This window comes from Occultella glacieicola (assembly GCF_004353825.1).
Taxonomy (GTDB): domain Bacteria; phylum Actinomycetota; class Actinomycetes; order Actinomycetales; family Beutenbergiaceae; genus Occultella; species Occultella glacieicola.
This window is the reverse complement of sequence record NZ_SMNA01000007.1, coordinates 171,055-281,937: the sequence shown is the minus strand read 5'-3', so window position 1 is coordinate 281,937 and position 110,883 is coordinate 171,055. Positions and strand designations below refer to the sequence as shown.

The 110,883-nt window shown below is 71.6% G+C and carries 112 protein-coding genes, 2 tRNA genes and 1 riboswitch (2 of these 115 cut by a window edge); of the genes, 51 read left to right on the top strand and 63 right to left on the bottom strand.

From position 1 onward, the window contains the following. The 3 genes from EXU48_RS16265 to EXU48_RS16255 all read left to right on the top strand — a co-directional run. Positions 1-685, top strand: partial view of a LysR family transcriptional regulator substrate-binding protein gene (locus tag EXU48_RS16265; RefSeq protein WP_133108719.1) — the 3' portion only. 113 nt of this gene lie to the left of the window's left edge; the window shows 685 of its 798 coding nt (coding positions 114-798); its start codon lies beyond the left edge, outside the window; its stop codon occupies positions 683-685. A 155-nt stretch (positions 686-840) separates the two neighbouring features. Next, positions 841-1,815 (top strand): HhH-GPD family protein, encoded by a 975-nt coding sequence (locus EXU48_RS16260; RefSeq protein WP_133108718.1) that lies wholly within the window; start codon positions 841-843, stop codon positions 1,813-1,815. Between the two features lie 86 nt (positions 1,816-1,901). Next, positions 1,902-2,450, top strand: coding sequence for a hypothetical protein (locus EXU48_RS16255; protein ID WP_133108717.1), 549 nt, complete (start codon positions 1,902-1,904; stop codon positions 2,448-2,450). A gap of 24 nt (positions 2,451-2,474) precedes the next feature. Here EXU48_RS16255 and EXU48_RS16250 read toward each other — a convergent pair whose 3' ends face one another. Both EXU48_RS16250 and EXU48_RS16245 read right to left on the bottom strand, forming a co-directional pair. Further along, complete coding sequence (locus tag EXU48_RS16250; protein ID WP_133108788.1) at positions 2,475-3,047, bottom strand: amino-acid N-acetyltransferase; 573 nt, start codon at positions 3,045-3,047, stop codon at positions 2,475-2,477. 20 nt (positions 3,048-3,067) lie between these two features. Then, positions 3,068-4,054, bottom strand: a complete 987-nt coding sequence (locus tag EXU48_RS16245) for a sugar-binding transcriptional regulator (RefSeq protein ID WP_133108716.1) — start codon at positions 4,052-4,054, stop codon at positions 3,068-3,070. Between the two features lie 172 nt (positions 4,055-4,226). Between EXU48_RS16245 and EXU48_RS16240 the strand changes: the two genes are divergently transcribed. From EXU48_RS16240 to EXU48_RS16215, 6 genes are all read left to right on the top strand, one after another. Next, complete coding sequence (locus EXU48_RS16240; protein WP_235857070.1) at positions 4,227-5,963, top strand: glycerol-3-phosphate dehydrogenase/oxidase; 1,737 nt, start codon at positions 4,227-4,229, stop codon at positions 5,961-5,963. A 90-nt stretch (positions 5,964-6,053) separates the two neighbouring features. Beyond that, a complete protein-coding gene (locus tag EXU48_RS16235) occupies positions 6,054-6,803 on the top strand; it encodes an MIP/aquaporin family protein (protein WP_133108715.1) in 750 nt (249 codons plus the stop codon). A gap of 109 nt (positions 6,804-6,912) precedes the next feature. Further along, the gene (glpK, locus tag EXU48_RS16230) at positions 6,913-8,430 is read left to right on the top strand and encodes a glycerol kinase GlpK (RefSeq protein WP_133108714.1); all 1,518 of its coding nucleotides are present in this window, start codon (positions 6,913-6,915) and stop codon (positions 8,428-8,430) included. A gap of 407 nt (positions 8,431-8,837) precedes the next feature. Then, complete coding sequence (locus EXU48_RS16225; protein ID WP_133108713.1) at positions 8,838-10,760, top strand: DUF6807 family protein; 1,923 nt, start codon at positions 8,838-8,840, stop codon at positions 10,758-10,760. A 47-nt stretch (positions 10,761-10,807) separates the two neighbouring features. Next, positions 10,808-11,719, top strand: coding sequence for an NAD(P)-dependent oxidoreductase (locus EXU48_RS16220; RefSeq protein WP_133108712.1), 912 nt, complete (start codon positions 10,808-10,810; stop codon positions 11,717-11,719). Continuing rightward, complete coding sequence (locus EXU48_RS16215; RefSeq protein ID WP_133108711.1) at positions 11,716-12,657, top strand: AEC family transporter; 942 nt, start codon at positions 11,716-11,718, stop codon at positions 12,655-12,657. Before EXU48_RS16220 ends, EXU48_RS16215 begins: the two co-directional genes overlap by 4 nt. On the opposite strand, the gene EXU48_RS16210 is transcribed toward EXU48_RS16215, so the two are convergent. Next, positions 12,626-13,861, bottom strand: coding sequence for a glycosyltransferase (locus EXU48_RS16210; RefSeq protein ID WP_133108710.1), 1,236 nt, complete (start codon positions 13,859-13,861; stop codon positions 12,626-12,628). The genes EXU48_RS16215 and EXU48_RS16210 overlap by 32 nt on opposite strands. Before the next feature lie 273 nt (positions 13,862-14,134). On the opposite strand from EXU48_RS16210, the gene tyrS reads away from it, so the two are divergent. Continuing rightward, complete coding sequence (gene tyrS, locus EXU48_RS16205; RefSeq protein ID WP_133108709.1) at positions 14,135-15,340, top strand: tyrosine--tRNA ligase; 1,206 nt, start codon at positions 14,135-14,137, stop codon at positions 15,338-15,340. 12 nt (positions 15,341-15,352) lie between these two features. On the opposite strand, the gene uppS is transcribed toward tyrS, so the two are convergent. The 4 genes from uppS to xylA all read right to left on the bottom strand — a co-directional run bounded on the left by uppS (position 15,353) and on the right by xylA (position 19,147). Beyond that, a complete protein-coding gene (gene uppS, locus EXU48_RS16200; protein ID WP_133108708.1) occupies positions 15,353-16,054 on the bottom strand; it encodes a polyprenyl diphosphate synthase in 702 nt (233 codons plus the stop codon). A gap of 98 nt (positions 16,055-16,152) precedes the next feature. Then, entirely contained in the window at positions 16,153-16,509 is a 357-nt protein-coding gene (locus EXU48_RS16195; RefSeq protein ID WP_133108707.1) for a cupin domain-containing protein, read from the bottom strand. A gap of 1 nt (position 16,510) precedes the next feature. Further along, the gene (locus EXU48_RS16190) at positions 16,511-17,956 is read right to left on the bottom strand and encodes a xylulokinase (RefSeq protein WP_133108706.1); all 1,446 of its coding nucleotides are present in this window, start codon (positions 17,954-17,956) and stop codon (positions 16,511-16,513) included. Positions 17,957-17,965: 9 nt separating this feature from the next. Beyond that, entirely contained in the window at positions 17,966-19,147 is a 1,182-nt protein-coding gene (gene xylA, locus EXU48_RS16185) for a xylose isomerase (RefSeq protein WP_133108705.1), read from the bottom strand. A gap of 79 nt (positions 19,148-19,226) precedes the next feature. Between xylA and EXU48_RS16180 the strand changes: the two genes are divergently transcribed. Next, on the top strand, positions 19,227-20,426 hold the full coding sequence (locus EXU48_RS16180) for an ROK family transcriptional regulator (protein ID WP_133108704.1): 1,200 nt from the start codon (positions 19,227-19,229) through the stop codon (positions 20,424-20,426). 18 nt (positions 20,427-20,444) lie between these two features. On the opposite strand, the gene EXU48_RS16175 is transcribed toward EXU48_RS16180, so the two are convergent. Continuing rightward, entirely contained in the window at positions 20,445-21,020 is a 576-nt protein-coding gene (locus EXU48_RS16175) for a helix-turn-helix domain-containing protein (protein WP_165962856.1), read from the bottom strand. A gap of 102 nt (positions 21,021-21,122) precedes the next feature. On the opposite strand from EXU48_RS16175, the gene EXU48_RS16170 reads away from it, so the two are divergent. The 3 genes from EXU48_RS16170 to EXU48_RS16160 all read left to right on the top strand — a co-directional run bounded on the left by EXU48_RS16170 (position 21,123) and on the right by EXU48_RS16160 (position 24,334). Further along, positions 21,123-22,469 (top strand): MFS transporter, encoded by a 1,347-nt coding sequence (locus EXU48_RS16170; protein WP_133108702.1) that lies wholly within the window; start codon positions 21,123-21,125, stop codon positions 22,467-22,469. A 65-nt stretch (positions 22,470-22,534) separates the two neighbouring features. Further along, a complete protein-coding gene (locus EXU48_RS16165) occupies positions 22,535-23,176 on the top strand; it encodes a hypothetical protein (protein ID WP_133108701.1) in 642 nt (213 codons plus the stop codon). 135 nt (positions 23,177-23,311) lie between these two features. After that, on the top strand, positions 23,312-24,334 hold the full coding sequence (locus tag EXU48_RS16160; RefSeq protein WP_133108700.1) for a LacI family DNA-binding transcriptional regulator: 1,023 nt from the start codon (positions 23,312-23,314) through the stop codon (positions 24,332-24,334). Between the two features lie 61 nt (positions 24,335-24,395). Here the strand turns inward: EXU48_RS16160 and EXU48_RS16155 are convergent, their stop codons facing one another. Further along, entirely contained in the window at positions 24,396-24,659 is a 264-nt protein-coding gene (locus tag EXU48_RS16155) for a hypothetical protein (protein ID WP_133108699.1), read from the bottom strand. 239 nt (positions 24,660-24,898) lie between these two features. Between EXU48_RS16155 and EXU48_RS16150 the strand changes: the two genes are divergently transcribed. From EXU48_RS16150 to EXU48_RS16140, 3 genes are read left to right on the top strand one after another with little or no spacing between them, the layout of a single operon-like run. After that, positions 24,899-26,062, top strand: coding sequence for a Gfo/Idh/MocA family protein (locus EXU48_RS16150; protein WP_133108698.1), 1,164 nt, complete (start codon positions 24,899-24,901; stop codon positions 26,060-26,062). After that, positions 26,062-26,934 (top strand): sugar phosphate isomerase/epimerase family protein, encoded by an 873-nt coding sequence (locus EXU48_RS16145; RefSeq protein ID WP_133108697.1) that lies wholly within the window; start codon positions 26,062-26,064, stop codon positions 26,932-26,934. Before EXU48_RS16150 ends, EXU48_RS16145 begins: the two co-directional genes overlap by 1 nt. A 55-nt stretch (positions 26,935-26,989) precedes the next feature. Next, positions 26,990-28,279: an alpha-L-fucosidase gene (locus EXU48_RS16140; RefSeq protein WP_133108696.1), complete on the top strand. Its 1,290-nt coding sequence runs from the start codon at positions 26,990-26,992 to the stop codon at positions 28,277-28,279. Between the two features lie 79 nt (positions 28,280-28,358). On the opposite strand, the gene EXU48_RS16135 is transcribed toward EXU48_RS16140, so the two are convergent. Further along, a complete protein-coding gene (locus tag EXU48_RS16135; protein ID WP_133108695.1) occupies positions 28,359-29,441 on the bottom strand; it encodes a fatty acid desaturase family protein in 1,083 nt (360 codons plus the stop codon). 201 nt (positions 29,442-29,642) lie between these two features. Between EXU48_RS16135 and EXU48_RS16130 the strand changes: the two genes are divergently transcribed. From EXU48_RS16130 to EXU48_RS16120, 3 genes are read left to right on the top strand one after another with little or no spacing between them, the layout of a single operon-like run. Beyond that, positions 29,643-30,992: an outer membrane protein assembly factor BamB family protein gene (locus tag EXU48_RS16130; protein ID WP_133108694.1), complete on the top strand. Its 1,350-nt coding sequence runs from the start codon at positions 29,643-29,645 to the stop codon at positions 30,990-30,992. A 22-nt stretch (positions 30,993-31,014) separates the two neighbouring features. Then, on the top strand, positions 31,015-31,452 hold the full coding sequence (locus EXU48_RS16125; protein WP_133108693.1) for a hypothetical protein: 438 nt from the start codon (positions 31,015-31,017) through the stop codon (positions 31,450-31,452). A gap of 6 nt (positions 31,453-31,458) precedes the next feature. Beyond that, on the top strand, positions 31,459-32,904 hold the full coding sequence (locus EXU48_RS16120) for an outer membrane protein assembly factor BamB family protein (RefSeq protein ID WP_133108692.1): 1,446 nt from the start codon (positions 31,459-31,461) through the stop codon (positions 32,902-32,904). 22 nt (positions 32,905-32,926) lie between these two features. On the opposite strand, the gene EXU48_RS16115 is transcribed toward EXU48_RS16120, so the two are convergent. Together EXU48_RS16115 and EXU48_RS16110 are read right to left on the bottom strand one after the other, a co-directional pair. After that, complete coding sequence (locus EXU48_RS16115) at positions 32,927-35,041, bottom strand: FAD-dependent oxidoreductase (protein ID WP_133108691.1); 2,115 nt, start codon at positions 35,039-35,041, stop codon at positions 32,927-32,929. Positions 35,042-35,066: 25 nt separating this feature from the next. Then, a complete protein-coding gene (locus EXU48_RS16110; RefSeq protein ID WP_133108690.1) occupies positions 35,067-35,840 on the bottom strand; it encodes a 3-ketoacyl-ACP reductase in 774 nt (257 codons plus the stop codon). 105 nt (positions 35,841-35,945) lie between these two features. On the opposite strand from EXU48_RS16110, the gene EXU48_RS24560 reads away from it, so the two are divergent. Genes EXU48_RS24560 through EXU48_RS16100 form a run of 3 tightly spaced genes read left to right on the top strand, consistent with a single transcriptional unit; the run spans position 35,946 to position 37,361 of the window. Beyond that, entirely contained in the window at positions 35,946-36,101 is a 156-nt protein-coding gene (locus EXU48_RS24560) for a hypothetical protein (protein WP_165962855.1), read from the top strand. Next, positions 36,098-36,451, top strand: a complete 354-nt coding sequence (locus EXU48_RS16105) for an ArsR/SmtB family transcription factor (protein ID WP_133108689.1) — start codon at positions 36,098-36,100, stop codon at positions 36,449-36,451. The genes EXU48_RS24560 and EXU48_RS16105 overlap by 4 nt, the downstream gene beginning before the upstream one ends. Further along, positions 36,444-37,361: an SRPBCC family protein gene (locus tag EXU48_RS16100; protein WP_133108688.1), complete on the top strand. Its 918-nt coding sequence runs from the start codon at positions 36,444-36,446 to the stop codon at positions 37,359-37,361. The genes EXU48_RS16105 and EXU48_RS16100 overlap by 8 nt, the downstream gene beginning before the upstream one ends. A gap of 21 nt (positions 37,362-37,382) precedes the next feature. On the opposite strand, the gene EXU48_RS16095 is transcribed toward EXU48_RS16100, so the two are convergent. Continuing rightward, positions 37,383-38,369: an NAD(P)-dependent alcohol dehydrogenase gene (locus EXU48_RS16095; RefSeq protein ID WP_207947775.1), complete on the bottom strand. Its 987-nt coding sequence runs from the start codon at positions 38,367-38,369 to the stop codon at positions 37,383-37,385. Positions 38,370-38,508: 139 nt separating this feature from the next. Between EXU48_RS16095 and EXU48_RS16090 the strand changes: the two genes are divergently transcribed. After that, positions 38,509-41,070: a rhamnogalacturonan lyase gene (locus EXU48_RS16090; protein ID WP_133108687.1), complete on the top strand. Its 2,562-nt coding sequence runs from the start codon at positions 38,509-38,511 to the stop codon at positions 41,068-41,070. A 121-nt stretch (positions 41,071-41,191) separates the two neighbouring features. On the opposite strand, the gene EXU48_RS16085 is transcribed toward EXU48_RS16090, so the two are convergent. From EXU48_RS16085 to EXU48_RS16055, 7 genes are all read right to left on the bottom strand, one after another. Then, the gene (locus EXU48_RS16085; protein ID WP_133108686.1) at positions 41,192-42,220 is read right to left on the bottom strand and encodes a hypothetical protein; all 1,029 of its coding nucleotides are present in this window, start codon (positions 42,218-42,220) and stop codon (positions 41,192-41,194) included. A 495-nt stretch (positions 42,221-42,715) separates the two neighbouring features. Then, a complete protein-coding gene (locus EXU48_RS16080) occupies positions 42,716-43,066 on the bottom strand; it encodes an L-rhamnose mutarotase (protein ID WP_133108685.1) in 351 nt (116 codons plus the stop codon). Next, positions 43,066-44,472, bottom strand: coding sequence for a Gfo/Idh/MocA family protein (locus tag EXU48_RS16075; RefSeq protein ID WP_133108684.1), 1,407 nt, complete (start codon positions 44,470-44,472; stop codon positions 43,066-43,068). Before EXU48_RS16075 ends, EXU48_RS16080 begins: the two co-directional genes overlap by 1 nt. Further along, on the bottom strand, positions 44,469-45,095 hold the full coding sequence (locus tag EXU48_RS16070; RefSeq protein WP_133108683.1) for a YesL family protein: 627 nt from the start codon (positions 45,093-45,095) through the stop codon (positions 44,469-44,471). Before EXU48_RS16070 ends, EXU48_RS16075 begins: the two co-directional genes overlap by 4 nt. A gap of 1 nt (position 45,096) precedes the next feature. Then, a complete protein-coding gene (locus tag EXU48_RS16065) occupies positions 45,097-46,005 on the bottom strand; it encodes a carbohydrate ABC transporter permease (protein ID WP_407938742.1) in 909 nt (302 codons plus the stop codon). Beyond that, positions 46,002-46,850, bottom strand: coding sequence for a carbohydrate ABC transporter permease (locus tag EXU48_RS16060; protein ID WP_407938744.1), 849 nt, complete (start codon positions 46,848-46,850; stop codon positions 46,002-46,004). Before EXU48_RS16060 ends, EXU48_RS16065 begins: the two co-directional genes overlap by 4 nt. A gap of 129 nt (positions 46,851-46,979) precedes the next feature. Then, on the bottom strand, positions 46,980-48,293 hold the full coding sequence (locus EXU48_RS16055; protein WP_133108682.1) for an ABC transporter substrate-binding protein: 1,314 nt from the start codon (positions 48,291-48,293) through the stop codon (positions 46,980-46,982). A gap of 297 nt (positions 48,294-48,590) precedes the next feature. Between EXU48_RS16055 and EXU48_RS16050 the strand changes: the two genes are divergently transcribed. Beyond that, entirely contained in the window at positions 48,591-49,598 is a 1,008-nt protein-coding gene (locus EXU48_RS16050) for a LacI family DNA-binding transcriptional regulator (protein WP_235857069.1), read from the top strand. A 120-nt stretch (positions 49,599-49,718) separates the two neighbouring features. Here EXU48_RS16050 and EXU48_RS16045 read toward each other — a convergent pair whose 3' ends face one another. The 3 genes from EXU48_RS16045 to EXU48_RS16035 all read right to left on the bottom strand — a co-directional run bounded on the left by EXU48_RS16045 (position 49,719) and on the right by EXU48_RS16035 (position 52,852). Further along, positions 49,719-50,531 carry a carbohydrate ABC transporter permease gene (locus tag EXU48_RS16045; protein WP_235857068.1) on the bottom strand — a complete coding sequence of 271 codons (813 nt, stop codon included), beginning with the start codon at positions 50,529-50,531 and terminating at the stop codon, positions 49,719-49,721. After that, on the bottom strand, positions 50,524-51,477 hold the full coding sequence (locus tag EXU48_RS16040) for a carbohydrate ABC transporter permease (protein WP_133108681.1): 954 nt from the start codon (positions 51,475-51,477) through the stop codon (positions 50,524-50,526). The genes EXU48_RS16045 and EXU48_RS16040 overlap by 8 nt, the downstream gene beginning before the upstream one ends. A 64-nt stretch (positions 51,478-51,541) precedes the next feature. Beyond that, positions 51,542-52,852, bottom strand: coding sequence for an ABC transporter substrate-binding protein (locus tag EXU48_RS16035; protein ID WP_133108680.1), 1,311 nt, complete (start codon positions 52,850-52,852; stop codon positions 51,542-51,544). Between the two features lie 332 nt (positions 52,853-53,184). On the opposite strand from EXU48_RS16035, the gene EXU48_RS16030 reads away from it, so the two are divergent. Further along, entirely contained in the window at positions 53,185-54,225 is a 1,041-nt protein-coding gene (locus EXU48_RS16030; protein WP_133108679.1) for a LacI family DNA-binding transcriptional regulator, read from the top strand. Positions 54,226-54,294: 69 nt separating this feature from the next. On the opposite strand, the gene EXU48_RS16025 is transcribed toward EXU48_RS16030, so the two are convergent. Beyond that, positions 54,295-54,385, bottom strand: a tRNA-Ser gene (locus EXU48_RS16025). A 90-nt stretch (positions 54,386-54,475) separates the two neighbouring features. Here EXU48_RS16025 and EXU48_RS16020 point away from each other — a divergent pair. Then, on the top strand, positions 54,476-55,300 hold the full coding sequence (locus EXU48_RS16020) for an NAD-dependent protein deacetylase (RefSeq protein WP_235857067.1): 825 nt from the start codon (positions 54,476-54,478) through the stop codon (positions 55,298-55,300). 42 nt (positions 55,301-55,342) lie between these two features. Here the strand turns inward: EXU48_RS16020 and EXU48_RS16015 are convergent, their stop codons facing one another. Both EXU48_RS16015 and EXU48_RS16010 read right to left on the bottom strand, forming a co-directional pair. Next, positions 55,343-55,945 carry a class I SAM-dependent methyltransferase gene (locus tag EXU48_RS16015; RefSeq protein ID WP_207947773.1) on the bottom strand — a complete coding sequence of 201 codons (603 nt, stop codon included), beginning with the start codon at positions 55,943-55,945 and terminating at the stop codon, positions 55,343-55,345. Positions 55,946-55,962: 17 nt separating this feature from the next. Continuing rightward, positions 55,963-57,045, bottom strand: a complete 1,083-nt coding sequence (locus EXU48_RS16010; protein ID WP_133108677.1) for a mechanosensitive ion channel family protein — start codon at positions 57,043-57,045, stop codon at positions 55,963-55,965. Between the two features lie 219 nt (positions 57,046-57,264). Between EXU48_RS16010 and EXU48_RS25435 the strand changes: the two genes are divergently transcribed. Continuing rightward, positions 57,265-58,029: a VOC family protein gene (locus tag EXU48_RS25435; RefSeq protein WP_133108676.1), complete on the top strand. Its 765-nt coding sequence runs from the start codon at positions 57,265-57,267 to the stop codon at positions 58,027-58,029. Positions 58,030-58,047: 18 nt separating this feature from the next. On the opposite strand, the gene tadA is transcribed toward EXU48_RS25435, so the two are convergent. After that, positions 58,048-58,566 (bottom strand): tRNA adenosine(34) deaminase TadA, encoded by a 519-nt coding sequence (gene tadA, locus EXU48_RS16000; RefSeq protein WP_235857066.1) that lies wholly within the window; start codon positions 58,564-58,566, stop codon positions 58,048-58,050. A 53-nt stretch (positions 58,567-58,619) separates the two neighbouring features. On the opposite strand from tadA, the gene upp reads away from it, so the two are divergent. Continuing rightward, complete coding sequence (gene upp / locus EXU48_RS15995) at positions 58,620-59,258, top strand: uracil phosphoribosyltransferase (RefSeq protein WP_133108675.1); 639 nt, start codon at positions 58,620-58,622, stop codon at positions 59,256-59,258. Positions 59,259-59,265: 7 nt separating this feature from the next. Here the strand turns inward: upp and EXU48_RS15990 are convergent, their stop codons facing one another. Genes EXU48_RS15990 through EXU48_RS15980 form a run of 3 tightly spaced genes read right to left on the bottom strand, consistent with a single transcriptional unit; the run spans position 59,266 to position 61,162 of the window. Next, complete coding sequence (locus tag EXU48_RS15990) at positions 59,266-60,489, bottom strand: O-succinylhomoserine sulfhydrylase (RefSeq protein WP_133108674.1); 1,224 nt, start codon at positions 60,487-60,489, stop codon at positions 59,266-59,268. Next, the gene (locus EXU48_RS15985; RefSeq protein ID WP_133108673.1) at positions 60,486-60,905 is read right to left on the bottom strand and encodes a rhodanese-like domain-containing protein; all 420 of its coding nucleotides are present in this window, start codon (positions 60,903-60,905) and stop codon (positions 60,486-60,488) included. The genes EXU48_RS15990 and EXU48_RS15985 overlap by 4 nt, the downstream gene beginning before the upstream one ends. After that, complete coding sequence (locus EXU48_RS15980) at positions 60,902-61,162, bottom strand: DUF1737 domain-containing protein (protein ID WP_133108672.1); 261 nt, start codon at positions 61,160-61,162, stop codon at positions 60,902-60,904. Before EXU48_RS15980 ends, EXU48_RS15985 begins: the two co-directional genes overlap by 4 nt. Positions 61,163-61,427: 265 nt before the next feature. Between EXU48_RS15980 and EXU48_RS15975 the strand changes: the two genes are divergently transcribed. Then, the gene (locus tag EXU48_RS15975; protein ID WP_133108671.1) at positions 61,428-62,159 is read left to right on the top strand and encodes a DUF6882 domain-containing protein; all 732 of its coding nucleotides are present in this window, start codon (positions 61,428-61,430) and stop codon (positions 62,157-62,159) included. Between the two features lie 3 nt (positions 62,160-62,162). On the opposite strand, the gene EXU48_RS15970 is transcribed toward EXU48_RS15975, so the two are convergent. Both EXU48_RS15970 and EXU48_RS15965 read right to left on the bottom strand, forming a co-directional pair. Next, complete coding sequence (locus tag EXU48_RS15970; RefSeq protein ID WP_133108670.1) at positions 62,163-65,252, bottom strand: helix-turn-helix transcriptional regulator; 3,090 nt, start codon at positions 65,250-65,252, stop codon at positions 62,163-62,165. A 12-nt stretch (positions 65,253-65,264) separates the two neighbouring features. Beyond that, positions 65,265-65,477, bottom strand: coding sequence for a hypothetical protein (locus EXU48_RS15965; RefSeq protein WP_133108669.1), 213 nt, complete (start codon positions 65,475-65,477; stop codon positions 65,265-65,267). A gap of 277 nt (positions 65,478-65,754) precedes the next feature. Beyond that, positions 65,755-65,869, top strand: a riboswitch (SAM riboswitch). A gap of 34 nt (positions 65,870-65,903) precedes the next feature. On the opposite strand from EXU48_RS15965, the gene EXU48_RS15960 reads away from it, so the two are divergent. After that, the gene (locus EXU48_RS15960; RefSeq protein ID WP_133108668.1) at positions 65,904-67,301 is read left to right on the top strand and encodes an aminotransferase class V-fold PLP-dependent enzyme; all 1,398 of its coding nucleotides are present in this window, start codon (positions 65,904-65,906) and stop codon (positions 67,299-67,301) included. Positions 67,302-67,326: 25 nt separating this feature from the next. Here the strand turns inward: EXU48_RS15960 and EXU48_RS15955 are convergent, their stop codons facing one another. Then, positions 67,327-67,953 (bottom strand): ArsR/SmtB family transcription factor, encoded by a 627-nt coding sequence (locus EXU48_RS15955; protein WP_235857065.1) that lies wholly within the window; start codon positions 67,951-67,953, stop codon positions 67,327-67,329. A gap of 76 nt (positions 67,954-68,029) precedes the next feature. On the opposite strand from EXU48_RS15955, the gene EXU48_RS15950 reads away from it, so the two are divergent. Genes EXU48_RS15950 through EXU48_RS15940 form a run of 3 tightly spaced genes read left to right on the top strand, consistent with a single transcriptional unit; the run spans position 68,030 to position 71,948 of the window. Beyond that, entirely contained in the window at positions 68,030-69,394 is a 1,365-nt protein-coding gene (locus tag EXU48_RS15950; RefSeq protein ID WP_133108667.1) for an MFS transporter, read from the top strand. A gap of 55 nt (positions 69,395-69,449) precedes the next feature. Next, a complete protein-coding gene (locus EXU48_RS15945) occupies positions 69,450-70,466 on the top strand; it encodes an alpha/beta hydrolase (protein ID WP_235857064.1) in 1,017 nt (338 codons plus the stop codon). 9 nt (positions 70,467-70,475) lie between these two features. Continuing rightward, complete coding sequence (locus EXU48_RS15940; protein WP_133108666.1) at positions 70,476-71,948, top strand: hypothetical protein; 1,473 nt, start codon at positions 70,476-70,478, stop codon at positions 71,946-71,948. Here the strand turns inward: EXU48_RS15940 and EXU48_RS15935 are convergent. The 3 genes from EXU48_RS15935 to EXU48_RS15925 are packed head-to-tail and all read right to left on the bottom strand — an operon-like array spanning position 71,921 to position 73,781. Then, entirely contained in the window at positions 71,921-72,574 is a 654-nt protein-coding gene (locus EXU48_RS15935; protein ID WP_133108665.1) for a hypothetical protein, read from the bottom strand. The genes EXU48_RS15940 and EXU48_RS15935 overlap by 28 nt on opposite strands. Continuing rightward, on the bottom strand, positions 72,571-73,152 hold the full coding sequence (locus tag EXU48_RS15930; protein WP_133108664.1) for a DUF4352 domain-containing protein: 582 nt from the start codon (positions 73,150-73,152) through the stop codon (positions 72,571-72,573). Before EXU48_RS15930 ends, EXU48_RS15935 begins: the two co-directional genes overlap by 4 nt. After that, complete coding sequence (locus tag EXU48_RS15925) at positions 73,149-73,781, bottom strand: hypothetical protein (RefSeq protein WP_133108663.1); 633 nt, start codon at positions 73,779-73,781, stop codon at positions 73,149-73,151. The genes EXU48_RS15930 and EXU48_RS15925 overlap by 4 nt, the downstream gene beginning before the upstream one ends. A gap of 84 nt (positions 73,782-73,865) precedes the next feature. Between EXU48_RS15925 and EXU48_RS15920 the strand changes: the two genes are divergently transcribed. Together EXU48_RS15920 and EXU48_RS15915 are read left to right on the top strand one after the other, a co-directional pair. Then, positions 73,866-74,192, top strand: coding sequence for a histone-like nucleoid-structuring protein Lsr2 (locus tag EXU48_RS15920; protein ID WP_133108662.1), 327 nt, complete (start codon positions 73,866-73,868; stop codon positions 74,190-74,192). Between the two features lie 56 nt (positions 74,193-74,248). Then, positions 74,249-75,055 carry an LLM class flavin-dependent oxidoreductase gene (locus EXU48_RS15915; RefSeq protein WP_133108661.1) on the top strand — a complete coding sequence of 269 codons (807 nt, stop codon included), beginning with the start codon at positions 74,249-74,251 and terminating at the stop codon, positions 75,053-75,055. A gap of 66 nt (positions 75,056-75,121) precedes the next feature. Here EXU48_RS15915 and EXU48_RS15910 read toward each other — a convergent pair whose 3' ends face one another. From EXU48_RS15910 to EXU48_RS15900, 3 genes are read right to left on the bottom strand one after another with little or no spacing between them, the layout of a single operon-like run. Then, positions 75,122-75,976 carry a MetQ/NlpA family ABC transporter substrate-binding protein gene (locus EXU48_RS15910; protein ID WP_133108660.1) on the bottom strand — a complete coding sequence of 285 codons (855 nt, stop codon included), beginning with the start codon at positions 75,974-75,976 and terminating at the stop codon, positions 75,122-75,124. A gap of 56 nt (positions 75,977-76,032) precedes the next feature. Then, positions 76,033-76,710 (bottom strand): methionine ABC transporter permease, encoded by a 678-nt coding sequence (locus EXU48_RS15905; protein WP_133108659.1) that lies wholly within the window; start codon positions 76,708-76,710, stop codon positions 76,033-76,035. Beyond that, on the bottom strand, positions 76,707-77,684 hold the full coding sequence (locus tag EXU48_RS15900) for a methionine ABC transporter ATP-binding protein (protein WP_133108658.1): 978 nt from the start codon (positions 77,682-77,684) through the stop codon (positions 76,707-76,709). Before EXU48_RS15900 ends, EXU48_RS15905 begins: the two co-directional genes overlap by 4 nt. 212 nt (positions 77,685-77,896) lie before the next feature. On the opposite strand from EXU48_RS15900, the gene EXU48_RS15895 reads away from it, so the two are divergent. The 4 genes from EXU48_RS15895 (at position 77,897) to EXU48_RS15880 (ending at position 80,567) form a co-directional block, all read left to right on the top strand. Continuing rightward, positions 77,897-78,301 carry a helix-turn-helix domain-containing protein gene (locus EXU48_RS15895; RefSeq protein WP_235857062.1) on the top strand — a complete coding sequence of 135 codons (405 nt, stop codon included), beginning with the start codon at positions 77,897-77,899 and terminating at the stop codon, positions 78,299-78,301. Between the two features lie 35 nt (positions 78,302-78,336). Then, a complete protein-coding gene (locus EXU48_RS15890) occupies positions 78,337-78,771 on the top strand; it encodes a VOC family protein (RefSeq protein ID WP_133108656.1) in 435 nt (144 codons plus the stop codon). A gap of 234 nt (positions 78,772-79,005) precedes the next feature. Further along, positions 79,006-79,878, top strand: a complete 873-nt coding sequence (locus tag EXU48_RS15885; RefSeq protein WP_133108655.1) for a hypothetical protein — start codon at positions 79,006-79,008, stop codon at positions 79,876-79,878. Further along, positions 79,878-80,567 (top strand): 4'-phosphopantetheinyl transferase family protein, encoded by a 690-nt coding sequence (locus EXU48_RS15880; protein WP_133108654.1) that lies wholly within the window; start codon positions 79,878-79,880, stop codon positions 80,565-80,567. Before EXU48_RS15885 ends, EXU48_RS15880 begins: the two co-directional genes overlap by 1 nt. A gap of 80 nt (positions 80,568-80,647) precedes the next feature. On the opposite strand, the gene EXU48_RS15875 is transcribed toward EXU48_RS15880, so the two are convergent. Further along, complete coding sequence (locus tag EXU48_RS15875; protein WP_207947772.1) at positions 80,648-81,760, bottom strand: MFS transporter; 1,113 nt, start codon at positions 81,758-81,760, stop codon at positions 80,648-80,650. 273 nt (positions 81,761-82,033) lie between these two features. On the opposite strand from EXU48_RS15875, the gene EXU48_RS25515 reads away from it, so the two are divergent. Next, on the top strand, positions 82,034-82,195 hold the full coding sequence (locus EXU48_RS25515) for an addiction module protein (RefSeq protein WP_165962853.1): 162 nt from the start codon (positions 82,034-82,036) through the stop codon (positions 82,193-82,195). A 154-nt stretch (positions 82,196-82,349) separates the two neighbouring features. Here EXU48_RS25515 and EXU48_RS15865 read toward each other — a convergent pair whose 3' ends face one another. The 4 genes from EXU48_RS15865 to EXU48_RS15850 all read right to left on the bottom strand — a co-directional run bounded on the left by EXU48_RS15865 (position 82,350) and on the right by EXU48_RS15850 (position 87,158). Continuing rightward, positions 82,350-83,000 (bottom strand): vitamin K epoxide reductase family protein, encoded by a 651-nt coding sequence (locus EXU48_RS15865; RefSeq protein ID WP_235857061.1) that lies wholly within the window; start codon positions 82,998-83,000, stop codon positions 82,350-82,352. Positions 83,001-83,104: 104 nt separating this feature from the next. Next, the gene (locus EXU48_RS15860) at positions 83,105-85,795 is read right to left on the bottom strand and encodes an ABC transporter permease (protein ID WP_133108651.1); all 2,691 of its coding nucleotides are present in this window, start codon (positions 85,793-85,795) and stop codon (positions 83,105-83,107) included. Further along, complete coding sequence (locus EXU48_RS15855; RefSeq protein ID WP_133108650.1) at positions 85,795-86,547, bottom strand: ABC transporter ATP-binding protein; 753 nt, start codon at positions 86,545-86,547, stop codon at positions 85,795-85,797. Before EXU48_RS15855 ends, EXU48_RS15860 begins: the two co-directional genes overlap by 1 nt. After that, complete coding sequence (locus EXU48_RS15850; RefSeq protein ID WP_133108649.1) at positions 86,544-87,158, bottom strand: PadR family transcriptional regulator; 615 nt, start codon at positions 87,156-87,158, stop codon at positions 86,544-86,546. The genes EXU48_RS15855 and EXU48_RS15850 overlap by 4 nt, the downstream gene beginning before the upstream one ends. A 101-nt stretch (positions 87,159-87,259) precedes the next feature. Here EXU48_RS15850 and EXU48_RS15845 point away from each other — a divergent pair, with 101 nt between their 5' ends. Next, positions 87,260-88,015 (top strand): hypothetical protein, encoded by a 756-nt coding sequence (locus tag EXU48_RS15845; RefSeq protein WP_133108648.1) that lies wholly within the window; start codon positions 87,260-87,262, stop codon positions 88,013-88,015. Positions 88,016-88,047: 32 nt separating this feature from the next. Here the strand turns inward: EXU48_RS15845 and EXU48_RS15840 are convergent, their stop codons facing one another. Together EXU48_RS15840 and EXU48_RS15835 are read right to left on the bottom strand one after the other, a co-directional pair. Next, positions 88,048-88,848: an MBL fold metallo-hydrolase gene (locus tag EXU48_RS15840; RefSeq protein WP_133108647.1), complete on the bottom strand. Its 801-nt coding sequence runs from the start codon at positions 88,846-88,848 to the stop codon at positions 88,048-88,050. Then, a complete protein-coding gene (locus tag EXU48_RS15835) occupies positions 88,845-89,771 on the bottom strand; it encodes a phosphotransferase (RefSeq protein WP_133108646.1) in 927 nt (308 codons plus the stop codon). Before EXU48_RS15835 ends, EXU48_RS15840 begins: the two co-directional genes overlap by 4 nt. Positions 89,772-89,890: 119 nt before the next feature. Here EXU48_RS15835 and EXU48_RS15830 point away from each other — a divergent pair, with 119 nt between their 5' ends. Next, the gene (locus EXU48_RS15830; RefSeq protein WP_456238533.1) at positions 89,891-90,346 is read left to right on the top strand and encodes a YciI family protein; all 456 of its coding nucleotides are present in this window, start codon (positions 89,891-89,893) and stop codon (positions 90,344-90,346) included. Continuing rightward, positions 90,343-91,527, top strand: coding sequence for an RNA polymerase sigma factor (locus EXU48_RS15825; protein ID WP_133108645.1), 1,185 nt, complete (start codon positions 90,343-90,345; stop codon positions 91,525-91,527). The genes EXU48_RS15830 and EXU48_RS15825 overlap by 4 nt, the downstream gene beginning before the upstream one ends. A gap of 54 nt (positions 91,528-91,581) precedes the next feature. On the opposite strand, the gene EXU48_RS15820 is transcribed toward EXU48_RS15825, so the two are convergent. The 5 genes from EXU48_RS15820 to EXU48_RS15800 all read right to left on the bottom strand — a co-directional run bounded on the left by EXU48_RS15820 (position 91,582) and on the right by EXU48_RS15800 (position 97,026). Beyond that, entirely contained in the window at positions 91,582-92,040 is a 459-nt protein-coding gene (locus EXU48_RS15820) for an LppA family lipoprotein (RefSeq protein ID WP_165962851.1), read from the bottom strand. A gap of 11 nt (positions 92,041-92,051) precedes the next feature. Then, positions 92,052-93,707 carry an alpha/beta hydrolase gene (locus EXU48_RS15815; protein WP_133108643.1) on the bottom strand — a complete coding sequence of 552 codons (1,656 nt, stop codon included), beginning with the start codon at positions 93,705-93,707 and terminating at the stop codon, positions 92,052-92,054. A 2-nt stretch (positions 93,708-93,709) separates the two neighbouring features. Beyond that, on the bottom strand, positions 93,710-94,021 hold the full coding sequence (locus tag EXU48_RS15810) for a hypothetical protein (protein ID WP_133108642.1): 312 nt from the start codon (positions 94,019-94,021) through the stop codon (positions 93,710-93,712). A 149-nt stretch (positions 94,022-94,170) separates the two neighbouring features. Then, entirely contained in the window at positions 94,171-95,631 is a 1,461-nt protein-coding gene (locus EXU48_RS24550; RefSeq protein ID WP_165962850.1) for a hypothetical protein, read from the bottom strand. 123 nt (positions 95,632-95,754) lie between these two features. Beyond that, a complete protein-coding gene (locus tag EXU48_RS15800) occupies positions 95,755-97,026 on the bottom strand; it encodes a hypothetical protein (RefSeq protein WP_133108641.1) in 1,272 nt (423 codons plus the stop codon). A 72-nt stretch (positions 97,027-97,098) separates the two neighbouring features. On the opposite strand from EXU48_RS15800, the gene EXU48_RS15795 reads away from it, so the two are divergent. Continuing rightward, positions 97,099-97,842: a glycerophosphodiester phosphodiesterase gene (locus EXU48_RS15795; protein ID WP_133108640.1), complete on the top strand. Its 744-nt coding sequence runs from the start codon at positions 97,099-97,101 to the stop codon at positions 97,840-97,842. A gap of 22 nt (positions 97,843-97,864) precedes the next feature. Here the strand turns inward: EXU48_RS15795 and EXU48_RS15790 are convergent, their stop codons facing one another. After that, a complete protein-coding gene (locus tag EXU48_RS15790) occupies positions 97,865-98,371 on the bottom strand; it encodes a hypothetical protein (protein ID WP_165962849.1) in 507 nt (168 codons plus the stop codon). A 211-nt stretch (positions 98,372-98,582) separates the two neighbouring features. Here EXU48_RS15790 and EXU48_RS15785 point away from each other — a divergent pair, with 211 nt between their 5' ends. After that, positions 98,583-99,791, top strand: coding sequence for an MFS transporter (locus EXU48_RS15785; protein WP_165962848.1), 1,209 nt, complete (start codon positions 98,583-98,585; stop codon positions 99,789-99,791). Between the two features lie 46 nt (positions 99,792-99,837). Here the strand turns inward: EXU48_RS15785 and EXU48_RS15780 are convergent, their stop codons facing one another. The 5 genes from EXU48_RS15780 to EXU48_RS15760 all read right to left on the bottom strand — a co-directional run bounded on the left by EXU48_RS15780 (position 99,838) and on the right by EXU48_RS15760 (position 105,915). Further along, positions 99,838-100,962, bottom strand: coding sequence for a Gfo/Idh/MocA family protein (locus EXU48_RS15780; protein ID WP_133108637.1), 1,125 nt, complete (start codon positions 100,960-100,962; stop codon positions 99,838-99,840). Next, a complete protein-coding gene (locus tag EXU48_RS15775) occupies positions 100,959-101,693 on the bottom strand; it encodes a sugar phosphate isomerase/epimerase family protein (protein WP_133108636.1) in 735 nt (244 codons plus the stop codon). Before EXU48_RS15775 ends, EXU48_RS15780 begins: the two co-directional genes overlap by 4 nt. A 180-nt stretch (positions 101,694-101,873) precedes the next feature. Beyond that, positions 101,874-103,868 (bottom strand): DUF7507 domain-containing protein, encoded by a 1,995-nt coding sequence (locus EXU48_RS15770; protein WP_133108635.1) that lies wholly within the window; start codon positions 103,866-103,868, stop codon positions 101,874-101,876. 59 nt (positions 103,869-103,927) lie between these two features. Then, positions 103,928-104,923 (bottom strand): hypothetical protein, encoded by a 996-nt coding sequence (locus EXU48_RS15765; RefSeq protein WP_133108634.1) that lies wholly within the window; start codon positions 104,921-104,923, stop codon positions 103,928-103,930. Beyond that, on the bottom strand, positions 104,920-105,915 hold the full coding sequence (locus EXU48_RS15760) for an MBL fold metallo-hydrolase (RefSeq protein WP_133108633.1): 996 nt from the start codon (positions 105,913-105,915) through the stop codon (positions 104,920-104,922). Before EXU48_RS15760 ends, EXU48_RS15765 begins: the two co-directional genes overlap by 4 nt. Here EXU48_RS15760 and EXU48_RS15755 point away from each other — a divergent pair. Both EXU48_RS15755 and EXU48_RS15750 read left to right on the top strand, forming a co-directional pair. After that, positions 105,833-106,825, top strand: a complete 993-nt coding sequence (locus tag EXU48_RS15755) for a LysR family transcriptional regulator (protein ID WP_235857060.1) — start codon at positions 105,833-105,835, stop codon at positions 106,823-106,825. The two genes, EXU48_RS15760 and EXU48_RS15755, sit on opposite strands and share 83 nt — an antisense overlap. Further along, a complete protein-coding gene (locus EXU48_RS15750; RefSeq protein WP_133108632.1) occupies positions 106,822-107,742 on the top strand; it encodes a serine hydrolase in 921 nt (306 codons plus the stop codon). Before EXU48_RS15755 ends, EXU48_RS15750 begins: the two co-directional genes overlap by 4 nt. Positions 107,743-107,844: 102 nt before the next feature. Here the strand turns inward: EXU48_RS15750 and EXU48_RS24545 are convergent. Then, a tRNA-Arg gene (locus tag EXU48_RS24545) sits at positions 107,845-107,924 on the bottom strand. 15 nt (positions 107,925-107,939) lie between these two features. Here EXU48_RS24545 and EXU48_RS15745 point away from each other — a divergent pair. From EXU48_RS15745 to EXU48_RS15735, 3 genes are all read left to right on the top strand, one after another. Next, positions 107,940-108,128, top strand: a complete 189-nt coding sequence (locus EXU48_RS15745; RefSeq protein WP_133108631.1) for a hypothetical protein — start codon at positions 107,940-107,942, stop codon at positions 108,126-108,128. Further along, a complete protein-coding gene (locus EXU48_RS15740) occupies positions 108,128-108,412 on the top strand; it encodes a hypothetical protein (RefSeq protein ID WP_133108630.1) in 285 nt (94 codons plus the stop codon). Before EXU48_RS15745 ends, EXU48_RS15740 begins: the two co-directional genes overlap by 1 nt. 146 nt (positions 108,413-108,558) lie before the next feature. Then, positions 108,559-109,236 (top strand): tyrosine-type recombinase/integrase, encoded by a 678-nt coding sequence (locus tag EXU48_RS15735; protein WP_207947771.1) that lies wholly within the window; start codon positions 108,559-108,561, stop codon positions 109,234-109,236. Here EXU48_RS15735 and EXU48_RS15730 read toward each other — a convergent pair. The 5 genes in view from EXU48_RS15730 to EXU48_RS15710 are tightly spaced (at most 3 nt apart) and all read right to left on the bottom strand, a layout consistent with a single transcriptional unit that may run on beyond the window. Then, positions 109,226-109,468: a hypothetical protein gene (locus EXU48_RS15730; RefSeq protein WP_133108628.1), complete on the bottom strand. Its 243-nt coding sequence runs from the start codon at positions 109,466-109,468 to the stop codon at positions 109,226-109,228. The two genes, EXU48_RS15735 and EXU48_RS15730, sit on opposite strands and share 11 nt — an antisense overlap. Next, positions 109,468-109,665, bottom strand: coding sequence for a hypothetical protein (locus EXU48_RS15725; RefSeq protein ID WP_133108627.1), 198 nt, complete (start codon positions 109,663-109,665; stop codon positions 109,468-109,470). Before EXU48_RS15725 ends, EXU48_RS15730 begins: the two co-directional genes overlap by 1 nt. 2 nt (positions 109,666-109,667) lie before the next feature. Further along, positions 109,668-110,396 carry a hypothetical protein gene (locus tag EXU48_RS15720; protein WP_133108626.1) on the bottom strand — a complete coding sequence of 243 codons (729 nt, stop codon included), beginning with the start codon at positions 110,394-110,396 and terminating at the stop codon, positions 109,668-109,670. Beyond that, a complete protein-coding gene (locus EXU48_RS15715; RefSeq protein WP_133108625.1) occupies positions 110,396-110,827 on the bottom strand; it encodes a hypothetical protein in 432 nt (143 codons plus the stop codon). The genes EXU48_RS15720 and EXU48_RS15715 overlap by 1 nt, the downstream gene beginning before the upstream one ends. Before the next feature lie 3 nt (positions 110,828-110,830). Beyond that, on the bottom strand, positions 110,831-110,883 hold the final stretch of the coding sequence (locus EXU48_RS15710) for a hypothetical protein (protein WP_133108624.1). 1,078 nt of this gene lie beyond the right edge of the window; only the last 53 of its 1,131 coding nucleotides appear in the window; the start codon falls outside the window, past its right edge — the gene reads right to left on this strand; the stop codon is at positions 110,831-110,833.

Sequence of the window (110,883 nt, the reverse complement as noted above, 5' to 3'; positions counted from 1 at the left end):
ACTGACCCTCGTGCCGCTGGACGCGGCGAGGGCCGCCGACGACCTGGTCGCCGGACGCGCGGACGCCGCCCTGGCCCGCCCGCCGCTCGACGGCGCGAGGTTCAGCGCCATCACGGTGTACGAGGAGGTCCCGGTGGTCGTGGTCGCCCGCGACCACCTGTTCGCCGCCCTCGACACCGACGAGCCCGTGACCGCCTCGGACCTCGCCGAACAGGTCGTCCTCCATCCGCTCGACGACGTCCTGTTCGCGGACCCGGCCGGCCTGCCCGGGATCGGTGCCCGCGACCGGCCCGCCACGACCGCGGCCGCCGTGGAGCTCGTGGCCGCGGGCATCGGGGTGCTCATCGTGCCGAAATCACTGGCCCGGCTGCACCACCGCAAGGACGTGACCCACCGGACGTTCGACGGCGGCCCCCTGGCGCCGGTGCAGCTCACCTGGGTCAGCGAGCGCACCACCGACCAGGTGGAGGACCTCGTCGGCATCGTCCGTGGGCGGACCGTGAACTCCTCGCGCGGTCGCCGGACCGAGCCCGACGGCGGTGCCTCCCCCGCAGCCGGCGCCGCAGAGCGGGGTGCGACGTCCGGCAGGAAACAGCGCACTCCCCCCGGTGGGCGACGCGGCAAGGGTGGCGCGCGCGGGTCCACCGGTCGGCGGCGCGGCGGTTCCGGGCGGCGCCGCGGCTGATGCAGCACTCGGGCGCCCCGCCGACCGAGCACGGCCCGACCGACCGAGCGCCGCGCGAAGGGCTCGCTGGCCGGAAACGGGCTCGGTCGACGCCGCGGTTCGGGTTCGCCGGGCGGAGCGAACCCGCTGAGGCCGATCAACCTAGGCTTGGTGCCATGACGACACCGGTGGACCTCGGCGACGTCGCTGCTCATGGTGCCGCTCCCATCCGGACGCGCCGGCACGTGCCTGGTTCGTCGGCGTCCGATCTGCACACGGCGTTGCTCGACTGGTTCGCCGCCGAGGCCAGGGACCTGCCCTGGCGTGACCCGGCGACCGGCGCCTGGGGCGTGCTGGTCAGCGAGATCATGCTGCAGCAGACCCCGGTCGCCCGGGTGGAGCCGAGGTGGCGGGACTGGATGGCACGGTGGCCGTCCCCGGCCGACCTGGCCGCCGCCAGCCCAGCGGACGTGCTGCGGGCCTGGGACCGGCTCGGCTACCCCCGCCGGGCCCTGCGGCTGCGGGAGGCGGCGGCCGCGATCAGCCGCGACCACGGCGGCCTGGTCCCCACTGGGATGGCGGACCTGCTCGCCCTGCCCGGCGTCGGCACCTACACCGCGGCCGCGGTGACGGCCTTCGCGTACCGCCGCCGTGCCGTCGTGCTGGACACGAACGTGCGCCGCGTTCTGGCCCGGCTGGTCGGCGGGCGCGCGCTACCGCCGCCGACCCAGGTGGTGGCCGAGTCCGAACGCGCCCGCGCCCTGCTGCCGGACGGCGACGAGGAGTCGGCGCGGTGGAACGCGGCGCTGATGGAACTCGGTGCGCTGGTCTGCACGGCCCGCGCCCCGTCCTGTTCCGCCTGCCCGGTGCGGACCGAGTGTGCCTGGCTGCTCGCCGGACGCCCGGCCGACGCCCATGCCTCGAACCGGCGGACCCAGGCCTGGCACGGCACGGATCGCCAGGCCCGGGGTCGGATCCTGGCGATGGTGCGGCAGGCGACCGGCCCGGTGACGCCGACGGACCTGGCCCGGGCCTGGGAGCCGGGCCCGCAGTACGAGCGGGCCCTGGCGGGGCTGCTCACGGACGGGCTGGTCGCGGCGACGACGGCGCCCGACGGCGTCGTGCTGGGCTACGCGCTGCCGCTCACCTGAGGACTCCCGCGCCCGCGAGCCTCCGGTGGAGGCCCTCCGATCGCGGGACGGGGCAGCCGGACACGCGGCCGGTAGGCTCGGATGTCGTGACCTCCCCATCTCCGGCGCCGGAATCGGGATCGGCGCCCGTCGGGACCCCGGCGGACGTGGTGATCTCACGTGCCGTACAGGCCCACACCCGGACCCTGCTCGCGATGTGTGCGGTGGCCCTGGTGCTGGGCCTCATCGGCGCCGGTGCTCTCAGCATGGCGGGTCAGCAGGGCCGGGACCTGCCGATGATCGCCGGGCTCACGCTCCTCGGGGCCGGCCAACTGCTCGCGATCACCGGCGCGGTGGTGGCGGGGCTGGGCCTGGCCACGATCCTGCGCGGGGTCGGTGAGCCCGGCAGCCCCGACTCGCGCGGAGCAGCGCGCAGCCACCTGCCGACCCGAACCGTCGAGCACACCGCGCGCCGGCTCGCGATCCTGCTCCGGGTCGTGGTGGCCGCCGCGGTCGTCGGCGTCGCGGCCTGGGCGATCGCCGCCCCGGCCGGCCTGCTCGGCGCCGCGGTCGGAGCCGTCCTGACCCTCCAGGTCGCGGTCGTCCTGGCGATCGTGCGGGTCAGGGTGCTGCTCGCGCCGATGTCGCGCGCCTGAGCAGCCCGCGCCCCGGTGCGGCACCTACGACGCCGCGGCGGCGCCGTCGGGCCGGTCCAGGACCTTCAGCATGCGGGTGTTGCCGAGCGTGTTCGGCTTCACCCTGGCCAGGTCGAGGAACTCGGCGATGCCGTCGTCGCGGGAGAGCAGCAGTTCGTGGAACACACGCTCGTCGACCACGTCACCGACGATCGGCGCGAACCCGTGCCGGGTGAAGAAGTCCACCTCGAACGTCAGGCAGAAGACGCGCGTGAGGCCGAGGTCGCGGGCCCGGGCCAGGAGCGCCTCGAGCATGAGGTGTCCGATGCCGGTGCCACGGCTGCCCTCGTGCACCGCGAGCGTGCGCACCTCGGCGAGGTCCTCCCACATCACGTGCAGGGCGCCGCAACCGACCACGTCCGTGCCGACCTGCGCCACCAGGAACTCCTGGACGCCCTCGTAGTAGCCGACCAGGTCCTTCGCGAGCAGGATCCGGCGCTCGGCGTATGGCTCGACCAGGCTCCGGATCGTCGGCACGTCCCGCGGGAGCGCCGGCCGGATCCGTACCTCGGACTCGCCGACCGGCCCGGGGTGGGCGGTCGCGCCGGTGTTGTCGATGCTGTCGGTGCCATCGGGAATCACGGCCCCAGCCTGCCACCCGCGGGCGAGCCGGGCGCGCCGCGCAACAGGCCCAGGACATATCGGGCCGTGGTCTCATCGGTGATCAGGTCCGTCACGACCCTGGCCCGGAGCGCCCCGAGCAGCGCGTGACCCTTCGCCTCGCCGACCACGACGCACACGCGGCGTTTGATCGTGCGCAGCTCCCGCGGGGTCGGCCCGGTGGCCCGGGCGTTGATCTCGATGTCCCGGAAGCTGCCGTCCCCGCGCAGGAAGACTGTGCACACGTCGCCGACCACGCGGTCGTCGACGAGGGAGGCGATCTCGGCGTCGTCAAGATATCCGGAGGAGTACACGTGGGAGGGCACCTCGGCCGACAGGGCCCCGACGCCGAAGAGCGCGACGTCGACCCGACGCTGCATCTCGAGCACCCGTTGCACGCTTCGCTCGCGCCACATCAGGCGCTTCGTCTCCGGGTAGTCGAAGAACGCGGGCACCGGGAAGTGGTACATCGTGGAGTCGAACGCGGCGGCGATCGCGGCGATCAGGTCGCTGGCGTAGGTGACCCCGCTCGCGTAGGTGTTCGCGGCGCCGTTCAGTTGCACCACCACGCTGCCGCGGCTCGGCGAGGACTTCAGGTGGCGGGAGATCGCCGCGACCGTGGTGCCCCAGGCCACGCCGAGCACCATGTCCGAGGAGAACCACTCGGAGATCAGGCCGGCTGCGACCATCGCCACCTGCTCGAGCCGGTGCACCTCCGAGGCGCTCTCCCGGACGGAGACCACATGCGCCTTGATCCCGAACGTCGCAGCCAGCCGGTGCCCGAGCTGGGACCCGGTGCTGCTCGGCGGACGCAGTGAGATCCGCACCATGCCGTCGTCCCGGGCGGACTTGATCAGCCGGGACACGGTGGAGCGGGACACCCCGAGCGTCCGGGCGATCACGTCCATGGTCTGGTCCTGCAGGTAGTACATCGTGGCCGCCCGGAAGGCGTCGTCCTCACGCATCGCATACCTCGCCTTCACGTATCGCTCACGTCGCCCGAGCGGCGTTGCACATTCGTGCACGATGATTGCGCACTCGTGCGGAGCGGGCAAACATGTCCCCCAGGGCCAGCTGGGTCGGCGTCCGACGTGGATCGCGCGGCCCGAAGGCAGGCTCGAGGAGGAGAGGAACAACGTGGCCACCATTGCGCTGACCGCCCAGACCCGAACCGATGCTCTCGCCGCGATGTCCGACGGCACACCGCTCGACGTCCTTGTGATCGGGGGCGGCGTGACCGGCGCAGGGATCGCCCTCGACGCCGCGACCCGTGGCCTGCGGGTGGGCATCGTGGAGGCCCAGGACTGGGCCTCCGGGACCTCGAGCCGGTCCAGCAAGCTCGTGCACGGCGGCCTCCGCTACCTGCAGATGCTCGACTTCACGCTGGTGCACGAGGCGCTCACCGAGCGGGACCTGCTGCTCACCGAGATCGCACCGCACCTGGTCCGCCCGGTGCCGTTCCTGTACCCGCTCGAGCACCGGTTCTGGCAGCGGTTCTACGTCGGCTCCGGCGTCGGGCTCTACGACGCGCTCGCCTCGCTGTCCTCGCGGCGCCGGGCCATGCCGTTCCACAAGCACATCTCCCGCAAGGAACTCGAGCGGGTGTTCCCGGACCTGCGCCACGACGCCGCGATCGGCGCGATCCAGTACTGGGACGCAAGCGTCGACGACGCCCGCCTCGTGGTGACCCTGGTCCGCACCGCCGCCGAGTACGGCGCGCTGGCAGCCTCCCGGACGCAGGTGGTCGAGCTGACCAAGACCGCCGACCGGGTGGACGGCGCGGTGTTGGTCGACGCCGAGACCGGTGCCCGCCACACGGTCAGGGCCGACCAGGTGATCAACGCCACCGGGGTGTGGACGGAGGAGACCGAGGGCCTCGCCGCCGAGGAGGGTGGGCTGCACGTGCTCGCCTCCAAGGGCATCCACATCGTGGTGCCGCGTGAGCGGATCCGCGGCGAGAAGGGCCTGATCCTGCAGACCGAGAAGAGCGTGCTGTTCGTGATCCCGTGGTCCCGGTACTGGGTGATCGGCACCACGGACACGCCCTGGACGCAGGAACTGCGTCACCCCGTGGCCACGAACACCGACATCGAGTACGTGCTCGAACACGCCAACGCCGTCCTCGCCGAGCCGCTCACCAAGGACGACATCGTCGGTACCTGGGCCGGGCTGCGCCCGCTGCTGCAGCCGGGCACGAAGGAGGGCACTTCCTCGGCGAAGGTCTCCCGCGAGCACACCGTGGCCTCCGTGGCCCCCGGGCTGACGGCGATCGCCGGCGGGAAGCTCACCACCTACCGGGTCATGGCCAAGGACGCCGTCGACTTCGCCCTCGGCGACCGGGCCCAGTCGCTGCCGTCGATCACCGACCACATCCCGCTCGCCGGGGCCGTGGGGCTGCAGGCCGTTCGTCGCAAGTCCCGGGCGTTCGCCGAGAAGTACGGCTGGACGAAGGCGATGGTCGACCACCTGCTGCACCGGTACGGCTCCCAACTGACCCAGATCGTCGCCTCGGTCGAGGCCCAACCGGACCTGGCCCGGCCGCTGGAGCACGCTCCGGCGTACCTGCGCGCGGAGATCGCGTTCGCCGCCACCCACGAACTCGTCCTGCATCTCGAGGACGTGCTGGTGCACCGGACCCGCCTCGAGTACGAGGTCCCGGACGCCGGCGTGGGAGCCCTGGACGAGATCCTCGACATCATCGCACCGATCCTCGGGTGGGACTCCTCCCGCCGCGAGACCGAGCGGCGTTCCTACCTCGACCGCCGTGCGGCGACCGAGGCAGCCGCCCAGACCGCGACGGACGAGGAGGGGGAGCACGCACGACTCCAGGCCGGCGACATCGCCCCGATGATTTCGCTCGCCGAGCCTTCCTGACCACAAGGCCGCGCAGCGGCAGTATGTGCGTTGTGGCGCGATGGGGCGTTCACGAAATAGTTCCTCCCGAATCAGAAAGAGAGGCACAACATGGACTTCGGTGCGATCTTCTTGCCTGAAGTGCTGGGAACCGCAATGTTGACGTTGCTCGGGTGTGGCGTGGTGGCCAATGTGGTGCTGCCCCGGACCAAGGGCAACAACGGGGGATGGCTCCTGATCAACTTCGGATGGGGTCTGGCGGTGTTCGCGGGCGTGTACGTCGCGTTCTCGACCGGCGCCCACATCAACCCCGCCGTCACCCTCGGACTCCTCGCCAACGGGGCGGAGTTCTTCCCGGGGAACCCCGACGCAGGGCTCGAGGCCATCGCGGGCACCGTCCCGAACGCGTTCGTCTACATCCTCGCTCAGATGATCGGCGCGTTCATCGGTGCCGTGGTGTGCTGGCTGGCCTACAAGCAGCACTTCGACGAGCCCGCGGACGACGGCACCAAGCTCGCCGTCTTCTCGACCGGGCCTGCGATCCGGTCCTACGGGTGGAACTTCATCACCGAGGTCATCGGGACGTTCGTGCTGGTCTTCGTGATCATCGCGTTCGGCCACACACCCTCGGGCCTCGGGCCGCTCGCCGTCGCACTCCTGGTGGTCGGCATCGGCGCCAGCCTCGGTGGCCCGACCGGGTACGCCATCAACCCGGCGCGTGACCTCGGTCCCCGGATCGCGCACGCACTGCTGCCGATCAAGGGCAAGGGCTCCAGCGACTGGGGCTACTCCTGGGTGCCGGTCGCCGGTCCGATCGTCGGCGGTGTCATCGCCGGTCTGCTCGCCACCGCGACCCTCTGATCCACCGGCCGGGCGCGTCCCGCACGGGCTCGCGCCCGGCCGACCATGACCCCATCGCACGAAACGCCCGCCCCGCCGGGCGCACCACAAGGAAGTGAGAGGAAACACCATGGCCGACTACGTACTCGCCATCGATCAGGGCACCACCAGTTCCCGGGCGATCATCTTCAACCACTCCGGTCAGATCGTGGAGTCCGGGCAGCTCGAGCACGAGCAGATCTTTCCCAAGGCGGGGTGGGTGGAGCACGACGCCCTGGAGATCTGGAAGAACGTCCGCGAGGTCGTGGCTCTGGCCCTGACCCGGGCCAACCTGACCCACCGCGACATCGCCGCCGTCGGCATCACGAACCAGCGCGAGACCGCGGTGGTCTGGGACAAGAACACCGGTGAGCCCGTCTACAACGCGATCGTCTGGCAGGACACTCGCACGCAGAAGATCGTCGAGGAACTCGGTGGCGACGAGGGCGCCGAGAAGTACAAGGCGAAGGTCGGCCTGCCGCTGGCCACCTACTTCTCCGGCCCCAAGGTCAAGTGGATCCTGGACAACGTCGAGGGTGCCCGGGCGAAGGCCGAGGCCGGGGACCTGCTGTTCGGCAACACCGACACCTGGGTGCTGTGGAACATGACCGGCGGCAAGGACGGTGGCGTCCACATCACCGACGTGACGAACGCCTCCCGAACGATGCTGATGGACCTGTCGACGCTCGACTGGGACGCCGAGATCGCGGCGGACATGGGCATCCCGACGTCGATGCTGCCCGAGATCCGCTCCTCCTCCGAGGTCTACGGCAAGGGCCGCGAGGGCGGCATGGTCCCCGGCGTGCCGATCTCAGGGATCCTCGGCGACCAGCAGGCCGCCACGTTCGGCCAGGCCTGCTTCGAGGTCGGCATGGCCAAGAACACCTACGGCACCGGCAACTTCATGCTCATCAACACGGGCACGGAGCAGATCCCGTCCGAGAACGGCCTGCTCACCACCGTCTGCTACAAGATCGGTGACCAGCCTGCCGTGTACGCCCTCGAGGGCTCCATCGCGGTCACGGGATCCCTCGTGCAGTGGCTGCGGGACAACCTCGGCATCATCTCCTCCGCCCCGGAGGTCGAGGACCTGGCCAAGTCGGTCGACGACAACGGCGGCGCGTACTTCGTGCCCGCGTTCTCGGGCCTGTTCGCGCCGTACTGGCGGGCGGACGCGCGCGGCGCCCTGGTAGGCCTGACCCGGTACGTGAACAAGGGCCACATCGCTCGCGCCGTCCTGGAGGCCACCGCGTTCCAGACCCGCGAGGTGCTCGATGCCATGAACGCGGACTCGGGCGTCGACCTGACCGAACTGAAGGTCGACGGCGGCATGATCGCCAACGAGACGCTCATGCAGTTCCAGGCGGACATCCTGGGCGTGCCGGTGGTCCGTCCGCAGGTCGCCGAGACGACCGCGCTCGGTGCCGCCTACGCCGCCGGGATCGCGGTCGGCTTCTGGAGCGGTGAGCAGGACGTCATCGACAACTGGGCCGAGGACAAGCGGTGGGAGCCCTCGATGGACTCCGGCGACCGCGAGCGCCTCTACCGGAACTGGAAGAAGGCCGTCACGAAGACCTTCGACTGGGTCGACGGGGACACCGAGGCCTGAGCCGACGCACCCCAACCCGAACGGCCCTCTCCCCCGGGAGGGGGCCGTTCGCCATCCCGACACACCAACCCGGGGCAACCGGTTTCAGGCTCTGCGCGCCAGTGCGCCATATCGCGCGGTGCGCTCCGGACACCAACCGCACCTCGCCGTGGCGCGTGCCGACGCGCGGATTGTCGAGTACCCCCGGATCGCCGTGGACGAGCCCGCTAGACTCGGCCTGAGCGCGCTTTCGGGGGCAGGTTCGCCCGTGTTGCCGCAGAGGTCGTGAAATCGGTTTCTGATCGGGTAGTCTGCACGCAGACCTCACGATCCGGAGGACACGCGATGTCGCTGACCACCACGCCGACCGGGCGCCACCTCGACGGTGTCACCTGCCCCGCCACCGCCCCGCCGGCCGGAGCGGACGCATGAACGCCACGCGGGTCGCCACCATCGCCGAGGTCGCTGACGCCGCCGGCGTCTCCCGAGCCACCGTCTCCCGGGTCATGAACGGTCGGTCCACCGTCCGCGCGGACCTCGCCGAGCGGGTGCGTGCCGTGGCCGCCGAACTCAACTACAGCCCCAGCACCGTCGCGCGCAGCCTCTCCCTCGGCCGGACCCAGACCGTCGCGCTGTTGGTGCCCGACCTGGCGAACCCGATGTTCCAGCAGATCCTGCGCGGCGCCAACCAGGCAGCGGCCCGGGACTCCTACCGGGTCCTGGTGGCGGACAGCGTGGAGGATCCCGGCCGCGAACTCGAACTGGCCCTCGAGGCGCGGCGACGCTGCGACGCCCTGATCCTGTGCTCGCCCCGGATGCCGGACGCCGAGCTGGCCCAGGTCCTCGCGGTCGCCGGGCCGGTCGTGGTGGTGAACCGGGACCCGGAGGACGGCTCCGTGCCCGTGCTCTCGGTCGACTACGCCGACGGCATCCGGACCCTCACCGAGCGGCTCATCAAGCTCGGGCACAGCCGGTTCATCTACCTCGCCGGTCCGGAGAGCAGCGCGTCCAACACCGTCCGGCTGCGGGCGCTGCGGGCGCTCGAGGGCGAGTACCCGCACCTGAGCATCCGGTACGAGCCGTGCGGGGCCATGATCGAGGACGGTTACGCGGCGCTCGATGCCGTGCTGGCGTCCCGGGCGACGGCGGTGCTCGCCTACAACGACCTGGTCGCCTTCGGACTGCTCGGGAAGCTCAACGAGTCCGGGGTGGACGTGCCCGGGGACATCTCGGTGGTCGGATTCGACGACATCGCGTTCGCCCGGTACGCGACGCCGTCGCTGACCACGATGGCGGTACCGCAATCCGAGTTGGGCCGGCAGGCCTGGGAGCAGTTGCACCAGCTGATCCTCGGCGGCGCCGAGCGACCCTCGCTGTACTTCCGTCCCCGTCTGGTGGAGCGAGCCAGCTCCGGCCCGGTCCCCCGCGAGCGCAGCGGACCGGCTGCCGAGGTCACCGGCGCCGAGACCAGCGCGGTGCCCGCTCCCCCGGGCGTCCTGCTCTGGAGCCGCGACGACGAGGCCGGCGTCCTCGGCGTCGACGGGCTCGAACTGGCCCGGTACCAGCGTCACGCGGCCCTGCCGGACGTGCACGCGCCACGTCCGTTCCTACACCCGATCTACACCCTCGGCGGCACCATGGTCACCGAGCAGAGCCCGGTGGACCACCGCCACCAGTACGGGCTGTCGCTCGCGGTGCCGGCGGTCAACGGCACGTCGTTCTGGGGTGGCCGCACCTTCGTCCGTGGCGCCGGGCCGACCCTGCTCGAGAACCACGGCACCCAGGTCCCGCATGAGATGACCCTGACCGGAGCCGCACTGACCGAGCACCTCGTCTGGCACTCCCACGAGGGCGAGGTGCTCATCGAGGAGGACCGCGAGCTGACCGCCGTGACCCGGCCCGAGGCGGACGGCTGGCAGTTGAGCTGGCGCAGCGACCTGCGTTCCGTCCGAGCCCTGACGATCGAGAGCCCGGCCACGTCCGGCCGGCCGGGCGCCGGCTACGGCGGGATCTTCTGGCGGTTCGGACCGGGCGGCCCGACGACTCTCCTCGTCGCCGACGGCGAGGGCGAGGAGACGGCGCACGGCTCGACCTCGCCGTGGCTCGCCGTATCCCGGGCCACCGAGGACGGCTCCTGGACCGCCCTCCTGGTCCAGGGCGCCACGGCGCGGCCATGGTTCGCCCGCGCCGCGGACTACCTCGGAGTGGGCCCGGCGCTCGCCTGGGACACCCCCCTCACCGTCGCCGAGGGTGAGGACCTACCGCTCGAGCTGCACGCGCTCCTGGTCGACCGTGTCCTGGACCGTGACGAGATCGAAGCGCTGCTGCCGGGCCTGCCGGGCGTCCACTGAGCGACCACCCCCCGGGCGCCGCCCGTATCGGCGGTACCGTGCCGGGCATGACATCCGGCGAGCCCCGCACCGGCGGCCTCGGTGTGATCGGCCTCGGCACCATGGGTGCGCCGATGGCCGCACACCTCCTGGCCGCCGCGGACGATCCCGGGCGCCTGCACGTGACCGCGCGCCGCCCCGCGGCGGCGGCGGACCTGGTCGCGGCGGGCGCGGTCTGGGCGCCGTCACCCGCGGCCCTCGCAGCCGAGTGCACCGTCATCGTGACCGTGCTGCCGGACCTGCCCGAGCTGTGGGAGGTTCTCGAAGGGCCCGCCGGAGTGCTCTCCGGGCGCACCGGCGACCTCCTCCTCGTGGTCTGCTCGACGTCGGCGCCCGACGGCGTCCGCGCGCTCGGCGTCGAGCTGACCGAGCGTACAGGTGGCGCCGTGCGCGTGGTCGACGCCCCGGTCAGCGGCGGCCGGGAGGGCGCCATCGCCGGGACCCTGTCGATCCTCATCGGCGGCGCGGACACCGACGCCGCGACGGCGGCGGACGTGCTCGCCCCGTGCGGCCGGTCCACCCACCTGGGCCCGCTCGGATCCGGCCAGGTCGCCAAGGCGTGCAACCAGCTGGTCGTCGCGGCCACCACGGTGGCCCTCGCGGAGGCCGCGGTGATCGCCGACCGGTCGGGCCTGGACCTCTCGGCACTGTTCGAGGCCGTCGGCGGTGGCTACGCGGGCAGCCGGCTCCTGGAGGTCAAGGGCCCGAGGTTCGTCGCCCACGACCACGAACCAGCGAGCGCCGCCCGCCTGATGATCAAGGACCTCGACTTCGCCCTCGCGCAGGCGCGCTCGGTCGGCACCCCGACCGAGCACGTGCAGTTCCTGCGGGGCCTGTTCGCGGAGGTGGTCACGGCGGGCCTCGGTGACCTGGACTCCTCGGTGGTGCAGCGCTTCCTCGAGGAGCGGTCGGCCCCGTGAGCGGGATCCTCGTCGCCCTCGGGACGATGACGGTGATCGCCGTCATCGGCTGGATCCTGGGCACCGCCAAGGTCCTCGGAGCGAACGCCCAACTCGTGCTCGCGAAGCTCGTGTTCACGGTCGCGACCCCGTCGCTGCTGCTGACCACGATCGCGGAGACGGACCTCGGCCTGCTGTTCACCACCAGCGCTCTGACCACCGTCGTCTCCACGCTGGCGGTCGCGGTCATCGGCGGCGTGGTCTTCCGGCTCGTGCTGCACCGCGGCACCGGGGAGTCGACGGTCGGCGCACTGTCGAGCTCCTACCTCAACGCCGGAAACCTCGGCCTGCCGTTGGCCGTCTATGTGCTGGGCACCGCCGTGCCGGTCGTGCCGGTGCTGCTCGTGCAGCTGCTCGTGCTGGCTCCGGTGGCGTTCGCGATCCTGGACACCCGGCCGGCGGGCTCCGCCTCCCGCCGCCAGCTCATCCTGCGGCCGCTGACGAACCCGGTGACGATCGCCGCGGCCATCGGGATCGTGCTCGCCGTGCTGCCCTGGTCGCCGCCGGACTTCGTCCTCGAGCCGTTCCGGCTCGTCGGGGCCGCCGCCGCCCCCCTTGCGCTGATCACGCTCGGCCTGTCCCTGGTCGGGTCGAAGAAGGGGTCCGGCGCGGCCGAGCGGCCGGTCGCCGGCCGTGCCCCGATGCCCGATCTGGTCGTCGTGACCACACTGCGCGCCGTCGTCCACCCCCTGCTCGCCTTCGGGCTCGCCGCCGCGTTCTCGCTCGATCACGAGGCGGCGCTCGGCGTGGTGCTGATGGCGGCACTCCCGACGGCGCAGAACGTGCTGGTCTATGCCCTCCAGTACGGGCAGGGGCAGGCGATCGCACGCGACGCGCAGCTGGTCACCACGGTGTTGTCGCTGCCGGTCATGATCGCGGTCGTCGCGCTGTTGCACTGACGTAGGCCTCGAGCAGGTCCCGCGCCGAGTTCTCCCAGTCCAGGCCGAGGGCCCGGTCCCGACCGGCACCCCCGAGGGCACCTGCGAGGCCCGGCTCGGTGAGGACCCGCTCGATCGCCGCGGCCCAGTCGCCGGGGACGCGGGTCGGCACGAGCAGCCCCGTGACGCCGTCGAGCACGGCCTCGGCGAGCCCGCCGGCGCCCGCTGCGGCCACCACCGGGACGCCCGAGGCCGACGCCTCCAGCGCCACCAGTCCGTAGGTCTCGGAGTGGGAGGTCACCAGGACCGCTCGCGCCGTGCGCATCAGCGCCGCCAGGTCCGCCCGGTGCTGGGCTCCGGCGAACTGCACCAGGTCCGCGACGCCACGCGCCCTCGCGAGCTCGTGCAACCACTGCGCGTACTCGGCGGTGTCGCTGGCCGGGTCGCCGGCGACCACCAGGAGCGGCCGTGGCTCCGGGAGCAGCGCGAGCGCCTCGATGCCCAGGTCGATCCCCTTGAGCGGGTGCAGCCGCCCGGCCACGAGCAGGTGCCCGGGATCCGGCGCAGGTCCGGCGCCGCCGGCCCCTGGTCGCCGCAGATCCGGGTGGAACAGGTTGTTGTCCACGCCCGGCCCGACGATCACCACCCGATCGGGGTCAGCGCCGAGCCGGCCGGTGACGGTCCGCGCCTCGGCGGCGCTGATCGCCACGACCAGGTCCGACTCGCGCGCCAGCATCGCCTCCCCGGCGAGCCGTCCCGGCGACTCCGGCCGCTCCCCCGCGGACAGCGGCGTGGCCTCCGGTGCGGCGATCGAGTGGAAGCTCTGCACGTGCGGGGTGCCGAGGGACCGCGCGACCGGCAGTGCCGCGACCCCGGAGAACCAGTGGTGGGAGTGGATCAGGTCGTAGCGCCCGAATCGCCCGAGCTCCGCGACCCGCGCCAACTCAGCACCGAAGTCCGCCACGACATCCTCATGGGCACCCTTCGGCAGCGGCTGCGCTGGGCCCGCGTCGAGGAACCGCAGGGTCAGGTGTGGGCTGGGGGTCGTGTGCTCCGGCTGGGCCGGGTCGGATCGCCGCGTGATCACGTCCACCCGGTGACCGAGCGCGGCGAGCGCCTGCGCCTGCTGCCAGACGACGACGTTCATCCCGCCCGCGTCACCGGCACCCGGTTCGGTTGCCGGTGAGGTGTGCAGGCAGACGAGCGCCAACCGCAGAGGTGACATCTGCACACGGTAGTGCGCCGGACGGGAGCGGCACCTCCGCGACCGCCTCCGTTCCACGCTGCACCACTCTCCCGATCGGATACGCTGCCGAGCGTGCTGACGCGTCGCGTGTATCCGAACGGCTCCGGTGTGAGCCGTTCGCCCGCGCGCCCCTGACGTCGCCGGCCGCCACCCCGGAGCCACAGGTGAGGACCACATGGTCCTCACCTTTCGTCGTCTCTGAGCGAGTGGCTGCACGGGTCCCCGCTCGAGCCCACCATCGAGGAGGACCACATGAACGACAGCCAGGACGTGCTCACCCACCTGGGACGGACCACCGACCAGATCTTCGGCCGCACCGACCTCATCGATCGACTCGCCTCGGGGAGGCCGATGCGGATCAAGTTCGGCGTCGACTGCACCGCGCCCGACCTGCATCTGGGCCACGCCGTCAACCTCTGGATGATGCGCTACCTGCAGGATCTCGGTCATGTCGTCGTGTTCCTGCTCGGCGACACCACGACGCGGATCGGAGACCCGACCGGCCGGGACCGGACCAGGCCCGTGCTCACCCCGGAGGAGATCGAGACGAACGCCCGGGCGTTCCTGCGACAGGTCTCCGTGGTGCTCCGCGACGACCCGGCGGTGCTCGAGGTCCGACGCAACTCCGAATGGTTCGACGCCATGGCGGTCACCGACCTGATGGGTGAGCTCAGTCTCGTCACGCACGCCCAACTCATCGCCCGCGACATGTTCCAGGCACGCGTCCGCGACGGTCAGGAGATCGGTGTCCACGAGCTGATCTACCCGGTGCTGCAGGGCTACGACAGCGTCGCCCTCGCTTCGGACCTGACGATCGTGGGCTCGGACCAGCTGTTCAACGAGACCGTGGGTCGCCAGTTGCAGGCCAAGCACGGCCAGCGTCCGCAGACCGTGATCACCAGCACCATCACCCCCGGGCTCGACGGCGGCGCCAAGCAGTCCAAGTCCCTGAACAACTACGTCGCCCTGGCGCACTCCCCGACCCAGAAGTTCGGGCGGCTGATGACGCTCCGGGACGACCTGATCGACACCTGGGCGCGTGTCTACACCGACCTGCCGGACGCCGTCGTCGCCGGTCTCGAGCGCCGCGCCCGGCAGGGCGGCGCGAACAGCCGCGACGCGAAGCTCGACCTCGCCGAGGCGATCGTCGCCCGCTACCACGGTGCGGCTGCTGCGGACCGGGCACGGGCGGAGTTCACGCGGGTGTTCTCGGGCAACGGGCTGCCCGACGACGTCCCGCACCTCATCGCCTCGCCGACCAGCGTGCTGCTCGAGATCGTTCTCACAGCCCGACCCGAACTGTCCCGCAACGCCGCGCGACGGCTGATCGCCGACGGCGCCGTGTCGTTGGACGGCCGGCCGCTGCGTGAGGCCGACGCGCGCCCCGAGCTCTCGACCGGCTCGATCCTGCGCGTCGGACGGCGGAACTGGTTCGAGGTGGTGGTCGGCAGCCTCTAGCCGCCGTTGCGGTCAGATGCGGACCGCGACACGTCGGCGGGCATACTCCGCGAGTGCCGCATCAAGGTCGGCCTCGGTGAACGCGGGCCACATCTTGGGCGAGAAGACGATCTCGGCGCGGGCGGCCTGCCACGGGAAGAAGCCCGAGATCCGGCGCTCCCCGCTGGTCCGGATGACCAGATCGATGTCCCGAACCGGCCCGCCGGGCAGGCGCTCGCCGATCGCCCGGACCAGGTCCTCGCCGTCCAGCTCCGCGGCACCGTCCGCGAGCGCGGCCCGGACGCCGGCGACGATGTCGGCGTGCGGGTCGTAGCCGATGCCGAGCGTGAGCTGCCCGGCTCGGCCCCGACTGAGTTCGACCGCGCGTCGCAGGGCTCGGCGCGCCCCTGGAGGGGCCAGTGCCAGATCGCCGGAGATGTGGACCTGCCAGTGCTGCGACCGCTCAATGGTGGCCGGGAGCACGGACTCGATGAGCCCGAAGAGGTGGCCGACCTCCTGGGCCGAACGTTTCCGGATGTTGTCGACCGACAGGACGAACACGCTGACGTGGTCGACGCCACGCGTCCGCAGCCACTCGAGGGCGTCGCCGAGATGGTCGGCGCCCGCCCTGTGGCCGAAGCCCGCGGTCTGGCCGATCGCTTGGGCCCAGCGCCGGTTCCCGTCCATGACGATGCCGACATGGCGCGGGAGGGGTTGCTCGACGGCGCCGCCCACGCGGCCACCACGCGTCGCCCTCCGGCGCCGTCCCCCGGCCCTCACCGTCCCAGTATCCGCCGCCAGCGCGCCGACAGCGTCCAGTGACGCGCGGTCGACTACAGCTCCCGGTGGTGCTCGGTCGTCTCGATACGCCCGTCCGTCTCCACGATCACGACCGTCATCGCGGTCGTCGCCCAGGACTGGTGCAGCTCCCCGGCCTCCCAGACGACCACGTGCCCCGCCTGCAGGGGATGGCGGACCTCATCGGCGGCCGCGACCTCACCCTCCCCCGCGACCACCGCGAACGCCTGGCTCCGGGTGGCCCGGTGCCTGCCGATGGTGCCGCCCGGCTCGATGAGCGCGACCCGCACCTCTGCCCGGCTCGCGCCGGCGACGTACGGCAGGAGGTCCATCTGTACGCCGGCGCTCGCGAAGGCGTCGATGACGCGCCGCGGCAGTTCGAACCGACGCACGTCAGCGCTCCGTCGAGAGCGTCATCTCGCGGGCGAGGGCGTAGCGTTCCCGCAGGCGGGGCGTGGCTCCGCCCTCGCAGCGGTAGGTCTTCTCCCCGGCGAGCGGCCACGCCGGAGGCTCGTCCTCGCCGAGCAGCACCCACGCGGCCTGGCGGGCGGCGCCGTCGGCCACGTACTCACCGGGCTGGGGCACGGTCACGTCCAGCCCGAGCACGGTCGGGGCGATCCGCCGGACCGCCTCGGACTGCGCGGCGCCACCGATGAGAACGATCCGCTCCACCGCAACGCCCGCCTCACGCACCGCGTCCAGCCCGTCCGCTAGTCCGCAGAGCAGACCTTCGACGGCGGCGCGAGCCAGGTGCGCGGGCGTCGTGTTCCCGAGGCGCACGCCATGCAGCGCGCCCGTGGCGTCCGGCTTGTTCGGGGTGCGTTCGCCCTCGAAGTAGGGCACCAGGACCAGTCCGTCCGACCCGGCCGGGGCGGACAGGGCGAGTTCGGCCAGTTCTCGGTGCTCCCGCCCGAGCAGCGCGCGCATCGCATCCAGGACCCTGCTGCCATTGAGGGTCGCCGCCAACGGCAGGAACAGGCCCGTCGCATCGGCGAAGCCGGAGACCAGACCGGACGCGTCGGCCGTCGGGCGTTGCGATACGGCGCTGACCACCCCGGAGGTGCCGATCGAGAGCGCCACGTCACCACTGCCCATACCCAGGCCGAGCGCGGCGCCGGCGTTGTCCCCGGCCCCCGGTCCGAGTACCAGGCCGTCACGGTCCCGGGCCTGCTCGGCCGGCCCGATCACCGCGGGCACACCGATCCGGCGCCCGAACGCGCGCTCGAGCAGGTCGAACCGGTAGGAGTTACGTGCGGCATCGAAGTACCCGGTGCCCGAGGCGTCGGACCGGTCCGTGGTGAGCCGGGACAGCCCGTCGGTGCCCGGGCCGTCCCCGGCCAGGCGCCAAGTGAGCCAGTCGTGCGGCAGCGCCACCGCCTCGACCCGGTCCGCGTTCTCCGGCTCGTGCTCAGCGAGCCAGCGCAGCTTCGTGATCGTGTAGGAGGCGACCGGAACGCTGCCGGTCGCCTCCGCCCACGCCCGTTCGCCGGAACCTGGCGTGCCGTCGCTCAGTTCGTCGATCAGGTCGAGCGCCGCCTGCGCGCTGCGGGTGTCGTTCCACAGCAGGGCCGGGCGGACCGCCGCGCCGTCGGCGTCGAGGGCGACCATGCCGTGCTGCTGGCCACCGACCGCGACCGCCTCGACGTCGTCGAGACCGCCGGCGGCGCCGATCGCCACCTGGAGGGCGTCCCACCAGGCCTCCGGATCCACCTCCGTGCCGTCCGGGTGCGGCGCGGAGCCGAAGCGCACCAGCGCCCCGGTCCGCGCATCCCGGACGACGACCTTGCAGGACTGGGTGGATGAGTCCACCCCGGCCACGAGTTGCCGCGACGATGCCATGGACTAGACCTAGCCGATCAGGTGCTGGAGCGCCAACTGGTTCAGGCGCACGAACGCGTACTCGCGCATCCCGGCGGCGTCCGGGTCGAAGCCCTCGAACGCGGTGGAGTCCGCGAGCAGGTCGGCGACGGATTCGCCCACACCCAGGGTGGACTCGGACAGCTCGAGAACCCCGGAGGTCACGAACGCCTCCTGCACGGCCGGGTCCGCTCGGTAGGCCTTCGCCTTCTCCGCGAGCAGCAGGTAGGTCTCCATGTTCGCCCTGGCCGAGTCCCAGACGCCCTCGAGACCCTCGGTGCGGGACGGCTTGTAATCGAAGTGACGCGGCCCGTCATAGGTGGGCCCGCCACCGGGGAAGCCGTTCTCGAGAAGGTCCACGGTGAAGAACGCGGAGAGCAGGTCACCGTGACCGAACACCAGGTCCTGGTCGTACTTGATCGAGCGCTGGCCGTTCAGGTCGATGTGGAAGAGCTTGCCGGACCACAGCGCCTGGCCGAGGCCGTGGGTGTAGTTCAGGCCCGCCATCTGCTCGTGCCCGGTCTCGGGGTTCAGGCCCACGATGTCGCCGTGCTCGAGCTCGGCGATGAAACCGAGGGCGTGGCCGACGGTGGGCAGCAGGATGTCCCCGCGGGGCTCGTTCGGCTTCGGCTCGAGCGCGATCCGGAGGCCGTAGCCCTTCTCCTTGATGTAGGCGGCCACGATGTCCACGCCCTCGCGGTAGCGGTCGAGAGCGGCGTTGACGTCCTTGACGCCGTCGTACTCGCTCCCCTCGCGTCCGCCCCACATCACGAACGTGGAGGCGCCGAGGGAGGCGGCCAGGTCCACGTTCCGCAGGACCTTGCGCAGCGCGTACCGGCGCACGGAGCGGTCGTTGGAGGTGAACCCGCCGTCCTTGAACACCGGGTGGCTGAACAGGTTGGTGGTGACCATCTCGATGACCAGCCCGGCGTCGTCGGTTGCCTTCTTGAAGCCGGTGAGGATCTCCTCGCGGGTGGCGTCGTCACTGCCGAACGGCACCACGTCGTCGTCGTGGAAGGTGACGCCCCAGGCGCCGAGCTCGGCCAGCTTGGTCGCGTATTCGCGCGGGTCCAGGGCCGGCCGGGTGGCCTCGCCGAACTGGTCCCGGGCCGTCCAGCCGACGGTCCAGAGGCCGAACGAGAACTTGTCATCAGCAGTGGGCGTGCGCACCATCGCGGGCTCCTTGGTCAAGGTTTGGGAAGGGTTTGTTGTGCTGCTGAACTTATCCCTGGATTCGGCTAGGGTCAAGGTCATGCGAAGCAGCGGCGGACGAGGCGGCGGGGCCGTGCGGCAGGAGACGCTGCGCGAGCACAACCTGTCGCTGATCGCCCGGACCGTGATGACCGCGCCGACCCCGCCCTCACGCGCCGACGTGGCCACGGCGACCGGGTTGACCCGGGCGACGGTCTCGCGCCTGGTCACCGAACTGATCGACGGCGGGCTCGTCGCCGAGGATGCGCCGCTGACCGCCGGGGCGGCCGGGCGCCCCGCCATCCCGCTCCGACCGGCCACCGGGACGGTTGGCGCTCTGGGCCTCGAGGTGAACATCGACTACCTGGCGGCGCGGGTGCTCGACCTGTCCGGGCGGGTGCTCGCGGAGGCGACCCGGGAGCGGGACCTGCGCGGGTCCGATCCCGGGCCGGTCCTGTCCGAGTTGGGCACGCTCGGCATCGAGATCGCGGACACTGCCACGGCCGGCGGCATCCGGCTGGCGGGCACCGGGCTGGCCCTGCCCGGCCTGCTTCGCGACGACGTGCTGCTGCTGGCGCCGAACCTCGCCTGGACGGCCGTCACTCCGGCGGCCCTCCTCGGCGGACCGATCCCGGGCGGACGACTGCACCTGGGCAACGAGGCCAGGTTCGCGGCCGGCGCGGAACTGGCCGCGGGCTCGGCCACCGACTCGTTCCTGTACCTGTCCGGCAGCGTCGGCATCGGTGCGGCGATCGTGCACGGCGGTGAGATCTTCGCCGGCGAGCACGGCTGGAGCGGAGAGCTCGGGCACGTGTGCGTGGACCCGGCCGGCGACACCTGCCGGTGCGGCGCAACCGGCTGCCTGGAGACCTACGCCGGAAGCGCTGCGCTGCTGCGTCGGGCCGGCCTGCCCGAGGGTGCCCGTCCGCCGGACCTGGTCGACGCGCTCGCCGCCGCGGACCCCGGCGCCCTCGCCGCCGTGCACAGCGCGGCCCGGGCCCTGGGCACGGCCGTCGGCGCCTTCATCAACCTGGTCGACGTCTCCGAGGTGGTCCTTGGCAACAGTTTCGCACCGTTGACCGAGTACCTGCGTCCCGAGCTCGAGCGCGAACTCACGGTCCGGGTGCTCGCCTCGCGGTGGGCACCACCGCAGGTGCGCGCCTCGGTGGCCGGCGACCGGCCTGCGCTGACCGGCGCGGCGCGGGCCGCCCTGGCCGGGGTGACCGAGGACCCGAGCGCCTGGCTGTCCCGGGCCCGCTGACCAAGACCACCGGCGCCCTCACTCCTGGGGTAGCGGGAAGCCGTCGTAGTAGACCCGGATCCGCCGCAAGCCGTCGGACTGCGCCCGAAGTGCGGCCTCCCGGCCAGTCCCCTCCGAGGTGTGGCGCTCGATCACGTCCTGGACCTCACGATTCATGGCCGCCAGCTCCGCCGCCGTCAGGATCGCCGTGGTGGACTGTTCCAGGGACGCCGTCACCCACTCTTCCTGCGCCGTGTCGTCGGAGAGCCAGGCCTGCAACGTGGCCGCCTGATCCTCGACCATCGCCGAGCGGAGCATCGCCTCGACCGGCGCCGTCGCGGCATCGGCGCTCTTGCGCATGCTGAAGGAACCGGCGCGCCACCAACGTTCACGCCCCTTGCCCAAGTTCGCATCCTCCACCACCAGCCCGTGCCGCTCGAGCTGGCGGAGGTGGTAGCTCGTCTGCGCGGTGTTCTCGCCGAGCCGCTGCGCGAGCAGGGTCGCCGTGGCTGGACCCGAGTTCGAGAGCACCGAGAACATCCGCAGTCGCAACGGGTGCGCGAACGCCTTCATCGCCGCCGCGTCCAGTCGCGGTTCGTGAGCGAGTTCGTCCATAGCCCTTGCCCTCTCCATCCTCCAGACGCTACAGTTCCAGAGATTTCTCTGCATTGGTTTCTCTGCAGCCGTTTCTCTGCACATTCTACGAGGAGCACCACCATGACCGCATCGTTGGACACCACGCCGAAGGCCAAGGAGCCGCTCGGCCACCGGTTCGTCGCCCTCTTCGCGTCCACCGCCGCGTCGAACCTGGCTGATGGGATCCTGCTCGTGGCGGTGCCGTTGATCGGCCTCACGCTGACCACGTCCCCGCTGCGGATCTCACTGCTGTCCGCCGCGACCTGGCTGCCCTGGCTGCTGCTCGGGCTGTACGCCGGCGCGCTGATCGACCGTGGCGACCGGCGGCGGATCATGGTCGCCGCCATGGGGCTCCGGATGGTCGTTCTGACGTTGGCGACTGCGGCCGCCCTCACCGACTCCCTGACCATGCCGGTCCTGCTCGGTCTCCTGCTCGTGTTCGGCGCCGCCGAAGTGTTCGCCGACACCGCCGCGGGCACCCTCATCCCAGCGGTGACCCCACGCGCACGCCTCGCGTCCGCCAACGGTCGCCTGCTCGGCGTGCAGCAGGTCGCGAACCAGTTCGTGGGTGCGCCGTTGGGAGGATTCCTGCTCACGGTGGGCCCGGCCTGGGCATTCGGCGTGCCGGGCCTGCTGTGCGGTGTGGCGATCGGCTGCATCGGCCTCGGCCTGCGCGGGAGCTATCGTGCCGGTGACCACGTGGGTGGCGTTCGGGTGCCGGGGACTGGGACCTCGGCCCAGGCCAGGGACGAGACCTCCGCGGAGTCCATCGGCACGCGGATCCTGGCCGGGTTGCGGTACCTCCTCGGTCACGCGGTGCTACGTCCGCTGGTCATCACCTCCGCTGCCATGAACCTGGCCAACAGCGCCTACTTCGCCGTGTTCGTGCTGTGGCTGGTCGGCCCCGGGTCGGCCGTGGGACTTTCGGAGCAGATGTACGCGATCCTGATCACCACCGTCGCCATCGGGGCTCTGCTGGGCTCGGTGCTGGCCGAGCACCTGCTCGCGCGAGTCAGCGAGACCCGGCTGCTCGGAGTCGTCTGGGTCGTCAACTCGGCCCTGTTGGCGGTCCCGGTGCTGGTGCCGGATGCGTGGGTCATCGGTGCCGCCTTCGTCGTGGTCGGCTTCACGAACATCGTCGGCAATGTGATCACCCGGGCGATGCGGCAACGACTCATCCCGGACGCCCTGCTCGGACGCGTCGGCGGGGCGTCCGCCACGGTCACCTACGGCACGATGCCGATCGGAGCGCTGCTCGGCGGCGTGGTCGGAGAGGCATTCGGGTTACCTGCGGTGTTCCTCGGCGCCGTCGGGCTGTGCCTGATCTTCGTCGCGTACACGATCTCGCGGGTCACGCCGGTGGTGGTGGCGCAGGCGGACGCGGACCGTGCGGTCCTGGAGGACGCTGCCGCCGGCTCTGGGCACTGACGCGCACGCCGGCCGCGTGGGCGTGGTGGACTGGCCGCCATGCGTTGGCCGAGCGCCACAGTGGGGTGGCGATCCAGGCGATACCGCCGTGGCGCTACCTGGTCGGCCCCGAGCTGCGTGACTGGCCGGCCTCGCGGCCACGGCCGGCCGGCTCGGTCGGACCGATCCGGGACGCCGAGCGCGACGCGGCACTTGAGGTCTTCCTCGAGCACGACACGGCCCAGCACGCGGCGTGGTCGCCGGCCGCGCCGATGAGGTGGCTCCGGGCGGAGTTCGCCGCGGACTTCACGGCCGGCTCGGACACCGCCTTCGATCCCGGCGCCAGCGTGGCACTGCGGCGGGACGGCCGGCTCGTGGCGCAGGCCCTGCTGTACCCGCCCGACCCGGAGGATCCGGCCGGTGGACGCGAGCTCGGGCTCCAGTCCCGCCCGTACGCCGGTCCCGACGCCCGAGCCGACCTGGGCGCGTGCCTGGCCGCGGTGATCGGCCTGGCGGGTGACGGTGAGGCACTCCTGATCGACTGCCACCTCACCGAACGCGCCGAGTACCGGATGATGGAGCAGGTGCCCGGTCCCGCACCGGGTGGCGGCTGGACCGCCATCGTCGCGATCGGCGTGCCCGGTGGCCGAGTCCCCGTTCCGCTGCCGCGCGACCTCCTCCCCGAGGACGCCGCCTGGATCCGCCGCATGGCCCAGGCGGGCAGTTGACCGCTGCGATCGGATCCGAGACCGGGCGCGCGGCTGTGCGGCACATCCGGTCAATAGGCCGCACAACCGCACGCTCGCAGGTCCGGCGCCGGGGCACCTCCCCCACGAGGTGGTGAAAGCGCTTACCATCAAGACATGGCCTCGGTGACCCTCAGTGACGTGGCCCGCGAGGCGGGCGTCTCCCTCGCGACCGCCTCCCGCGCCATCAACGGCAGCGCCAACCGGACGGTCCGCCCCGAACTGCGGGACCGGGTGCTCGCGGCCGCCGCGGCGCTGCACTACTCGCCGGACGCGAACGCCCAGGCGATGGCTCGTGGCCGCACCACCACGCTCGGTCTGATCGTCCATGACATCGCCGATCCCTACTTCTCCTCGATCGCCGCCGGGGTGACCACGGCCGCCGAACGGGCCGGGCTCATGGTCACGCTGGCCAGCACCGGTCACGACCCGGAACGCGAGATCGCCTTCATCGAGGTGCTCCAGAGCCAGCGGGCCCGTGCCATCGTGATGGCCGGGAGCCGGATCGAGGACGAGACCGTCAACGACCGTCTTCGCGCGGCCCTCTCGGCCTACCGGGCCGGTGGCGGTGCGGTCGCGATGATCGGGCAGCCCCTGTTCGACGTGGACACGGTCGCGATCGAGAACACCGCCGGCGCCGCCGACCTGGCCGTCGCGCTGCACGCGGCCGGCTACCGCCGGTTCGCCGCACTGGCCGGCCCGGCCGGGCACCTCACCGCCCGGGACCGCATGGAGGGATTCGCCGCCGGGCTGGCGAGCCGCGGAGCCGCGCTGGCCCCCGAGCACATCATGCGCTCGGCCTTCACCCGGGACGGCGGCTACGAAGGCATGCGCGAACTCCTCGACTCGGGCGCCGCCGTCGACGTGGTCCTCGCCGTCAACGACGTGATGGCGGTCGGCGCGATGGCCGCGGCCCGGGACGCGGGCGTGACCGTCGGCACCGGGATCGGGATCGCCGGGTTCGACGACATCGTCACCCTGCGGGACGTGACCCCGTCGCTGACGACGGTCCGGGTGCCACTCCTGCAGGTCGGCGCCACAGCGACCGAGCTGACGCTCGGCGAGCCTGCCGCCGAGCCCCGGCTGGAGCGGGTCGCGAGCACCGTCGTGCTGCGCGACTCCACGCCACCACGGGCCTGACCCGCGGTCCCGTCCGGGTCCGCGGTTCAGGCGGGCGGCGCCGGCCGGTCGGTGTCGGGAGTCACGTCCGGGGCAGGCCCGGAGTCCCGGGCGGCTCCGGCGAGTCGGTGTCGCCGTCCCCGTCGAAGCGGTCCTTGACGTCCTCGATCACGTCCTCGGCCTTGCCCTTCACGTCCTCGAGGACATCGCCGGCCTTCTCCTTGACGTCGCCGAACACGTCGGCCGCCTTGTCGGTGAGTCCCTCGACGGCGGGGCCGACCTTGCTCTTCGCACTCTCCAGTGCGTCGCTCGCCTTGTCCTTGAAGTCGTTGAACATGTCCGACATCGAATCGTCCTCCGGGTTCACCGCTGGTCCTGCAGAGCGAGCCAAGCATGACGTGATCCCGCCATGCCCACAACGGGAAGCGTCGTCGGGACCGCCGGTCGAGACTCGAGCCGTGGGCACCTCGCGGGTGGTCGCATGCGGATCTTGACGTTGCCGAACCCCGGACGTACGCTACGGAAAGCGCATTCCAAGGACGGGAGTGCCCGCTCCCCCACCGAATCCCAGGAGACGACGACCCGATGACGACCCGCACCCTCCGCATCGCCATGAACGGCATCACCGGCCGCATGGGCTACCGCCAGCACCTGCTCCGCTCGATCCTGCCGATCCGGGAGGCCGGCGGCGTGGTCCTCGAGGACGGCACGAAGGTCCAGGTCGAGCCGATCCTCGTCGGACGCCGTGCGGACGCGGTCCGGGAGATCGCCGAGAAGCACGACATCGCCGAGTGGACCACCGACCAGGATGCGGTCATCGACGCCGACGACATCGACGTCTACTTCGACTCCCAGGTCACCTCCCGGCGCTACGCCGCGCTGACCCAGGCGATGCGCAACGGCAAGCACATCTTCACCGAGAAGCCGACCGCCGAGACCCTCGAGGAGGCCATCCAGCTGGCCCGGCTCCGCAACGAGACCGGCGTCACCGCCGGCGTCGTCCACGACAAGCTGTACCTCCCGGGCCTGGTGAAGCTGCGCCGGCTCGTGGACGAGGGCTTCTTCGGCCGCATCCTGTCCCTGCGCGGGGAGTTCGGCTACTGGGTCTTCGAGGGTGACCACCAGGCCGCCCAGCGCCCCTCCTGGAACTACCGCAGCCAGGACGGCGGCGGCATGACCACGGACATGTTCTGCCACTGGAACTACGTCCTCGAGGGCATCCTCGGCTCCGTGAAGTCGGTGGTCGCCAAGACCGCGACCCACATCCCGACCCGCTGGGACGAGCGCGGCGAGGCGTACGACGCCACCGCCGACGACGCCGCGTACGGCATCTTCGAGATCGCCGGCCCGAACGGTGAGGAGATCATCGCCCAGATCAACTCCTCCTGGGCCGTGCGCGTCTACCGCGACGAGCTCGTCGAGTTCCAGGTGGACGGCACCCACGGATCCGCTGTCGCGGGGCTGCGCAAGTGCGTCGCCCAGCAGCGTGCGCACACCCCGAAGCCGGTCTGGAACCCGGACCTGCCCGTCACCGAGCCGTTCCGCGACCAGTGGCTCGAGGTCCCCGCGAACGACGACCTGGACAACGGTTTCAAGCTGCAGTGGGAGGAGTTCCTGCGCGACGCCGTCGCCGGTCGTGAGCACCGATACGACCTCCTCTCGGCCGCCCGAGGCGTGCAGCTGGCCGAGGCCGGCCTGGCGTCCTCCGCGCAGGGGCGCCGCATCGAGCTCTCCCCGATCGAGCTCTGATGGCGGACCTGAGCCGGCTCTCCCTGAACACGGCCACCACGAAGGCCTGGACCCTCGCCGAGGCCGTCGACGGCGCCGTGCGGGCCGGGCTGCCGGCCGTCGGGCTCTGGCGGGACCGGGTGGCCGAGGCCGGCCTGGCCAGCGCCGCGAGGATCGTCGCCGACGCCGGGCTGCGGGTCTCCTCGCTGTGCCGTGGCGGGTTCCTGACCGCCGCGGACGAGGCGGGTAAGGCGGCCGCCCTGGACGACAACAAGGCCGCGATCGTCGAGGCCGCGACGTTGGGCACCCGCGAGCTGGTCATGGTGGTCGGCGGTCTTGGGGCGGCGAGCGCGCCCGGGGGCCCGGCACTGCCCGACGGCGACCGCGACCTGGTCGCGGCGCGGCAGCGGGTGGCCGACCGGGTCGCCGACCTGGCCCCGTTCGCGGCCGAGCACGACGTCCGGATCGTCCTGGAGCCGCTGAACCCGATCTTCGCGGCGGACCGGGCCGTGCTGTCCACGTTGAAGCAGTGCCTGGACCTGGCCGAGCAGTTCCCCGCCGAGACGGTCGGGGTGGTCATCGACACCTACCACGTGTGGTGGGACCCCGAGCTGCGCGAGCAGATCGTCAGGGCCGGCACCTCCGGCCGGATCGCGTCCTACCAGGTGTGCGACTGGCAGCTCCCGCTGGCCCAGGACATCCTGCTCTCCCGCGGATTCATGGGCGACGGGTACATCGACTTCCCGACCATCACGTCCTGGGTCGCCGAGACCGGCTACGCCGGCGACGTGGAGGTCGAGATCTTCAACCAGGAGATCTGGGACGCCCCCGGCGACGAGACGATCGCCACGATGGCGGCCCGGTACGACACGCTGGTGCGGCCGTACCTGTAGCCCGGCCACCCCAGCAGCGGTCCGCACGAGCCCGCGGATCCGCAAGGATGGCGCCATGACCCGCTCCGACACCCCGACGCCCGTTCCCACTCCGGCGCAACTGCGCTGGCAGGAGGCCGGGCTCGGGGTGTTCTGGCACTTCGGGATCAACACCTTCAACGACCGCGAGTGGAGCGACGGCACCCTCGAGGCGGCCACGTTCGACCCGGCCGACCTGGACGTCGACCAGTGGGTGCGCACGGCGGTCGAGGCCGGCGCGCGCTACGCGGTCCTGACGGCCAAGCACCACGACGGTTTCTGCCTGTGGCCGACCGCCACCACCACCTACTCGGTGGCCTCCTCACCCTGGCGGGACGGGAACGGTGACCTGGTGGCCGAGGTTGCCGCCGCCTGCCGCCGTCGCGGGCTCGCCCTCGGGCTGTACCTGTCCCCCTGGGACCGCAACGCTGCCTGCTACGACGACCCCGCGGCGTACGACGACTTCTACCTCGCCCAGCTCCGTGAGCTCTGCTCGAACTACGGCGACCTGTTCGAGCTCTGGTTCGACGGGGCCGGCTCCGCGGGGCGCTCCTACGACTGGCCACGGATCGGCGACCTGATCGACGAACTGCAGCCGGGCGCCATGGTGTTCAACATGGGCCGGCCGACGATCCGCTGGGTGGGCAATGAGGACGGGCTGGCCACCGATCCGGTGACCTATGTGGTCGAGAGCACCCACGCGGACAACTACACCGAGGGCACCGACACCCTCACCGAACCGGCGTACCTGCCACCGGAGTGCGACGTCTCGATCCGGCCCGGCTGGTTCCACCATGACACCGAGTCGCCCAAGTCGGTGGACCACCTGCTCGCCATCGCCTACCGCTCGATCGGCCTCGGCGCCGGCCTGCTGCTGAACCTGCCGCCGGATGCGCGTGGCCGCATCCCCGACGAGGACGTGGCTCGGGTGTGCGCCTGGCGGGCCGAGTGGGACCGCCGGTTCGACGATCCGGTCCCCGCCACGCTGACCGGGTCCGGGGACACGGTGCGAGCCCGCTTCGAGCGCCCGGTGCGCCTCGACCACCTGCTGCTGCGCGAGGACCTCAGCGGCGGTCAGCACGTGCGTGGGCACGAGGTACGCACGCCCGACGGCGTGGTGCTGGCCGCCGCGGGCACGGTCGGGATCCGTAGGGTGCACGTCTTCGAGCCGGTCCGCGTGCACGAACTGCTGATCCGCGTGGACGCCGACGGCGCAGCGTCCGCGACGGGTCACCTCACCGCGGTCGTGGGGTACGACACCGCCGGCGCCGTGGTGCCGGACCTGCCGGCCGACTACCGCGCGCCGACCACGCCACCGCCGAACTGACGCCGGCCGGACCGGGCCGGCCCCCGCCGTCGGGCATCGGTGGTGCCGAGGCCGGGGCAGGCACCGGCTCCGATGCCTGCTACACCCGGTACTGGGCCGCCAGCGGGCACGCCCACACGTCCAGGCCACCGCGACCGACCCTGTTCAGGTAGGCGATCACGACCCGGTAGGACTGCATCAGCGTGGTCTCGGTGTACTTCACTCCGAGGGCTTCGCAGTGTGCCCTCACGATCGGCGCGACCTTGCGCAGGTTCGGGCGGGACATCGAGGGGAACAGGTGGTGCTCGACCTGGAAGTTCAGACCGCCCATGAAGGTGTCGACCGCACGGCCACCGGTGATGTTGCGGCTCATCAGGACCTGGCGGCGCAGGAAGTCGATCTTGGCCGTGGGCGGCACGAGCGGCATCCCGATGTGGTTCGGCGCGAACGAGGAGCCCATGTACAGGCCGAACACGGCGAGCTGGATGCCGATGAACGCGGCGGCCTTGCCGGGCGGCAGGATGATGAAGACGAGTGCGAAGTAACTGCCGAGGCGGAACGCGATGAAGCTCAACTCGACCCAGCGACGCTTGACCTTGCCCCTGGAGAGGACGCCCTTGATGCCCTGCACGTGAAGGTTCACACCCTCGAGCAGCAGCAGCGGGAAGAAGAACCGGCCCTGCTGGGTGGCGAGCCACCGGGTCAGCGGGTTCTTGCGGGACGCGTAACCCTCCGGGGTGAATGCGAGCACCCGGCCCCCGATGTCCGGGTCGGCGCCCACCTTGTTCGGGACCTGATGGTGCTTGGTGTGCTTGCGCTGCCACCAGCCGTGCCCCATGCCGACGAAGAGGTTGATCAGGATCAGGGAGATCCACTCGTTCCACTTGCCGGAGACGAAGATCTGCCGGTGCGCGGCGTCGTGCCCGAGGAACGCGACCTGGGTCATCAACAGGGCGAGGCCGACGGCGAGCGCCATCTGCCACCAACTGTTGCCGATCAGCACGAACGCCGTCGCGAGGGCGAGCCCACCGAACGTGAGGCCGATGATCTTCGACCAGTAGTAGGTGTAACTGCGCTTGAGGAGACCGGCCTCCTGCACCCGCTTGGTGAGTTCCTTGAAGTCGCTCACATGCCGGTCCCGGACCGTGCCGGTCACCGGACGCTCGATCGCGATACTGCTCATACTGCCGCCTCGGGCTCATCGTGCATGATGACGCCTCCAGGCGTCCTGGCGTGACCGCTTGATCGCGCCGGACACCCCTCCAGTGTCGCATGCCGAGGCCGACACGGCAGGCGGTGCCCGGACCTCCGCCGCCAGCACCTCCGGACCACCCCGTGGCGTCAACCACCGAGCGGGCGGCGCCACGCGGGACGACAATCGAGTATGGGCGCCACAGGCGACTACGACGAGTTCACCCTCGAGGCCGTGAACGCTCCGATCGAGGGTGATTCGCCCGCGGACTCCGACGGGGACACCTCGGTCCCCCCGACCGGCTCCGCCCAGGTCACGATCGCCTCGGCCCCTGCCTGGATCGCGGCGGCCCTCACCCTCATCGTGACCGGGGTGCTCAGCGTCCCGCCACCACAGCCCGCGTGGGGCGTGGTCGCCGAGGCGGACCTGACCCGGACCCCCGAGGAGGTCTGGAGCGTGCCGATGCCGAACCTCACCTCCTGGCTCGACACGCCACAGGTGGCGGTCTTCGACGACCGGGTGGTGCTGGGCACCTGGTCGACGGTCACCGGGTACGACGCGATCGAGGGCGAGGAGCTCTGGAAGGTCACCGAGCCCGGGATGACCTGCTCGTGGCAGTTCGAACCACTGCTGTGCCGGGCCGGCCGGGGACCCGACGCGGCGATCCTGCGGATCGACGCGACCGACGGCGCGGTCTCCCGGACCCCGATGCCGGGTGCCCTCCTGGTCACCCAGACCGGCGGGGACATCATCGCGCTGCGGCAGGACGCCGACGGTCAACGGCTGGTCCGGCTGCAGGGCTCGGACCCCCTCGCCCCGCCCCGGTGGAGCACCCTGATCGGCCCCGGGCTTCGGGGCGAGCCCTACGCGCCGGTGCTCCGGGTGATCGACGGGGAGGTCTTCGTCTCGGTGTTCGCCGGGTTCGTGCTCGATGCCGAGACCGGCGAGGTGCGGCTCGACCGTGGCTTCGTTTACGAGTTGCCCGGGGTGATCGTCGCCCTGGCGGCCGGTGACGCCGGCGGCCGGCAGGTCTCGACGACCGGAGACCGGGACGTCGACGACGTCCACCTCCCCTCGAACGGCGTGACCCTGCCCGTGGACGACGACCCGGGCTCCGACGTGGTGTTCGAGGTGAGCGACGGTGAGCTCGACGCCATGACCCGGGCCACCGGTGAGCCCCTCTGGTCGGTGTCGGAACCGCCGTATCCGTACCCGTTCGCGCGGCTCGACGGGCGGGTGCTCGTCTACTCCGAGACCGGACTGTTCGGGCTCGTCGAGCAGACCGGCGCACGGCTCTGGAGCGCACCGGCCGGCGACGGCACGGAACTGGCCTGGTGTGCCTGCGTCGGTGCCGACGACACGGTGCTGATCGGCACCGTCGATGCCCGCGGGGACACCTCGCTCGCGGGCCTCGACACCGCCACCGGGTCGCTGCGCTGGCAGGTGCCCACCGTCGGCGACTACCCGCTCGACGTCGAACCGGTCGGCGACCGGTTGGCTCTGCTGACCAACACCTCGCTCACCCTGTGGCGCTTCGAGTGAGCCGATGCGGCACAATGACGCCATGCCGAGGACGCCCGTCGCCGACGAGTTCACCGTCGGTGGGGCCGACGACGGCACGCCGGCCGGCCCGTCCGGCCGCGGTCCCGGCCGGGCCGGGCACCCGGGCGGCTGGGTCGCCGCGGGGCTGGCCTTGATCGTGGTGGGCATGCTCACCGCCCCGACGCTCTTGCCCCGGGCCGCCGCCATGGCGTTCGCCGAGCCCGTGCCGTCGCTGCAGATCTCGGTGCTGGCGGACGATCCGCTACAGACCGTGCGGTACGGCCCGCTTGTGGGTGCCCTCGACGACCTCGGCTGGTCGGGCGCCGTGGCCTGCACGGATCCGGGCGACGGGGTGGTCACCTGTGTGAGATCGCAGGACGGGAGCACGGTGTCCATCGACACCCGCAGCGGTGCCTGGTCGTTCCTGCGGAGCGGCGCGCGCCTGCAGCCCGCGGGCTGATCACCGATGAGGCGAGGGTCGGCGAGCGAGGAGTTCACGCTGACGTTCGAGGACGAGGAGCCCGACGGCGCGTCGGGGCCGGCCGAGCGTGAGCCCGGCAGGTCTGGTGCGAGTCGGCGCCGTGGCAGTCTGCCCCTGATCACGCCCTGGCTGGCCGGCGCCCTCGCGCTCGTGATCGTCGGCGTGCTGATCGCACCGCCGGTACCGGTCCCCCCGGGTTGGGGACTCGTCGCCAATCTCTCCGAGGCGCCACGGCTGGCCTGGGTCCGGGACGTGCCGATGAGCGCCGCAGGCTCCGAGTTCCGGCTCCTGCCCGAACGGGTGGCGGTGGTGGCCGACCAGCAGATCCTCGGTATCGATCGGGAGACCGGGGCGGACCGCTGGACGGTCAGCGCGAACGGTCCCCGGTGCACCGACGACGGCGCCCGCCTGCTGTGCGTCTCCGGTGTCGGGCAGAGCACCGAGATCCTGCTGATCGACCCACGGACCGGCGCGGTCGGCGTCGCCGGCCTGCCCGGGGTCGCGTCGGCGATCACGGACGGCGACGCGATCGTGACGATCTCCCTGACGCCCGATGAGTACCTGGTGTCCCGGTACGCCGGCGCGGCCACCGCGCTGGCCGGGAGGCAGGGTTCGGGCGTCGCTCCGGCCGGCAGGGCCGACCCACCGGCGGACGTCCCGGGCTGGGCCACACAGCCCACCTGGACCGTCGGCCTGGAACCGGGCATCGGCGAGTGGCAACCGGCGATCGCCGTCTTCGGGTCCGAGGTGTTCGTGTCGGTGGCCCGCGAGACCGACGGTCCGTCCGGCTCGGCGATGGTGCAGGGGCAGGGTCATGTCCTCGACTCGACGACGGGGGCGCTCGTCGAGGACCTCTCGCGGGCGGAGCCGGGCTGGCTCGGCGCACGCTGGCTGGTGGCGCGGGACCCTGATGGGGTGCTCGTGTACTCCCCCGACCGGGACCCGATCCCGCTCGCCCCGGGTCAGGAGTACCTCCAGATCGATGACGACCCGCGCTCCGCAGTGGCGATCCGCTCGCTCGAGACGACCCGACCAACGGGGGCGTTCGGGCCGACGGAGTTGGTCGCTACCGACGCCGCGTCCGGTGCACAACTCTGGAGCCGACCCGACGAGTGGGTCATGGCCCGCGTCGACGGCATCGTCGTCGCCACCAATGGCCCCGGCATTGTGGGGGTGGAAGAGCACACCGGTGCCGAGCTGTGGTCGCTGAGCCCGGAGGCCGGGTTCGTCCCCACCTTCGCCGACGGACAGGTCCTGGCCGGGTTCGCCGGGACCGGCGAGTCGCTCGTCGGTATCGACGTCCGCACCGGGGACCTGGCCTGGGAACTCCGGACCAACGGCAACACGATCCCGCTCGCCTTGGACGGCGATCGCTACTACACCCTGAGCCAGTCGGGCGGTCCGACGCTCTCCGCGTGGGACGTCGGCTGACCGCACCCCTCGGTCTAGTGCGTCAGTGGATGTTGCCGTCCTCGCGGAACTGGCGCCAGACGTTCTCGAAGAAGTCGTCACCGGACGGGATCGGTCGCACCGGCCGCCACCGGAACAGCGGCCGGCCGGCCGGGTCGGCGGCCTCCCGCGGGACCGGACCGACCCACCCGGCCAGCCCTGCACCGTCGTCGCCCTCGCCCGGGCGAGCCCACGCCGACTCCTGGATCTCGGGGTCCAGGGCTCCGCCGTCGAGGGTGAACCTGAAGATCTCCGGAAGGTCCAGTTCCTGATCGGCCGACTCGCCGTGACCGACCAGCGGTAGACCGCCGTCGGGGTCGGTGTACAGGACCGAGCCGCGCGAACGGCCGCCGTGCGCGACGTAGTCGGCCATCGCGGACAGGTACACGTACGCCGTCGTGAGGATGTCCCGGACCAGGAACGTGCGGTTCACGGACCGTCGGGAGGTGGCGTCCGCGCTGATCAGCTCGTCGTAGGAGCTCAGCCAGGCGTGCACCTGGACCAGCGCCTCGTCGATGGAGGCGGCCGAGCGGACCGGGCCGGCCTTGGCACTCATGAGCTCGGCGACCTCGCGTAGCAGGTCGCCGGTGTTGTCCGGGGTGCCGGACGCGGCACGCTCGCTGGCTCCCGCGATCAGCGCGAGGGCGTCGGCGAGCACCGGCTCGGCGGCGGCGGTGAACTCCGCGACCCCGACCGGCGCAGCGGTACGCCGGGCCGCGATGAACTGGGCGGCGCGGGTGGCACCCACCTGCCCGCTGTTCAGGGCGGCCCCGCCCGGGCGGTAGACGCCGTGTGCGCCGCCGGCCTCACCGACGGGGAAGAAGCCGGCCACGTTGGACTGCCACCAGGCGTCCACGACCAGGCCGCCGTTGTTGTGCTGGGCGCACACGTCGACCTCGAGCATCTCCGTCTCGAGGTCCACGTACGGGTTGCGGTCCAGGTAGAACTGGTACGCCGGCTCGTTCATCCGGCGCAGCCGTTCGATCGGGGTGCCGAACAGCACGCCGGCCTTCTCGAGGTACTCGTGGGCCTCCGGCTCGAGCGCGCTCGGGTCGAAGTCGGGACGGACCGGGTTCGACCGGAAGTCCAGGAACACCCGGCGCCCGCGCAGCACGGTCTCGCGGTAGACGAGCAGGTCGATCAGTGACGACCCGTCGCGGGCCTTGCGGATGTCGAACGGCCACTGGTAGCCCTTGAGGAACACCAGGGTCATCAGGCGGCCGTAGTCGGGAATGGCCTCGGTGAGGAACTCGCGCTCGTCGTTGCCCTCGGCGTCGGTGGAGACGAACCGCGGGATCACCTGCATGTAGGTGCCGGAGACGTTCCAGCGTGGTTTCGTCGAGGCCAGCCCGAACTGCCACTCGGTCAGGTTCTTGCCGTGCACGCCTCCGCGGTAGGCGGCGCCGGACGCGCCCCACTGCCCGTTCGGGAACACCCGGGTGGCATAGATGCCGGCCGGGCCCCCGGTGGCGTAGACGATGTTCGTGGTGCGCAGCAGCAGGTACTGCGACTCCGGCGAGTCTGCGGGCACGTCCTGGCGCAGCACGAGCAGGCCGGCGATCGCACCATCGATCACGATCAGGTCGATGACCCGGCACTCGTCGTAGATGCGGGTCCCGTTGCGGGCCACCTTCTTCTCGAGCTGCTCGACCATCGAACGCGAGGTGTACGGCCCCACGGAGGTGGCCCGGCGGCGCGGATCGTGGTCGGTCTTGTAGCCGATGAACTCCCCGTACCTGTTCTGCGGGAACGGCACCCCGAGGTCGCACAGGCGCAGGAAACCGCGGGCCGACAGCGCGGCCTCGGCGAGGGCGTTGTCGCCGTCCATCGCACCACCGGAGAACAGCGTCTTCGCCATCTCGTGGACGGAGTCGCCGTCGTCGCCGGAGAGGGTGAGCTTGTAGTAGGTCTGCTTGTCCGAGCCGGCGTTACGGCTCGCCCCGGCGCCGACCTTGTCGGTCACCATGACCACGTCGTCGGTGCCGAACTCCCAGAGCCGGTCCGCGGCGCAGAAGCCGGCCGAACCGGTGCCGACCACCACGGTGTTCGCGGTGACCACGGGCACCTCGACGCCGGCGATGGTCAGGGTCTCGGCCCCGGGGACTGCGGTGTTCGTCATTCTGCTTCCTTCTCGTTCGCGTGCTCTACAGGCGGGGGATCTGCATGCCGCCGCCGACGTTGATCACGTCACCGGTCGAGTACGGCATCCGTCCCGCAGAGAGCTGGACGACGGCGCCCGCCACGTCCCGCGGGGTGCCCCACCGTGGCATGGGCGCAAGTCCACCCGCGAACTGGGCGTCGTACTTCTCCTTGACGCCGGCCGTCATGTCGGTCGCGATCACGCCCGGCCTGACCTCGTAGACCACGATGCCCTCCGGGGCCAGGCGCGCGGCCCAGAGCTGAGTGGCCATGCCGACGCCGGCCTTGGAGATGCAGTACTCGCCGCGGTTCACCGAGACCGCCTGCGCCGAGATCGAGGAGACGTTGATGATCGTGCCGACGACGTCGTCGGGGTTCGCCGAGTGCACCGCCCTGCGCTCGATCATCTCGTTGGCCACGAGCTGGGTGAGGAAGTACGGGCCGCGCAGGTTGATCTCGAGGACCCTGTCGAAGCTCTCCGGGGTGGCCACGAGGAGGTCGTTGCGCTCGGCGGGAGCCACGCCGGCGTTGTTCACGAGCAGGTCGATCCGGCCCCAACGTTCCAGTGCGGCGTCCGCGAAGCGGCGGTGGTCGGCGAGCTCCGCGACGCTGCCGCGCACGTAGATCGCCTCACCGATCCCGTTCAGCTCGGCCATGAGTTCGGCCGGCTCCTCGCGGGTGGCCAGGATCGCGACGGCGTATCCCTCGCCGAGAAGTTCCTTCGTGATGCCGAGGCCGATGCCCCGGTTCCCGCCGGTGACGAGTGCGACCTTGGGCACGCTTGGCTCCTTCGTGGTGTGGGACGTGTGCGAGGCGGGCTTGCTGACGCCGAGCGAGCGGCCACGCTCGGGCATCGCTGCCCGCCTGCGCGGGCGGGACACCTCATGATCACCGATCAGGGCCAGTTTGGCAAGCGCTTTCCGACGGTGCTCGGCAAAGGCCCGGATGTGATCGCCGCAGGCGACACAGGTGACGGCGGCAACATCGGCCCGGCTCGACCCTGGCTTATTTCACGTACCCGTGATATCACTACTACATGAACTCCTTTGCACTCCTCGCCGATCCCGTGCGTCGGCGGATCGTCGAGGTGCTGGCCGACGGCGAGCGCCCCGCCGGCGCCGTCGGCGAGGTCATCCGGGCCGAGTTCGGCGTGGGCCAGCCGGCCGTCTCCAACCAGCTCCGGGCACTCCGGGACGCCGCGGTGATCGAGGCGTCCCCGCAGGGATCCCGGCGCATCTACCGGCTCGTTCCCGGCGCGCTCGACGAGGTCACCGACTGGATCGACCGCTACGCGAGGCTCTGGCCACAACGCCTGGACGCGCTCGAGACCGAACTCGCCCGCGGCGCCCGCACCGAGCGCCCCGACCCCCGAGAGGACCACGATGGATGACACGATCCGGCGCGCGCTCACCGGCGCCGCCGACCGGCCCGCCCTGACGTTCCGGCGAACCTACCGCGCGAGCCCGGGGCAGGTCCGGGACGCCTGCACGAACCCGGAGCGCCTGGCCCGCTGGTTGGGGCAGGTCGAGGGCGGACCGGGCGCACCGGGCGAGGCGTTCACCGCGACCCTCAGCGAGGACCCGGACGACACCGCCTCCGGCCGGGTCCGCTCCTGCTCGTCCGAAGGCTTCTCCGTCACCTGGGCGTGGCAGGGCGAGGCCGAAAGCACCATCTCGGTGCGGATCGCCGCGCTCGACGAGCAGACGACGGAGCTCACGCTCGACCACCGCCTCGCGGAACCGGACCACGCCGCCGGCTATGGCGGCGGCTGGGAGCAGTGTCTGCACGCGCTCGCCCGCGCCCTCGGCGGACCCGCCACGACCGCCGGCGACGACGAGGCAGTGGAGGCGGCTGCCGTCGGGCAGTGGCGCACGATCGCGCGCGCCCCGCTCGAGCTCACCCAGCGCCTCGACGCGCCGCCGGAACGCGTCTGGGCGGCATTCGCCACGGCCGACGGCCTGCGGTCCTGGTGGTGGCGGCACTGGGACGACGTGAGCGTCGAGGTGGATGCCCGGATCGGCGGCGGCTACCGGATCGAGGCGCCGGGCGCGGGCATCACCCTGCACGGGACATACCTCGCGCTGGAGGCACCCGGCCATCTCGCGTTCACGTGGGAGTGGGAGGACGGCGAAAACTCGGTCCCCGACGAGGCGGTCGACGTCCGGATCATGCCCGACGGCGCCGGCTCGCTCGTGCGGGTCCGGCACAGTGGGCCGTGGGCCGACGACGCACCCGCCGACTCCTACCGCCAGGGGTGGGAGTTCACACTCGGTCAGCTGCGGGAATCGCTCGGCGCGTGAGAACGCCCGCGGCGCTCCCGCTCACGCGCCGGAACCTGCGGTCCGGACGTCGATGAGCACGTTGCCGATCTTCTGGCCGGTCTCGACATAGCGGTAGGCCGCCACGATGTCCGCCAGCGGGTAGGAGCGGTCGATCACCGGGCGGAAGGTCCCGGCGGCCAGCCGGTCGCGGATCCCTTCGACCACCGCCTGCCCCTCGTCGGGGAACGGGAACACCACCCGTTGGCGGCCCCGGCGGAGCGACCCGATCAGGGCGAGCGGGAGGTTCTGCGCAAACGGCCCGAGCTCGGACGAGATGTAGATGCCGTCCGGCGTGAGGATCCTGCGGCAGCGGCCGAACGTGCTCTTGCCCACGGCATCGATGATCACGTCGTACGTCGTCGCGGAGCGGGTGAAGTCCTCGGTCTCGAAGTCGATGACGTGCTCGGCACCGAGACCCCGTACCAGGTCCAGGTGCGCTCCGCGGCACACCGCCGTGACGGACGCCCCCAGCTCCGCGAGCGCCTGCACCGCCGCCGAGCCGATCCCACCGGTACCCCCGTTGACGAGCACCCGATGACCGGGGCGGACGCCGGCGCGCCGGATCGCCGACAGCGCGTAGTGGCAACCCTCGGTCGCGGCCGCGGCCTCGCGCAGCCCGATGCCGTCCGGGACCTTCGCGACCATGCCGTCCTGCGCGACCACGAGGTACTCGGCGTGCGCCCCGAAGCGACCCTCGACGTAGCCGAACACCATCTCCCCTACGGCGAACCGGTCCACCTGGGCGCCGGTCCCGACGACCTCCCCGGCGAACTCGGTGCCGAGGACCGTGCGCCGCGGTCGTCGCAGGCCGGTGAAGGACCGGACGAAGAACGGCGTAGCCCTGCGGTAGGCGCAGTCGGTGCGGTTCACCGTGGTGACCTCGACCCGCACGAGTAGTTCTCCGGGGCCGGGCACCGGGGTCGGGACGTCGTCCCGCACGGCGACCACGTCCGGCGGCCCGTAGCGCGTGCTCACCGCGGCCCTCACCCGACGCAATCTACCCGGCTCCCCCGCGCCCGTCCGGAGGTTCGGGCGGCCAGGCCCCTTGACGACTTCGTGAACGCTCACATACGGTGTCCGTGAAACGTTCCAACGAGCTTTTCCATCGAGCACTGGGGATTCGACGATGAATCTGCACGCACCCACCCGTCGCGTTCGCTGGGTGGCCGCCGCCACCGGCGCCGCCCTCGCGCTCACCGGTACGGCCGCCGTCGCCGGCCCGGCACCCGGCCACCCCGCCAACGATGCGGTCGGACCGGCCGCACCCCAGCTGGAACTCCTCGACCGCGGCCTCGTGGCGGCGAGCACCGCAGAGGGTGTGTTCCTGAGTTGGCGCCTGCTCGGCAACGAGGTGACCGGGGCCTCCGCGACGTCGATGACCGGCGCCGACTTCAACGTCTACCGGGACGGTCGGCTCCTGGCGAGCGTCACGGACAGCACGAACTACCTCGACGCTGGTGCGGACGGTACCGCGACCTACACGGTCTCCGCCGTCGTCGAGGGCGTCGAGGTGGATGCCTCGGCGCCTGCCTCACCGTGGTCGCAGAACTACCTCGACCTCCCGTTGCAACGCCCCGCCGACGGCGTCACCCCGGCCGGTGAGGCCTACACGTACTCGGCGAACGACCTGAGCGTCGGGGACGTCGACGGCGACGGGCAGTACGAGTACATCGTCAAGTGGGACCCGTCGAACTCCAAGGACGTCTCCCAGGTCGGGTACACCGGCACCGTGTACCTGGATGCCTACGAGCTGGACGGCACGCTCCTCTACCGCCTCGACCTCGGTCCGAACATCCGGGCCGGGGCGCACTACACGCAGTTCCTGGTCTACGACTTCGACGGCGACGGGCGCGCCGAGATCATGCTGAAGACCGCCCCGGGCACCACGACGGTGCCGTACACGGACGGGGTCGCCGGGACGCCGTCCGCCATCACCATGCCGGCCGAGGACCTCGCCGCCGGCTATGCCAACACCGACGACTACCGGCTCTCCGCCGAGGACTACTACGAGCACGTGATCGAGATGTTCCTCGGCTGGAGCGAGCACCCGGAGGTGGTCGCCGGCCACTGGCCGGCCACGCTGGAGGAGGCCTTCGGCCTCGAGCCCAGCTACGACTACCCGCTGTCACGGGCGGACGCCGAGGCCCTCACCGACCACTTCATGGACGTGTACGCGCCGAGCCGGAGCGCTCGCAACGTGCTCCGCGACTTCGAGGGGTTCATCCTCGACGGGCCCGAGTACCTGTCCGTCTTCGACGGTGCCACCGGCGCCGAGCTCGAGACCGTCCCGTACGAGCCCGGCCGCCACGACGACGGGCTGATGTGGGGCGACTACGCCATGTCCCGGATCGAGCCCGGCAACCGGGTGGACCGCTTCCTCGCCGGCGTGGCCTACCTCGACGGGACACACCCCTCGGCGGTGTTCGCGCGTGGCTACTACACGCGGTCGACAATCGTCAGTTACGACTGGGACGGCGAGCATCTGAGCCGGCACTGGGTCGTGGACAGCGGTTGGACCCCCATGTCCAACCCGTTCAACGACGGACCGCACGGGGTGGACGGCACCGACCCCGAGTTCGGCACCATCACGACCCAGGGCTTCCACTCGCTGTCCGCCGCGGACGTCGACGGCGACGGGCGCCACGAGATCGTCTACGGCTCGGCCACGATCGACGACGACGGCAGCCTCCTGTACAGCTCGTTCGCCGAGATGCCGCCGCAGAGCGCCGACCCGGGTGCGTACGCGCGGCTCGGCCACGGCGATGCCATGCACGTCGCGGACATCGACCCGCAGCGCCCGGGCCTGGAGATCTACACGGTCCACGAGGGCGGGGTCTGGGCCCCGTACGGCTACGCGCTGCGCGACGCACGGACCGGCGAGGTGCTCTACGGCGCCTACTCCGGACGCGACACCGGCCGCGGCATGGTCGGGGACGTCGATCCGGGCAGCCCCGGCCTGGAGACATGGTCCGTCGACCTGCGCACGGCCGACGGCGACCTGCTGGCGCCCTCCGGCTACGGCACGAACATGTCGATCCGGTGGTCGCCGGACCTGACCACCCAGCTCGTGAACGGCTCGCTCGACGTCACCCCGACGATCGACGACGCCCAGCGAGGCACCGTGCTGACCGCCACCGGGACCCGGACGAACAACTACACGAAGGGCAACCCCTCGCTCGTGGCGGACGTGTTCGGCGACTGGCGTGAGGAACTGCTCGTGCGGACGGCGGACTCGAGCGCGATCCGGATCTACCTCAGCACCGAGGTCACCGACCGCAAGTTGTACACGCTCATGCACGACGTGCAGTACCGGGCGGAGGTCGCGCGGCAGCAGACCACGTACAACCAGCCCGCCTACCCGAGCTTCTACCTCGGCTCGGACACCGACTTCACCCAGGTGCCGCTCCCGCACTACTGGGCCCCCGGGTCGGTGGCGGCCCTCGCCGCGAGCGTGGACGCGTTCGTGGCCTCCGGCGACCTGGGCGGCCCGCTCGCGCGGCAGCTCGAGGTCGCGGTGGAGCAGGCCGCGCTGCACCTGGGGTCCGGCCGGGTGGACTCGGCGAACCGCGCGCTCGAGCGGTTCCTCGACCGGCTCGCCCAGCACAAACGCCCGGACACCCTGAGCCCGGCGGCCGCGGCCGCGCTGGGCCACCAGGCCCGCACGGTGCTGGCGTCCCTGACCTCCTGACCGGCGGATGCGACCCGCATCCCCGTCGAGTCAGTCGCCACGCCCTCGAGTCAGCCGGTTGGCAACGACTGACTCGAGGGCGTCGCGACTGACAAGGTCCCGCTCGGTCGCGTCGCGGCGATCAGCCGCGCAGGTCGGGCCGTGAGCGCAGCGTCAGGACGTACCTGCGGGAGAAGGCGGCGGTGATACGGGCGAACACGTCGTCCGGGTTCCCGAGGTCTGGCCGCATGAACCGCACCATCGGGCCGCTCACCTCACGGATGGCGTCCTCGCGCACCTTCTCCTCGCGCACCACCCGGGCCGCCCGGACGTCGTCCCCGTACTTGCCCTCCCCGTCGAACTCGGCATGCAGCACCAGCGACGGCGCGGCCGAGCCGTCCTGGTAGACGCGACGCGTCACCCAGGTCATGTCGCAGAAGAACCGGCCCTTGCGGGTCTCGACCAGGTACTGCGTGGTCGGGTACGGAAGGCCCCGGGAGATGGCGATCCATCGCAGCACCGATTCGGCTGCGGACTCCGCGTACGGATCCGCGGCACGTAGGACCGCACGGGCCCGGCGGCGTCCCCTGGCCAGGTCGGGGCCCTCCAGTCGGGTCAGGAGTCGCTCGCGCAGTTCCTCGATCCGGGGCAGGTAGCGCTCGCGGTATCGGCGGTCGGGCCGGATCAGCATGCGCATCCCGGCATCGGCGATCACCAGCCCATCGCGGGGATGCACCGTCCGTACGCAGTCCAGGATGGTGCGTTCGAGCGTGGTCACGTTCAGGCCCCGGACCGAGGTCACCTCGCCATCGGGGATCCGCGACCGGTGCCTGACCATGTCCGCCGGCCGCCCGGAACTGGGCTTCACGGCCTGCGTCACGTGGGTCAGCGAGCCCGGCGTCCAGATCGGGCAGCCGTGGATCAGCGCGGCACTGACGTGGCTGAACGCGGACCGCATCCTGGCCGTGCGTGCGATCGCCACGCACCGGGCGAGCATCACGGTCTCGCGCCGCCGCCACGCCGGGTCGGACGGGGTGAGCTCGACGTCCGCGCCGCGTCGCACCCGCCGCAGGTCCTGGTGCGCCCTCGCGTGAGCGAGACTCCCGGCGGTGAGCTCACTGGTCAGGAGCACGACCGGTAGTTCCGGTGGGCTCGGGATCTCCGCTGGCATGCCCGCCAGCGTGACCCACCGTCCCGCACGGTGCGAACACCCTGTGGATATGGCCGGTGTCGGCCCGGACACCCTGCGGATAGGCACGCGTGGTCCATTCCTGGCCACCGCTCGACCCGTGCGGGTTCGAGCCGCGTTTCTGACCCGTGCCGTGCGACCCGTCCCGGACGCCCCGTGCCCTTTCGACCCGCCCCGGACGACCCGCACCGTCTCGACCCGCACCGTCTCGACCCGTCCCGGGCGGGCCGTACCGTTTCGACCCGTCCCGGGCGCCCGTGGGCGAGGCCCGGACCGCACCACGTCAGTCGTGGCGACCTCGAATCCGTCGCCGCGCGGGGACTCCCTCGACCCGCAACAGACTGACTCGGCGCGCCGCCGGGTGGGGGTCTCGGGACTCGGGTCAGGGTGTGTGGGCGGGTGGTCTGGGGCGTGGGTGCCGGGGTGTGGGGCGCGGGGCCTGGATTCCGGGACTCTGGGGTGGTTGGTACGGGGCGGTCAGGGCCGGGTGGGCAGCCCGTGCGCGGCGAGCTGGTCCTCCAGGTGGAACACCTCGTCGAGGACCTGGAAGCCCTCGTCCGGGTTGCCCGGGTCCACGAAGAACTCGCTCATCGCGGCCTGCCACCGGGGATTGACGGCCGTGCGGGTCATGGCCTCCTGGGCGGCGGCGTAATCGTCGGTCTCCAGGTGGCCGACCAGCAGCCCGTCGTCGGAGAGGTAGAGCGAGTAGTCCCGCCACCCGGTGTCCCGCAGCGCCTCGAGCATCTCCGGCCAGACCTGGGCGTGCGCCTCGCGGTAGGCGTCGAGGCGGTCGGGTCGGACCCGGGAGATGAAGCAGACCCGGGGCATCAGGCCACTCCCCCTCCGACCCGCTCCCGGTCGCCCGTGCCCGCACTGCCCGCACCGGCGTCCAGCCCGGCGCCGACGTCCACGCCGAGGTCGAGGTCGTCCACGAGCACGGCGCTGCCCGAGGTGAGCGAGATGTTGCCGGCGATGCCGACGCAGACCGCCCGGACGCCGTCGAGGTAGCCGGCGCGGCGGCCCAGAGGGTCCTCACCTGAGCCGTCGAACACGTCGCGGAGCAGGATGGCGTCCCCGCCGCCGTGCCCACCGACACCCTCCGGGATCCGGTACTCGTGGGCCTCCTGCCAGTGCTTCTGCACGATCAGATGGTCACCGCGGGGGCGCAGGTCGTCGCCGCCACCGACATCCGGCTTGGCGCTCGGGTCCACGACCGCCCGGCCGTTCGCGTCGGTCAGCACGGCACCGCGCTCGACCACCTGCAGCTCGGCCCGGCCCTTGGTTCCGTTCACGCTCACGCGGTAGCCCTCCCACGGCGAGTGGGCGTTCAGGGAGTACGTGAGGGTGGCGCCACGCCGATAGTCGACCACCACGGCGAGGTTGTCCTCGATGGTGATGCCGGGCGCGAACACGTCCTGGTCGCGGATGTAGGAGTCGTGATGCTCGGAATCGAGGTAGAGAGCCTTCAGTCGCGGATCCGCGGCCAGGTCGATCGACCAGTTGTCGCCGGGCTCGGCGTCGCGCCCGCGGGCCGGGCGCTGCCCCGCCTGAGCGGCGCCGGCGCCGTCGGGCCCGTAGAACTTCAGCCCGCCGGAGGCGTACACGCGGCGGGGTGCGTCCTGCAGCCACCAGTTGACGAGGTCGAAGTGGTGCGACGACTTGTGGATCAGCAGGCCGCCCGAGTTCGCCTTGTCCCGGTGCCAGCGACGGAAGTAGTCCGCGCCGTGCACGGTGTCCAGCACCCACTCGAAGTGGATCGAGGTGACCTCACCGATCTCGCCGGAGGCGATCACCTCGCGCAGGCTCGAGTTCCGCGGGGCGTACCGGTAGTTGAACGTCATGATCAGCGACCGGCCGGTCTCGGCGACGGCGCCGGTGATCGCGCGGCAGCCCTCGGCGCTGGTGGTGAGCGGCTTCTCCACCACGACGTCCGCGCCGGCGCGCATCGCACGGGTGACGAGGTCGGCATGGGCGTGGTCGGGCGAGGTCACCACGACCACGTCGACCGATCGCTCCGCGATCATCCTCTCCAGATCCGCCGGGTCGTAGCGCGGGATGTCCACGTCGCGGCCCAGGTCCCGCGCCACCGACTGGGCGTGGAACTGCGCGCGGCCGGGATTGGGCTCGCACCAGGCGACGATCTCCCCGGCGTCGGCGTGCGCTCCGGTGAGTGCGTTGATGTACATCCCGGCGCGGTGCCCGGTGCCGGCGACGGCGTAGCGGCGGTTGGTCATTCGGCGCTCCTGCGGTAGTGGCGGTGTTCTACGGAGACAAGGGCCAGGACGAGCAGTCCCGGCACGATGAGGGCAAAGATGGCAAGCATCCAGACGAGGACGGCGCTGAGGCCGATCGCGACGAGCAGCAGGACGGAACCGACCGGGTCCGCAACTGATCGACGGCCGGCGTCCCCGACGGCGTCGCGCCAGCCTACTTCGGGCCACAGTGCCCGCCCACCGGCGGTCCGCAATGCGATCACTGCTCCGAGCGCGAGCACCGCGATGCTCAGGAACCGGAACACTTGGCCGCCGGGCAGGTCCGTGAACGTCGCGATGTCGATGTCGATGATGAGCAGGACGACGAGCGCCAACGCCCCGACCCCGAGCGGCCAGGAACCACGAAGGTAGGCGGCGAAGTCGGAGAACACGGCCCGGAGTGGATCCGCGCGGCCCTCGATGTGCCGCCGCAGGTGAGCCGCCCCGGCCGCCATGGCCGGCAGGATCGTGATCAGCGGCAGGCACAGCAGCGTGACCACCAGCCCCGTGAAGAGCACCTCGGCGAACAGCGTGAACGCACCCGGGCGCACCCCGGTGGGGCCGCCGACCGACGGCCCCTTCGGGGCACCGCTCCCCCTGCCCAACTCAGCCCTTGAGGCCGGACGTCGAGACGCCGTCGACCAGGTAGCGCTGGAAGATGAAGAAGAAGAGCATCACCGGCAGCAGTGCGAGCACCGCCATGGCCATCTGCGCACCGTAGTCGGAGACCGTGGTCTGGTCCACGAACAGCCGCAGCGCGATGGGCAGCGTGTACAGGTCGGGCTGCTTCAGGTAGAGCAGTGGGCCGAGGAAGTCGTTCCAGGTCCAGATGAACGTGAAGATCGACGCGGTGATGAGTGACGGCTTCATCAACGGGAGCACGATGGAGGAGAAGATCCGGACGTGCCCGGCTCCGTCGATCCGGGCGGCCTCGTCCAGCTCGATCGGCAGTCCGCGCATGAACTGGACCATCAGGAACACGAAGAAGGCGTCGGTGGCCAGGAACTTCGGCAGGAGCAGCGGCCAGTACGTGTTCACCATGTCCAGATTGTTGAACACGATGTACTGGGGAATGATCACGACGTGGAACGGCAGCAGCAACGTCGCCACCATCATCGAGAAGAACAGGTTACGGCCCGGGAACTTCACCCGCGAGAATGCGTAGGCCGACACCGACGCGGACAGCACCACCCCGATCACGCTGAGCACGGCGACGATCAGCGAGTTCTGGAAGAACGTCAACGTCGAGACCCCGCCGATCCCGTCGAGGGCGGTGATGTAGTTCTGCAGCGAACCGTTCTCGGGGATCAGGGAGACGTTGCCGACGATGTCGCTCGAAGGCTTGAGCGAGGACATCAGCATCCACAGGGCCGGGTAGAGCACGACGCACGCGAGCGCGATCATGAGGACGTGGTAGGCGACGGAGCCGACCCGGCTGCGACGCTTGTTGGTCTGACGCAGGCGGGCGCTGTCCTCGGCGCTCATCCGCGTGGGGGCGACGGTGTCGGTACTCACTTCGAGTCTCCCGCGTAGTGGACCCAGGACCGCGAGGTCCGGAAGAAGATGACCGTGATGATGCCGACGACGATCACCAGCAACCAGGCCATCGCCGAGGCGTAGCCCATCTTGAAGTCGGTGAACCCGCGGATGTACAGGTAGAGCGTGTAGAACAGCGTCGATCCGGCCGGACCGCCGGTGCCGCCGGAGATGATGAACGCGGACCCGAAGATCTGGAACGCACCGATCGTCTCCATGAGCAGGTTGAAGAAGATCACCGGGGAGAGCATCGGAAGTGTGATGTTGATGAACTTGCGCGTCTTGCCGGCGCCGTCCATCTCGGCCGCCTCGTACAACTCCTGCGGGACCTGCTTCAGGCCGGCCAGGAAGATCACCATCGGCGCACCGAACGCCCAGACCGCCAGGAGCACGAACATCGGCATCGTCATGTCCGGGTTGCCGACCCAACCGCCGAGCCGGATGCCGAACAGTGAGAGCACCTGGTCGACGATCCCGTCGTCGATGAACATCGCCTTCCAGACGATGGCGACCGAGACGCTCGCCGCGATCAGCGACGGTGCGTAGAACGCCGAGCGGTAGAACCCGAGGCCCTTGCGCTTCGCGTTGAGGAGCATGGCGACGGCGAGCGACGCGGCCAGTTTGATCGGCGTGCCGATCACCACGTACGTCACGGTGACGACGACGGACTGCCGGAACCTCGGGTCGTCGAACAGGTTCTGGTAGTTCTCCAGCCCGATGAACTCCGGGGCGCCGAACAGGTCGTAGTCCGTGAACGACAGGTACAGGGACGCTGCCATCGGACCGACCGTCAGCAGGAAGAACCCGATCAGCCAGGGCGTCAGGAATCCGTAGCCGGCGCGGGTCTCCGCGGCCCGCGCCCGTCGCTTCTGATGCGACGGGCGGGGCGCGGCGACCTTGGCCGGAGCGAGAGTCTCCGGGGTCACAGAATGCTCCTCAGTGGTGGCGGTGCGTCAGGCGAGGGCGGACTCGGCCTCGGCGAACCACTGCTCGACGAACTCGTCGACCGTGATCTGGCCGTAGCCGAGCTCCTCGGCGAGGCGCAGCCAGGTGGCCTCGATGGAGCCGAAGCCTTCGGGCAGCGTCGGGACCGATTCGGTGATGTCGTCGGCCACGGACTCCTCGTAGGCGATCACCTGGGCATCGGTCCCCTCGGCCGAGAGTTCCGAGCGTGCGGACTCGGTCGCCGGGACACCCCGCGAGGTACCGAAGATGGCGCCGACCGCCGGGTCGTTCGTGATGAAGTCGATGAACGCCGCCGCCGCCTCCGGGTGCTCGGTGTTCGAGCCGGCCGAGAGGAGCATGGACGGCTTCTGGAACATGCCACGCTCACCGGAGGACCCGAGCGGCATGGGCAGCATCTCGATGGACTCGGCGCCGGAGTCGGCGAGGTAGCCGGCCAGGAAGTTGTCCCAGCTGAACTCGGAGGCCACCTCGTTGACGGTGAAGCCACCGAGCGGAGCGAGCTGCACGGTGCGCTCGGTCGGGAACAGCGAACCATCCGCACGCAGGTCCGTGGTCCGGTTCAGCCACTCCTTCATGTCGTCCTCGGTGAAGGCGATCTCGCCGTCGGCGGTGAACACCTCGTTGCCCTCCTGCACCAGGTGCTGGATGAACAACCAGAACACGCCCGTGTAGTCACCGGATCCGTACAGGACGGGGTCGAGACCGGCACCTGCCTCGGCCGCCTGGGTGATCCACGCGTCGTAGTCGTCCCAGGTGAGGTCGTTCGCGGGCGGCTCGATGCCGAGCTGCGTGACCACCGCCGGGTTGTAGAACAGGGCGAGCGTGTTGGTGCTCTGCGGGATGCCGACGGTCCCGGCCTCGAGCTGACCGGCCGCGAGCAGCGACTCCGGCATCCCGGACACGTCGAGCTCACCGCCGATGTAGGGGTCGAGATCGAGCAGCTGCCCACGGGATCCGAACTGACTGATGTACGCGAGGTCCATCTGCATCACGTCCGGCAGCGCCGAACCGGCCGCCTCGGTCGCCCGGGCGGTCCAGTAGTCCGGCCACGCCGAGAAGTTCGGGTTGATCGTGATGTTCGGGTACTCCTCGTTGAACAGCTCGATCGCCTGGTTGTACCGGTCGGCACGGTCATCGTTGCCCCACCAGGTCACGGTGAGGGTGATCTCCTCGTCGGGATCGACGGTGCCGCCGCCGCCGGTGGCGCCGTCGTCGCCCTCGTCCCCACCGCCGCCACAGGCGGTCAGTCCGAGTGCGAGGGCCGCGCCGACGGCAGCGAACCTGATTGTCCTGCGGGTCATGGGGGAGCCTCTCTGCTCTGAAGCGGAATGTGGGGCCGAGGCTATGCGCACGGTCACATGACGGTCAACCTCGATCGTGAATCGTTACAAGACTGACATGGCCGGGGCCGACTGCGCAAGCCTGAAGTCACTGCCCTGTCTCGGATCCTGCGTCCTGAGTCGACTGTTGTGAGCGCTATCAAGGGATCTCTCCGCTGTTCGCTGGGTTGACGCCCATGTGACCGATCACTACCGTCCACGTTGACTCGGATCTGCGCGCGGCAGCGACCGGGCCCACAACCACCGAGGAGGGCGAGCGTGAGCCAGAGTGCATCCGGGACGCGCCGGCCCACCATTCGCGAGGTGGCTCGTCTCGCGGGAGTCTCCCACCAGACCGTCTCGCGGTTCCTCCACGACGACCCCCGGATCAGTGCGCAGACCCGGGAGCGGATCCGCACCGCGATCGACCAGCTCGACTACCGCCCGAACCTCGTGGCCCGGGCGATGCGCGGGCGCAAGACAGGCCGGCTGGCGTTCATCCTGCCGACCGGCACCACGGTCAGCTCTCTCGAGATCCTTGCCGGCGCGACGGCCGCGGCCCACGATGCCGGGTACATCCTCGACGTCGTCACCCTCGGCGGCCCGGTCGCCGAGCGCTCCGGACGTGTGCACGAGCTCGCCGAGTCCGGGCTCTTCGAGGGCATCGCCTCACTGATGCCGTTGCCGGAGTCGGCGCAGCGCCAGCACGAGCGGACCGCGATCGTGATCTCCCCCGAGTACGACGACCAGATGCGCAGCATCGGCGAACTCGCTGACGCCGCACCGGTCGCGGAGCTCATCGAGGGCCTCGCCGAACTCGGCCATCGCCGGTTCGTCCACCTGGCCGGCGACTACGCACACACCTCGGCCCGGCGTCGTCGCGACATGTACCTCGCCACAATCCCCCGACTCGGCCTGGAGTCCCACGGCGTGATCGACTGCGACTGGAGCGCCGAACTGGCGGAACAGGCCATGCTCGAGTTGCCGGTCGGCGCAGCGACCGCCGTGATCGCGGGAAACGACGTGGTCGCGGCCGGGGCGCTGCGGGGTGCGTTCACCCGCGGCTGGCGAGTGCCCGAGGACGTGAGCATCACGGGCTGGGACAACAACAAGCTCGGCGCCGTCCTGTCGCCGACCATCACCACCGTGATCATGGCCCACGAACGGCTCGGCAGGCGCGCGATCACCCGGCTGCTGGCCGCCCTCAACGACGCACCGGACCCGGTCGACGACGAACCGGTCGGCACGGTGGTCTGGCGGGAGTCGACCGGGCCTGCGCCCTCCTGACCGGCCTCACTGACGGCGGATCATCAGACCCGTCGCCGCCGGCGTGCGCCGACGGCCCTGACGCGCTCGGTAGATCGGTCGGTTCAGCCCGGTCGGCAGCGAGGGCGCCGGCGCGGCATGTCACTTGATGGCGCCGGTGATCCCCTGCGCGAAGGCCCGCTGCAGCACGAGGAACAGCACCATCGTCGGCAGTGACGTCAACAGCACCGCGAGCATGAGCACGCCGTAGTCCGTGACGTACCCGGAGGTCAGGTTCGAGATCAGCATCGGCATCGTCTGGAACGCCTCGTTGATCAGGATGACCTTGGGCCAGAGGAAGTTGTTCCACGCGGTCATGAAGATCACGACCGCCGCCGCCGCGTAGGTGGAGCGCATCGTCGGGATGAAGATCCGCAGGAAGATGCCCAGTTCCCGCAGCCCGTCGATCCGCGCGGCCTCGACGATCTCGTGCGGGAACGACCGGGCGGCCTGCCGGAACAGCAGGATGACGAACGGCACCGAGATCGCCGGGAGGATGACCGCGATCGTGGTGCTGGTCAGCCCGAAGTCCGCGAACATCCGGAACAACGGGATCATGGTCGCAGCGAACGGGATCATCATCGCGAGCAGCAGGACACCCATCAGGCGGTCCTTGTTCCGCGAGTGGAAGACCTCGAACCCGTACCCGGCGATCGAACACACCAGCAGCGCGAGCACGGTGGTCCCGACTGCGTTCAACGTGGAGTTCCACATCGCGGCGCCGAGGTCCTGGGCGGCCAGGAGCTTGTTGAGGTTGTCGACCAGCTGTCCGCCCGGCAACAGCCGTGACCCCAGAACGTCCTGGCTCGTGTTGGTCGCGGACACGACCATGAAGTAGAGCGGGAAGACCGACGCGAGCGCCGCCAGGGTCAGGAACACGAGGCTGGGCAGACTGCGCAGCGAGCGCCTAGTCACGCTTGTCACCCACTTTCAGCTGGATCGCCGCGAGCAGCGCGACGATCACGAGGATCACGTAGGAGATGGCGGCCGCGTACCCGAAGTTCGGGTTCTGCACGAACGAGACCTCGTACAGGTAGTGCGACACGGACATCGAGGTGTACGCCGGTCCGCCGGCGGTGAGGTTGTACGACTCGTCGAAGAGTTGGATGGTCCCGTTCGTCGACATGATCGCGGTCAGCAGGATCATCGGCTTCAGTTGCGGGAGGGTGACGTACCAGAAGGTCTTGGCGGCATTGGCTCCGTCGACCTTCGCCGCCTCCACGGTCGAGTGGTCGATGTTCTGCAGGCCGGCCAGGTAGAAGACCATGTTGTAGCCGGTCCACCGCCACAGCAGCCCGATGATGATCACGAACTGGGCCGTGTGGGTCTGCCCGAGCCAGTTGATCGGTGCGTCGATCAGATTGATCCCGGTCAGCACGTCGTTGACCAGGCCGTCGGTGGCGAACATCGTCCGGAACACGAGCGCGTAGGACACGAGCGAGACCGCGCACGGGAGGAAGATCGCCGTGCGCCACATCCCCTTGAACCGCAACCTCGGGTTGTTCAGGATGTTGGCCAGGACCAGCGCGACCGCCAGCATGATCGGCACCTGGATGACCAGGTAGAGCAGCGTGGTGCGCAGGGTCATCCAGAACGTCTGGTCGGCGAGCAGCCGCTCGTAGTTGAACCAGAGTGGTTCGGCGAAGGAGAGCTGGGCACCGCGCCCGGTCTGCAGGGACAGGATGAACGCCTGGAACATCGGCCAGAAGTTCATCACCAGGATGAGCAGCGCGGCGGGCAGGAGGAATATCCAGCCGGTCAGCGAGCGGCGTCCGCCCAGGCTCCCGAACCCGCGACCGGACGGCGGTCGTTCGTCCCGATGCCGGTCCGGGGACACCACGGGGGTGACTTGCGTTGACATGGTGATCCTCTCGTTCACGGGGAGAGGGCCGACCCGTGGCCGGCCCTCTCCATGCAGGGTGGGTTTACTGCATCGCGAACTCGACGGTCGCCTGGGCCTCGGCCAGGGCGTCCGCCGGATCCGCACCGTTGAGGATGTTCGTGATCGCGGCGCTGACGGCGTCGCGACCCTCGTAGTAGTACGCACCGGTGTTGACGCTCGGCACCTGCGCGCCGAACTCGACGGCGAGCTGGAACACGGGCTGGTCGGCGAAGAAGGGGTGCGGCTCGGCGTAGACCTCGGACTCGCTCGCCGGGATCCAGTTCGCGATCGCGCCGGACGACGGCAGGATCGTGTCGTAGAACTCGGTGGACCCGGCGAAGGTCGCGCCGAGGAAGTCCTCCGCCAGCTCCGCGTCGGCGTTCGAGCTGACCACCCAGGACGAACCACCGTTGGCGGAGTAGTTCGTCGCCTCACCGACACCCTCGAGGCTCGGCAGGTTGGTGATGTTCCACAGGCCGGTCTGGTCCTCGGCGGTCTGGATCGAGCCCAGGATCCAGATGCCGTTGATCGTCCCCGCGACGTTCGAGTTCACGAAGGTGCCGATGTACTCGTCCCAGGAGTTGACCTCGACGAACAGCCCGGACTCCACCAGGCGGGTGTAGACGTCGATCGCCTGCAGCAGGGCGTCGTTGTCGCTGATGGTCGGGTTGCCGTCGGCGTCGAACAGGCTGCCGCCCGTGCTCTGCAGGATCATCGTGATCAGGTCGGACTCACCGGCCACACCGGAGAGCAGCGGCTTGCCGGTCTGGGCGAGGATGTCCTCGCCGTTCGCGATGAACTCGTCCCAGGTGATGTCGGTGAAGTCCTCGATCGTGTAGCCCGCCTCGGCGAGGACGTCGGTGCGCAGCGCGGTCACGGCGGCGCCGTTGTCGAACGGCACGCCGTAGTTGGCGCCCTCGGTGGTGGAGAACGCGACGACCGACTCCGGGAACTCCGCGAAGTCGATGCCGGAGTCGGTGATGTCGGTGAAGAGCTCGGGATAGTTGATCAGGTTCTTCTGGAAGGCGTTGTTCTGCATCAGGAAGATGTCCGGCAGCTCCTCCAGCTCGCCCGTCTGGGCGAGCGTGGTGAGCTTGGTCTGGATGTCCTCCCAGGGGGTCTCGATCACCTCCACCGTGACGTCCGGATTGTCCTGCTGGTAGATGGTCGCGGCTTCGTTCATCGCGTAGACGTTGAACGCCGGGTCCCAGGCCCAGACGGTGAGGCTCCCATCGCCCTCACCCCCGCCGCCACCGTCGCCGCCGGTGGAACCGTCGCCGCCGCCGCACGCGGCGAGGGCCAGCGTGATCGTGGCCACGCCGGCCACGGACGCGAGTGTCATCTTCTTGCGCATCGGATACAAGTCCTTCGTTGGCCGTATCGCACCGAGGTACGGGTCGGTGCCTCCCTGGAAGGCGACGCCGCCTTCCTGATCTGTAGCGCGGCACGGTAGTGCCGGCGGTTGTTCCTGCGGTCGGCATCGTCACCCATCCGGCCCGCCCCGGTGGCCGGAGCGATGATTGGAGGACGACGGTGTCGGTGACGCAGAATGTTAACGTCAACGTAGCACCAGGCCAACCCCGATCGGCACCCGATCTTGCATCACGCTCCCGTAACGATCGAGCCCTTGGCCGGCTCCGCGAAGGCTGGATGTTGACGTCACCATCTCCGCTAGACTCGCTCGACATGGTGAGCAACCGGGGCTCCCGACGCCGAAGTCGGGGCCCCTCGATCGAGGACGTGGCCGGGCTCGCGGGGGTCTCGGCGCAGACCGTCTCCCGGGTCGCGAACGAGGCAGGCAACGTACGCCCGGCGACCCGGGAACGGGTCCTCAGGGCCATGGACCGGCTCGGCTACACCCCGAACCGTGCCGCCCGGGCCCTGCGCAACGGGGCCTTCGGTTCGATCGGTCTGATCGCCCGCACGTTCGCGCGCACCGGCGAGGCCCTCACGACCCAGTCGGTCGTCGAGGCGGCCGAGGCCGAGGGGTACTCGGTCACGCTGCTCGCGGTCCGCGAACCCGAGGCCGGCGGCTGGCGGCATGCCGTCCAGCGGCTCTCCCACCAGGCCGTCGACGGCCTGATCATCATCCGCGCCGAGGAGACCACCCCCGAGTCGTTCCTGCTGCCGTCCGGCATGCCGGTCTCCGTGTCCGACTCCCGGTTCATCGGGTACTACCCGGACGTCGGTGCGGACCAGGTCCAGGGCACCAGGGACGCCGTCGAGTACCTTCTCGGGCTGGGCCACGCGACGGTGCACCACCTGGCCGGCCCACCCGACTCCGAGCCGGCCACCACGCGCGCCGCGAGCTGGCACCGCACCCTGGAAGGTGCCGGCATCAGTCCCCCGCCGGCCTGGCGGGGCGACTGGTCGGCCCGGTCCGGGCACGAGGTGGGCCGGGAGATCGTCGCCGACGACTCGGTCACGGCCGTGTACGTGGCCAACGACGACATGGCGTTCGGCCTCCTGCGCGCCGCCCACGAGGTCGGTCGCCGCGTGCCCGAGGAGCTCTCCGTCGTCGGGTTCGACGACATCGAACTGAGCGAGTTCTCCGAGCCGCCGCTGACGACCGTCCGGCAGGACTTCCGCCGCGCCGGCCACGAACTCGTCCGACTGCTCCTGCAACAGGTCACCGAGCCCGGCAGCGTCGGGTACGACGAACGCGTGCTGTTGCCGACCACCCTCGTCGTGCGCGGCAGCACGGCGCCGCCACCACCACCGCGCTGACTCATGTGGCCGGCTGGCGGACACGCTCCGGCGGAAACCCGGAAGGGCCCCGGCCGGGGCCCCTCCAGATGGCGGTAGCGGTGGGATTTGAACCCACGGTGGGCTGTTGACCCACACAGCATTTCGAGTGCTGCACCTTCGGCCGCTCGGACACGCTACCTGGCCGGGACAGGTTACCCGGAGCCGGGCTCCACGCCCAAACCGGCCTCCTCGTGGCCGCCCGTGATCCCGCGCCGTTAGGCTGGCGAACGTGACCAAGACCACGGAGTCCGCGCTCGCCGACCTGGTGGCGTTGCTCTCCGGGAAGCGGTTCGCGGTCCTGACCGGCGCGGGGATCTCGACCGACTCCGGGATCCCGGACTACCGCGGTCCGGGCTCCCCGCCGCGGACCCCGATGACCTACCAGCAGTTCGTCGGCGACTCCGCGTTCCGGCGCCACTACTGGGCCCGCAACCACGTGGGCTGGCGACACCTGCGCCGCACCGAGCCGAACGCCGGACACCGCGCCCTGGTCGGGCTCGAGGATCGTGGGATCGTGCTCGGCGTGATCACCCAGAACGTGGACCTGCTGCACGAGCGGGCCGGGTCGAGGCGGGTCATCGACCTGCACGGGCACTACAACGAGGTGATCTGCCTGCAGTGCGGCACGGTGTTCACCCGCGCCGAGGTGCACGAGCGGCTGGACGCGCTGAACCCGGAGTTCACGACCGAGGTCGGCGACGTCGAGATCGCACCGGACGCGGATGCCGTGATCGCCGCGACCGAGTCGTTCCGGGTCCTCGACTGCCCCGTGTGCGGCGGCATGCTCAAGCCCAACATCGTCTACTTCGGCGAGAACGTCCCGAAGGAGCGGGTGCACACCGCGTTCGAGCTGGTCGACTCCGGCCAGGCGCTGCTCGTGGCGGGTTCGTCGCTGACCGTCATGTCCGGCCTCCGGTTCGTGCGCCACGCCCACCGCGAGGGCATGCCGGTGGCCATCGTCAACCGCGGGGGCACGCGTGGCGACCCGCTCGCCACCGTGAAGGTCGACGGCGGAACATCGGAAACGCTGCAGGAGCTCGCCCGGTCGCTCTGACCGTCGGGCGCAGCCGGACCGGCCCGCCGGGCCGGACCTGCGCTACCGCAGTTCGAACCGGTACCACCTCGGCGAGGTGCGGTTCATCGGCCAGCCGAGTCCCGCCGTCGGGGCCGGCTCGGTGGCGACCAGTTCCCAGCCCACGAACGCCTCCTCGACCTGCGCCTGGGACACCCCACCGATCTGCGAGCGGAGCCAGGTCGGTCCGAACGCGAGCATCAGCAGCGTCGCCCCGGGCCGCGCGAGCGCGGTGACGCCGCGGCCCTGGGCGGCGCGCCCGGCGGCGTCGAAACCCTGGAAGCAGCCGATGTCGAGGAACAGGTCGAACGGGTCCAGACCGGCGCCGGCCAGGTCGGTGACGTCCCCGACGGCGTAGGTCACCTCGGGTGGGCCCGCTCGCCTGGCGGCCTCGATCGCCTCGGGAACGTAGTCGATGCCGGTGGCGTCCCAGCCCCGCCGCGCGAGTTCGGGAGTGAACAGGCCCCGCCCACAGCCCAGGTCCACGGCACGCCCGATTGAGCCACCACGCCGGCCGCGGTCGCTCTCGACCCGGTCCAACAGGCTGGCCAGCGTCCTGGTCGCGGCCGGTGCGTAGCGCTCCCAGGGCGTGACGCCCCAGCGGTACATGCGCGGGTAGTTCGGCATCCTGGTCCTCCCGATCGCTAGCCGGCGCGTGCCGGGTGCTCCACCTCGTCGTCCGTCGCACCGTGCGGCCCGGACGAGACCATCATGACCCGCTGCACCGGCAGCGCCTCGGGGTTGTGCTCCCGCAGCCAGGTCGCGAGGTGCTCCCGGACCAGGCATTGGAGGGTCCAGTCGTCGTCGGTGTTCGCGGTGGTGACGAGCACCCGGATGCTCAGCCGCTCGCCCTCCGCGTCGGTGACCAGGATCGACCGGGCCCGGCCGTCCCACAGGTCGCTGGCGTCGACCGCCCGCTCGAACTCGGCACGGAGCGCGTCCAGGTCGACCCGCCAGTCCAGGGACATCAGGAACGTCCCGGTCACACTGTCCCCGGTCCGGCTCCAGTTGATGAACGGGATCGTGGTGAAGTACGTGGAGGGCAGCACCTTGTGCCGTTCGTCCCAGATGCTCACCACCACGTAGGAGAGCGTGATGTCCTCGATGGTGCTCCAGGTGCCGTCGACCTCGACCACGTCCCCGATCCGGATCGCGTCCGTGAAGGCGAGTTGCAGGCCGGCGAACACGTTCCCCAGACTGGACTGGGCGGCGATCCCGATGACCACGGAGAGCACACCCGCCGAGGCGAGGATCGTCGCCCCCACCCGCTCCACGCCGGGGAACGTGAGCAGGACGAGCGCGACCCCGATGATCACGAAGACCACGGCGACCACGCGCCTGATCAGCTGCATCTGGGTCTGGGCGCGACGCCGTCCACGATCGTCGGCCTTCCGGGCGACCACCCGCCGCTGGGTGTACGCGAGCCACTCCAGCACCAGGGTGGCGGCCAGCCACACCGCCGAGACGACCACGGCGATCAGCAGGACGTGCAGGCTGACGTCCCGGAACGTCCCTGGTTCGGCGTTCGCGGCGACGCCGGTCCGGAGCGCGATCGCCAGCAGCAGGGCGCCGAAGGGTCTGCGGACCTGGAGCCAGCCGATCCGCACCCAGGGCAGCCGGCGACCGACGCGCGTGAGTACCAGGTTCGCGACGAACAGGACGAGGGCGACCACCGCGGCCGAGAGTGCGACGGCGATGATCCAACTGAGGACGGGCCAGTAATCCATCCCTCCTCTGTATCAGAGGAGTCTGAACGTCGGCACCGTGGCGAGGATGCTGCTCCGATCGCCACTCACGGAGGGGGACACCGCCGAGCCGGCCGGGGGCGGCGCCGGCCCCTCGCTCGGCGGTGGTCCGGAGCCGATGACTTCCCGCCGCGGCCCGGGTCTGACCAGATGACGGGCACCGGAGCGGCCGCTGCTCGCGAACGACGCACGGAGGCAGAAATGGCCACCATCGACTCGATCATGCTGGGCACCACCGACCTCGACCGTCTGCACGCCTGGTACACGACGGTGCTGCCGCCGGAGCGGGCCGACCGGGCCGGGTCGTACTGGGTACTCGACTATGGCGGCTTCTACCTGTTCCTCGACCCCCGCGACGATGTGCAGCCGGCCCACCCGGATCCGGCCCGCCTGATCCTGAACTTCGACGTGACGGACGCCCGGGCCGTCTCGGAGCGCATCGACGCCGCCGGCGCGCGCTGGGTCGCGCCGCTCGAGGACCGGGACGGCAGCCTGTTCGCGACCGCCGAGGACCCGGACGGCAACTACGTCCAGGTCATCCAGGTCAGTCCGGCCGAGCGGGCCACCATGGAGGCCGGTGGGGACACGAGCCTGCCCGCCGGGCTGCTCCCCTCCGCGTCCTTCTCCGGCTTCGCCGCCCCGGACACCGCGGCCGCCGCCGCCTTCTACCGTGACGTGCTCGGGCTGCAGGTCGTCGAGGACGACGGCATGGTGACCGTGCGTCTTGGCCACCGCAACGTGCTCATCTATCCGAAGCCCGACCACGTGCCGGCGACGTACACGGTCCTCAACCTGCCGAGCGTCGACATCGAGTCGACGGTGCGCGACCTCACGGCCCGCGGCGTCGTGTTCGAGCGGTATCAGCAGATGGATCAGGACGAGCTCGGCATCCACCGGGGTGGCGGGCCGCTGATCGCGTGGTTCACCGACCCGGCCGGCAACATCCTCTCGGTGATCGAGGACTGAGGGGTCGACGGCGCAGGCTCAGTGGGAGGGCAGGGGCGCCTCGTCGCCGCCGGCGGCCGGGCCGCGGCGGGCCGCGAAGAACTCGGCGAGCAGGGCGGCGCACTCGTCGGCGCGCACTCCCCCGGTCACCTCGGCGCGATGGTTCAGGCGGGAGTCGCGGACCACGTCCCGGGTGGATCCGCAGGCGCCGGCCTTCTCGTCCCAGGCGCCCAGGACCACGCGCGCGACCCGGGCGAGGACGATCGCGCCGGCACACATGGTGCATGGCTCCAGGGTGACCACGAGGGTGCAGTCGTCGAGCCGCCAGCGGCCTTGCCCGACGCCCGCCGCGCGCAGGGCGAGGATCTCCGCATGAGCCGTGGGATCGCCGTCGGCCTCCCGCCGGTTGTGCGCCGCGGCGAGCACCTGCCCGTCCGGGGCGACCAGTACGGCCCCCACCGGCACGTCGCCGCCGGCGGCGGCCCGCCGGGCCTGCGCCAGGGCCAGGCCCATCAGGGCGGGTTCGTCGAGGGCGACGGACGGGGGGTCGGCGTTCATCCCTCCTAGTGTGGGGCAGCGGCGCCGACATGGGCACCGCTACATTGGGGAACATGCGCCTCCACGTCGCCGAACACCCGCTGATCGCCCACAAGCTGACCGTGCTGCGCGACGTCCGCACACCTTCGCCGCTGTTCCGCCAGCTCACGGAGGAACTCGTGACGCTACTGGCGTACGAGGCGACCCGGGAGATCCGCACCGAGTCCTGGGAGATCACCACGCCGGTCACGGACACGGTCGGGACGAAGCTGACCGAGCCGCGTCCGATCGTGGTGCCGATCCTGCGAGCCGGTCTGGGCATGCTGGAGGGCATGACCCGGCTGCTGCCGACCGCGGAGGTCGGGTTCCTGGGCCTGCAGCGCAACGAGGAGACCCTCGAGGCGATCACCTACGCGAACCGGTTGCCGGACGACCTGTCCGGGCGCCAGTGCTACGTGCTGGACCCGATGCTGGCCACCGGTGGCACCCTGGTCGCGGCGATCGAGTACCTGTTCGAGCGTGGCGCGCGGGACGTCACCGCGGTCACCCTGCTCGCCGCCCCGGAGGGGCTGCGGATGGTTCAGGAGGCGATCGGGGAGCGTGCCGACGTGACCATCGTGACGGCCGCCGTCGACGAGCGGCTGAACTCCAAGGGCTACATCGTGCCGGGGCTGGGCGACGCCGGCGACCGCCTCTACGGGGTCGTCGACTGAGACCTGCTCAGAGGTGGCCCAGGGCCCGGGTCAGGTCCGCCTTCAGGTCCGCGGGGTCCTCGAGTCCCACGGACAGCCGCACCGTGGACTCGTAGATGCCGACGGCGGCCCGAGCCTCCCGGCTGATCTTCGAGTGGGTGGTCGTGGCCGGGTGGGTGACGATCGACTTCACGTCCCCGAGGTTGTTCGAGACGTCCACCAGGCGCAGCGAGTCGAGGAACGCGAAGGCGCGGGCCTTGTCCTCGTCCGGTTCGCCGTCGAGCGCCAGGTCGAACGTGACCACGGTGCCGCCGCCGCTCATCTGCTCCTTCGCGAGGGCCACCTGCGGGTGGGAGTCCAGGAACGGATACCGCACCCTCGAGATCAGCGGGTTGTCCTCGAGCCAGTGCGCGAGGTCCAGCGCCGCGGCCGTCTGCGCCCGGACCCGGAGCGCGAGCGTCTCCAGCCCCTTGAGCAGCACCCAGGCGTTGAACGGGCTCAGCGACGGCCCGGTGTTACGGATCAGCTGCTTGACCGGGCCCTCGACGTACTCCCGGCTGCCGAGGATCGCGCCGCCGAGGACGCGGCCCTGCCCGTCGATGTGCTTGGTCGCGGAGTAGACCACCACGTCCACGCCGAACTCGAGCGGCTTCTGCAGGATCGGGGTGGCGAACACGTTGTCGAGGATGACGACGGCGCCCGCTCGGTGCGCGAGTTCGGTCACCTTCGCGATGTCGACGATGTCCTGCATCGGGTTGGACGGGGTCTCGAACAGCACCACGTCCGCCGGGGTGGCCAGGGCGGCCTCCCACTGGGACAGGTCGTGGGCGTCCACGTACTCGGTGGTGACGCCCCATTTGCTGAAGATGTCGTTCAGGAGCACCACGGTGGAGCCGAACAGGGCCCGACCGGAGACGATCCGGCTCCCGGTGCGCACCAGCGCCGCGATCGAGGTGAACACCGCGGACATCCCGGTCGCGGTCGCGAAGCACGCCTCGGCACCCTCGAGCAGGCGCAGCCGCTCCTCGAACGCGGACACGGTCGGATTGCCGTACCGGGAGTAGATGAACCGGTCCAGTTGTCCCTTGAACGCGGCCTCGGCGTCGGCCGCCTCGTCGTAGACGTACCCCTGGGTCAGGAACAGCGGTTCCGCCATCTCCCGGAACTCGGTGCGCTGGATCCCGCCGCGAACGCCCAGGGTGGCGTCGGAGAGTCCCTCGGGGAGCTCGGCCAGGGGCCGGGGGTCGCTCATGCCTGCCGCCAGGGCAGACCCTCGGCACGCCAACCGCGCGCACCCCGGTGCCCCTCGGGGTCCACGCCGCCCTCGAAGCCGTCGACCACGTTGTAGGCCGGGCCGTACCCGGCCTCGGTGGCGGCCTCGGCCGCGCCGATCGAGCGCTGGCCGCTGCGACACAGGAACACCACCGGCCGCTGGTCCCCGGGGGTCAGCCCGGTCGCCCCGAGCTGGGAGAGGAACGACGGGTTGCGTTGACCGTCGGGGAACGTGTTCCACTCGATCAGCGCGGTGGGGCGGTCGATGGACGAGGTCTCGGGGACGCCCACGAAGGACCATTCGGCGCGCGTGCGCACGTCCACGAGCACCGCCTCCGGAGTGCGTTCCAGCAGGTCCCACGCCTCGCGTGGGCTGAGGTCACCGGCGTAGCTCAAGCGAATCGAACCTCTCCTTCGGGGGTCTGGGGCAGCACGACGGCCTGGGCCGCGATGACCTGGCTGCCGTTGAACGTCACGGACGGGGAGCCGTACAGCCGATACCCCTCGGCGAGCGCGTCGCTGACCCGTCCGCAGAACGCCGCGTCGTCGGGGCCGGTGAGCAGGCGGTAGGTGTGCCGGGCCGGCTGGTCGTCGGGCCGGTCGGGCCGGGCCGGCCGGTCGGGCACAGCACCGGGCTCGGTGATCTCGCTCATCTCTCCTCCATCGATCCTGGCGGTGGCACCACGTCCCGTTCGGCTCCCCCGGTGAGGGTGTCCGCGAGGGATTGGTTGCTGCAGCGTCGACGATCCAGGTCTCTCGGCCGCTGAAGGATGGGTACGGCTGCGATCGTATGCCCGGCTCGGGAAGCCTCCCAAACCCCGGGCAGATCTGCCCATCCTGCGAGACGGTGGGTCGTCCTACGCTGCTGCCATGACGGACGCCGTGCCCTCTGTGCCCCCCGTGCCCCCCGTGCCCCCCGTGACCCCTGTGCCCGCGATCACCTCCCTCCAGGACGTCGTCGACGACACCTACCTGTTCGGCCTCGACCGGCAACGCGAGACCATGGACCTGACCGGCTCCGACGGCCCGCACGGGGACAGGTACAGCGCCGGATACCGCACCGACATGTCCGGCGGCACGATCACGTTCGTGGGCACGGAGGAGATCACGGTCCGCGCGCACTTCGTGGGCTCCGCCGCGCCCGGGCCGAAGTCATGGCTGTGGGGCTGGGAGAACGTGAACGGCTTCCCCGAGCCGCTGGTCGCCCGGGTGCGTGGGGTGCGTGACTTCGGGGAGCGGTTCGGCATCGCCGAGTTGACCGCGGCGGAGGTCCCGCTGACGGCGGAGCCCATCACCGTGGCCCGCCGGTTCGCCGCGGCGGCGAGCCTGATCGCGGGCCCGTTGCCGTTCGTCACCTTCGACCTGGAGAACGGCACCGTGCTGACGTTCCTGCTCGAGTCACCCGCCCTCGAGCCGGTCCCGCCCAGTGCGATCCGGGCCGGGTCGGTGCTCCCGGAGGCCGCCTCCGAGGGCGCGATCTCGAACTGGTCGAGGGCGCTGCGGGCCTACGCCCGGTGGCGCGGTTTCACCGTGGCCGAGGGTGCCGGCACCCTCTCCCTGAAGGCGCCCAACGGTGACGTGGAGGCACGTCTGGACGGGCAGGGGCGGCTCACCGGCCTGAGCATGACGGCGGGTCCGACGCCCTCCTGACGGTCAGCCCCGCGATCCGCCGCCGAGGATGCCGCGGGACATCGCGACGGCGACCGCTTCGGTCCGGCTGCCGACGTCCAGTTTGGCCATGACCCGGCTCAGGTGGACGCTCACGGTCTTCTCGCTGATGAACAGTTCCGCGCCGACCGCCCGGTTCGTGAGTCCCTGGGCGACGAGTTCGAGCACCGACTGCTCGCGCGGGGTCAGGAGCGCCACGGCGGCCGTGCGCTGGCCGGGAACCTCCACCCGGTACCGGCGAGCGCTGGCGAGCAACGCCTCCTCGAGCGGTCGGGCGCGCAGTGAGCGGGCGGTCGCGAGCGCCTCGAGGAGCTGATCGCGTCCGTCGTCGCGGTCCGGTTCCGGACCGCCGTCGTCGCCACGCCGGTCGGCGCGGAGTGCGAGCAGCACGTCCGCGAGCCGCCAGCGCGCGATGGCCACCTGGTAGCGGTCGCCGTAGCCGAAGGCGTCCACGACCGCGTGCCAGGGTGCCGGATCACTCTCGCCACGCATGCGGCTCGCCTCGGCCCGGCACCGGGCCAGCCAGGCCAGACCCTCCGGGCCGAGGGTGGCGGCCCGAGGCACCCCGCGCGCCGCGGCGTCCTCGGCCACGGCCAGGAAGTGGTCCCCGGTGGTGACCGCCTCCCGCTCCGCGGCCCGGTCCCGGACCTGCCGGGCGCGCGCGGCCAGGTCAGCCTGGGCGGTGATCCCGACGGCCGCGACGTGGATCAGCGCCAGCATCGGCGCGTCGTCCTCGGGCTCGTCGGACTCGGGTCGTTCGAGGTCCGCGGTCGTCCCCATCGCGTTGCGGGTATTGCCGGCGATCGCGGCCTGCACGGGCGCCGTCACCTCGGCGGGGCGGTGCTGCCACAGATCACGCTCGGCCCGCGCGAACAGCGAGATCTTGAGCGGTTCGTCGTCGGACAGTACCCAGGTCTCGACCCGGTTCAGGGCGGCCTCGACCTGTTCCCATTCGCCGCGACTGGCCGCGAGCAGGGCCGCGGATGCGGCGAGCACTCCCGAGATCCAGTCCGGTGCCTGCTCACCCGGCGGGCTCGCCAGCTGCTCGACGAGATCCCACGCACCGCGCGCGTAGTTCACGTGCACCGCGATCCAGGCGAGTTCCCGGCCGTACGTCGCCCAGGTCAGCCCGGTCTCGGCCGCTCGGGCCAGGCCCCGGTCCAGATGCGCGGCAGCCGCCTCGAGGTCGCCGAGCTCGAACTCGCCGACCGTGAGGTTGAAGATGGCCCGCAGCTCCACCTCGAAGGCGCCGACGTCCGCGGCCCGTCGCCGGGCCTCCTCCAGGGTGGCGAGGGCGTCGTCGATCTCACCGTCGCGCAACAGCGAGTAGGCCAGGGTGGTCAGCGCATCCGCCTCGGCGCCACCGTCGCCGCTGGCGCGCGCGTCGGAGATCGCGGCGTCGGCGAACTCCCTGGTCGACTCCTCCAGCCGCCCGAACGCGAGCGTGCTCAGCACCCAGGCCCGTTCGGAGCTCGTCGGCTCGTCCTTGATCAGCTCCCACGCGTCGCCGATCACGGAGGCCGCCTCCACCCACTGGTCCACGGAGTAGAGGATCTTGGCGAGCCGACGGCGCACCGAGGCCCGCGGCACGATGGCACCGTCGGCGTCGGCGAGCTTGAGGGCAGCACGGGCGAAGGCGAGGGCCCGGTCCACCTGGCCGGCCGCCACGGCGGCGTCGGAGGCCCGGATGGTCAGGTCGAGTTCGTCCGTGCCGCAGACCGCGGCCGGATCGGCCACGGCCTGCCACAGCCCGAGCGCGCTCTCCAGGTGTGCCAGGGTGTCCGCGGTCGCGCCCACCTGTGCCGCCTCGTCGGCGGCACCGACGTGCGCGGACAGCGCGGTCGGCAGGTCGTTGGCGAGGTTGGCGTGGTAGGCCTGCGCGCCACGCCAGCCGGGCAGGCGGAGGTCCGCGAGCAGCTTGGCGTAGGTCGCGTGAATGCGGGTGCGTTCGCCGGGCAGCAGGTCGGCGTAGGCGGCTTCCCGGAGCAGAGCATGCCGGAACTCGTAGGAGGCGCCGCCGTCCGGGTCCGCCACGAGCACGTGCAGCTGGACGCAGTCGCGCAGCGCCGCCTCGAGCTCGTCGTCGGTCATCTCGAGGACCGCTCGCAGAGTGCTGTGCCGGATCCGGCGCTGACCGGAGACGGAGGCGGTGCGCACCAGCCGCTGCGCGTTCGGGGTGAGTCTCTCGATGCGACCGAGGAGGACGTCGGCCAGGGCCTCGCCCAGGGACGTCGTCGAGCGGGCGCTGGACAGCAACTCCTCGGCGAAGAACGCGTTCCCCTCCGAACGCCGGGCGATGTCCGCGATCAGGTCCTCGTCGCCATCGGCCCCGAGGTGGTCGAGCACCGCGAGCGCCCGGGCGAAAGCCCGGGCATCCTCGGGGGAGAAGGGCTCGAGCTCGAGCCGTTCGACCCGGCGCATCCGGCCCAGTTCGACGGTCATCGGCCGCACCGGGTGCCGTCGGTGCAGATCGTCGGAGCGGTAGGTCAGCACCACGGCCAGGCGCTGCTCGGACATCCGCGCCACCAGGAACGTGATCAGATCGCGGGTCGAGGGGTCGGACCAGTGCAGGTCCTCGACCACGAGCAGCACCGGGCGGTCGGCGCAGAGTTCGGTGAGCACGCCGAGGAAGGAGTCGAAGAGCGGCAACTGCTCGGTCGGGCGGTCGGCGCCGGAGCGACTGACCAGCGACGCGAGTGCGGGCCGCTCGTCGAGGATGGCCGGATCCGCGTCGCGGATCTGCTCGAGTATCTCCACGACCGGCAGATAGGGCGGGGCCGACTCGCCGAGGCCCACGCAGTGACCGGTGAGGACGTGAGCGCCGTCGGCGCGGACCTCGCTCGCGAACTCCGCGACGAGCCTGGTCTTGCCGACCCCGGCATCCCCCGGCAACAGAACTGCCGACGCCGACCCGTCGGTCGCCTGCGCCCAGATCTCACGCAGGCGCGTGAGCTCGCCGGTGCGTGCCACCAGTGCGATCTCGGAGCCGACCCTTGCCACATCCGAGATCTTGTCACGGGTGGAGTCCGTGGCGACGGATGAATATCCGCCCCACGGCTCCACGGCCGCGGCCACGCCCGGCCCCGCTCAGGCCTGCTTGATCAGATCCGCGGGGTCCAGGCCGCGGGAGGCGGCCTCCCGACGGGCCCGGCGCTCGTCGATCATCCGGCGCAGGCCGGTGCGGCGAGAGCCGAGCTTGCGGGAGCCGAGGTCGGCGAGCAGGTGCTCGCGTCGGTAGGCCAGGTCGGCGCTGCGGATGTCCTGGTTGAGGTCCATGATGTGCTCCTTGCTCGTTCCCATGACGGATACGGTGCCGCTGAGGCCGGCGGCTCGGGTATCGGGGGGTCACGCGGTGTGCCGGCTCGGATCCCTTACCCACGTACTGAGGGGTCGGTACGGCGGGTAAGGGGTGGCCGTTCCGGTGGGCGAGCACGGGTAAGGGATCCGCGCGAGGCCGGGCGCGTGCCCTGGCCGCGACCGCGCGCACCTCAGTCCTGCGCGCCCCGGGCGTCCACGATGCGGACGGCGAGCGCCGCCCGGACCGGGCGCGGGGTGCGTCGTGGCAGCATGTCGGGAAGGTCATGAGTGCCAGCGCGTAGCCCCGGCTTGCTGGCCGGCAACCCTCCAACCGCGGTGGGGTGCCCCGGGTGACGACCGGGCCGGTGCCGCAGTGGTATCGGCAAGCGCGGACCCGCCACGGGTCCGGGAACGATCTGGAGGCCCCTCATGGCACTGCTCCCCCTCGTCGGCTCCGACACCCGGGTGCCGTTGACCGTCCCGCTCGACGGCGTCACGTCCCTGCCGTACGCGAACCTCGACTACGCCGCGAGCGCGCCGGCGCTGGCCGCGGTCGCGGAGGCCGTCACCCGGGCGTTGCCGCTGTACGCGTCCGTGCACCGCGGCGCCGGGTACCTGTCCCAGGTGTCGACCGCCCTCTACGAGCAGTCGCGGACGGCGATCGGTCGCTTCGTGGGGGCCCGCTCCGACGACGTCGTGGTCATCACCCGGAACACGACCGACTCGCTCAACCTGCTCGCGGGGTGCGTGCCGGAGGGAGCGCGCGTCCTGGTGCTCGACGTCGAGCACCACGCGAACCTGCTGCCGTGGCAGCGGGCCGGTGCGGACGTCCTGAAGGCACGGGCGACCGTGGCGCAGACCCTCCAGGCCCTGACGAATGCCCTGGCGACCCGGAACTACCGGCTGGTCGCCGTCACGGGCGCGTCGAACGTGACCGGGGAGTCCCTGCCGGTGGCCGAGGTGGTGGCGCTGGCGCATGCCGCCAACGCCCGCGTGGTCGTGGACGCCGCACAACTGGCGCCGCACCGCCCGTTCTCACTCGCCGCCACGGGCGCGGACTACGTGGCCCTCTCGGGACACAAGCTGTACGCCCCGTATGGCGCAGGTGCGTTGATCGGACGGCGGGACTGGCTCGATGCCGGGCGGCCGTACCTGGCCGGAGGCGGCGCCGTCACGAACGTCACCGTCGGCCACACCAGCTGGGAGCCGGCCCCGCAACGGCACGAGGCAGGCAGCCCGAACGTCATCGGGGCCCTCGCGCTCGGCGTCGCGGCCACCGAGCTGACCGCCGTCGCCGACCGCCTGGCCGACCACGACCGGACGCTCCGCGAGCGCCTGGAGGCCGGGTTGACCCGGATCCCGGGCGTCGAGGTGCTCCGGCTCTGGGCGGACTCCACGGAACCGGTGAGCGTGGTCTCGTTCACGGTGGCCGGGCAGGACCCCGGCCTCCTGGCCGCGTACCTGTCCGCCGAGCACGGCATCGGGGTCCGTGACGGCCGGTTCTGCGCACACCCGCTGCTCGAGGCGCGGGGTGTGACCGCGGGCCTGCGCGCCAGCATCGGGCTGGGGACCGCCGAGGAGGACGTGGACCGGCTCGTCCGTGGGGTGTCCGAGTTCGTCACGGTCGGCCCGAGGTCCGCCTACGAGGTGGTGAACGGTCGCTGGCAGCCCCACGACGACCAGCGTGAGCTTCCGGAGGCGATCGCCCTGCTGCAGGCGCTGCACGCGGACTCCGACGCACGGTCGGTCCTGGCCACCGCGGCCGCGGGAGCGGGCTGCGGCCCGGCGCCCACGGTCGCCGGGGTGCTCGCGGCCGTCGCCCACTGAGGCCTGTGACCCGAGCGGCGGGCCCTCAGATCGTGTCGTCGGCGGCGACGGTGTCGATGTCCCAGCTGCGGCCGTCCGGGTCGTCCGAGTCGTGCGCATCGACAGCGGCCCGCATCACGTCCTCGACCTTCGTCATCATCGCCTCGAACTCGGCCGGGGTGAGCCGGACGGTCCGCTGGGTGAACAGGGCGTGCACGTCGGTGGCGCGACCGGTGACGTACTCGGGCGCCCACGCGGCGACGCGCCGGACGAGCTCGTGGTGGTCGTCGACGACGGTACGCATGAGGACGCCGCCGAGCGCCTCGTCCTCGACGGGGTGTTCGGGGGTGCCCAGGCTGTAGGCCCCGCTGACCCGAGTCCAGACGCGGTCACGGCGGTCCCGGGCCCGCTCGGGAGCCTCGGCGATCAGGCCGGCATCCGCGAGCACGCGCAGGTGGAAGCTGACGCTGTTCGCCGGCTCGTCGAGGTCTGCGGCGACGTCGGCCGCGCGCGCGAACTCCCGTCGGGCGAGCACCTTCGTGATCCGCCGGCGGAGCGGGTGGGCCAGCGCCTTGAGCATCGCCGAGGTCATCACGGACTCGTTCCACGGTCCGTCCTCGCTCCGGGTGTCGGCCGCTCGTGCGTCGGCGGGCTCCTCCTGCGTATTCGACATGGCTCGAGCATATCCCCCAAGGAACATTGCGCAATATCTATTGCGCAATCATCGTTGCGCATCTAGCCTTGGGCGCATGACAACGGACACGGCCGTCTCCTCCACGGCGCCGCTGCGGCGCAACCGCCGCTACCTGACTTGGTTGATCAGCGACACCAGCAAGGGACTCGCCGCGGCGCTGTTCGCCTTCGCGGTCCCACTCCTGACCCTGATGGTCACGAACGACCCGGCCCGCGCCGGCATCGTCGGCGCCGCCGGGCTCGCGGTGCGCGCCGTGACCACGCTCGCCGGTGGTGTGCTCGCCGACCGGCACCGGCGGATCGCCCTGATGACGCTGGGGTCGGTGATCGGCGTCATGATCGCCGGCGGCTTCACCGTGCTCGCGCTCACCGACGCGCTGACGTTCCTGGCCCTCCTGATCGTCGCCGTGCTGCTCGCCGCGCGCACGGGCCTCTTCGACGTCGCCGGCGAGAGTGCGCTGAAGGAGGTCGTCCCGGACGGCGCGATGGGCCGCGCCCAGGCCGCGAACCAGGGCCGGGACGCCGCCCTTCAGCTCGCCGGTGGCCCGCTCGGCGGCGCCCTGCTGGCCGCGGGCGCCTGGGTGGTCGCCGTGGTGATGACGGCGTGCCACCTGGTCGCGGCCATCACCGCGTGGCGTCTGGGCAGGTCGGCACCGGACCCGGGCGCGACCAGGACCGGCACCGGGCCCGATCCGACCCATCCGGCCCACCCGGCCGACCCACCGGCTCCCGAGGCGGTGTCAGGACCGGCACCGAACGCCCTCGCCGAGTTGCGCGCGGGTTTCGCCTGGCTGCTCTCCCGCACCGACCTGCGCGGCGTCCTGGTCGTCTCCACGATCATCAACCTCGGGTTCAACGCCGCACTCGCCACCGTCATCTACGCGCTGCAGCAGGACGGCCACTCCCCGGCCGCGATCGGGTGGGTCTCGGCCGGCGCGGGGGCGGCGATGCTGCTCGGTGCGGTGGCCGCGCCGATGCTGGTGTCGCGGGTGCGGGCCGGGGTGCTGACCATCGTCGGGCTCACGATCGCGGCGGCCGGCGCCTACACGCTCGCCCTGGTCGACTCGGTCTGGGCGATCACGGCCGTGCTCGCGGTGTCCGTGCTCGGGGTCCCCGCGCTGAACGCCGCGCTGATGGGGTACTTCATGGTCGCGACCCCCACCGAGCTGCTCGGGCGCGCGAACAGCGCTTCGATGGTGCTCGGGATCGGTGCGATGCCGCTCGCCCCGCTGATCGCGGGCTTCGGGCTTGCCTGGGTCGGGCGCGAGGCCACCATCGCGGTCTGTGCCGGGCTCTGCGCGGTCGCGGCGCTGCTGGCCCTGGCCAATCGCGGCCTGCGGGCCCTGCCCGCCGAGTCCGGCTGGACGGCGCACGCCGCGCAGTTCGACGTTTCCGGAGCGGTCGCCACGCCCGACCGGTGAGGGGAGCCGTCGGGACGCGGGCCGGAGGGTGCACCGGTTGGGGGATGATGTGCCGGTGACCAGCCTCGGCGATCCGGTTCCCGACGTCCTCGGCGGTGAGTTCACCGCCCGGACCATGACGCTCGCGCCCGACGACCAGAGCGTCGGGCCACCCGTGGCCACCCTGGTCCGGCTCGGCCGGCTCGGCCGGCTCGGCCGGCTCGGCACAGTACGCACCGACGACGTCGCGGTCCTGTACCTGCACGGCTTCTGCGACTACTTCTTCCAGGCCGACCACGCCAGGGCCTGGGCCGAGCATGGCTACGACTTCTTCGCGCTCGACCTGCGTGACTACGGCCGGTCGATCCGGCCCGGCCGGCAACCGTGGTGGATCGAGGACCTGGCCACCTACGACGAGGAGATCGGCGGCGCGCTGGCCGCCATCCGCGCCGAGGGGTACACCTCGATCGTGCTGCTCGGTCACTCGACCGGCGGACTGATCGCGAGCCTGTACGCGAGCGACCACCCCGGCGCGGTGGACGCCGTCGTCCTGAACAGTCCGTGGTTCGATCTCAACGAGAGCTGGTTCAACCGGGTGGTCGCGACCCGGGCCGTGGATCTCATCGGGCCCCTCGTACCCCACCTGAGGGTCGGCACGCTCGGTGCGGACTACGGCCGGCACGTGCACGTCTCGACGGGCGGTACACACGACTACGACCTCTCCTGGAAGCCGATCGAGGACGTGCAGGCACACGCCGGGTGGCTGCGAGCGATCCGCCGGGGTCACGCCCGGATCGCCCGCGGCCTCGACGTCGTCGAACCCGTCCTGATGTGCACCTCCGCCCGGTCCGGGCCACGGAAGGCTCCCACCGCCGCGGACCTCGACGGCGCCGACTGCGTGCTCGACGTCGAGCACATGCATACCCGGATCGGCCGCGTCGGGCCCGACGTCACCGCGGTCCGGATCGCCGGCGGCTGGCACGACCTCGCCCTCTCCGGGCCCGAAGCCAGGGCCGAGTTCGAGCGGACCGCCTTCGACTGGCTCCGGGAGCGGCTGCGGACCGGGGCGGGCCGCCCGTCGGCGCCTCGATAGGGTGTGCCCATGACGACCCCGGCCACGACGTCCCGGGACCAGGGGGGTGCGGTGCCCGAGCGATCGCTGCTCGACGAGAGCCTGTCCCTGTTCCGGACCACGGGCCGACTCCTTCGCCGGCACTGGCTCCCGCTCGCCGTGATCGCCACCGCCGGGGTCGCGGCGCACTGGTACCTGCTCGACCTCTCCGTCTGGCTCGGCCGCTTCGGGGCGGTGCCGGGGATGCTCGGGCTGTCCCTGGTCCCGTTCAGCACCATGCTCGCGGTGATCGGGATGCTCCTGGTCCTGCGCCGCCGGGAGCGGTCGCGGCACGTGATCATCGACATCATGGCGGCGACCGGCAGCGTGCTGGTGCCGTTCCTGGTCGTCTACCAGAGCGGCGGCCAGCTGCAGGACGACCTCCGCCACCACACCTACTTCGGCCTCCAGGACGACTTCTCCCGGTTCGACCTCGCGGACGTCGACGGCACCGCCCGGATCCCGGACTCGACCTCCACGCTCGTCCTCGGGATCGTCGCGGTGGCGCTGGTCGGCCGGCTCATCGGTGGCTACTTCGTCACGTCCGCGCGCTACTGGAGGGGCCGGGAGGATCCCCGGCGCACCACGCTGCAGGCCGTCGTCGGCTACCTCGAGGTGGTCTGGATCGTGCTCGGTGCTTACGTGGTCACCGACCTCGTGGGCAGGTCCGTGGAGTGGCTCGGCAGCCGCGCCGTGACCCACTGGGTGACCGACTTCTGGGCCGACGTCCGCATCGAGCTACCGGTCATCGGCGGCATCGGCGACTGGCTCATCGGCGCGATCGAACCGGTCGGGGCAGCGCTCGGCATCGCCCTGATCGTGCCGATCGCGTGGCTCGCGATCGGCACGATCATCTACGGGATCGAGGCCACCGACGTGATCGCCGACGACGAGGTGGCCCGCGTCGGTGGCCGCGCCCCGCTGCTGAACCGGGTGACCCGGCGCTTCGGTGACACCACCATCACCAGGGCGTGGCACGCACTCGCCGAACCGAACGGCCGGTTCGGCGCCCTGATCGGGGGCATGGCGATGATCGTGCGGGCCGGCTGGGTCACCGTGCTGGTGTTCTGCCTCGGCTACGTCCTGATCACCCAGATCCCCTACCTGGTCTGGGGCGTCGCCCGGTTGATCGCCGGGAACATCACCGCGCTCGGTTGGTTCGCCCTCTGGGACCCGCTGGACGTGATCGCCGAGATCCTGGTGCTGATGGTCTCGGCGGCCCTGCTCGCCGCGGCCGCCGACGCGCTCCTGCAGCGCTACGGCGCGAACCCCTCACTCCGGCTGCCGCTGCCCCGGCGGTCGGCGACCCCCGCCGCCCTCGCCGGCTCCCACCCCGGGACGCACCCGGGTGCCGCCCCGGACCCGGGCGACCGGCCGCCGTCGGACATCGAGGCGCCTCCGGCGCGACCCGTCCCGGCGGGGACCCACCAGGTGGGTCACTGGGTCACGGGCAGCCTGAAATAGTCCGGGGCCAGGCTCCAGGTCGACTCGAGGCGCACGGCCGCGGGTTCGGCGTCCTGCGGCATCAGGACGAGGAGGTACTGCACGTCGGGCAGGGGATCGTCCCCGGGTTCCGGCGGGGCGACCTCGAGCGAGTCCTGGACCCCGTCCACGCCGTACGGCACCTCGCTGCCCGTCTCGAACCGCCTGCCCTCGGTGTCCTGGACGAGCACGTCAAGGCTGAGGATCTCGGTGTTCGTGTTCTGCACGGCCAGGCCGACCTGCCACAGCACGAGGCCGTCGGGCGGCTCCCACCGATCGCCGTAGGTGCTCACGCCGTCGTCGAGCCGTTCCACCCCGGTCAGTTCGACCTGCAGGCCGTCGAGTTCGGCCACGCCGTTCGCGTCGACCGGCACCGGCACGTGCGCCTCGCCGTTCCACCAGGCGTCCCGGGCCTCCGCGCTCACGCGCCAGCCGAGCGCGCCGAGGACCAGGATCCCGACCACCGCGAGGATCGCCGTCGCCCGCCGCGAACGGCGCTGCGGCAGTGGCGGCGGTGCGGCCGGGAACGGCTCCCGGGCGGGCGCCATCCAGTCCTCGCGACCGCCCCCTGGCACGTACGGCGGCAGGCTCGGCGTGGGTCCGCTCATCGCTGCCCCGCCGGAAGCAGTTCGGGTTCGGAGATGACCGCCGGACCGGGCTCGATCGCGCCTGGGTCGACGCTCAAGTCGAGGACGCCGTAGGGCAGCGGGGTGTCGCTGGGCGGACCCTCGCCCGACGCCCACGACTCGAGCGTCAGGTCGCCCAGCGCATCCAGCGGCACCTCGAAGACCAGCGTGCCGCGGACCCAGAGGTCCGGGCTGGCCTGCCACGTGTCGAAGTCCCGGGACGTGATGGCGTACCGGCGCCCGCGTTCGTCCACGAGGATGAAGTCACCGGGCCCGCGCGGCCGGTCGGTGGTGGCGTAGGAGAGGTCCACCAGCACCCAGACCCCGACGGTCTCGAGCGGGACGTCATCCTCGCTGAGGACCGTCTCGTAGGCGCGCGCTCCCGAGACGTTGAGCTGCAGCGGGTGCACCACCGCGTCCACACCGAGGCTCATCCGCACGCCGGCGGGACCGTTGGGCGGGGCCTGGACCGCGAGCGCGTTGACGCCGAGCCCGGCGCCGACGAGGACCGCGAGCATCACCACCGTGACCACCCAACGCGGGACCCGGCCGCCGGTCACGGCTCCTCGTCCACGATCGCGGGCGGGATGTCATCGTCCCGGGGCACCTCGACCACGCCGATCCGGTCCCCCACGTACCAACTGGTCTCCTCGAAGAGGAAACTGGTGTCCTCGTAGGTCTCGATGAGGGAGAGCCGAACCTCGTCGCCGATCGTGTCCGGGTCCACCACGGACCAGAGCATCGCGACCCGCACCGGCAGGTTCGGGCTCAGGAAGCTCGCCCGCGAGTCGTCCGCCAGCAGCAGGACCGTGGTGGACCGCGCCTCGACCAGTTGCGCACCGTCCAGGGTGAAGTTCTGGTAGTCGACGAACAGGCCATCGAGCTGGGTGTTCTCGAGCTCCATCACCACACCGATCCAGGCGTCGGCCTCCTCGGGCAGGCCGTAGACGTCCACCTGGTCGGAGACGAAGAAGGACTCGACGCTCACCGTGTACGGGCCGAGGTCCACGACCTCGCCGGCCGCGACCTGCCGCACCGGCTCCGGCGGGACCCTCGCGAACCCCCCGACGGCGGCGATCACCAGAAGGAGGACCACCACCATCGCGATCGCGATCCGACGTGGCCAGGTACGCACGAACCAGCGCGCGATCCCCGGCACGCTCACCAGCGCCCCCACGTCGTTGGCCACGCGGCAAGAGTACGGGATGCACGGGATGCGTCCCGGCAGCACATAGCATGGAGACCCCCAGCAGGTCGCCGATCAGAGGACACGATGGCCACCAGGACAGTCACCGAACTCACCGACGATCTCGACGGTGGTCCGGCGCAGCACACCGTGCGGTTCTCGCTCGAGGACACCGTGTACGAGATCGACCTGAACAAGTCGAACCGGGATGCTCTGCTCGCGGCCCTGGCACCGTTCGCGGCCGCTGCCCGTCGGGTCCGGGCCGGCGTGGTCGAGCCGGCCACCGTGCGCGAGGAGACGCCGGTGGATCCACGCGCGGTCCGGGAGTGGGCTCGCTCGCGCGGCATCGAGATCCCGCCGCGGAGCAGGGTGCCGCGGGACGTCGTCGACGCCTTCCGCGAGGCCGGCTACTGAACCCGTCCGGTCCCGGCCCGGTGTCGGTGTCGTTGGACCCGCCTAGGGTTGGCGCCATGACCTCTTTCGGCATCGTGTTCCCGCCCGACCAGCCACCCGAGCGCCTGCGTGACGTGGCCATGGCCGCCGATTCCGCGGGCCTGGACGAGTTGTGGCTCTGGGAGGACTGTTTCGCCGAGTCCGGGGTGGCGCCGGCCGCGGCCGTGCTCGCCTGGACCGAGAACCTGCGGGTCGGGATCGGGCTGATCCCGGTGCCGCTGCGCAACGTCGCGATCACCGCCATGGAGATCGCGACGATCTCCCGGCTCTTCCCGGGCCGGTTCCTGCCGGGCGTGGGACACGGGGTGCTCGACTGGATGGGGCAGGTCGGTGTCCGCGCGAAGTCGCCACTCACCCTGCTGCGTGAGTACACGGTCGCGCTGCGCGCACTGCTCGACGGCGAGACCGTCACCACCAGCGGCGAGTACGTGCACCTCGACGACGTCCGGCTCCGGTACCCGCCACAGCCGCCGCCGCCGCTGCTGATCGGCGCGATCAAGCCGAGAACCCTCGCCCTCGCGGGCGAACTGGGCGACGGCGTACTCCTCGGTGCCGGCGACGAGTCACCGGAGGCGGTGCTGGAGAGCGTCCGCGTGGCCACCGAGGCACGCGAGCGCGCCGGTGCGTTCGAGGTCACCATGACGGTGAACGTCCCGGTCGACGCCTCCGCGGAGCACATCGAGGCGGCGGTGCGCCCCTATCTCGCGGTGGGCGTGGACCGGGTTCCCGTCTGCGGCCTCGACGCCGCCGGGATGCCCGACGGCAGTGACCGGCTGCTGGGGCTGGTGGCCGAGGTCGCGAGCGCCCGCTCGCGGCTGGTCTGAGCGGCCGATGGACGACCGCGGCCCCCGGGTTGGTCCCGGGGGCCGCGGTCGGCAGGGGCTACGTGCTCAGAACGCGGGGATGATCTCCCCGGCCGGCCAGGTCTCCTCGATGAAGGCCCGCACCTCGTCGGAGTGGAGCAGCTCGTCGAGCGCGACCAGGTCGGGGTCGTCGATGTCCTCGGAGCGCACCGCCACGAAGTTGGCGTAGGGGTTGCCCTCGCCGTCCTCGATGACCAGCGAGTCCTCGGCCGGGTTCAGGCCACCCTCGAGGGCGAAGTTGCCGTTGATGACCGCGGCGTCGACGTCCTGCAGCGTCCGCACCAGCGAGGCGGCGTCCGCCTCGATGAACTCGAGGCCGAGCTCGTTCTCGTCGACGTCGGCGATCCCGGCGGTCGCGGCGTCATCCGCGCTCAGCGTGATCACTCCCGCCTGCGCGAGCAGGTCCAGCGCACGGCCCTGGTTCGATGGATCGTTCGGGATCCCGATCTGCGCGCCCTGGGGCAGGTCCGCGATGTCCGTGAGCGTCTCGGAGTAGACCGCGAACGGCTCGATGTGCACGCCCTCGAAATGGTCGAAGTCGAACCCCTGGGACGCGACCTGCTCCTCGAAGTAGGGCAGGTGCTGGAAGTAGTTGGCGTCCAGGTCGCCCTCGGACAGCGCCGTGTTCGGCAGTACGTAGTCGTCATAGGTGACGATCTCGAGCTCGAGTCCCGCATCCGCGGCGAGGTTCTCCTGCACGAACTCGAGGATCTCGGCGTGCGGGGTCGGGGAGGCCCCGATGGTGATGTGGCCGTCCGAGCCGGCGCTCTCGTCGTCGCCGGAGCCGGCGTCGCCACCGCCGCAGGCGGCCAGCGTGAGGCCTGCCACGGTGAGGGTGGAGGCGGCCAGAATGGCTCTGGAGGTTCTGCGCGGGGTTCGCATGGGGGTCCCTTTCGGTGGGTTGTCGCGGGGTCAGCGATGGTGTGTCAGATGGGTGGTCAGCGGTGATCGACGAGCCGGGCGGCCCGGTCACCGAGGAACTGGATGAGGAAGACGATCGCGAGGATGACGATCACGGCAGCGAACATCACGGCGACGTCGAAGCGTTGGTAGCCGTAGGTGATCGCGAGGAAGCCGAGCCCGCCGCCGCCGACCGCACCGGCCATAGCGGAGTATCCGACCAGCGCGATCATGGTCACGGTGAACCCCGCGATCAGGGACGGCAGCGCCTCCCGGACGATCACTCCCCCGGTCATCCGCAGCCGGGAGGCGCCGACCATGAGGGCCGCCTCGATCTTGCCGGGAGCGACCTCCCGGGCGGAGGTCTCCACCAGCCGGGCGTAGAACGGCACGGCGCCCACGGCCAACGGCAGCACCGCCGCCTGCCAGCCGAGCGGGGTGCCGACCACCGCCCGGGTCACCGGGATCAGTAGGATGATCAGGATGATGAACGGGATCGCCCGTCCGACGTTCACCACGGCGGAGAGCACCGCGTACAGCACCGGAACCGGGCGGGTGCCGCCCTTGCCGGTGGCGTGCAGGACCAGCCCGAGCGGCAGGCCCACCAGCGCGGTCCAGAAGGACGAGAACACGACCATGCCGAGCGTCTCGAGCGTGGCTTCGGGCAGCTTCTCGGTGATCGCGGGGTTCGCGAGCAACTCGTCCCACCAACTCATGCGACGTCCTCCTCGACGGCGAGCCCTGCGGCCCGCAACCGACCGAGCACGGCGGCCCGGTCGCCGTCGGGCACGTCCAGGTGCCACCGGCCCACCCGGACCCCACCCAGGGTCTCGATCGCCCCGGCGACGACGTGCGCGTCCGGCTCGGTCGCGATCGCGTAGAGGGCGTGCGCGATCTGGGCCTGCGCACCGCCGGCGCTCACCTGCACGAGTGTGCGCTGGTCGGCCACGCCGACGTCCGGCACCGGAACGAGAGCCTGGGACAGTTTCGAACCGGGCCGGGTGACGACGTCCGCGAGTGGCCCGGACTCCACGATCCGGCCGTCGGCGAGCAGGGTGGCGGCGTCGCAGACCTCCCGCACCACGGAGGTCTCGTGGGTGATGATCACGACCGTGATACCGAGCCGGTCGCGCACGTCTCGGATCAGCCGCAGGATCTGCCGGGTGGTCGCGGAGTCGAGGGCCGAGGTGGGTTCGTCGCAGAGCAGCACCGCGGGCTCGGTCGCCAGCGCCCGGGCGATGCCGACGCGCTGCTTCTGACCTCCGGACAGTTGCGCCGGGTAGGCGTCACCGCGGCCGCCCAGCCCGACCAGGTCGAGCAGTTCCGCAACCCGGGTTGCGCGCTCCGCCCGGGGCACACCGGCGACGGCGAGCGGGTAGGCGATGTTCGCCGCCGCGGTGCGCGCCTCGAACAGGTTGACGTGCTGGAACACCATCCCGATCCGGCGCCGGGCCCGCCGCAGCTGCGTCTCGCTGAGCACGCTCACCTCGGCGCCGTCGACGACCACGGACCCGGTGGTGGGCCGCTCGAGCGCGGTCAGGCACCGGATCAGCGTGGACTTGCCGGCGCCGGACTGTCCGACGATGCCGTGGATCTGCCCCTGGGGGATCTCCAGGCTGATGCCGTCGAGTGCCACGACCTCGCCGCTGCGGGTCGCGTAGACCTTCCGCAGGTCCTGGAGCGTGATCATGCTGGCTCGATTCGGTGGGGGACGACGGCGGAGCGTCGCGGGGGTCTGGAAGGTTCCGGCGGTCCGGGGTCGGTTCGTGGCGGCGCGCGTACGTGCGCACCGGCGCCGCGCCGGCCAACCGACGGTAGGCTGCCGCGCCGCCTACCACCGGCCGACGCGAATTCGTCTCATCATCTGAGATCGGCCGGGCGGAGGAGGATCGCAGCCGCAGGATGCTGCGGGCTCGGGACCTCAAGGATCGCGCGTACGCCGAGCCTTTGGACATCCCGACCCTGGCCGCCGTGGCGCACGTCTCGCCGGCCCACTTCATCCGCAGTTTCCGGTCCGTGTTCGCCGAGACGCCGCACCGGTACCTGCAGCGTCGCCGCGTCGAGCGGGCGATGTTCCTGTTGCGTCAAGGCGATCGCAGCGTCACCGAGGTCGGCCTCGAGGTCGGGTTCGCCAGCCTCGGCACGTTCAGCCGGACGTTCACGGCGATCGTCGGGGAGAGCCCGAGTGCCTACCGTCGGCGGGGGCCGCTCCCGGCCGTGCCGTCATGCTTCGCGATGCGCTGGGCCCGTCCGTCCGAGCACGCGCCGACGCCAGAGACCGGCAGCGAACCGAGCAGTTTCGGATAAGCAGTCGCCCGGGTCACCTCCCCAGGCTGGTCGGCTTGATCAACAACCTGACCATCTCGCAGATCTTCGTGACCGACCAGGACGAGGCGCTGGACTTCTACGTGAACACGCTGGGCCTGGAGCCCTCCGCCGACGTGGACTCCGGACCGATGCGGTGGCTCACCGTGCGGGTGCCCGGCACCGACCGGGAGATCCTCCTGGAGCAGCCGGGGCCGCCCGGGTACGACCCGGAGACCGTCGAGGCGGTGCGCGTGATGGTGAGCAAGGGTGCCTCCGGCGGCACGCTGATCTTCAGCACCGACGACGCCCGCGCGGCGCACGGCGAACTCGTGGCCAAGGGGGTCGACCTGCCCGAGGAACCCACCGAGCAGCCGTACGGGATCGACTTCGGGTTCCGGGACCCGGCCGGCAACCACATCCGGATCACCGAGCCGCGACCGCTGCCCCCGGGCTTCGGAACCGCAGGCTGACCCCGGTCAGCGGGCTTCGCTCGCATCGGACAGCCGCTCGCCCTGTCGGAGCCCCGGCGGCTCGGCCGCACCCATGACGCTCAGGCTAGTCCTGAAGTCGGCATCGGTGGTGGCGAGGCGGCTGAGACGCGTGGGCGAACGCGCGGAAGACCCCGGTGAGCCGGCCGGACACCGGGTGCTTCCACGCGTTCGGCCGGAACTCGCCACCCGGTGGTCGGCCCGTAGGATCGTCCGATGCAGCCGATCCCTCGCTTCTGGGAGAAGGTGGTGAGTCCGGCCACCGACGCCGACGGCAAGCCGCTGCGGCTGACGATCTGGGGCTGGTCCACCACGTCGCTCGGCCACGCCCGGGAGGTCGCGGGACGACGGCTGGCCGAGACCGTCGCCCGCCTGGCCGCGGGTGCCCGGCTGGGCCGCTACTACCCGCGGATGCCGCTGCGCGAGCAGACCCTGCAGGAGTTCCACGGCACCGACGGCACCCTCATCGCCGCGACCACCCGGAACCGGTACGGCGCCGAGGTCCTGAACACCGACCGGGTGCTGATCGCGGATGTGGACCTGCCGCAGGCGCCGACTCCGCTCGTGCGCGCGGGCGGGCTGCTGCGGCGCTTGCTCGGTGCTGGGACACCCGGGCCGGAGCCCGCGGCCGACCCCGCGGCCCTCGCCCTGAACCGGGTCCGCGCCTTCGACGCGGCACATCCGGAGCTCGGTGCGCACGTGTATCGGACCGCCGCCGGCCTGCGGGTGGTCATCACCGGAACCGCCGCGGCGCCGGACTCACCCGAGGCCGACCGGATCCTGCAGGAGCTCGCCGCCGACCCGGTGTACGTGAGGCTGTGCGCCACCCACAAGACCTACCGGGCCCGGCTCACCCCGAAGCCCTGGCGTTGCGGAGCACCGCGGATCACCATCACGTGGCCCTACCCCGACCAGGACACCGCCGAGCGCACCGAGGCCTGGATCCGGACCTACCGCCAGCGGAGCCGGCCGTACGCCACCTGCCATCTGATCGAGCGGCTCGGTGCCACGCCGGGCCGCGACGAGGGTCTGATCCTCGACATCCACGACCGGGCCACGGTCGCCGGCCCCGAGGTCCCGCTCGCCTGATGGGCACCCGGGCGCTCCCTCGTCGGGGGGAGGTGACGCTGTGGTGGGCACCCCTGACCGCGGCGGACCCCGCCTGGCTCGGCCTGCTGGACCCGGTGGAGGCACACCGGTACGCCGGCTACCGGCACCCTGCCGACCGGGCCCGGTTCCTGGTCGGTGCGGCGATCGTGCGCGTGCTCCTCGGCCGGGACCTGGGCACCGCTCCCGCACTCGTGCCGTTGGAGCGCACCTGTGCCCGGTGCGGCCGCCCGCACGGCAAGGTCCGCCTGGCCGAACACGTCCGGGTACCGAGCCGCCGGCCGGAGGTGTCCGTGTCGCACTCGGGTGGCTGGGTGGTGGTCGCGGCCGGGCGCGACGGCCCGGTGGGGGTGGACGTCGAGGTGGTCGACGCATCGCTGGATCACGTGGCTCTGGCGCGGGTCGGCCTCGGCGATCGCGACGTGGCCGCTCTGGCGGACCTGCCGGAGCCGGACCGGGCCAGGGAGTTCGCCCGCCGGTGGGTGCGCATGGAGGCGATCCTCAAGGCGACGTCACCGGCGCTGCCCGAGGATTCGCCGCAACTCCAGGTGCACGACGTCCCGGTGGACGAGCGCCACCGTGCGGCGGTCGCGATCGTCGACGCGCCGCGGGCACGCGTCCTTGAGCGGGACGCCCGCACGATCCTGCCGCCACCGGGCCGAGCGTGCTGACGTGGCAGCCACGAGTGCACTCCCACCCGCTCGAGAGTGGCAGCCGGACCCTCCCCGGCACCCTCGTCCGGCGGGTGGGCTCAGCCGTCCTGGCGCTGAGCCCGGCCCAGGGCCGGTCGGATCACCAGCGCGAGCCCGAGCGCGCCCGCACAGGCCCCGACCGTCACCGCATAGGCCCCGCCGTAGCCGCTCCGGTCGGCGAGCTGCCCGGCCAGGCTCGAGCCGAGCGCGTAGCCCAGGCTAGTGGAGGCGGCCAGTGCCATCATGGCGGCGCCGAGGCGTCGGGGGTCGACGGTCGCCTCGCACGCGGAGTACACGGTGATCAGGTACGGCGCCACCGCGAGTCCGAGCAGGAGCAGCACCCCGGCCAGGGCACCGATCGAGTGCACCGCCAGCAATGGCACCGCGAGCACCGCGAGCGCGGCACCGAACACCGGGAGCCGGTCCGCGAACGTGAACCTGGCCGGCAGGCCGGCGATGGTGAGCCCGGCGACCACGCTGCCGACGCCGAGCAGAGCATGCAGCAGCCCCGCGTACCCGGCCTGACCCGCCTCGGTCGCCAACGCCGTCGTCCCGGTCTGGACGGAACCGAAGACCATGCCCACGCAGAGCGTCCCGAGAGCCAGACCCACCAGCAGCCGGGTCAGGACCGGGCCCGATCGGGGCCCGACCGGGTGGCCCGCCACGATCGCGGCCGTGGGGTGCAGCGCGAACCAGAGCCCGAACACGGCGAGCAGGACCGCGGCCAGGATCAGGGACCCGGACGGGGACACGAACGCGGCCCCCAGTCCCACGAGTGCGGGACCGAGCACGAACGAAGCCTCGTCCGCGGAGCCCTCGTAGGAGAACGCCGCCGAGGTGAGCCGGAACCGCTCAGCCCCCTTGTCGGCCGTCAGTTCACGCCAGCGCACCCGCGCCATCGTGCCGACCTGCGGCAGGAACAGCCCGGTGGCGCCGGCCACCGCCGCGAGCGCCTGCCAGGGTGCCCCGACGCTCGAGAGGACCACGAGCAGCGACAGCCCCGCGGACCCGGCCACGGACTGCACGAGCAGCACCGGTCGCTGCCCGATCCGGTCACTGATCGCGCCGCTCAGCGGCGAGCCGATCGCGTTCGTGACGGCGATCGCCCCGGCGGCAACGCCCCCCGCGCCGTAACTGCCGGAGACGCCGGCGACCAGCAGCAACGTACCCATCTGGGACATCGCGAGCGGAAGCCGGGCGACGAACGCCACGACCACGTACGCCCGTCCGGTCAGAGCGAACAGGCTGCGGTAGGAGGAGATGACGGACAGGGCGTCTCCCGGGGTCGACGAGGTGCGCTCCTCCCACCCCGGTAGCGCTGATCCCTGGATTGTGGGGTCAGTTTATCGGGTTGTGCCACGATTCGGACGAGGCCCCTCCCACCCCCAAGGCTCTCGACGCCGCGGAGCGCCTGGAGGCCCCTCACTCACCAGCTCCTGCTCAGCGTGGACCAGGATGCCGACGTGGAGCGGGAGGCCATCGACGCGGCGTGGAACGAGGTCATCGACCGGCGTGTCGCGGAGATCGTGAGCCGCAAGGCGAACCTCGTTGACGGTCGCGAGGCGCATGCCCAGGTCCGTGCCGAGATCGCCGCGCTCCGCCAGTGATTCTCGCCTGGCGCGAGCACTCCGAAGCGCTGGATGAGTACCGTGCCGCCGCGACGTGGTACGAGACGAGTCGCCCCGGATGAGGCGATGTATTCATGGACGGCACCGACGCTCGAAGGCTGAGCTGACCACTGGCCGCTTCCGCGGAAGCGCCTCACGTGAAGAGCCGCACCCCGTGGGTCAGCAGGATGGCCAGGACGACCAGCCCGATCAGGATCGCCGGGATCAAATGGTCCGCGCCGGATCGGACCATCGAGGCTGCCCACTCCTGCGCCCGCGGGCGCAGGTACAGGTTGCCCTGCACCACGTTCAGATGCAGGAGGGTGAAGAACGTGATCGTGGTGAACACGGTGATGGTCAGGCACCACGGGCACAGTGCCCCGATCGCGGTGAGCGACTGCACGAACAGCCAGTACGCGAAGACCAGGCCGAGCGCGTAGCCGATCTGGGCGGCCAACAGGAACCAGCGCGGGAACCGGGTCCCGCCGAGGCCGGCGACGGCGATCGTCAGGATCACCGGTTCGGTCGCCACCCCGATGAACGCGTTCGGGAAGCCGAACACGTTCGCCTGCCAGGACTGCGCCACCGTCGCGCAGCTGACGACGGCGTTGAGGTCGCAGCTGAGGGAGGCGGCCGGTTCGGCGGCGAGGATGACGGCGTCGATCGCCAGGACCGCCGAGGCGATCAGGCAGACGATGGACGAGACGATCATGGTCGCGAACAGCAGCCCTGGGCGGTGCCGCCGGCCTCGGAAGATGGCTGGCGCATCGCCGACGTCCGGCTCGGGGACGGGCGCCGTGCTCACGGTCCCACTGTGGTCGGTCGATTGTCGCCAGTGGTGGGACGTACGTCCCGACCCGACGGCGGCCGGCACCGTCGCGGCTGGCGCTCACCTGCCGTTGGCGCTGCTCACTGCGCCATCCGGCGCACCATCGGTAACCGTGACCGGGTGAGCACCATGGCGCCGCCGATCGCCAACACCGGAAGCCCGAGGGCGAGCAGCGCCACGGCGGGCCAGGGTACGACCGTCTCCCACAGCGCACCCCACTGGCCGGCGGTCCGTTGCCACAGACTCAGGACGTAGCCCAGCAGCAGGCCGGTCCCGACCCCGACGACCGCGCCGATGACGGCGATCACGCCCGCCTGCGCGCCGGCGACCTTCCGGCGCAGGCCCGGGCTGGCGCCGATCGCGGCCAGGGTGGCGAGATCAGGGCGAGACTCGGCCGCCGCGAGCCCGACGCTGAGACCGGTCGCCGCCAGCGCGATCGCGAGCGCGGCACCGGCCACGATCAGGCTGTTGCTCAGCGCGTCGCTCGAGTTCTGCAGGCCCTCGACCGAGAGGCCACCTCCCGAGCCCACGTCGGCGAGGAGGCGTCTGAGGTGGTCCACGTCGGCCTGCGCCAGCGGGGCCTGGGCCCCCACGAGCGCACCGATCGGTGCCACCCGTGCCGCAACGCTCGCCGGGTCGAGCTGGTCGACGACCTCCGGCGAGAGCAGCAGGCCGTACGACCAGTGGCGCCAGTCGACCACGTGCGCGGGCACGGCCAGTTCGACCGGATCGGCGGTCTCGTTGCCGGCATCGTCCCGCGACGCGGCCAGGGTGAGGTGCACCATCCCGTCCGGCCAGATGACGTCGGGATCGTTGACGAGCACCCGCCCGTCGGCGAGCGCGGCGGCCGCCTCGTCCGCGCCGGGCAGACCCGCCGCGGCGACCATGGTGCCGTCGTCGACCAGGAGCTGCGCACCCCAGCCGTAACCGCTCGTGAGGAGCCCGGCGGCGCACCGCTCGTCCTGCGCCCGTTGTTCCTCGGTGAGGTCGTCCGCACACACGGTGGCAGGGTCCGGCTCCGCCCAGAGCTCCACAAAGCCCGCCGGGTCGTCCGGGATCAGGCCGAGCACGGGTGTGAACGCCGCGTCGGGCCGCGCCGCCCTGACCACGCTCAGGGCATCGTCGAACGAAGCCTGGGCGTCCTGAGCAGGGTCGATGAAGGAGTAGGTGGTCAGGTAGCCGGTGCCGTCGGCGGCCATCGGCGCCCAGGACGCATCCTGGGCCCGTGCCTCGCTGGTGCTGAACACCATCGCGGCGGTGGCCGCTGCGACGGCGGCGAGCACGGCCGCGACGGCCGGCGCGGTCCGGCCGCGCTGCCGGTCGGCGTCCCGCACCGCGATCCGGACGGGAGCCCGCAGTCGCGGTCCCAGCCGGCCGAGCAGCGCGATGATCCCACCGGCGGCGAGGATCAGGCCGACCTCCATCACGATGACGCCGGCGACGAGCATGAGCATCGTGGCCCGCGTCGCGCCGACGATCGCCAGCCCCAGACCGACCACGGTCAGGCCCACGCCGATCCAGGGCACCCGCCGTCGGGGGGTGGCCTGGGAACGTCGACCCGCCAGAGCCGCGACCACGTCGGCACGCGAGGCGGAGCGCGCAGGCAGCCAGGCCGCCGCGAGCCCGAGCAGGACCGCGACCCCGGCGACCGCCGCCAGTTCCCAGGTGGGCAGCACGAGGTTCGGCGGCGGGTAGTCACCGCGGCTGTTGACCAGATAGATGATCGCGCCGCCGAGCAGTCCCAGCGCGATCCCGACCAGCGCGGCTCCGAGACCGGCCACCAGGCCCGCCGACAGCACGATCCGGCGCAGGTCCGCGGGCCGTCCCCCGGTGGCGGCGACGAGCGCGAGCTGGCGGGTGCTCCTCTTCGCCCCGACGGCGAACGCCGGGCCGACGAGCAGCACCACCTCGAGCAGCCCGATCCCGGCGACCGCTGCGACGAGGCCTATCGTGCTGGACTGTGCGCTCGTGCCCGGGTCGAACGTCGCGTAGTAGGGCACCTCGGCGCGCGGTGGCGGGTCCAGGAGTACGGCTCGGCTGACGGCGCCCACCCCGATCTCGTTCAGGGCGAGCACGTCGGGCCAGGTGACGGGGACGGGACCGAGCACGTACCAGGAGCTGGAGAGCTCGCCATCGCCAGGCAGGGTGTCCTGGGCGGCCAGCCCGGACTGGTCTCCGTTGCGCATGACCCCCACAAGGGTGGCCGGCACCTCGCTCTCACCGGAGGCGATCGTGAACGCGTCGCCGAGATCGAGCCCCAGCCGGTCGACGAGCCGCGCGGCGAGCACCACGTCCCCCGGTGCGGACGGGACCTCGCCGGAGGTGAGCGGGAGCAGCCCGGGCACTCGTTCGGCATCGGTCGCGGCGAGGACCTCGTCGCCGATCCGGACCTCATCGGTGTACAGGTCGACGCCGAACTCGTGCCGTGCGACGAGTTCGGCTCCGGCCGGCACCAGTGCCGCGATATCGGCCTCACCGACCTCCTCGACCGGCTGGTCACTCAGGCAGGTCCGCCCGCCGGTGGGCACCTGTTGGATCGCGAAGCCGCACGGGTCCACCGTGACCAGCGCCTGGGCCTGATCCCCCAGCGTCTGATGCAGCGTCGTCGCGACGGTCGGGCTGGACGAGCGGATCACGGTGGCGACGAACGTCGCCCCCAACACCGGCAGCGCGATCATCGCGACCACGAGCAGGGTGCGGCCACGGTGGCGCCACGCGTCCCGGCGGGCGATCCGCAGCGACGCCCGCCAGCGGGTCAGCCTGCGGTCCATCAGTCCTCCCGGTGCCGCGGACCGGAGCCGGCCAGGAGCGCCTCGGGCTGGTCGTCGGCGGTGCTGTCCACGAGCACGCCGTCGCGCAGGAACACGGTCCGGTCCGCCCACGCCGCGAACCGGGGCTCGTGGGTGACCAGCAGCCCGGCCGCGCCGGCGTCGACCCGGGCCCTCAGCACCCGCATCACCGCCTCGCCCGTCACCGAGTCCAGGGCACCGGTCGGCTCGTCGGCCAGGACCAGCCGACGCGGGCCGACCAGCGCCCGGGCGATCGCGACCCGCTGCTGCTGGCCGCCGGAGAGCTCGTCCGGGAACCTGTCCGCGAGGTGGCCGACGCCGACCTGCTCCAGCGCGACGAGTGCCTCCCGTCGCGCCTTGCGCAGCCGGACGCCGTCGAGCTCGCGCGGCAGGGACACGTTCTCCGCCGCGGTCAGCGCCGGGATCAGGTTCAGGTCCTGGAAGACGTAACCGATCCGCCGACGGCGTAGCGCGGCTCGGCCCTTCGCGTCCAGGTCCGAGAGGGCTTCGCCCGCGAGCCGGACGGCGCCCGCCGTCGGGGTGTCCAGTCCGCCGGCGAGGTTCAGCAGGGTGGACTTGCCGGACCCGGACGGGCCCATCACGGCGACGAGCTCGCCCATCCGGACGGTCAGGTCGACCTCGTCGAGGGCCCGGACGGCGCGGACGCCCTCGCCGTGCACCCGGGTGGCGCCGACGAGTTCGAGAATGACCGGCGCGGTGCCGACAGTGCTCATCGCCGGCTCCGGGTCGCCGCTGCCGAGTCGGCGCGGCCGGCGGCCGAGTCGGCGCGGCCGGCTGGGATCGCGTCGGCCGCAGCTCGGCTCGCCCGGGCCTCGACGTGGTCGAGCCAGCGCATCTCCGCCTCCGCGGAGAACACGTGGTGATCGAGCACGAGCGACCAGGCGAGGTCACCGCCCGGGCGAGTTCCGCCGTCGGGCTCACCGGCCTTGAGTCGCGTGAAGTCGCGCAGGGCGCGCATCGTCTCGCTGCGCTGCCTCTGCACGACGGCGCGGATGTCCACGCCGGGGGCGCCGACGGCGAGCGCGAGCTTGATGACGAGCTCGTCCCGCTCCGGCGCACCGCGCCGCACCGGGGAGAGCCACCAGCCCTGGGCCGCGGCCCGCCCCGGCTCCGTCAGCGCGAACCGCTCGACGTCCCCGTCCCCATCACCGTCGTCGGCCCGTTCCACCAGCCCGTCCCGCTCCAGCCGCTGGATCGTCGTGTAGACCTGCCCGATGTTCAGCGGCCAGGTGCCGCCGGTGCGGGCCTCGAACTCCTTACGGAGCGCGTACACCCCCATCGGCTCCTCGATGAGCAGCGCGAGCAGGCTCTGCTTGACGGACATGGCACCCCTCCCATGCCGCCACCATGGCGGCGATTACCCAGTAACCATAGCTTACTCGGTAACCATGCCTAACCCTGGCTCGCCGGTGTCAGACTGGCCCGATGATTCCGATGGGCTCCTCCGATCCGGACAAGGTGGTGGGCGAGAGCTACGCCGGTGTGTACGTCGCGGCCACGCGGGACGCCGTCGCCGCCGAGCTGGCCGGGGCCGCCTTCACCGGATTCGTCGGGCCGCAGGAGGGCCGCTGGGTGCTCGCGGTCGCGACGAACGCACGCGGGACTGTCGCCGCCGGCAAGCGGACCATCGACGCCCTGGCCCGCGACCTGGCGAGCAGCCTCCGTGCCGTCGCGATCGCCGTGGAGGTGGACCGGGACGAACGGTTGCGGCTGTGGGCCTACGAGGCGGACGAGCGGATCGGCCGCTTCGACAGCGCACCCGAGGATGACGAGGACCTCGCCGTCGGTCAGATCCCGCTGGACGAGTTCGGCGACCCGCTGCCGGAGGCGATGCTCGCACTCGGCGGCTCCGGCGCGCAGAGTGCCGTCGAGCTCGTTCGCGTCTGCGTGAGCCCGGGAGCGCCCGACGACGAGGAGTCCGACCCGGCCGAGGACGTCGAGGAACTCCTGGACGAGGAGTTGACCGAGAGCGAGAGCGAGTCGGACCGGTTGCGCTCGGTGCTGCGGCTGCTCACGCTGCCGACCTGGTTGATCGCATCCGCCTCATTGCCGAGGGACGTGCCCGGCGGCCCGCGGGCCGGTCAGATGCTCCATCTGCGCACCGGGAGGACCGGAGTCGCCGGCCTGACCCTCGGGGCACTCTCGGAGAGGACCCGCCGGAAGTTCAAGCCGGACGCCTGATCCGGACCCCTGAATCCGGGGGCGCGGCTCTGTCAGTCCGTCTCGGGGTCGAGGCCGAGGTGGGCGAACTGCGCCTGCACGATCCGGGCGCAGGCCGCCGCGAGCTTCGGGCCCTGGTCGCCGTAGACGGCGCGCACCACTGCGCGGACGCCGTCGGCGCCCTGCCCGACGGCGGTGCGGACCTGGTCGAGCCGGTCCAGCCGGTGCTGGTGTACTCCGGCGACGAAAACGGCCGGATCCTCGATCATCGCGCCGTGCCCGGGGGCGATCCGCGTGACCCGTCCGGCGTCGATGTCCGCGGCGATCGCGGCGAGGGTCGCCAGGTAGGCACCGAGATCACCGTCCGGCCACATGATCACCGTCGTGCCGCGGCCGAGCAGGGTGTCCCCGGACAGCAGCAGCGTCTCGACGGGCACCCGCACCAGCACCGAGTCCGCTGTGTGCCCGGGTGCGAGGTGGACCACCACCTCGAGATCCCCGAACCGGACCGACTCCCCGTCCATGAACGCGGTGCCGCGGCCCGCTCCCCGGACGGGCGCACCCGTGAGATGGGCGAGCCGTTCGGCGGCGCCGGCGTGATCGAGGTGGTGGTGGGTGAGCCAGATCGCGGCGACCCGGCCGCCGTCGGCCTCGGCACGCGCGCGGACCCGGTCGAGGTGTGCGAGGTGCTCGGGGTCGGCGGGATCCAGCGGCCCGGGATCGACCACCAGGACCTCCGCGCTGCCAGGCTCGCGGAGCAGGTAGGTGTTCGTGCCCTCCAGCGTCATCGGGCCCGGGTTGTCACACCGGAGGAGTTCGACCCGGTCGGTGATCCGTGTGTTGTGCGCCGTCATTCCCGCTCCGCTCCCTGGTGCGACCGTGTGTTCCGCAGGTACGCCACCCAACTGTGACACTCGTCGACCCGCCGCAGGCCGAGCTCCGGCGCTGCCCACATGAGCACGCCCGCGGCGTCGACGATGCCTACCAGGTCGAGCGCGACCGGTAGCAGGCGACGCTCGGTCGCGGTGAGTTCCCGGGTGCGTTCGTATCCGGCGACGACGGCGTCGGCCAGGTCCCGCGGTAACCGTCGGTCGTCGCGGTCAAGGGCGAGGTAGAACAGGGCCCGGGCGAGGTCGAGGACGAACGCTCCGTGGTTGAGTTCGTCGAAGTCGAGGACTGCGGTCACCGCGTCGCCGGCGACCAGGAGGTTGTGGCGGTGCAGGTCGTGGTGGAGCGGCCCGGACGGCAGGTCGCCCAGGCGGGCGAGGTCGGCACCGTGCGCGTCGAGGAAGGTCCGCATCCGCGAGTGCCATTCATCGACGCCGTCGAGGTCGGGGCGGGACTCCAGGGCCTGGTCGATGAGGCCGAGCCGGTCGATCGTGGGCATGCGCGCGTCGGACCACCCGGTGGCGATCAGGTGCAGCCTCGCCAGCAGCTCGCCCATCCGCCCGGCCAGCGCGGTGGTGATCGCGTCGGGGACCACGCCCGGCACGAGCGGGAACAGCGCCACCGGTGAACCTGCCATCACCAGGACCGCTCCGGCACGGGTCCGCAGTGGGGCCGGCGTCGGATACCCCCGGTCCGCGAGGAAGGAGACCAGCCGTAACTCGGCCCGGATCCGCTCGGGATCGGAGCGCCGGTACCCGCGCAGGACCACCTCGGCACCGCCGGTGTCGAGGCGCAGGTTGTGGTTGTCCTCGCCGCCGACGAGCGGGACCGCGGGGCCGGTGGCGTGCAGGTCGTACTCGGCCAGGATCGCGGTGACGTCGAGGTCCATCACGATCCGCGCACCTCCTTCCGTTCCGCTTCCGTCGGTCGTTGGAGGCTAGCCGGAGCGTCCAGCAGAATTCGATGCCCGGCCGATGTCGAGAACCGGCGCAGGGTTCCGTCCCAGGGGTGAGGGCAGCCACAATGGCCGCCACGACCCAGGAGGATCCCATGGCCAAGTACCTGTTGCTCAAGCACTACCGCGGCGGCCCGAAGCAGATGCCGAACGCCGAGACGCCGATGGATCAGTGGACACCACAGGAGGTGACCGACCACATCGCGTTCATGGACCGGATGGCCGACGACCTGCGCGAGCGGGGCCAGTGGGTCAGCGGTGCCGCACTCTCCCCGGAGGGCACGTTCGTCCGGTTCGACGGCGAGGGCCGGCCGCCGGTCACGGACGGGCCGTTCGCGGAGACGAAGGACGTGGTCGCCGGGTGGATGGTGATCGACATGGACACGCTCGAGCAGGCCCATGAGGCGGCCGCATACCTGTCCTCGGCACCGGGGCCGGGCGGTCTGCCGCTCCAGGAGTGGATCGAGGTGCGGCCGTTCCTCGGCAATCCGACGACCGTCACCGAATGACGGCGTCGGGGACGGCGAACGGCGCGTTCGAGGCGCAGGTCGACCAGGGCGACCTGCTCAAGACACTCGTCCCGCAGGTGCTCGCCGTCCTCGTCCGACGCGGTGCCGAGTTCGCGGCGGCCGAGGACGCCGTGCAGGAGGCCCTGCTCGAGGCCGTCCGGCGCTGGCCCGACGGCCGCCCGGACGACCCGAAGGGCTGGCTCGTCACCGTCGCGTGGCGCAAGCATCTGGACGTGCTCCGCTCGGAGGCGGCCCGCCGCCGCCGCGAACTGGTCGACCACGCCGAGCCGCCGGCCGGACCGGCGCAGACCGATGACGACACCCTGCTCCTGCTGTTCCTGTGCTGCCATCGTGACCTGACGCCGTCGTCCGCCGTGGCCCTGACACTCCGCGCGGTCGGCGGTCTGACCACCAAGCAGATCGCCGCGGCCTACCTCGTTCCCGAGGCGACCATGGCGCAGCGGATCAGCCGGGCGAAGCGGACGGTCGCCACGCAGGGGGTGCAGGGCCCCGGCGATCTCGGACGGGTGCTGCGAGTGCTGTACCTGATCTTCAACGAGGGGTACGGCGGCGATCTGGACCTGACCGCGGAGGCGATCCGGCTCACCCGCCAGCTCGCCGCTGGAACACAGGACCCGGAGGTGGCCGGGCTGCTCGCGCTGATGCTGCTGCACCACGCCCGTCGCGAGTCCCGGTTCACGGCCGACGGCGCCCTGGTGCCGCTCGCAGAGCAGGACCGGTCCCGCTGGAACACCACCCTGATCGCCGAGGGGATCGGCATCCTGCAGGCCGCGCTGGACCGGGACCGGCTCGGCGAGTTCCAGGCGCAGGCCGCGATCGCGGCCCTGCACGCTGATGCGCAGCGGCCGGAGGACACCGATTGGACCCAGGTCCTGCAGTGGTACGACGAGTTGCTCGCGCTGACGGACAGCCCCGTCGTGGCGTTGAACCGCGTGGTCGCGGTCGGGGAGGCCGATGGTCCGCTCGCCGGGCTGCGTGCGCTGCGGGACGTGCCCGCCGACGTCCCGCGACGCACGGCGGTGTCGGCCCACCTGCACGAACGTGCGGGCGATCTGGGCGTGGCACGCGAGGAGTACCTGGCGGCCGCGCGGCTCGCCGCGAGCGGCGCCGAGAGGGACCACCTCACCCGACAGGCGGCGCGTCTGCACGGCCTGGGGTGAACCGGCCGGGCCGGCTTCCGCGGGAGCGGACCCCCGAGCCGCTCCCGCGGAAGGTCAGGTCTGCGGACCGGCGGGCTCCGGTGGGTGTTCCCACCGCAGCGGCCCGGTGCGCAGGGTCAGGATCGTGTTCGTCGCCATCCCGAATGTGTAGCGACCCCCGAGGGCATCGACCCCGAATATCTCCAGGTCGCCGGGCCGGTCCACGGTGACACCGCCGTCGGTGAACCCGTACGCGCGGCCGACCTCGGCGACCAGCCGCGCGGCGCCATGCCAGGTGTCGGCCGGGTAGGTGCCCTCGAAGGACCAGGTGACCAGACCCACCTGCTCGGCGGCGGGGTCCGCGCCACCGATCCGGGAGCGGCGCGGGCCGGGCGAGTTCGGCGACTCCCGCCAGGCCCGCTCGCCGAGGGCCCTGGCCAGCGCCGATGTCATCTCGTCGCGCATCGCGGCGTAGTCGGTGAGCACCTGCTCCATGCTCGGGGCCGTGCTCGAGGACTGTGCGTTCCGGTCCATGGGTTCGTCCATCAGTAGGTCCAGGGCAGCGGCCAGGAGAGGATGTCGCCGAAGCCACGGGTGTCGCCCTCGACGGTCTGCTCGGGCGCCCCGGCGATGATCGAGGCCATGTTGTGCTGGCTCATCGAACCCTCCGTCAGGTAGTCGTTGTGCCCGACGGACTCGCCGTAGGAGTTGCCGCCGACGGAGCCCGCCTCGGTGCTCAGGCCGGTGATCCCGTCGAGGTGCGACGGGTCGATGCCGAACGGCCCCAGGGCGCCCACGTCGGCGACCGCGTCCCGGCGGGCCTCGAGCCGGTACACGTGGCCGTCCGGCACGTCCAGGTCCTCGACGTGGGAGGTGCCGATGCCGGGAGATCCGTACAGGATCGCGTCGTCGACGCCGGTCTGCTCCTGCAGGGCCAGGCCGGTGGTGAGCGACCCGTAGGAGTGGCCGAGCGCCGTCAGGTGCGGGTCGGAGTCCCGGGCGGCGTCGAGCCCGTTGTAGAAAGCGGCGAGGTTCCCCGCGCCGGCCTCGGCCGGTCCACGTGTGGCCACGGACGATCCCGGATCGAGCACGTTGTCCCACTGGGGTGCCTCGTAGCCGAGCCAGGCCACGGCGGCAACCGTCCCGCCGTCGCCATACTTTTCCGCCTGGGCGGCCGACTGCTCGACGAGGTCGGCCATCTGGTTGTCGTAGCCGGCCATGCTGCCGGCCACGGTGGTGGTGAACCCGGGGGTGAAGACGGCGACGTGGTCGGCGGTGTCGACGTCCCCGTAGGCGATCGCGGCCATCAACTGGTCCGTCCCGGTGATGTCGAGCAGCAGCAGGTGCCGGTTGCCGAGCTCGAGGGTGTCCTCGACGGCGTCCAGTCCGTCGAGCTTCTCGGTCAAGGTCCGCGCGAGGCCGTCGTCGCCGGCCTCCCGGGCGGCCGCGAGCCGGTCGGTCAGGTCGGACCGGTAGTCACCGATGAGTGCCCGGTTCGCCTCGTCCCGCGCCCAGGCCGGGATGCCATCGACGTTCCCGATCCACTCGGGGTGCTCGCCGATGACTTCGGCCTGCTCGGCCTCGGTCAGGCCCTCCCACCAGGAGTTCTGGTCGTGGTCGCTCCCGCCGGGGGGCGGCGGGAGCACCTCGCGCTGACCGCCGGTGGTCCCGGTGGCCGCCGCCTGCGCGAGCGTGGCGGTTCCGCCGTCGACACCGCGGGCGGCGCTGCGCAGCGCCGCCGCGAGCGAGGCGTCCGCGTGGTCCGCGTTGCGCAGGGCCTGCTCGATCCGGTCGACGATCTCGTCGCGGACCGCGCGCCGGTCGGCGATCTCCTGGGCGTCGGTGAGCGCATCCCGCGCATCGGTGACCCGTCCGGTCGCGGAGACCGTGAACCCGTTGGCACCGGCCACGCTGGCCGCCTCGTCGAGTTCGCCGTGCGCGCGGGTGAGGGCGTCCGCCGCCGTGTCCAGGGCGGCGGCGACCTGTGCCACCTCGGCGACCAGGTCCGCGAGGTCCTCACGCAGCGCGGTGTGCGAGGCGGCGGCCGCGACGGCGGAGTCGGCGGCCCAGGTCGGCGGCGGGGCGCCGTCGTCGATCTCGTCCTGGAGCGCGACCAGCGTGCGTCGGCGCTGGACCATCGTGTCCGCCAGCAGCCCGAGCGCCTCGGGCTGCCAGGACCGTACCTGGGACAGCGTGGCCATGCTCAGCGCCCTCCCGGTGCCGGGCCGAGACGCGCGTATGTGGCCGCGCCCTCGCCGTCCTGTACCTCGTAGGCCTTCGCCGTGACGCCCATCGCCTCGATCTGTCGCTGCGCCGCGGTGTCCCAGGCGCGCAGGCGCCGCCGCCAGGCGGCGGCGAGCTCGTCGGCCGCACGTGCGCTGTCGCTGCCCTTGAGTGCGGCGGCCACGGCGGCGAGGTCCGCGTCGGTGCGCAGGGACGCGACGCCGTCGCGTGCCTCCTCGAGCCTCGTGGCGGCAGCGGCGAGGTCGGCCGGCACCACCTCAACACTCGCCACAGGACTCCCCACGGATCGGCACCCGGGTCCCGCCGCTCGCGGGCCCTCGTGGCACCGTATCGACGCCGCGTCGTCGACGCGATGGCCAGAGGTCCCCATGCCGGACCGCGACCGTGGGCGAGACCCACGGTCGCGGCCTCGGGAACCGGTCATCGTCCGGTGCACGTCCGGAATCCGACGAGCAGGCCACCGAGCACGATGAGCACCAGGGCGAGCCCGGTCGCCGCGGCCGCGGACACCGGACCGGTCTCCGCGAGCACAACGCCGGTCTCGGTTGCTGCCGGGCCGGATGCGTTCGACGGCATCGCGCCGATCGGAGCAGCGGGTACCGGCCCCTGCGGGGATCGGGCGCCCGGCTGGCTCGGCGGCGAGACCGTCGGCTCGGTCGGGATGGTCGCTCCGGTGGAGATCACGGCGGAGTCACCACCGACGCCGAGCGCGAGCTCTCCGACCGTGACCGGAACGGTGATCGGCGCCGTCACGGTGTTGTCGGCCACCACATCAGAGGCCACCTCATCGGAGGCCACGGCGTCGGATGAGCCCTCGTCACCACCGGTGACCACGTCCACCGGACCAGCACCCGCCGGAGCACTCGGACCAGTCGAACCCACAGCCGAATCACCCACGACCGCCAGCGCCACATCACCGACCGTCACCGGCACCACAACCGGAGCCGTCACAGTGTTATCGGCCACCACATCAGAGGCCACGGCGTCAGACGAACCGCCATCACCACCGGTGACCACGTCCACCGAACCAGCACCCGCCGGAGCACTCGGACCAGTCGAACCCACAGCCGAATCACCCCCGACCGCCAGCGCCACATCACCGACCGTCACCGGCACCACAACCGGAGCCGTCACAGTGTTGTCGGCCACCACATCAGAGGCCACGGCGTCCGAAGCCACCGCGTCAGACGAACCCTCGTCACCACCGGTGACCACGTCCACCGAACCAGCACCCGCCGGAGCACTCGGACCAGTCGAACCCACAGCCGAATCACCCACGACCGCCAGCGCCACATCACCGACCGTCACCGGCACCACAACCGGAGCCGTCACAGTGTTGTCGGCCACCACATCAGACGCCACCTCATCGGAAGCTACCGCGTCAGATGAACCGCCATCACCACCGGTGACCACGTCCACCGGGGTCGCCGGTGCTGCCTGGACCGCCGTCGCCTCCTCCTGCCCCTGCGAGGAAGAGACCTCCGCGTCGCCCAGCACCCCCAGCGCGACATCGTCGGTGCTCACCGGGACGCTGATCGGCGCCGTCACCGTATTGTCCGCCGCCACATCCTCGACGAGGGCATCGTCGCTCGCCGCGGGCTCCGCAACGACCTCCACCGGTTCGGATGGGGGCACGGCGGGAGCCGTGGGGTTCGCATCGGCCTCCGTGGAGTTCACTGTGGAGTCGCCGACGACTCCGACCGCGATGTCGCGGACCGTCACCGGGATCGAGACCGGCACCGTCACCGTGTTGTCCGCCACGGCATCGGTGATCACGTCACCTCCGACGGTGTCCTGGACGCTCGCCGCCAGGTCGTCGAGCAGGTCCCCCTCGGCCGCCTGCGCGGCGCCGGCACCGGCTATGACAAGACCGCCGGTCACGATCAATGTGCGTAATGCAGTTCTCACAATGGCATGCATGAATCCACTCCTGTTCGAATGATCTGAAATGTCCGAAAGTTGCTCGGGTTAATGCCGACGTGAGCAGGGCTCACGGGGCTCAGATCACCCAGGCGAGACAGGAATGTCGAACGGATCGGCGCTCACCCGCGGACCAATGTCGTCACCATCGATCGCGACGAGCCCAACGCGCGGCTGCACGTCGATGCTTGTCGCCGACGTGGCCTCGCCCGGGCGCGGCTGAGCGCTGGTCGGCAACGGGGTCTGGTCGTTCCCGGGAGCGGTGCCGAGTTGGCGCAGCGGTGCGCGCGCTGGCTCGTCGGCCGACCGAGGCGTGTCGGCAGGTTCCACCAACGGCGGATCACCCGGCGGACTGGAACCGACGAACTCCCCGACCAACTGCGGTGCGGGGACGAGATCGGCCGATCCCGCTGCCATCTGGAGTACGCCGACGGCGGGCGGACCGAGCCCGCGGACCGCCGCCGCGTCGTTCAGGTCAGCCGGGTCGTGAGCCGCCGCGAGCGGACCTGACGCATCGGGCGCCGGCGCGATCACGGCGCCCACCACCGGGGTCGAAAGATCCAGCACATCCACGACGACGCCGCCCGGAGCGCGTCCCACAAGGTCGAGCACGTGACGGACGGGCTCACGGATCGGGTCCAGGACCGGATCCACCACGGCGCGGACAGGTGCGGTCATCCCGGTGAGAACTGAGGACGCGGTGTCGAGCACCGGTTGCGTCACTGGGGCGAGTACGTGGTCGACGACCGGATCGGTCACCGGAGCCACCTCGTCCAGGATCGGCGCCGTGACGGGTTCGACCACCTCGGCAACCACCGGTTCGACCACCTCGGCAACCACCGGTTCGACCACCTCGGCAACCACCGGTTCGACCACCTCGGCAACCACCGGTTCGACCACCTCGGCAACCACCGGCTCGGCGACCGGCTCGACCACCTCCGCGACCACAGGCTCGGCGACCGGCTCGACCACCTCCGCGACCAGCGGCTCGAGCACTTCGAGCACGGGCTCACTCGCGCGCGACACAACGTCTTCGATGCCGACGTCCTCCGGTGCGGCGATCTCCTGCACGAGGCCGACTGGCCCGTCGAGCAAGCCGCCAGCCACCTCGGAGCCAGTCTCCGGCTGCTCCCCCGCCGCGGCCACGGCGATTCCGGCGCCGATCAGGACCCCTGCCGTGGCGGTGCCCAGGGCGAGGATGCCACGTCGCAGCCAGCGCACCACGACGCCACCTATGGCATCGGTCGCCGGATCTGCATCCATCGCTGGAATCCCCTGTGGCTCAAGAATGTGTTTCCACACGAGCCTTGCACGGCCGTCGTATTTGCGCCACCGGAAGCCCTTGCCCTGATTCACACGTTGCGATTGTCGGTGAACGTTTCCTCAACCGTCGGTGAGCGTTCTCCCTTGGACCATTAGGCTGGGCCGGTGCCCATCACGACGAGCCCACTGATCATCGCGCACCGGGGTAACTCCTCGGTCGCTCCGGAGAACACCCTGCCCGCCTTCGAGTCGGCCGCGCTCGGCGGCTCGGACCTGATCGAGATCGACGTCCAGGTCTCCGAGGACGGCGTCGGCATCGTCATCCACGACGACACCGTGGACCGCACGACCGACGGTTCCGGCCCGGTCGCCGCCCTCCGGGCCGCCGAGGTGCGTCACCTCGACGCGGGCTCGTGGTTCGCGCCCGCCTACTCCGGCACCGCGTTGCCGCTGTTCGCGGATGTCGTCGAGGTGCTGCTGCGCCACCGGGGCCTCGGTCTGCTGCTCGAACTCAAGGGCGCCTGGCCGGCCGAACCGACGAAGTTGCTGCTCGCCGAGGTCACCGAGGCGGGGATCGACGACCGAGTCCTGGTCCAGGGTTTCTCCGTGGAGATGCTGCGCACCCTGCAGGCGGTGGCTCCGCAACTGCGCCGGGGCCTGCTCATCAGCGAGTTCGACGACGCCACCCTGGAGCTCGCGGCCGAACTGGGCGTCGTGGCCCTGAACCCGCCCGCGACCCTGATCCTCGAACGACCCGAAGTGCTGGCCCGGATCCACGAGGCCGGCCTGGAGGCGCACGTCTGGACGCCGAACACTGCCGCGGAGTGGGCGCCGCTGGTCGACGCGGGGGTGGACGGCATCATCACCGACCGCCCGGACCGGCTCACCGGCTGGCTCGCCGGCCGCTGACTCCGGGCAAACGGTCTCCGCCTCAGGCCTCGATCGTGCGCAGGTGCGTGGGACGGTCGGGATGCGGCTGCCCGCCGAGCCCGTTCCCGTGTTCGAGGACGTCGGCGAGGACCGTGAGATTGCGGCTCAGATCCTTGGTCCGCTCCACGCCGATCGTGCGCGCGAGCGCGTCCACGACCCGGATCTGAACGGCCTCCGCCTGCTCGAGGGCCGCCGTGCCCATCGGGGTGACATGCACGAGGCCCGGCTCACCGGACGGGTCCGCCGGGTGGGCGTGACGGCCGAGCAGGCCTCGCGCGACGAGGGCCTTGACGGTGACCTCGGCGGCCTCAGGAAGTTGCCCGGTGAGGGCGGCGATGGCTCGCGGGTGCTCGGCCCCGTCCTCGACCGCGACCAGCACCTGGAGTTCGCCGGCCCGCATCCCGGTCACGGTCTCGATCCTGTGGGTCAGGGCCATCCCGGCCTCCCCGACCCGTCCGAGGACATCGGTGAGCCCCAGGATGCCGGTCAGCGAACTGGCGGGAACCATCCCACGAACCTCGGATCGGGCCTGCGCCAGGGCATCCACGTCTACTCCCATGCTCGTTCGTCTCGTGCCGGCTCGGGCCGCCGCGGTGACCCGCAACTCCCTTTGCCCTACACATCCCCCAACGCCCGGCATCCGTGCATCGTTCCGTCCGCCCAGATCGCGAGACGGACCGATTCCACGCCGACGACGGAAACGGTCTAGCGTCACCGCCATGACCACCGATCCTGCGCCGACCCGGTCCGGGCGACGCAGCGCGGCGGAGGTTCTGCGCGGCCGACCCGGTCTACTGCTGGCCGCCGCGCTCGTGCTCGTGGGGATCAACCTGCGCGCCCCGATCACCTCGCTCGCCGCGGTTCTTCCCGACATCCGGTCCGACCTGGGGCTCGACCCGACCACCGCCGGGCTGCTCACCAGCCTCCCGGTCGTCTGCTTCGCGGTCGGGGCCCCCCTGATCGCCGCCGCGGTGCGCCGGTTCGGGGTGGACCGCGTCATCGTCTTCGGACTGCTGGTGATCGCCACCCTGACCCTGATCCGCCCGTGGGGACCGGCGTGGGCGCTGCTCGCCGGGACCGCGGTGATCGGCCTGGCCATCACCTCCGGCAATGTGCTGCTCCCGGTGGTGGTGCGCCGGGACTTCCCCGCGCACCAGGGTCCGATGACCGCGATCTCGACCTCGTCGGTCACCGGCGGCGCCGCGATCGCGGCCGCCGTGACCGTGCCGCTCGCCCTCTGGCTCGGCTGGCAGCCCGCACTGGCCGCCTGGGCCGCGCTCGCCCTGGTCGCCGCGCTCGTCTGGGCCCGCCTTCCGCATCCAGCCGAGCCGGCCCCACCGGCGGGGCAGCCCCCGCACCGGCCGTGGTCGATGCCGAGCGCCTGGGTGCTGGCGATCTACTTCGGCACGCAGTCGGGGCTGTTCTACGGAATGACGGCCTGGCTCCCCAGCATGTTGCCGGAGCTCGCCGGCACGGACGCCGCCACGGCCGGTGCGGCGGCCTCCGCCTTCCAGCTCGTCGGCATCCTCGGCACGCTGACGGCCCCAGTGCTGCTGGCCCGGGTGCGGGCCCGGCGCGTCCTGATCGCGGTCATCCTCAGCGCCTGGCTCATCGGCATCGGCGGGATGCTCGCGGCGCCGGGGGCGTTCTGGGTGTGGTGCGTGGTGACCGGGTACGCGCAGGGGTCGTCGTTCGCCATGGCGATGACCCTCGTGACGCTGCGCTCGACGAGCGTGGCGCAGGTGCGCGGCGTGTCGGCCATGACCCAGACGGTCGGCTACGGCCTCGCCGCGCTCGCGCCGGTCGCCGTCGGCGCGCTCTACGCCGCGACCGGCACCTGGACCGCGTCGATGGGGTTGCTCCTGGGGATCGGCGTCGTGGTCTTCCTCTCCGGGACACTCGCGGGCTCGCACAAGCCGCTGTCCTGAACCGCCCGGCCCGCGAGGACGCGGGCCGGGCGGTGCTCGGATGCGTTCAGAGCGTCGCCGCAGCCGGGTCCCAGTCGGCCGGTAGCGGCGCGGGCGCGGCCGCGGAACTCGCGAGCTCCACCGGCTTGTGCCACAGCGCCGACTCGGCGATCGAGATCATCGCGTCCAGCACGTGGAACGCAAGTTCGCCGGACGCCCGCTCGGGCACCCCGGCGCGGATCGCGCGGGCCAGCTCGAGCGCACCGCTGCCCCGGCCGTAGGTGGAGCCGACCGCCGGGACCTCCTCCGCCTCGTCGGCCCCGGGCAGCCACAGATGGCCGGAGTCGTCGAAGGTGTTCGGGTTCGGCACCTCCAGCGTGCCGGTGGTTCCGGCAACCTCGATCAGGGTGCGCTTGCGGACCGACTCGAAGCTGAACGTCGTCTGCGCTGCCGCACCGCCGGCGAACTCGATCAGGGCACCGTGGTGGGTCGGCACGTTGACCGGGAATTCGGTGCCGGCCTTGGGACCGGACCCGATCACCCGGGTGGTCCGCGCCGTCGACGAGGTGGCACTCACCCGGGCGATCGGGCCGAGCAACTGCACGAGCGCCGTCAGGTAGTACGGGCCGATGTCGAACAGCGGCCCGGCGCCGACGTCGAAGAGGAACTCCGGGCTCGGGTGCCATGACTCCGGCCCCGGCCCCTGGAGCAGCACGAGGCCGTTCAGCGGCGTGCCGATCCTGCCCTCGAGGAGGAGCCGCTGGGCGGTCTGCAGCCCGGCGCCGAGGATGGTGTCCGGCGCACAGGAGACGCGCAGACCAGCGGCCGTGGCGGACTCGAGCAGGCGCCGGCCGGACTCACGGTCGAGGGCGAGCGGCTTCTCGCTCCACTGGTGCTTGCCGGCGGCGATGATCTGTTCGCCGACCTCGACGTGCACGGCGGGGATGGTCAGGTTGATGACGATCTCGATGGCGTCGACCGCGAGCAGTTCCGCGACGGTCCCACTGCCGGGCACGCCGAACTCCTCGGCTTTGGCCCGGGCCCGCTCCACGTCCAGGTCCGCGACGAAGAGGACGTCGAGGTCGGCGAACTTCGTGAGGTTGGTCAGGTACTGGGTGCTGATCACTCCGGCACCGATGATGCCGACGCCGACACGCCCGGAGCGAGCGGCGCTCACGAAGGACTCGCTCATGCCTGTGCCTTCAGCCAGGCCAGGCTCTGCGCGAGGCCGTCGAAGACGTCGCCGTCGTAGTCGTCGAACTCGACGACGCGCAGCGCGTTCGGAGCCGCGGCAAGGATGTCGGCGACCGGGACCACGCCCTGCCCGGCGGGCAGCTGGGCCTTGGTGTCGCGGGTGGCCGGGCCGTCCTTGACGTGGATGTGGGTGACCTTGTCACCGAGGCGGCGGAGCAGGTCGGGCGCGGCGACCCCGCCGACCTCGGCCCAGTAGGTGTCCACCTCGAGGGTGACGCCCTCGTCGAGGGCAGCGGCGAAGATCTCCAGGCCGGGCGTGCCGTCCACCGAGGCGACCTCCCACCAGTGGTTGTGGTAGCCGACCTCGAGCCCTCGGTCGGCGGCCTGTTTGGCGATCTCGTTCAGCCGTGCGGCACTGGCCTCGATGAGCTCGCGGGTGGCCCACTGCTCCTCGGGGATGGACGGGTCGATGACGGTGGTCATCCCGAGCGCGGCGGAGGCGTCCAGGACACCCGGTACGTCGTCGGAGACCACGAGCCGGGCGTGCCCGGAGGGTGCGCTCAGGCCGGCAGCGGCGAGCGCCTCCCGGTGGGCGTCCACCCTGTCGACGTACCCGTACAGCTCGACGTTCTCGAATCCGAGATCGGCGGTGCGCTGCAGGGCGGCGGGCATGTCCTCCGCCATGGCATTGCGGATGGAGTACAGCTGGACGGAGATGGCTCCGGGCATGGGAAGGGGCTCCTCGATGAGTGTCCTGGTGGGTTGATCGCGTCGACAACCCTACACATCTGCCGGCGGATGCGAAACGATTCGACCCAGGTCGGCGGCGGGACCCGGGCCGGACGTCCGAACGGGCCCGAACGGGCGCGCCGGAGGCCGCCTCCCGGTGGGGAGGCGGCCTCCGGTGGATCAGTGGCGAGCCAGGCGGCGGGAGAACACCACGAGCGCGGCGCCGAACAGGGTCATCGCCGCGGCGAGGCCGGCCGGCCCGGCAGGATCACCGGCACCGGTCTCCGCGAGCGGTGGCGGGCTCGACGGCGGCCGACCGCTCGGTGGGGGCTCGTTCGGCGGGGGCGCCGTCACACAGGTCGGCGTACCCGGGGGGTAGGCGACCGTGACCGGCTCCGTGGTCGGGTTGACCGTCACCGTGATCTGCACGTCCGGGCGCGCCCAGGCGTAGGGGTTGGCGGCGTTCTCGAACCAGTCGCCGTCGGCGTTCTGGTCCCAGCCGGGCCAGTCGATCCCGACGCCGTCCGGGCCGACCTCCGCGCCCGGCCAGAGGACCCTGCCGGTCCCGACGGGCACGGTGACCGACTCCGAACCGCCGTCACCGGTGAAGGTGATGGTCGCCGTCGTCCCGGGCGCGTTCGTCTGGATGTCGTACCCGAGGTACGGGGCGTCCGCCTCGCAGAACGGGGTCACGGTGCCGGTGATCACATACATCTGGACCGACGCGTCGTTCGTGTCGGTGACCGGCTCGCCGCCACCCTCCGGCTGGCCGGTGACGGTCGCGGTGTTCAGCAGGTCCGCGGTGATCGTGGAGTCGTAGGAGTAGACTAACTCCTCCCCCGGCTGCAGCGGCACGGTGTCGTCACCGGAAACCAGGGTCATGTCGGCGTCGGTGATGCCCAGGTCAGGGTCGTCGAGCGTGACCGGGAAGAGGGCCACGTCGCCGGTGTTCGTGACCCGGAAGCAGTAGGTCACCGGGGTGGTCGGCTCGCCCGAGACGAGTTCGTCGGTGCCCTCCACCCCGGGGCAGGCGGCCCCGGCGCCGTCCAGAACGGTCTTCTCGAGGGCGATCTCCGGTGCCGGCGGCACGAACGCCGGCAGGATCAGCAGGCCGGCGCCGCTCCAGGCGCCGGACTCCGGGAGACCGGGGTGGCCGCCGTTGTCGGCCGGCGACTCGAGCTGGAACGCCGCCCACGTGGAACCCGCCGGGATCAGCACGTCGAAGTACACCAGCGTCTGCTCCGGGCCCATGCTGCCGGGGGTGAAGGAGACCACGGGGGCCGTGACCGTCGCAGGTGGGCACGGCTGGCTCGGTGGGGTGAACGGGGACACGATGCCCTCGACGCCCCCGTACGCCGGGTTCGGGACGCCGTCGTCGTCGACGAGGTCCTCCGAACTCCCGGGCGCCGTCCCGTCGCCGGTGGCCACCCAGATGGAGGAGACCCGGCAGTCGGTCGCGGCGTTGTCGGCCCCCGCGTGCGAGGTGGAGAAGGAGGCGACGTAGTCCTCGGTGAGCGGGTAGCCCCAGTCGTAGACGATCAGTTCGGTCGTCGGCGAGGAGGTCGAGTTGCCGCCGAAGTAGAAGTCGGCGCCGGTCTTCCAGATCACGGTGGCGACGTCGTCGCAGGGCGAACTGTCGTAGACCGCGGTCACGGTGGCGCCGCCCCAGCGGGCCTCGTCCGCGTCGATGCCGTCGATGGGCGGCGTGATGTTCACCGTGTAGGTGCCTTCGGCGCCGGCCCCGAAGAGCTCGGTGATGTCGGCGACGTAGCCGTACACGATCGGCTCCGGGACGGCCGGCAATGCGGTGGCGTCCGTGGACTCGGTGCCGGCGTACGCGCCGGAGAGGGTGCCACCCGGTCCGACCACCTCGACCCCGATCGTCGGGTCGAGCGGTGCGGGTTGCCAGATCCCGGCCCACTCGATGATGACCTGGATCACCGGGCCGTCGAGCTGCAGGTCGAGCGTCTGGGGGTCGGAGGTCTCAGCGAAGGGCACGGCGTCCACGTCATAGGCGAGGCAGCCGTCCGGTGGCGGTGTCAGGTCGGTGACGTCGGCGTGGGCGGCCGACGGCCGCATCAGCAGCAGGGCGAGCGCGACGCCTGCCAGGACCAGGATCGTGCGCATGACCCGGGTGGCAACGTCGCTGGCGGGGATGATCACTGTCGATGGCACGATGGCCCTTCCGACGTCCGATGTGACCCGGTGACAGTAGCGGCCCGGACCATGGCGCGTCAGGCCTTTGAGCGAGGAACTGCCCGATCGGGCAACGGTGCCCGCTGCGCCGGCGTCGTGTCGGAGGCACCATTCGAGGAGGCCCGCCGGCGCGCGTGGCATGCGCGAATGACGGTGCCGAGCACACCGAGGCCCAACGCGACCCCCGCATACTCCAGTGAAGGTCCGGCCGGGCCCAGCGCCGACCTGAAGACGTCGAGCGCGGCGTCACGCATCTCCTCGAGATCTCCGGCCAGCACCCGAGAACCGGCTGCGTAGTTGACCGCGGTGAAGCCGGCCGGCAGTACCCACAGCAGCACGGGACTGACCGCCCACGCCACCGCGTTGCCAAGCCCGCCGACGCCACACCACACAAGCACGGCGCCGACGAATAGCGCTGGGAGCCAGCGGGAGTAGCTCAGGAGTTCCACCTGCAGGGTCGACGGTGCGCCGCCGAACGGGGTCGCGATGAGTGCGTCGAGCCAGATCCCGCCGGCCAGCGCCGCTACGGTCGCAGCGATCGAGGCACTCGGGCGCCGTCCGCAGGCCAGCAGCGCGAGCACCACAATCCCGACCACGACCGAGGCGACGATCACGCTCAGGACCGCCACGAAGTACCGGTCGGTTCTGGGGTCATCGGCACGCAATCCGCCGTGAACCACCAGCGCGGTCTGCGAGGTCGCGATCACCGCCACCGCCAGGAAGCCCAGCGTCGCCACCATGGCTCCCCTCAGCCGGGCATGGACCGGATGGAGCCGGACCACGCACCCAGCGAGAGCGGAGCCCCAGACCAGCATGCCGGGCAGCAGGGTGAGGGCGTACTGGCTGAACGGCAGCAGAACCAGCGGCATGTCACCGGGACGGATCTCGGTATCCCACAGGTTCTGCAACGGCAGCCTCGCCCCGGTGAGCAGCCACGGGAGCAGACCGAGCAGGCCGGTCGCAAAGCCGGAAAGGACAAGCACCCACGGCCACGTGCGCGGCCGCGCACCCTTGGCGGTCGCCGCCGTGCTCACAGCAGATCCAGCGGTGTGAGGTACTGGGGCGTGAGGACCCGGGTCCGCGGCGAGTGCCGGCGGAGGTCGGCGATCAGCGAGTCCATCCGCTCGCGCGTCACCGAGTCAGCCCGAGGCGGGTTGGACAGGGGGGTCTCGAAGTTGTCCCAATGGACCAGGACGACCGTACGGGGCCGTGCCAACGCGCTCATCAACCGTTCGGCATAGCCTGCGGTCACGTCGCTGCTGGGCACCGGCACCATGACCGTCTCCACCTCGAGGCCGCTCAGCGCCTGGTCGTCGTAGTCGCTGGCACCGAGGATGAGCACACCCCGGCCCTCCGGCGACCGGATCACAAATCCGAGGGTGTCGCCCTCGGGCAGATCGGCGATGGTCGTGGGCGGCTCGGGCACGTGCACCCGGGTGCCGGGGAACAGCAGACCACCACCACCACTGCGGCTGTGCAGGGAGCGGACGACTCGCACCACGACATCACCGATGCGTAGCTGCTCGCCTCCTTTCACGACGGCCACCTGGCCGGCGGGCAACCCCATCGACTGCGCGAGGTGGTACCCGCTCAACGTGGTGAACACCGTCGAGTCTCGGGTCGCGGCGATGTGCGGGACGTCGGCGAAGTGATCCCAGTGCGTGTGCGAGACCAACACCGCATCGACGGCGCCGGCTGCACTTCCGGCAGTACCGAGCACGGCGTCGACCGCCGCCTCATCGAGCGTCAAGGGGGCCTCCTTCTCGAACCGGCCTGCTGCGAGGCCGACGTCGAAGCGACTCAGGTAGGGATCGACCAGGAGGGTCGTCGTCGGCGTCCGAACCCGCCATCCCGCGGTGCCCAGCCACTCGAAGCGCGCGAACCCTGGCTGAGGATGCGCACGCGACCCGGCCCACGCGCTCGGCGCCAGACCGACCAGTGGCGTGGCCGCCGCTGCGGCGAGCACGGAGCGGCGGCCGATCGTGGTGGGCGAGTCGGACTTGACTGCAGTGCGCTCATTTTCCATGCGGCAACCCTGTGGCACGCCGCGGCAGGAGTCAAAGACTATCGGCGACTGGAATCGAGTCGCTATGGCTATCGTGAGCGGAATGGATCTGTTGCGCCATTTGCGCTTCTTCGTGGCCGTGGCCGACTCGCGTCACTTCGGGGACGCGGCGCGCGATCTGGCCATGACCCAGCCGCCGCTGTCGCAGGGAGTCCGAAAGCTCGAACGTCACCTCGGGGTGCGCTTGTTCGACCGCGACTCGCGCGGTGTCCGGATCACGCCTGCAGGTCAGGCGTTGCTCCCGCTCTCTCGTGACCTCCTGCGCCTCGCCATCGCCCTCCAGGACCAAGCCGCAGAACTCCTGGTTTCCCACCAGGTCCGCCTCGGTGTGGCAACCGACCTGGACCACCTGACCGATGCCGTGGTCCGCGTCCTCGCCGGGACCGGGGACGGCGTCGTGCCGACGGTCGGTGGCAGCGTCGAGCTGGCGGACCTGCTGCGCGATGGCCTCCTGGACCTTGCCGTCGTCCGGCACCCAGGCATCATCGACGGCCTCACCGCAGGCACCGTGCTCGTGCTACCCACCCGTCTGGAAGGACCATCGGGATCGGACTCGTTGGCAGCCTGCTCCCTCCCGATCGCCGTGCCTCCCCGACATCACCAGCCACCGGCCCACGACCAGTTCATCGATGCGCTCCGACGCGCGGGACACAGCGGCTCGGTGGTCGAGGCGCCGGATGCCACCCAACGCCGAGCACTGCTGGCGGCCGGCAACACGGCCGAGATCGTCCCCGCACCCAGGGGCGCCGTCCACGACCCCGCGCTACCGCCCCTGCGGGTGCGGGTCATCGCCCCCCACCCCAACCACCGGCGCCCCGAGATCGATCACGATAGGGCGACGCAGGCCCTTGAGCAGGCGCTGACCCGATGAGCCAACGCGACCATCGACACGACCTCGAGCAGATCGCCCGCGACGCGGGCGTGCGGGCCCATGTCCATGCGGTCCGCCTCTCCGAGCCGACAGAGCCTCTCGGACTGGCCGCCGACGTCGAGGTCGCGATCGCGTCCGTGTACAAACTTCCCTTGGCCCTGGTCTGGGCTGACCTGGTCGAGGCCGGCGAGCTCGACCCCGCCGAACCCCTGCGCCTGGCCGCCGGCGCCCGCATGCCGGGCCCCACCGGTATTGCTGTGCTCCAGGACGACGTCACCATGACCCAACGCGACCTCATCCGGCTCATGCTGACCATCTCGGACAACGCTGCAGGCGACGCCATCTTCGGCCGTATCCGGTCCGGGCGGATCCACCATCGTCTGACCCAGCTCGGACTTCCGGCGGCGCTCGTCCGACAGAGCTCCGCCGAGGAGACCCGAGCGATCCTCCGTGACACCGAGAGCGCCGACCGGCCAGCGGCGCTCCGCGCTCTGGCCGACCCGGACCACCCGACGTACACCTCGCAGTACGATCCCGCCTACTCGAGCGCCGCCACGCCGGACCAGCTGACGGCGGTGCTGCGCATCCTCTGGTCGCGGGCCGGCCGGGCCCATGACCTAGTGCGGGCCGCCATGGCCCGCCAGGCCTGGCGCCACCGCATCGGCTCAGGATTTCCCCACGACGATGTCACCATCTTCGGCAAGACCGGCTCCCTCGGCAGCCTCCGCCATGAAGCCGCCGTCGTCCACTTTCCGCACGAGTACCCGATCGCCGTCGCCGTTCTCACCCAAGCGGTCCGGCCCGAGCAACACCTGCCACGGGTGGACGCCGCCATCGGCGAACTGGCCCGCCGTGCCGTGACCCCGCTTCGCATGCCCGACACGCCGAGGCCGACACCGCCGGCGCGCCGGTCATAGATCGTCCTCGAGAGCGCGGAGGCAGACGGCACGCGGGGGGATACGGCACGAGGAGAGGGACACGCGAAAGGGCCAGATTCGTTGGAATCTGGCCCTTTTCTGCGCGCCCGGAGGGACTCGAACCCCCAACCTTCTGATCCGGAGTCTGAGGGCCGCTCGAACGTGGTCGAGCTGCGGCCCGCCGAGGAGCGTGCGGCATGAGCGCGCGACTGCCCGTCGTGCTCATGTCCGGGGCAGGCGGGAGCGTCGAGGTCCTCTGTGGTGAGTGCGGGCACTGGTCCGAGCACGCCGACCGGGACGAGGCTCGCACGGCCGGGACGGCTCACTCACACACTCACGACGTGCTGCGGGTCGCTGGTCCGGTCCGGATCGAGGGTGGCTCGTGATGGGCGGCGGGGACCACGCCGAGTTCATGGCGTTCACGCGTCGCATCCTGCGGGCCGCGTCGCGGCGCATGGCCCTCGCGGACCCGGAGGACCTCGCCGACCTGGTCGCGCTGCGTGCGGCCGTGGACGAGGCGATCGACAACGCGGCACGGTCGGTCCACGCGAACGGGGCCACCTGGGAGCAGATCGGGGCCGCGACCGGCACGACCAAGCAGGCCGCCCACAAGCGATGGGGCCGTCAACCCCGGGTTGACCACGAACAAGCCGTCACGATCGGCCGATAGCGATGACTATGAACACACAATGGAGTGAGGCAATCGACCGTTGGACCGTGTCGCTCCGAGCGGCCGGACGAGTTGAAACGACGATCGGGACCCGGCGGGAGCACCTGCGCTGGTGCGCTGCGGCGATACCGTGCGGGCCGTGGGACGTGACCGGGGACGACCTGGTCGAGTGGACCGGGTCGAGGACGTGGGCGAGGGAGACGAGGCGGGGCGTGCGCGCCTCGCTGCGGTCCTTCTACGCGTGGGGCGTCACCTCGGGGCGGGTGGCGACGTCGCCGGCCGCTGGGCTGGCACCTGTGCGTGCGAGCGAGCCGCGACCGAGGCCGGCGTCGAACACGGCGGTGGACCTCGCGATGCGGGTCGCTCGACCTCGGGAACGGGTGATGGTGCGCCTCGCGGCCGAGGCCGGTCTACGCCGCGCCGAGGTCGCACAGGTCCATCACCGGGACCTGGTCGAGGACCTCGGCGGCTGGTCCCTGGTCGTGCACGGGAAGGGCTCCCGGGAGAGGACCGTGCCGCTCTCCCCCGGGCTAGCGCTGGAGCTGCGGACCCTGATCCACAACGCGGGCGGCGGGTGGGCGTTCCCGGGCGACGACGGCGGGCACCTCTCGCCGAGGTGGGTCGGGAAACTCGTCACCGGGCTCCTGCCCGAGGACGTGACCATGCACGCGCTGCGGCATCGTTTCGCGACCCGGGCCTATGGGGTCGACCGGGACCTACTGAGTGTGCAGACACTACTGGGCCACGCGTCGCCGGTGACCACCCGGGTCTACGTCCAGGTCCCCGACGACGCGCTACGCCGAACCGTCCTCGCTATCGCGTGATGATCGCGCCCGCGAGGACCGCGAGGATCACGACACCACCGACGATCCGCTCGAGCCACGTGCGCCACGACTCCAGCGCGGAGACACGGGCGGCGAGGTGCTCGTAGCGGACGAGGTCGGCCTTGTCCCGGCCGTCGAGCGCCTGGACGGTTTCGAGGACCTCGGACAGGTTCTTCTCGATCCGCTCCAGGCGCGTCGGCAGCGGGATGCTCCCCTCACCCTGGACACTCATTAGCTTGCGCTGGGCCGGGTGGGTCGGTAGCCGAACGCGAGGGCGTTCGCTGCGCCGGCCAGGGCGGCGGCGACCCCGGCGAGGGCCGGCTGGTTGAGGGCGAGCAGCGCGGGTGCGGCACCGAGGCCGAGGCCGATGCCGACGCCGTAGGCCCACGTGCGGACCCGGTCGGGGACCTTGGGTGTGTACTCGTCCATGGTCAGACCTCCCGGTTGTTGGTGAGGGCCTTCTCGACCAGGTCGGCGAGGGCGTCGACCCGGTCGAGCAGCGGCCCGATCTTGTCGATCGAGGTGCGGCGGTCGTAGAGCTGCTTGACCCTGGATTCGCTGGTGTCGAGGCTCGCGACGATCTTGGTGATGTTGCCTACCTCGACGCGGAGGTCGGCGACCTCGGCGAGGATGTCGTCCACCTGCGTGATGAGGTCGCCGGCAGTGATGCGGCGGTCTCCTCGTCCGAACTCGGCGGACCAGATTTCTCCAACTGTGGGCATGTCGTCCTCCTCAGGACTCGGGGCGGATGGTGCGGGCGGCGGGGCGGCGGGGGTGTAGACCCGGACCCCGTTGATGTCCTCGGACCAGCCGAGGTAGGTGGTGCCGACGCCGGACCACGCCTTTTCCAGTCCGGTGATGGTGGTGTTGCCGACGACGCCGGACCGGGGGTAGGAGGTCGTGCGGATGCGGCCGCCTCCGAGGCTGATCGCGACGTGCCAGTAGTTGCGGTTCACGCCGGAGTCGAACGAGAACCACACGGGCACCCCGGCGGGTGGGGTGCGGTCGGTGTGGCGGCGGGTGGTGGCGAGCCACGCGTCCTTCGCGCTGGCGTGCTTCGCGGCGACGCCGAACGCGGACCGGACGAACTGGAGGCAGTAGCCGGAGTAGCCGGCCTTGACCCGGTTCGCCCACTCGACGGCCTGGGTTGGGGTGCGCATCAGTCGACCGGGTAACTCATGCTGGACAGACCCACGTAGGACACAGCGAGGTTCGGCGTCCGGGCCTGAATCTGCCCGTCCGAGAGTTGGACCAGGGTTGCGGCAGGCTGACCCGCCGTGGTGCCGGCCGCGAACCAGAGCGACTCGGCGACACGGAACCCTACTGGCACCCGCCCGATATAGACGGTCTGGGAGGCGGCCATGGTGCCGGCCGTGGGACCGATCACGCCCCGGGCGTACACGACGGGGCCGATGCGTCGGACGGCGGGGGTCCCGGACTTGGTCTCGTAGCCGGCGTACACATCGATGGGCACCCATCCAGTGTCGTTGACCATGGGGTCGAGCGCCTCGGCGAGCTGCTGCACGTCGTAGGGCACGTTGGGCTGGTCGTTCCCGGACGGGTAGGGCAGTCCTGCGGGTGTGCTGGGCATGGGTCATTCACCTTCCGTGATGGTGACGTTCTCGGGGACGCGGGTTCGGACGGACA

Excerpts from the sequence above, each read along its gene's own strand:
- EXU48_RS15920 (WP_133108662.1), top strand. The coding sequence starts at position 73,866 with ATGGCCACCAGGACAGTCACCGAACTCACCGACGATCTCGACGGTGGT.
- EXU48_RS16035 (WP_133108680.1), bottom strand. The coding sequence starts at position 52,852 with ATGCGCAAGAAGATGACACTCGCGTCCGTGGCCGGCGTGGCCACGATC.
- glpK (WP_133108714.1), top strand. The coding sequence starts at position 6,913 with ATGGCCGACTACGTACTCGCCATCGATCAGGGCACCACCAGTTCCCGG.
- EXU48_RS15875 (WP_207947772.1), bottom strand. The coding sequence starts at position 81,760 with ATGGGTACGTTGCTGCTGGTCGCCGGCGTCTCCGGCAGTTACGGCGCG.
- upp (WP_133108675.1), top strand. The coding sequence starts at position 58,620 with ATGCGCCTCCACGTCGCCGAACACCCGCTGATCGCCCACAAGCTGACC.
- EXU48_RS16140 (WP_133108696.1), top strand. The coding sequence starts at position 26,990 with ATGACCCGCTCCGACACCCCGACGCCCGTTCCCACTCCGGCGCAACTG.
- EXU48_RS16220 (WP_133108712.1), top strand. The coding sequence starts at position 10,808 with ATGACATCCGGCGAGCCCCGCACCGGCGGCCTCGGTGTGATCGGCCTC.
- EXU48_RS15715 (WP_133108625.1), bottom strand. The coding sequence starts at position 110,827 with ATGCCCAGCACACCCGCAGGACTGCCCTACCCGTCCGGGAACGACCAG.
- EXU48_RS16260 (WP_133108718.1), top strand. The coding sequence starts at position 841 with ATGACGACACCGGTGGACCTCGGCGACGTCGCTGCTCATGGTGCCGCT.
- EXU48_RS15775 (WP_133108636.1), bottom strand. The coding sequence starts at position 101,693 with ATGCCCGGAGCCATCTCCGTCCAGCTGTACTCCATCCGCAATGCCATG.
- EXU48_RS16120 (WP_133108692.1), top strand. The coding sequence starts at position 31,459 with ATGAGGCGAGGGTCGGCGAGCGAGGAGTTCACGCTGACGTTCGAGGAC.
- EXU48_RS15860 (WP_133108651.1), bottom strand. The coding sequence starts at position 85,795 with ATGGACCGCAGGCTGACCCGCTGGCGGGCGTCGCTGCGGATCGCCCGC.
- EXU48_RS16100 (WP_133108688.1), top strand. The coding sequence starts at position 36,444 with ATGGATGACACGATCCGGCGCGCGCTCACCGGCGCCGCCGACCGGCCC.
- EXU48_RS15815 (WP_133108643.1), bottom strand. The coding sequence starts at position 93,707 with ATGGCCACGCTGTCCCAGGTACGGTCCTGGCAGCCCGAGGCGCTCGGG.
- EXU48_RS15905 (WP_133108659.1), bottom strand. The coding sequence starts at position 76,710 with ATGAGTTGGTGGGACGAGTTGCTCGCGAACCCCGCGATCACCGAGAAG.
- EXU48_RS15980 (WP_133108672.1), bottom strand. The coding sequence starts at position 61,162 with ATGAGCGAGATCACCGAGCCCGGTGCTGTGCCCGACCGGCCGGCCCGG.
- EXU48_RS15910 (WP_133108660.1), bottom strand. The coding sequence starts at position 75,976 with ATGCGAACCCCGCGCAGAACCTCCAGAGCCATTCTGGCCGCCTCCACC.
- EXU48_RS15915 (WP_133108661.1), top strand. The coding sequence starts at position 74,249 with ATGACCTCTTTCGGCATCGTGTTCCCGCCCGACCAGCCACCCGAGCGC.
- EXU48_RS15950 (WP_133108667.1), top strand. The coding sequence starts at position 68,030 with ATGACAACGGACACGGCCGTCTCCTCCACGGCGCCGCTGCGGCGCAAC.
- EXU48_RS15760 (WP_133108633.1), bottom strand. The coding sequence starts at position 105,915 with ATGGAAAATGAGCGCACTGCAGTCAAGTCCGACTCGCCCACCACGATC.
- xylA (WP_133108705.1), bottom strand. The coding sequence starts at position 19,147 with ATGGTGCGCACGCCCACTGCTGATGACAAGTTCTCGTTCGGCCTCTGG.
- EXU48_RS15820 (WP_165962851.1), bottom strand. The coding sequence starts at position 92,040 with ATGGACCGGAACGCACAGTCCTCGAGCACGGCCCCGAGCATGGAGCAG.
- EXU48_RS16235 (WP_133108715.1), top strand. The coding sequence starts at position 6,054 with ATGGACTTCGGTGCGATCTTCTTGCCTGAAGTGCTGGGAACCGCAATG.
- EXU48_RS24560 (WP_165962855.1), top strand. The coding sequence starts at position 35,946 with ATGATCACCGATCAGGGCCAGTTTGGCAAGCGCTTTCCGACGGTGCTC.
- EXU48_RS16155 (WP_133108699.1), bottom strand. The coding sequence starts at position 24,659 with ATGTCGGACATGTTCAACGACTTCAAGGACAAGGCGAGCGACGCACTG.
- EXU48_RS15745 (WP_133108631.1), top strand. The coding sequence starts at position 107,940 with ATGAGCGCGCGACTGCCCGTCGTGCTCATGTCCGGGGCAGGCGGGAGC.
- EXU48_RS16075 (WP_133108684.1), bottom strand. The coding sequence starts at position 44,472 with ATGACCAACCGCCGCTACGCCGTCGCCGGCACCGGGCACCGCGCCGGG.
- EXU48_RS16115 (WP_133108691.1), bottom strand. The coding sequence starts at position 35,041 with ATGACGAACACCGCAGTCCCCGGGGCCGAGACCCTGACCATCGCCGGC.
- EXU48_RS16125 (WP_133108693.1), top strand. The coding sequence starts at position 31,015 with ATGCCGAGGACGCCCGTCGCCGACGAGTTCACCGTCGGTGGGGCCGAC.
- EXU48_RS16130 (WP_133108694.1), top strand. The coding sequence starts at position 29,643 with ATGGGCGCCACAGGCGACTACGACGAGTTCACCCTCGAGGCCGTGAAC.
- EXU48_RS15730 (WP_133108628.1), bottom strand. The coding sequence starts at position 109,468 with ATGAGTGTCCAGGGTGAGGGGAGCATCCCGCTGCCGACGCGCCTGGAG.
- EXU48_RS16015 (WP_207947773.1), bottom strand. The coding sequence starts at position 55,945 with ATGCCGAACTACCCGCGCATGTACCGCTGGGGCGTCACGCCCTGGGAG.
- EXU48_RS15940 (WP_133108666.1), top strand. The coding sequence starts at position 70,476 with ATGACGACCCCGGCCACGACGTCCCGGGACCAGGGGGGTGCGGTGCCC.
- EXU48_RS16160 (WP_133108700.1), top strand. The coding sequence starts at position 23,312 with ATGGCCTCGGTGACCCTCAGTGACGTGGCCCGCGAGGCGGGCGTCTCC.
- EXU48_RS15965 (WP_133108669.1), bottom strand. The coding sequence starts at position 65,477 with ATGGGAACGAGCAAGGAGCACATCATGGACCTCAACCAGGACATCCGC.
- EXU48_RS16135 (WP_133108695.1), bottom strand. The coding sequence starts at position 29,441 with ATGAGCAGTATCGCGATCGAGCGTCCGGTGACCGGCACGGTCCGGGAC.
- EXU48_RS15740 (WP_133108630.1), top strand. The coding sequence starts at position 108,128 with ATGGGCGGCGGGGACCACGCCGAGTTCATGGCGTTCACGCGTCGCATC.
- EXU48_RS15780 (WP_133108637.1), bottom strand. The coding sequence starts at position 100,962 with ATGAGCGAGTCCTTCGTGAGCGCCGCTCGCTCCGGGCGTGTCGGCGTC.
- EXU48_RS16245 (WP_133108716.1), bottom strand. The coding sequence starts at position 4,054 with ATGCGTGAGGACGACGCCTTCCGGGCGGCCACGATGTACTACCTGCAG.
- EXU48_RS16210 (WP_133108710.1), bottom strand. The coding sequence starts at position 13,861 with ATGTCACCTCTGCGGTTGGCGCTCGTCTGCCTGCACACCTCACCGGCA.
- EXU48_RS16145 (WP_133108697.1), top strand. The coding sequence starts at position 26,062 with ATGGCGGACCTGAGCCGGCTCTCCCTGAACACGGCCACCACGAAGGCC.
- EXU48_RS16040 (WP_133108681.1), bottom strand. The coding sequence starts at position 51,477 with ATGTCAACGCAAGTCACCCCCGTGGTGTCCCCGGACCGGCATCGGGAC.
- EXU48_RS16105 (WP_133108689.1), top strand. The coding sequence starts at position 36,098 with ATGAACTCCTTTGCACTCCTCGCCGATCCCGTGCGTCGGCGGATCGTC.
- EXU48_RS15840 (WP_133108647.1), bottom strand. The coding sequence starts at position 88,848 with ATGACGGCGCACAACACACGGATCACCGACCGGGTCGAACTCCTCCGG.
- EXU48_RS15845 (WP_133108648.1), top strand. The coding sequence starts at position 87,260 with ATGATTCCGATGGGCTCCTCCGATCCGGACAAGGTGGTGGGCGAGAGC.
- EXU48_RS16055 (WP_133108682.1), bottom strand. The coding sequence starts at position 48,293 with ATGACCCGCAGGACAATCAGGTTCGCTGCCGTCGGCGCGGCCCTCGCA.
- tadA (WP_235857066.1), bottom strand. The coding sequence starts at position 58,566 with ATGAACGCCGACCCCCCGTCCGTCGCCCTCGACGAACCCGCCCTGATG.
- EXU48_RS16225 (WP_133108713.1), top strand. The coding sequence starts at position 8,838 with ATGAACGCCACGCGGGTCGCCACCATCGCCGAGGTCGCTGACGCCGCC.
- EXU48_RS15900 (WP_133108658.1), bottom strand. The coding sequence starts at position 77,684 with ATGATCACGCTCCAGGACCTGCGGAAGGTCTACGCGACCCGCAGCGGC.
- EXU48_RS15935 (WP_133108665.1), bottom strand. The coding sequence starts at position 72,574 with ATGAGCGGACCCACGCCGAGCCTGCCGCCGTACGTGCCAGGGGGCGGT.
- tyrS (WP_133108709.1), top strand. The coding sequence starts at position 14,135 with ATGAACGACAGCCAGGACGTGCTCACCCACCTGGGACGGACCACCGAC.
- EXU48_RS16190 (WP_133108706.1), bottom strand. The coding sequence starts at position 17,956 with ATGGCATCGTCGCGGCAACTCGTGGCCGGGGTGGACTCATCCACCCAG.
- EXU48_RS15750 (WP_133108632.1), top strand. The coding sequence starts at position 106,822 with ATGAGCCAACGCGACCATCGACACGACCTCGAGCAGATCGCCCGCGAC.
- EXU48_RS16150 (WP_133108698.1), top strand. The coding sequence starts at position 24,899 with ATGACGACCCGCACCCTCCGCATCGCCATGAACGGCATCACCGGCCGC.
- EXU48_RS15790 (WP_165962849.1), bottom strand. The coding sequence starts at position 98,371 with ATGGTTCCCGCCAGTTCGCTGACCGGCATCCTGGGGCTCACCGATGTC.
- EXU48_RS15850 (WP_133108649.1), bottom strand. The coding sequence starts at position 87,158 with ATGTCCGTCAAGCAGAGCCTGCTCGCGCTGCTCATCGAGGAGCCGATG.
- EXU48_RS15725 (WP_133108627.1), bottom strand. The coding sequence starts at position 109,665 with ATGGACGAGTACACACCCAAGGTCCCCGACCGGGTCCGCACGTGGGCC.
- EXU48_RS16080 (WP_133108685.1), bottom strand. The coding sequence starts at position 43,066 with ATGCCCCGGGTCTGCTTCATCTCCCGGGTCCGACCCGACCGCCTCGAC.
- EXU48_RS15895 (WP_235857062.1), top strand. The coding sequence starts at position 77,897 with ATGCTGCGGGCTCGGGACCTCAAGGATCGCGCGTACGCCGAGCCTTTG.
- EXU48_RS15960 (WP_133108668.1), top strand. The coding sequence starts at position 65,904 with ATGGCACTGCTCCCCCTCGTCGGCTCCGACACCCGGGTGCCGTTGACC.
- EXU48_RS15880 (WP_133108654.1), top strand. The coding sequence starts at position 79,878 with ATGGGCACCCGGGCGCTCCCTCGTCGGGGGGAGGTGACGCTGTGGTGG.
- EXU48_RS16010 (WP_133108677.1), bottom strand. The coding sequence starts at position 57,045 with ATGGATTACTGGCCCGTCCTCAGTTGGATCATCGCCGTCGCACTCTCG.
- EXU48_RS16180 (WP_133108704.1), top strand. The coding sequence starts at position 19,227 with ATGCGAAGCAGCGGCGGACGAGGCGGCGGGGCCGTGCGGCAGGAGACG.
- EXU48_RS15885 (WP_133108655.1), top strand. The coding sequence starts at position 79,006 with ATGCAGCCGATCCCTCGCTTCTGGGAGAAGGTGGTGAGTCCGGCCACC.
- EXU48_RS16085 (WP_133108686.1), bottom strand. The coding sequence starts at position 42,220 with ATGCCAGCGGAGATCCCGAGCCCACCGGAACTACCGGTCGTGCTCCTG.
- EXU48_RS25435 (WP_133108676.1), top strand. The coding sequence starts at position 57,265 with ATGGCCACCATCGACTCGATCATGCTGGGCACCACCGACCTCGACCGT.
- EXU48_RS16030 (WP_133108679.1), top strand. The coding sequence starts at position 53,185 with ATGGTGAGCAACCGGGGCTCCCGACGCCGAAGTCGGGGCCCCTCGATC.
- EXU48_RS15990 (WP_133108674.1), bottom strand. The coding sequence starts at position 60,489 with ATGAGCGACCCCCGGCCCCTGGCCGAGCTCCCCGAGGGACTCTCCGAC.
- EXU48_RS16170 (WP_133108702.1), top strand. The coding sequence starts at position 21,123 with ATGACCGCATCGTTGGACACCACGCCGAAGGCCAAGGAGCCGCTCGGC.
- EXU48_RS15855 (WP_133108650.1), bottom strand. The coding sequence starts at position 86,547 with ATGAGCACTGTCGGCACCGCGCCGGTCATTCTCGAACTCGTCGGCGCC.
- EXU48_RS15720 (WP_133108626.1), bottom strand. The coding sequence starts at position 110,396 with ATGCGCACCCCAACCCAGGCCGTCGAGTGGGCGAACCGGGTCAAGGCC.
- EXU48_RS15825 (WP_133108645.1), top strand. The coding sequence starts at position 90,343 with ATGACGGCGTCGGGGACGGCGAACGGCGCGTTCGAGGCGCAGGTCGAC.
- EXU48_RS16175 (WP_165962856.1), bottom strand. The coding sequence starts at position 21,020 with ATGGACGAACTCGCTCACGAACCGCGACTGGACGCGGCGGCGATGAAG.
- EXU48_RS15955 (WP_235857065.1), bottom strand. The coding sequence starts at position 67,953 with ATGTCGAATACGCAGGAGGAGCCCGCCGACGCACGAGCGGCCGACACC.
- EXU48_RS15835 (WP_133108646.1), bottom strand. The coding sequence starts at position 89,771 with ATGGACCTCGACGTCACCGCGATCCTGGCCGAGTACGACCTGCACGCC.
- EXU48_RS16090 (WP_133108687.1), top strand. The coding sequence starts at position 38,509 with ATGAATCTGCACGCACCCACCCGTCGCGTTCGCTGGGTGGCCGCCGCC.
- EXU48_RS15785 (WP_165962848.1), top strand. The coding sequence starts at position 98,583 with ATGACCACCGATCCTGCGCCGACCCGGTCCGGGCGACGCAGCGCGGCG.